The following is a 93,295-nucleotide window of genomic DNA, read 5'->3' on the forward strand; positions in this document are numbered from 1 at the left end:
ATGAAAGATCAGCGGCTTTTCTGAAGAAGGCATGGGAGAAAGGGGCTGCGGATGCGGCATTGACGCTTGGTCTCATGTACTACGGCGGATACGGCGTGGAGAAAAATAATGAAAAGGCTGTGGAGTTGCTTGTCGCATCGGAAAAAGGCGGCCATGTCCGTGCGCAAAGGGAGCTGGCCCGCGCTTATTGGGGGGAGAAAATGCAGGATGTTTTTTCAGAAGATATACACAAGGCCCTGTATTGGTTCGAGAAAGCCGGGACTGCTGGAGATCACCAATCGGGCTATGCGGCTTCCAGGATCTATCGAGGGGGGCAAGGAGTCGATCGTGATGAAAGAAAAATTTTCTATTGGGCCAAGCGTTCCGCTGAGGCCAAGTATGGTGACAGGATGTTCAGTTTTCCGTGGTTGGCCGAGCTTTATGAGAAAGGAGTAGGGACAAAAAAGAGCCTGGTGCTTGCATATAAGTATTATGACCTGAGTGGTACTTCAGGTGTTGAGGGAAAGAGTCGCCTAGCCAAAAAAATGACACAGGAACAGATCAACAAGGCAGTCCGCTTGTCCCGTCAATGGCAGGAGGAGCATCACATTTACTTCCCGAGCTACCGTGGCCTCAAGCACCAGCCGGACGGAAGTTACCGGTAATTCGTAAAGGCGCTGCTTTTGGGGAGTGTGGTCTGGCTGAAGCCTCTTCGGCCAGCACCGCGGCCAGCTCGAGCCGTACCGCGGCGTCGCCGAAGCGCACGATGCTTTGGCCATGGTGTTCAAGGGGGTGACCGTGGAGTTCACCTGGACCCCCGACCCCGCCCGCCTCGACTGGGCGGCCGGACCGGTGCCGACGGGGCCTGCCCCCTTTCCCGTGGCGGTGCCGCAATCGCCCGATTCCGGGGTGATGAATAGTCCGGCTGGCTGCGGTCTCCCTGCGTGGCTGGTCCCGTCCTATGGCGACTCCGGGTCGCGCCACGCCAGCCTATTCGTGGGAATGGTATCCCCCGTGCGACGAGATGAGGCTGGCGCCGCAGGCCGTTTTGTGTCCGTGCAGGGCGACGCGCCTGCCGCCCACGGTCATGGTCGGATGGCCTTCGATGATGGTGGTTGTCCCGTGTCCCTTGATCGGGCAGGTGACCTTGTCCCCGACACAGGCAACGGGCTTGCCGTCGATACGGTACTGACTTTGGCCGGTGATCACGCGGCCGCCGTGACTGGTGGTATCGCCCACCACGATGACTCCTTTCATGGGGCTGCATCCCTGCAAGTCGGTCGGAAGACAGCGGCGGCCTTTCCCGGCGCCGCATCAGGTCATCAATTTAGCGGCCGGGAACGTGTGCCGGCAAGGTCGTTCTGGTCGACGGCGCAGGCGGAGTGTGTCGTCAGTCTTAGGCAGGGGCCCCGGGGTGGTGGCTTGATGATGTCGCCCCGCCGCTGTCTGACGCGATTAGGGGTCGTGGCGACGGTCACCGAGCACCCGCCTCACCGCACGCGGCGCTTTTCCAGCTTTCGGGCGAGCGTTCGCCGGTGCATGCCGAGTCGTCTGGCGGTCTCGGAGATGTTGAAGCCCGTCTCCATGAGGGTCTCGTGGATGCGCTCCCACTCCAGTGTCTTGATGGAGGTGGTGCGTGAGGGGGCCTCGGTGGAGACGTCGTCCGGTGTCGAGCTGAAGGCGGCCTCGATGTCGTCAGTGTTCGAGGGTTTGACGAGGTAGTTGCAGGCGCCGAGTTTGACGGCGTTGACCGCCGTGGCGATGCTCGCAAACCCGGTCAGTACCACGATCCGCGTGGCGGGGTCGTGTTCGTGGAATGCCTGCACGGCCTCTAGCCCGGATTCGTTGCCCAGCTTCAGGTCCACCACCGCGTAGCCGATGCGGGTCGTTTGCAGCAGACGTCGGGTCTCCTCGATGTCCGACGCCAGGTGAACCCGGTAGTCGCGGCGCTCGAACGAGCGCTTCAGTGCCCGGGCGAAGCCGGCGTCGTCCTCGACGATTGTCAGAGTACGTTCAGTCTGTGCCATGGTCGGGTGTCGAGATTGCGGCCAGGGGGAGCGCCAGCGTGACGGCGGCGCCGCCCTCCGCCCGGTTTTCCGCGTTGAGCCGTCCGCCCAGCTTGCGTACGACGTTGAAGACAAGGAACAGGCCAAGCCCGCCGCCGGGCCGCCCCTTGCTCGAGTTGTAGGGCGTGCCCAGCTGTTCGAGGGTCTTCTGCGTGAACCCCGGCCCGCGGTCGCGGACGGCGATATGCAGAGTGTCGTCCTCGATCCGGCCGGTCATGCCGATCCAGTCGGGGGATGCCTCCTGGGCGTTGTCGAGGAGGTTGTGGATCACCTGCTTGAGCACGGCATCGGAGACGATGGTCCGCTCGCTGCTGAAACCGGGCTCGTAGACGAGGCAGTTGGTGGACCGGCTGGTCCGCCATTCGTCCACGGTCTCGTCGAGGAACCCCCTGACCGTGGTGATGGCCGATGCCTCCCCGGGGGCCTCGCCGGCGGAGCGCAGGATGCCGTTCACGATCTGCTTGCAGCGCTGGACCTCGTTCTGCATGTCGCCGACTTCCTGGTTCAGCTCCGGGTCGTTGCGGAAGACGTCCATGCGCTGCCAGTCACCCAGGATGACCGCCATGGTCGCCATGGGGGTGCCGAGCTCGTGGGCGGCGCCGGAGGCGAGCAGCCCCATGCGCACGATGTTGTCCTCCTCGGCGGCGCGCTGGCGCATCGCCGCCAGACGCTGGTCGCGCAGGCGGAAGTTGCGGTTGATGCGGCTGATGAATACCGCGAGCAGGGTGGCGTCGAGGACGAAGCAGACGAACAGGCCGATGACGTGGAGCTCGAAGAGTTCCTCCACGCCGCCGTTGGGCAGCGCCAGGGGTACGTACCAGAGCGACAGCCCGCCGAAGCAGAGCGTGGTCGTGGCAACGATGAACCACTGGGCCCAGCCCTCCAGCAACACGGCCCCGAGTGTGACCTGCAGTGGGTAGAGGAAGATGAACGGGTTGGTGACGCCGCCACTGAAATACAGCAGCGCGGTGAGCGCGGCGACATCGGCGAGCAGCCCGGCCAGCAGCTCGACATTGCCCACGCCGATGCGCGAGAGCGCGCGGACCCGGTATGTGGTCGCGAGATTCAGCAGCAGCAGGGCGAGGAGCACCAGGCTCATCGCCTGAAGCGGCAGCCGGATGCCGAACCCGTAGGCGACGACGGCGATGGTCAGGAGCTGGCCCAGCAGCGCGATCCAGCGCAGCTCGATGAGCTGGACCAGGTTCTGGCGCCCGGAGGCGTCGCCACCGGGTTTCGGTGGCATCCGTGCCTCGGGGCCCGGAAACAGGAATGTCGGTAGTGGGTGTATCCGCATAGCAGGAGCGGAGCAATCCAGTGGAGACGCCTGAGGGACGGACCGGGACTTCTGGCTCGCCCGTGCACGGCTGCGCGGGGGAGGCCGGGGGACCGTCAGGCGCTTGCCCGTCGTTAGTCGGGCAACAGTTGCGTTGACATATAACAATAACGCGCGCGGTTCGGGAAACCAATAGCGGCATTGGCTGCAACCGCGGCGGTGACGCTCCTTTGATGGCGAGCCGCCGTCGGTCCCGGGTAAACAGAGCATGTGACGCACATCATTTACGGGGCGGCGCACTCCGGGCGAAATCTCTTTACCGGGGCCCGTTCACTCTCGTGCCCCCGTGAATGACGCGTTCGGCGTTTCGAACGCGGATGTGGTGGTGAAATGCGCCAGCTGACACGTATCCACGGCCTCTCCCGCAGCCCGGTCTTCGGCCTGCATCCACGTCCCCGGCGGTCCGTGCGCGGACCCTGCCCTGAGTGCGTTGCCGTCGTTCCGGTCGCCGGCGAGGGGGACGGGAGCTACGGCCACGATTCCTTCATCCGCTCTGCGCCCGGCCCCGTGCCGTTCCACTGACCGCTATGCTGCTTCTCGACGCACTCAGTCCCGCCCCGCGCACGGTGCGCATGTACGTGGCGGAGAAGAATCTCGCCCTGCCGATGCGGCAGGTGGACGTGTTTGCCGGCGAGAACCGCCGGCCACCGTATCTCGCGCACAACCCGGCCGGGCAGACCCCGGCACTGCTGCTGGACGGCGGCACCTGCATCGCCGAGTCGGTGGCGATCATGGAATATCTGGAAGAGCTGCATCCCGACCCGGCGCTGATCGGTGCGACGGCCGGCCAGCGTGCCGAGACGCGCCAGTGGCAACGGCGTGTCGAGCTCAACATCACCGAGAACATCCACAATGCCTACCACTATGCCGAAGGGCTGGCGCGCTTTCGTGACCGGATTCCGGTCGAGCCCGCTGCCGCCGACGGCCTGAAACGCGTCGCCCGGGACCGGATCGCCTGGCTGGACGGCATGCTCGACGGGCGCACTTTCCTCGTCGGCGACCGGTTCACCATCGCCGATATCTGGCTGTACGTCTGGCTGGACTTCGGCGATTCCGTTGGCCAGCCATTCGACCGCGCCCTGGCCAACATCGCACCCTGGTTCGCCCGCGTCTCGGCACGGCCTTCCGCTGCCGCCAGCCTGCATCCGGACTGCCGTCCCGGTGGCGTACGCGGCTGACGCGGGGCCGCCTGGCGGTGGGGCAGCGGTGCGCGGGCGGTACCGCACATTGACTACGTGTTCGGCCACTCCTTTTCCTGCGGGTGCCGGCGGCGCAAGGCCAGCAGCACCGCGGCGGGGGCCGCGAGGGCCATCGCATACCAGGTGATGGCATAGCTCAGGTGGTGATTGGGGAAGTCGACGACCGTGAGCCCGCCGGCGGGCCAGCCCTGCGGGCCGGGCCGTTCACCGGCGTCGATGAAGTAGGGCGCGACCCGGTCGGCGGGCAGCCCCGCGGCGGTGGCAATGGCGGCGACGTCCCGGGAGTACCATGCGCCTTTCGCCGGGGCGTTGGCGCGGAAGACATCGCCGCCGGGTTTCGACAGCCGAAGCAGACCGCCGACCGTCACTCGACCCTCTGGTCTTGGCATGGTGCGGAATGCCGGGGTGCCGGGCAGCGATTCGGGGATGTGGCCCCGGTTCACCAGCACGGTGAAGCCGCGCCCGGTGCGCAGCGGGGTCATGACCCAGTAGCCGTAACCCAGGCGGCTGGTACCGTGGACCAGGGTCTCGGCGTCGTGGAGGTAGTGCCCGGTGACGCGCACATGGCGGTAGCGCGCGTCCCCCGAGCCGATGCCCTCCCACTGCGCCGGACCGGGCGCCGCGACCGCCGGGGCGTCCGTGCGGGCCTCCACGGCGGCGATCAGGTGCCGCTTCCAGGCCAGGCGCTGGAGCTGCCAGGTCCCGAGTGCGGCGAAGCCGGCGAACAGCCCCACCGCCACGATCACCCATGCGGCCGATACCCGGGCACCGCGCGCGGGCCGGCCGCCGCGCGGCCCGGTCACCGGTGCAGCATCTCCTCCGCGCCCATCGGCGGCAGGTGCATCATGTTGGCGTTCATGTTGTGCATCACCCATAGCGCCCCGGCGAGGGTCACGCCGACGATGATCAGGGTGAACAGCATGGCCATCAGGTTCCAGCCGCCCTCGGAGCGGGAGTTCATGTGCAGGAAGTACACCATGTGCACGACGATCTGCACCGCGCCCAGGCCGAGCACCAGTAGCGTGGTGACCGCTGCGCTGTCGAGCACGTCGCCCATGACCAGCCAGAACGGGATCACCGTGAGGATCGCGGCCAGCACGAAGCCGGTCAGGTAGCCCCTGAGCGTGCCGTGCTCCGGCTCGGGCGTGCCCTCGTGGCTGTGCAGGTAACGGGGATCGGACTGATAGCCCTGATCTTCGGGTGCGCCGCTCATCGCAGAACCCCCACGAGGTAGACGAAACTGAAGACACCGACCCAGACTAGGTCCAGGAAGTGCCAGAACATGCTCAGGCAGGACAGCCGCCGCTCGTTCTCCGCGGTCAGGCCGTACCGGCCGACCTGGATCATCAGCGTTGCCAGCCAGATGATGCCGGAGGTGACGTGCAGGCCGTGGGTCGCCACCAGGGCGAAGAACGAGGAGAGGAACGCGCTGCGCCACGGGCCGGCGCCCTCGGCGATCATGTGCGCGAACTCGTTGACCTCGAAGCCGACGAAGGCCACGGCAAACAGCCCGGCGACGGCGAGCCAGGCGAGGGTGCGGGTGCGCCGGCGCTGGGCCATCTCGAGCATGGCGAAACCATAGGTGATCGAGGAGAACAGCAGGATCGCCGTGTTCAGCGCGAGCCCGTGGAGGTCGAAGACCTCCCCGGGGGTCGGGCCGCCGGCGTAGCTCCCGCCGTATACCGCGTAGCAGGCGAACAGCACCGCGAAGATCAGGCAGTCGCTCATCAGGTAGATCCAGAACCCGAGTAGCGTGCCGTTATCCGGATGCGGCTCCTCTGTCGCGTAGAAGATGGAAGCGCCGGGCCCCACGGCGCCGGACGCGGTGGTTTCGCTCATACCGCCCCCTGCTCGGCAACCCGCCGGGCGAACGTCTGCTCGACGTCGCGCACCTCGTCGGCGGGGATGTGGTAGTCACGGTGATAGTTGAAGCTGTGGCCGATGGCGACCGCGATCAGCGCGAGGAAGGAGGCCCCCGCCATCCACCAGATGTGCCAGACCAGGCCGAAGCCGCAGACGAACGACAGGAACGCGAGCACGAAGCCGGCCCCGGTGTTCTTCGGCATATGGATGGGGCTGAAGCCCGCCGTCGGGCGCTCGGCGCCGCGCCGTTTCATGTCCGTCCAGGCATCGCGGTCGTGGACCACCGGGGTGAATGCGAAGTTGTAGTGCGGCGGCGGCGACGAGGTGGACCACTCCAGCGTGCGGCCGTCCCAGGGGTCGCCGGTGGTGTCCGCCAGGGCGTGGCGGTTGCGGATGCTTACCGCGATCTGCACCAGGAAGGCGGCAATGCCCACCAGGATGATCGCGGCGCCGACGCCGGCGATCTCGAACCAGATCTGCAGGCTCGGGTCGGTGAAGTGGCTGAGCCGCCGCGTCACGCCCATCAGGCCCATGACGTAGAGCGGCGTGAACGCGACCCAGTAGCCCACCAGCCAGCACCAGAACGAGACCTTGCCCCAGAACGGGTCGAGACGGAATCCGAACGCCTTGGGGAACCAGAAGTTCATCCCGGCGAAGGCGCCGAACACCACGCCGCCGATGATCACGTTGTGGAAGTGTGCCACCAGGAACAGGCTGTTGTGGAGCACGAAGTCCGCCGGTGCCACCGAGAGCATGACGCCGGTCATGCCGCCGATCACGAAGGTGAACAGGAAGGCGAGCGACCACAGCATGGGCACCTCGAAGCGGATGCGCCCCCGGTACATGGTGAACAGCCAGTTGAAGATCTTCACGCCCGTGGGGATGGAGATGATCATGGTCGTGATCGCGAAGAACGAGTTCACGTCCGCCCCCGAGCCCATGGTGAAGAAGTGGTGCAGCCACACCAGGTACGAGAGCAGGGTGATGGCCGCGGTCGCGTAGACCATGGACGAGTAGCCGAACAGCCGCTTGCCCGAGAACGTGGAGATGACCTCGGAGAATACCCCGAACATCGGCAGGATCAGGATGTACACCTCCGGGTGGCCCCAGATCCAGATCAGGTTGGTGTACATCATCGCCTCGCCGCCGGCACTGTTGGTGAAGAAATGCATGCCGAGGTAGCGGTCCAGCGACAGCAGCCCGAGGGTCGCGGTCAGGATCGGGAACGCGGCGACGATGAGGATGTTGGTGCACAGCGCCGTCCAGGTGAACACGGGCATCTTCATCATGGTCATGCCCGGCGCACGCATCTTCACGATGGTCACCACGAAGTTGATGCCGGAGAGCAGTGTGCCGACGCCGGCGATCTGCAGCCCCCATATGTAGTAGTCCACGCCCACACCCGGACTGTAGGCCGCCTCCGACAGCGGCGCCATCGCCAGCCAGCCGGCGCGTGAGAAGCTGCCGATGAACAGCGAGACCATGATCAGCATGGCCCCGGAGGCGGTCATCCAGAAGCTGAAGTTGTTCAGGAACGGGAAGGCGACGTCGCGCCCGCCGATCTGCATGGGCACGACATAGTTCATCAGGCCCACCACCAGGGGCATGGCCACGAAGAAGATCATGATCGTGCCGTGGGCGGTGAAGATCTGGTTGTAGTGCTCCGGCGGCAGGAAGCCCATGTTGCCGCCGAACGCCATGGCCTGCTGCAGACGCATCAGGATGGCGTCGGAGAAGCCGCGCAGCAGCATGATGACCGCCAGCACCAGGTACATGATGCCGATCTTCTTGTGGTCGACGCTGGTGAACCATTCGCGCCAGAGATAGCCCCACCAGCCGGCGGCGGTAATGGTGCCGAGCACCGCGACGGTGAGCACCGCCACCACCACGCCGGTCCAGAAGATCAGCGGGACGTCGTAGGGGATGGCGTCGAGCGTGAGTTTGCCGAGCAGAACGTGCATCAGCGCGGAACCGTGTTCCATCGGGCTGCCTCTCGAATTCGTTACTTCGCGTCGGCGCGGGCGAGCGCCTCCACGGACACCGCAGTCGCGGCCTCCTGCGCGCCCGCAGGTTCATCGTCCGGCCCCGTCGCCCTGGTGCAGGGGGTGTCCGGGTCGACACAGCGATGGACGATGTCCCGGTAGAGGTGATCCGCGTAGTCCGAGTAGTAGTGGACGGGCTCGTCGCGGGTGGGCTCCTGCAGGGCCATGTAACCGGTGCGGTCGAGCTCGTCGCCCTGGGAACGGACCCTCTCGATCCACTGCCTGAAGCCCTTGTCCGTCATGCCCTTGAAGCGGAAACGCATGTCGGTGAAGCCCTCGCCGCTGATGTTGGCGGAGAAGCCCTTGTAGTCGCCGACCTCGTTGATCACCGCGTTCAGCTCCGTCTGCATGCCGGCCATGGTGTAGATCTGACCGGCCAGGGCGGGGATGTAGAAGGAGTTCATGACCGTGTCCGAGGTCAGCCTGAACTCGATCGGCCGGTCGACGGGGGCGGCGAGCTGATTCACGGTCGCGATCCCGTAATCCGGATAGAAGAACAGCCATTTCCAGTCCATGGAGACCACCTGGACGTGGAGCGGCTCCGTCTCCCCGGCCGCCGCGGTCTGCTCCACCGGGCGGTACGGGTCGAGCTTGTGCGTGCCGATCCAGGTCAGCGCCCCCAGGGCGATGATGATCAGCAGCGGCGCCGACCAGATCACCAGCTCCAGGGTGATGGAGTGCTCCCAGTCAGGCTGGTAGTCCGCCTCCCGGTTGGAATGGCGGTAGCGGTAGGCGATGACCGCGGTCAGCACCATCACCGGTACGATGATCAGCAGCATGAGCACGGTGGAGGCGATCAGCAGGTTGCGCTCGCCCATGGCCACCTGGCCGGCGGGATCGAGCACCACCATCTGACAGCCGCCCAGGCTCACGAGGAGGAGGGCGAGTAACGGGATGCGGAGCGGTTTCAGCATGCGTGCATCGAAGTTGGAATGGTTCAATCGTGAAAGGGAGGCTACCGGCGAGCGCCGGGGATGGCGATTGGACAATTTGTCCTATGGTTTCGGCCCGGTACCCGTGCAAGGCTTGATCGATCTCATGGAAACACCGCCCCAATCGCGCCTACGCAGCGCCCGGTCGGCGGTGTGATGGACGCACGGCCCGCGCCCGCCAAGGGCGTCGGGCACGGCGGTGACACCCGCGCAGAGACGATTCGGACGGACCAATGTCGAGCTCCCACGCAAACCCGGCCATGTCTTCCCCGGGCGGTCCGGCGGCCGGTGCCGCCGATACGCACGCCGTCAGGACGGGCGAGATCGCCATCGGTGTGATCATCGGGCGGATCTCCGAGTTCTTCGACTTCTTCGTCTTCGGGATCGCCTGCGTGCTGGTCTTCCCGGCGGCGTTTTTCCCCTTCACCGACCATGTGAACGGGATGTTCTGTGCGTTCGCGATCTTCTCGCTGGCGTTCATCGGCCGGCCGCTGGGCTCGGTGCTGTTCATGCGGCTGCACGACTGGTACGGCCGCGGCGCCAAGCTGACCGTGGCGCTGTTCATGCTGGGCACGACCACCGCCGGGATCGCCTTCGTCCCCGATTACGGCGCGATCGGGGCGTCATCGATCGTGCTTCTGGCGGTCCTTCGGCTGCTCCAGGGAATGGCCACCGGCGGTAGCTGGGACGGGCTGCCGTCGCTGCTCGCCATGAACGCACCCAGCAACCGGCGGGGCTGGTTCCAGATGATCCCGCAGCTCGGGGCCCCCATCGGCTTCATCGTGGCGGCGGCGCTGTTCGCCTACCTGCAGATGAGCCTGTCGGACACGGATTTCCTGGAGTGGGGCTGGCGTTACCCGTTCTACGTGGCCTTCGCCATCAACGTGGTGGCGCTGTTCGCACGTCTGCGCCTGGTGGTGACGCCGCAGTTCGCCAGCCTGCTCAGGACCCGGGAGCTGGAGCCCTCGCCGGTCGGCGAGCTCGTGCGCACCCAGGGCCGCAACATCGGCCTCGGCGCGTTCGCCCCCCTGGGCAGCTACGCCCTGTTCCACCTGGTGACCATCTTCGCCCTGTCCTGGGCGCTGCTGTTCAACGGCCACACGGGGGCCGACTATCTGCTGGTGCAGATCCTGGGGGCGGCGATCTCGATACCGTGCATGCTGCTCTCCGGGGTCATCGCGGATCGCATCGGCCGCCGCGCGACCCTGGGTATCTTCGCGGTGCTGATCGCGGTGTACAGCGGCTGGACGCCGCTGCTGCTCGCCGGCGGGACCATGGAGGGCTACCTGTTCATACTGATCGGGTTCGCCCTGCTGGGGTTCTCGCACGCCCAGGCGGCCGGCGCGGTCAGCTCCACGTTCCAGGCCGAGTTCCGCTACAGCGGGGCGATGATCACCTCCGATCTGGGCTGGCTGTTCGGCGCCGGTTTCGCGCCACTGGTGGCGCTGGCACTCACCGTCTATCTCGGTGTGGGCTACGTCGGCCTGTACCTGCTCTCCGGCGCCGTCGGCACCCTCGGTGCGCTGTGGGCCAGCCGCACCGTCGGCCTGCCGAACGACTGAGGCCATCCGGACGTCATCGGCCCGGCGTCACTGCCACGACCTGTCATGCGTCGGTCCGCGCCCCCTGGCGGGGCGTGTAACCGTCGTCTCCTTCGCCGCGGGTGAGTCCGGCTCCGTTGCCGTGCCGTTGACCACGGTCAATCTCCCGTGCGGCATCAGCATTCACAGTAGCAGGCGCGTGGTCGGCCCCGGGCTGCATCGTCACGCCGGCACGTCGGGTTTGTGAACGATTGCCGCGCACCGCCGCCCATCAATTAGCACGCTATCCATTCAGTCATTCCCTCCATTCTGAGGAGCGCTGTTATGTCCGTTGAAGGTAAGGTCGCTTTGGTGACGGGTGCCGCGCAGGGCATCGGTCTGGGCATCGCGAAGCGTCTGGCGAAGGACGGCTTCAGTATCGCGCTGGTGGATCTCAAGGAGGACAAGCTCGCCGGCGCGGCCCGAGAGGTCGAGGCGCTGGGTGCGAAGACCACCACGTTCGCGGCGGACGTCGGTGACCGCGATGCCGTCTACGCCGCGGTCGACCACGCCGAGGAGGCGCTCGGGGGCTTCGACGTCATGGTCAACAACGCCGGCATCGCCCAGGTGAATCCGATCGTCTCGGTCACGCCGGAGGAGGTCGAGCGGATCCACCGGATCAATGTCGAGGGCGTGCTCTGGGGCATCCAGGCGGCCGCCAGACGTTTCCGGGAACGGGGCCGGAAGGGCAAGATCATCAACGCCAGTTCCATCGCCGGCCACGACGGCTTCGCCATGCTCGGCGTCTACTCGTCCACGAAGTTCGCCGTGCGCGCGCTGACCCAGGCGGCGGCGAAGGAGCTGGCGAGCGACGGCATCACCGTGAACGCCTACTGCCCCGGCATCGTCGGCACCGACATGTGGGTGGAGATCGACGAGCGCTTCGCCGAGCTCACCGGCGCGAAGAAGGGCGAGACCTACGACAAGTACGTCGGCGGTATCGCCCTGGGCCGTGCGGAGACGCCGGACGACGTTGCGTCCCTCGTCTCCTACCTCGCCGGGCCGGACTCGGACTACATGACCGGGCAGGCCCTGATGATCGACGGCGGTATCGTCTACCGCTGAGCCGGCACGCCGCCCTGCCGGGCCGAGCCGACAGGGCGGCATGGCGGAGCAGGGGCCGGGGAAACCCGGTGGCAGGGACGAACACACGGAGGCGGGATGCAGATCGAATCGGGCAGGACGGCGTTCGTCACTGGCGGCGGCGCCGGCATCGGGCTGGCGGTGGCGCGGACGCTGCTCGACGCGGGGATGAACGTGGCCGTCGCGGACCTCAGCCGGGCACACCTGGACGAGGCCCGCGCGCATTTCGAGGCGGCGGGCCCGCGGGTGCGGCTGATCGAGCTGGACGTCACCGACCGCGACGGCTGGGCGGCGGCGGTGGACGAGGCCGAGGCCGCGTTCGGGCCGATCCATCTGCTCTACAACAACGCCGGCGTGAATGTCATACGCGACGTCAAAGACGCCACGGCCGAGGACTTCGAGTGGGTCATGGGCGTGAACTACGGCGGCACCGTCAACGGGGTGCTCACCCTGCTGCCGCGCATGAAGGCCCACGGCGGGGTCGCGCACATCGTCAACACGTCCTCTATCGCCGGTATCGCCGCCGGCCCCGGGGCGGGTGTGTACGCGGCGAGCAAGTTCGCGATCCGCGGTTTCTCCGATGCCCTGCGCTGTGACGTGGCACCTTACGGGATCGCCGTCTCGCTGGTGTGCCCGGGGACCGTGGCGACGCGGCTCTACGAGAGCGAGGATCACCGCCAGGCCCGTTTCCAGGGCATCGTGGACGAGCGGACCAGGGCGGTGCGGGCGCAGGGCGGCGAGCTCTTCCGCCGGGTACTGCCCCAGGGCATGGACCCGGCGGTCGCCGCTGCGCGGGTCCGTGCCGGCATCGAGCGGGAGGCGTTCTACATCTTCACCCATCCGGAGGTGCGGCCGGACGTGGAGGCCTCCTGCGCCGAGCTGACGGCGGCCTTTACCGATGACCCCGTCGATCCGGACCAGGAGCGGCTCGAGGAGGGGCGGCGCCAGGCCCGCCGGGACGCCCTTAACGGCCGATAGCCGGGGTGGCCGGCGGTCAGGCGGCCTCGATCCCGACGCCCGCCTCCCCGGCCAGACGGCGGATCTCCTCCAGGTGCCGGCGGTATTCCCCGGAGTCCAGCGTCGCGTAGTTGAGGTTCTTCATCGCTGTGGCGAGGTTGGTGAAGTAGGTGCGGATGCGCTCCTTGTCCTCCAGCGCGTAGTCCGCGGCGACCAGGCGGTAGACCAGCGCAAGGCTGCGCCGCTGGCGCTCCGGCGGGGTCGAGACGTCGACCTCGTCGAAGGCGTCCTGCTGGAGATACACCAGGTCCAGGAACGCCGCCTTCTGGTAGGTGATGAAATCCCCGGTGGTTATGCCCTCCTCGCCGGTGACCTGCATCATCTGGGCGACGTCGTCGCCGTCGTGGAGGAGCTGGAGCAGCTCGTCGATACGCCCCGGCCACTCCTGCCCGAAGGTCGCGGCGATGTGCGCCGCGAGCTCGTCGCGGTAGCGCGACCACGACAGCAGCGGGTCCACCGCGGGGTAGAAGCGCTTGTACGCGCGATCCGCGGACAGCCCCAGAAACGCCTTCACCGTGTTCAGGGTCGCCTGGGTGACCGGTTCCTCGAAGTTGCCGCCGGCCGGTGAGACGGTGCCGATCATGGTCAGGCTGCCGGTGTCGCCGGCACCGTTGCGGATCACCCCCGCACGTTCGTAGACGCTGCGGATGGCCGAGTCGAGATAGGCCGGGTAGGCCTCCTCGCCGGGGATCTCCTCCATGCGCCCGGAGGTCTCGCGCATGGCCTGGGCCCAGCGGGAGGTGGAGTCGGCGATGAGCAGCACGTCCAGGCCCATCTGGCGGTAGTACTCGCCGATGGTGATGCCGGTGTAGATGGAGGCCTCCCGCGCGGCGACCGGCATGGACGAGGTGTTGCAGATGATGACCGTGCGGTCCATCAGCGAGCCGCCGGTGACCGGGTCGCTGAGCCGCGGGAACTCCGTGATCGTCTCCACCACCTCGCCGGCGCGCTCGCCGCAGGCGACGATGATCACGATGTCCACCGTCGAGTAGCGGGCGATGAGGTTCTGGAGCACCGTCTTGCCGGCGCCGAAGGGGCCGGGGATGCAGGCGGTACCGCCGGTGGCGATGGGGAAGAACGTGTCGATGACGCGGATCGTGGTGGTCATCGGCCGCTCCGGGTAGAGCCGTTCGCTGCGGTGCTCGCGCAGCAGGCGGCGGGGCAGCGGTGTGCGCACCGGCCAGCGCCCGGCGAGGGTAACCGCGTGCTCCGCCCCCGAGGCGGAGACCAGCCGGGCCACGGGCACGTCCACGGTGAAGCTGCCCTCCTGTATCCAGTCCACGGTCAGCGCCCCGGTGAGGTCGAAGGGCACCATGATTCGGTGGGTGAAGCGGCCCTCCTGGACCGTGCCCAGGGTGTCGCCGGGCTGAACGGTGGCTCCCATGCGTACCGTCGGCGAGAACGACCACTGGGCCCCGGCGGCCAGTGCCGGCATCTGCCGGCCCCGGGGCAGGAAGAAGCCCGATTCCAGCGCGAGCTGCTCCAGCGGGTTCTGCAGGCCGTCGTAGACCTGCCCCAGCAGCCCCGGGCCGAGGGTGACCGAGAGCATCTCGCCGGTCTGGGTCACCGGGTCGCCCACGGCCACGCCGCCGGTATCCTCGAAGACCTGCACGTCGGCGCGGTGGCCGCGCACCCGCAGGACCTCCCCGGTGAGCTGCTCGTCGCTGTCGCCGCCGTCGGGCCGGATGAGCACCACCTCGTTCTTCATCAGGCCGGGGGCGCGCTCGTCGGCCTCGATGACGACGATGTCGTCCTGTACGGCGACGACGGTGCAGTCGACGGCGGGGCGGTCGGGGGCGGCGCTCATGGGTTCACTCCGCGGTGTCCTGGTGGGCGAAGAGGTTCCGGAATCCGCCGAGGCCGTGGTGCACCCCGGCGCGAAGCCGCTGCTCGGCGGCCTCGGCGTTGTAGCGGCGCCACGCGGCGGCGATCCGCCAGCGCAGCACGTAGACGGTGACCGCGCGGAAGTCGAACCTCCCCGCCCGGCGGGCGCCATCCAGCAGCCGCCACTCCACGGTCATCAGCAGCCGCTCCAGCGCCAGGGGGCGATCGCCCTCCAGGTGCGCGCGGGCCTCGGCGAGCCAGGGGAAGACCGCGCCCACCCCGAGCAGCGGCTCGTCCCAGCGGGTGCGCATGTGGGCGATCCGCGGGCCCACACCCCAGCGCGTGCCCGGCGTGGGTCGCTGATGGCCCCGGCGGCGGGCGCGCAGGGCGGCCACGACCGTGCGGATCTCCAGCAGGGCCTCCGCCAGGTCCGCAATGCCGTGCGCCGCCAGCCGGGGCATCGCCGCGTCTGCGCGGGTGGCGAGGGCGGTGTCCGCGGGCTCCGGCGCGGGGCGGCACCAGTCCAGCAGGCCCAGCAGCGTGTCCAGGCTCTCGCGGTGGGCAGCCCCGAGCAGTCCCAGCCGGCGATCGAGGCGCAGCCGTGAGAGCCCCAGTGTCTCCCGGCCGAAGGGCTGCCCCGGCAGGGCCGGCAGGCTCGCCAGCAGCATGACGTACTCGTGGCGCTTGCTCATGGCGGCTATTTCACGATGCCTTCGAGCATCGCGCGGAAGCGGGGCTGGAGGTGCTCCAGCAGCAGCGCGGCGACCGCATCCTCGGTGATGTCGAGCTCCATGTCGTGGTCGTTCAGGCGCACGCGCAGACCGTGCTCGTGCTCGCCGACGGTGAAATCGACCCCCTCACGCAGGACGTCGCGCGCCTGGGCGACCACGAAATGGGCGAGGCTGCCCTCGCGCAGGGCCTCCGGGTGTCGGCGCAGTTCCTCGAGCCCCAGCACGTCCCGCGGGAGCAGGATCTCGGTGTGCCCGTCCGCCTCCAGCGGCGTGTCACTGCGCTGGCGGGCGGCCAGCTCCAGGATCAGGCGCTGGAGGAAGGCCTCGTCCGAGAGGGCGTCGCGTACCAGCCAGCGCAGGTGCTCGCGGAAGCGATGGGTGAGGGTGGTCTGCATCTCCAGGACGCTGTCCCGCGCGGCCACGCGGATAGCCTCGCGGGCCGAGGCCTCCAGACGCTGCGCCTCCTCCCGGGCCTGGGCGCGCAACCGCTCGGCGTCCTCCTCGGCCTGTTCGATCATCCAGCTCGCCCGGCTCTCGGCATCGGCGACGATACGCCGGGCCTCCTCGCGGCCGGCCTCCACACCCTCCTCGCGCAGGCGCTCGATCAGCGCCTCCACGCCCGAGGACGGTCCGGTGGTGTCGTGCTCGTTCATACGCGGCCCCTGTCCCGTTCAGCCGGCGGGGATGTTGCCGGCGATCACCAGCGCGAAGATGAAGGCAAACACACCGAAGCCCTCGACGATGGCGGCGGGTGCGATGGACAGCCCGAAGACTTCCGGTTTGCTCTTGGCGGTGTTGATCGCCGAGGCGCAGCAGCTGCCCTGGTGGACCGCGCTCAGCAGCAGCGCGGTCCCGGAGAGTATCCCCACCGCGAACAGCCCCGCCGCGGTATCGGTGGTGACCGGGCGTTGCAGCGAGAACATCACCACGATGCCGTAGATGGTCTGCGAGGAGGGCATCGCCGAGAGCCCGATGAACCGGCCGTGGCCGGACTCGGTCTCCAGCAGGGCGCCGATGGCCGCCTGGCCGGCGATGGCACAGCCGATGATGCTGCCGATGGCGCCCAGGGCCATGGGGCCGTACAGCCCGGCCCAGCCGAGGGTGAGGATCAGTTGTTCCACAGTGTCTTCTCCGTTCGCGCGAAGGGCCGGAAAGGGTAGCCCTCGTCGGAAATGCCCCAGTTATAGAACTCGATGACGTTGAGCCGCAGCCCGTGGACCACGCCGCTGAGCACGGCGAGGGCGAAGTTCAGGGCATGGCCGGCAGCGAGTATCAGCACCTCGAGGAGCACGCCGAGGCCCGGGTAGGCCGCTGCAGCGTCGGCGGCGAGCTGGTTGAAGGTCACCGCCAGCGACGCGCTCGCCAGGCCCAGGGCGAACAGCCGCAGGTAGCTGAGGACGTCGCCGAACGCGTTGGTCACGCGGGCCAGCCCGAGCAGTCCGCCGGCGGCGCGGCGCAGCAGGTCGCCGGCGTTGTGGATCGGCCGGGTGTCGCTGAACACCGCGACGGCGGCGAGCCCGGCGGCCAGGACGATGCCGGCACCGGGCAGGCCGAGGTACAGCGCGGCGCCGGCGAGCAGGGCCGCGATCCAGCCCACGGGGGCGAGGGCAGCGGTGTGACCGCGCCGGCGCCAGGCGACGATGGCGTTGGCGAGCACCAGGTGGGCGAGGCCGACACCCACCGACAGGGTCATCATCTGGCCGAAGTCGCCGGTATCGAGCACGCGGAGCACCCCGGGCAGGCTGCCCGGCGGCGGCTGCCAGCCGAAATAGCTGCCGGCGAGGACGCCGTAGACGCCGGCGGTAGTCGCCAGCGCCAGGCCGAGGTTGCGCAGCCGCCGGCCGCGCCGGCTCGCACCGAGCCGGGGTGCGGCGGCGAGCACGATGCCGCCGAGGACGGCGGCGTAGCCGGCGTCGGCGAGGATCATCGCGAAGAACACCGCGAACGAGAAGAAGATCACCCGGGATGGGTCCCAGCTGCGGTAGCCGGGGAGCTGATAGAAATACACCACCTCCTCGCCGCCGGCGGTGGCTTCGTCGTTGTCCAGCAGTGTCGGCGGCCGGCTGTCCGCGTCCGCGGGCTCGACCAGTACGGCGAGGTCACGCGCGGCGGCGAAGTCGTGTACCGCGGCCCGGTCACGGATCGGCACCCAGCCCTGCACCGCGAACAGGGCGTCGTCGTCCAGGGTGCAGTGATGGGCCCGGGCGAGGTCGGCATCATCCTCCGCCCGGAAGAGTTGGCGGTGGATCAGGTGGATCCAGCGCGTGAGTGCCTCGCGCTCGGCGGCGAGCTCGTCCAGGCGCACCGCGAGGCGCTGGAGGCGCTCGCGCAGCTGCGAGCGGGGGATGCTGCCGGTGTGGGTGCGCGGTACCGGCAGGGCCTCCGGCGGGGGTTCCTCGCGGGCGATCACGGCGACGTAGCTGTTGCGGTTGTCGCGATGGACCTCCTGCCACGGCAGGGTCAGGGTCCCGAGCTGGTGCCGGCGGTAGTTCGGGACCTCGTAGAACCACAGCCGGTAGCCGGCGAGGGCGTCCTCGGGGGGCAGCCGGAAGTCGCCCCAGGGGGCGAGGTCGTCGAGGCGGCGCTGGACGAACTCGCGACTGTCCTCCAGCTCGCGGCTGCGGCGCTGGTTCTCCAGCACCCGCTCGACGGTCGTGGCCAGGTCGAAGTCCGGGTCCTCCGGGACCTGGTGGCGGCGTACCGGGCAGTCCAGCAGGTACTGCAGCGCGCGCCGGGTGTGGGCCGGCGCGGCCGGGGCGGCCTCCTCGCCGGGGCTCTCGCGCAGCGTGACCAGGTGCATGATACCGAGCTGCTGGAGCCCGGTGAGGAGGGTGTCCTCCTCGCGCCGGCTGCCGAACAGGGTCACCTTCTCGAGCGCCACGATGGTCATGGGCCCATTCCCGCGTGCTTGCGCTTGGCGATCTTGGCGCGCACCACAGCGGCGCGCTCGTTGTCGGCGATATGGATGCGGATGCGGCGGATGTTCTCGCGGGCGCGGGGGATGAGGACCTTGTCGAACAGATTCACGCGCTGCGTGACCCGCGTGACGGCGCGCTCCAGCCGTCGCAGCCGCTCGCGCTCGACCATGAGGCGGACGTTCAGCCTCAGGGCCTCGGCAAGCCGGTCGGCATAGATGTCGAGCCAGTGCGGGGTGGCCAGCAGGGCGTAGCCGGAGGTCTCCACCGCGACGTCGTCGAGCAACGGCAGGTGCACGCCGAGGAGGTTGTGCTCGTGCATCCGCACGTCGGTGACGCGGACGAGCCCGTCCATGACCACGCGCTCGTCGCCGGCCATCGGCAGTGTCCCGCGGACGTCATTGGTGAGCGCGGCCAGGTCGCGCTCGGTGGCCGCGAGTACGCCCTGCTCCCGGCTGCGCTCGGCGATGAGCTGGCGGCGCTTGAGGTCCAGCGACGGCAGGATGCGCTGGAACCGCCGCAGGCGTGCCTGCTCGTGGTGCAGGGCGGTCTTGTTGAGCGACGTCCGGGCCACGGTCTGCTCCGAGGCTCAGTCGCCGCCGGCGGCGGTCCGGCCGCGGCGGGGGTAGTACTTGTCGATCAGCGACTGTTTCATGACCAGTTCCTCGGGCTCGAAGCACTCCGCCAGCGTCTCCCAGCCCCGGTCGAGGGCGCGCTCCAGGGGCAGGGAGACCTCGACGTCCATGAAGCGCTCCTCGAAGCGCTCACCGAAGCGCAGGAGCTTCTCGTCGTAGGGCGAGAGCTCGAAGGCCATGGCGCGCTTCTGCTCCGCGTCCCGGGCGCCGGCGTACAGCCGGATCATGGTGTTCATCAGCTGGCCGTGGTCCTCGCGGGTGGTGTGGCCGATCACGTGCTGCTTGAGCCGGGACAGCGAGCCGAACGGATCGATGCGCCCGTCGCGCAGGTAGAGCTGCCCCTCGGTGATGTAGCCGGTGTTGTCCGGCACCGGGTGGGTGACGTCGTCCCCCGGCATGGTGGTGACGGTGAGCACCGTCACCGAGCCGGCGCCGCGGAAGTCGCACGCCTTCTCGTAGCGGCGGGCGAGCTGGGAGTAGAGGTCGCCCATGTGGCCGCGGTTGGAGGGGACCCGCTCCATGCTGATGCCCACCTCGCGGATCGCGTCGGCGAAGGCGGTCATGTCGGTGAGCAGCACCAGCACCCGCTTGCCCTCCTCGACGGCGAAGCGCTCGGCGACGGCGAGGCACATGTCGGGCACGAGCAGCCGCTCGACCACGGAGTCCGAGGCCTGGTTGACGAACATCACCGTGTGCGCGAACACCCCCGCGTCCAGGAAGCGCTGGCGGAAGTAGTGATAGTCGTCGAAGATCAGCCCCATGCCGCCGAAGACCACCACGTCCGCGTCGGCCTGGATGGCGATGCGCGCCAGCAGGGCGTTATAGGGTTCGCCGGCGACCGAGAAGATCGGGATCTTCTGGCTCTCCACCAGGGTGTTGAAGACGTCGATCATGGGGACGTCGGTGCGGATCATGCGACTGGGCATGACCCGGCGCACCGGGTTGACCGAGGGGCCGCCGATGGGCACACGGCGGTCCTCGGTGAGTGCGGGGCCGCGGTCTAGCGGCTCGCCGGTGCTCCCGAAGACGCGTCCGAGGATGTTCGGCGAGCAGGTCGCCGACATGGGGTGGCCGAGGAAGCGTACCGTCGCCCCGGTGGTGAGCCCGCCGGTGCCGCCGAACACCTGCAGGGAGACGACGTCGCCGTCGATACGGATGATCTGGGCGAGCACGTCCTCGCCGTCAGCCTTGCGCAGGACTGCGAGGTCGCGGAAGCGCGCCGGCGAGCCGCTTCCGCCGCCGGGCACGCGCACGCGCACGATGCCACCCACGATGCTGAGGATGTTGCGATAGTGACTCAGCGGCTGACTCATCCGTGTGTGCCCGCCTCCCGGTTGTCCTTGCACTGCATCATTACAGCTTGTCGAGCGCGCCATCAAGCGCGCTCAGCCGCGTCGATGTGCGCCTCGTCACAGCATGCAGGCACCAGTTTCCTTGCCCACACGGGGGCGGGTTGCTAGATTACGCGTTTTCTCGCTCGGCTGGATTCTCGGGATGTTCAAGGGCATTCGTGGACTTTTCTCCAACGACCTCTCCATCGATCTCGGCACTGCCAATACGCTGATCTACTCCCGGGGCCAGGGCATCGTGCTCAACGAGCCATCGGTGGTGGCGATCCGCCAGGATCGCGACGGCGGACCGAAGCACATCGCCGCGGTGGGCCAGGAGGCCAAGCTCATGCTCGGGCGCACGCCCGGCAATATCCGTGCGGTGCGTCCGCTCAAGGACGGGGTGATCGCGGACTTCACGGTCACCGAGAAGATGCTGCAGAATTTCATCAAGAAGGTGCACGAGGCGCGGTTCTTCAAGCCGAGCCCGCGTGTGCTGGTGTGCGTGCCCTGCGGCTCGACCCAGGTGGAGCGCCGCGCGATCAAGGAGTCGGCGGCGGGTGCCGGCGCCCGGGAGGTCTTCCTGGTCGAGGAGCCGATGGCGGCCGCGATCGGGGCGAACATGCCCGTGGACGAGGCCCGCGGCTCGATGGTGCTCGACATCGGCGGGGGTACCTCCGAGGTGGCGGTACTCTCGCTCAACGGCATCGTCTACTCCGCCTCCGTGCGTATCGGTGGTGACCGCTTCGACGAGGCCATCATCAACTACGTGCGCCGCAATTACGGCATCCTCATCGGCGAGGCGACGGCCGAGCGCATCAAGCACGACATCGGCACTGCCTTCCCGGGTACCGAGGTCCACGAGCTGGAGGTGCGCGGACGTAACCTCGCCCAGGGCGTGCCGCGGAGCTTCACGCTCAACTCCAACGAGATCCTCGAGGCGCTGCAGGAGCCGCTGTCCGGTATCGTCGGTGCGGTGAAGACGGCCCTGGAGCAGACCCCGCCCGAGCTGGGCGCGGACGTGGCCGAGCGTGGCATCGTCGTCACCGGCGGCGGTGCGCTGTTGCGCAATATCGATCGCCTGCTCATGGAGGAGACAGGTCTCCCGGTGGTGATCGCCGACGAGCCGTTGACCTGCGTGACCCGCGGTGGCGGCCGGGCCCTCGAGCTCATGGACGAGCGCGGCACCGATCTGTTCGTCGCCGAGTAGCGACGGGGCGGACCGGCACCGGCGGGGAGGGAACACCCCGCCGGGGATCAATGGTTCACCCATCGCCCCCGGTTTGGCGTTATCCTGTCGGGCAGCGATCTGAGTTCGGGGGAAGCCATCAAACCGCTGTTTGCACGAGGACCGTCGATAACGGCACGTCTGGTGCTTCTGGCACTGGCGTCGGTGGCGCTGATGACCCTGGACCACCGGGAGGGGTACTTGCAGCCGGTGCGCTACGCACTGACCACGGCGGTCTATCCGGTGCACGTCGCCGCCGAGCTCCCGGCGGAGATCGGGCGCTTCTTCTCCCGCGAGTTCCGCAGCCGCCGCGCACTGGTCTCCGAGATCGAGCGGCTGCAGGACAAGCTCCTCCTCAGCCAGGCGCGGCTGCAGAAGCTTGACGCCCTCGAGGTCGAGAACATCCGGCTGCGAAAGCTCCTCGACTCCTCCTACGAGGTGGGCGAGTCCGTGCTGATCGCCGAGCTGATGCGCGTGGATTTCGATCCGCACACCCATCTGGTGCGCATCGACAAGGGCGCGCGTGACGGCCTGTTCGCGGGGCAGCCCGTGCTCGACGCCAACGGCGTGGTCGGCCAGGTGGATACCGTCGGGCCGTTCACCGCCACGGTCCGGCTGATCTCCGATCCCAGTCACGCCATCCCGGTGCAGGTCAACCGCAACGGCGTGCGCGCCGTGGCCGTGGGCACTGGGGATCTGAGCGCGCTGAAGTTGACCAACCTGCCGAACAACACCGATATCCGCAAGGGCGACCTGCTGCTGACCTCCGGGCTCGGCGGGCGTTTCCCGTCCGGCTATCCGGTAGGCCGGGTCTCCGCCGTGGACAAGAAGCCGGGGCGGCCGTTCGCGGAGGTCACGGTGAAGACCGCCGCCTCCCTGGACCGGCTCCAGGAGGTGCTGCTGGTGCGCCGCGAGGGCGATGTGCCCCAGTTCGCGGGCGGATCGGCGGTGCCGGAAGAACAGGCGCCGGGGTCCTGAATGCGCGTGGGGCGCTAGCATATGGCGACGTCGACGCGCCACGGCGGCTGGGTGATCCTGGTGAGCGTGTTCCTCGCGCTTATCCTTTCGGTGGTGCCGATGCCGACCTCGCTGGAGCTGGTGCGCCCGCCCTGGACCCTCGTGGTCATCATCTACTGGGTACTGGCGTTGCCCGAGCGGGTCGGTGTCGGGGTCGCATGGGGCGGGGGGCTGTTCGTCGACATCCTCCAGAGCATGCCCCTCGGCGCGCACGCGCTGGGGTTCGCGCTGGTGGCGTGGCTCACGCTCAAACTGCACCGGCGCCTGCGGATCTTCCCGATGTGGCAGCAGGCGATGACCGTGCTGGTGCTGAGCCTGCTGGTACGGGTGCTGCTTTTCTGGGTCGACGGCATAACCGGCCGGGCGAACCCTGGTTGGTGGCACTGGATGCCGGCGTTCTCGGCCACTGTGGTGTGGCCGGTGGTCTTCTTCACGCTGCGCGAGGCGCGGCGGCGATTCAACGTGCGCTGAACCCCGCGCCGGCCGGCGCTGTCGACCGGGGGGCCGTTTGTCTCAAGTGATCGTCCAATGACTGTGCAGCAGCTCCAGGATCCCGTGCGCGAGCGCCGGCTCGTGCGCTCGCGGCTGGTCGTGGCCGCGCTGGCCGTGCTGGCCGCGGTCGGCGTGCTGGCGGGGCGGATGTGGTGGCTGCAGGTTGCCGGCTACCAGCATTACGCCACCCTCTCCCAGGAGAACCGCGTGCGGGTGGTGGGCGTGCCGCCGACCCGCGGGCTGATATATGACCGTAACGGCGTGCTCCTTGCGGAGAATGTGCCCACCTACCGCCTGGTGGTCACGCCGGAGCAGGTGAGCAACATGGACAACCTGCTCACGCGTATCCGCAAGGTCGTCTCGCTCCGTCCCACGGACCTGGAGCGCTTCCATGAGCTGCGGCGCCAGCGTCCGGGATTCCAGGAGATCCCGCTGAAGTTCGACCTCACCGAGAAGGAGGTCGCCCGGCTGGCCGTGAACCGTCACCGTTTCCCCGGCGTGGAGGTGAAGGCGCAACTCACCCGGAACTATCCCCTGGGCAGCACCGCGGTCCACGCCGTTGGTTACGTCGGGCGGATCAATCAGCAGGAGCTCTCCGGCCTGTCCGCCGCCGAGTATTCCGCCACCAGCCACATCGGCAAGACCGGGATCGAGCGGTACTACGAGAAGCGCCTGCACGGGCACGTGGGCGTCAAGCGGGTGGAGACCAACGCCATGGGGCGGACCCTGCGCGTGCTCGACCGTGATCCGCCGGTGCCCGGCGAGGACCTGCAGCTGAGCCTGGACGTGCGGCTGCAGAAGGTCGCCGAGGGCGCTCTGGGCGAGGAGAGCGGCGCTATCGTGGCCATCGACCCGCAGACCGGCGAGCTGCTGGCGATGGCGAGCACACCGACCTTCGACCCCAATCTCTTCGTCAACGGCATCTCGCTGGAGGACTACCGCTCGCTGCAGCAGGGCAAGGACAAGCCGCTGTTCAACCGCGTGCTCCGCGGGCAGTATCCGCCGGGCTCCACGATCAAGCCCTTCATGGGGCTGGCGGGACTGGAAACCGGTACTACCACGCCGGAAGAGACGGTCTACGATCCCGGTTACTACAGCATCCCCGGCGTTGATCACCGCTGGCGCTGCTGGAAGCGCGGCGGGCACGGCACCGTGAACATGCACGATGCCATCGAGGAGTCCTGCGATACGTACTTCTACGATCTTGCCTACAAGATGGGCATCAACGCCATGCACGACTTCCTGCTGCCCTTCGGCATCGGCCGGTCCACCGGCGTGGACCTCTCCGGCGAGCTCTCCGGGCTGATGCCCTCGAAGGAGTGGAAGCGCCGGGTCAAGGGCAAGCCGTGGTATCACGGCGAGACCATAATCGCGGGCATTGGCCAGGGCTACATGCTGGCCACGCCGCTACAGCTCGCCTATGCCACGGCGACGATGGCGAACCGGGGCAAGCGCCTGCGTCCCCACCTGCTGCGCTCGGCGACCGGACCGGACGGCAAGGCGGTGCCGGTACCCGATCCCCATCAGCGCCCGCCCATCCAGCTGGACAAGCCGCAGCGCTGGGAGACCATCATCGATGCCATGCACGACGTGGTGCAGGGGCCCCGTGGCACGGCCCGTCGTGTCGGGCGCGACGCCCCATACCAGTTCGCCGGCAAGACCGGTACCGCGCAGGTGTTCGGGATCGCCAAGGGCGAGGAGTACGACGCCGAGGAGCTCGCCAAGCGGCTGCGCGACCACGCGCTGTTCATTTCCTTCGCGCCCCTGAAGGATCCCAAGATCGCCGTGGCGGTGGTGGTCGAGAACGGTGGCGGCGGCAGCTCCACGGCGGCGCCGATGGCACGCACGGTGATGGATGCCTGGCTGCTCAGGCTGCGGCAGACCGCACAGGGGTACGGCGATGAATGATGATGTGGTGGGGCCGGCCCGGGACCGGAGCTTCGTGCAGCGCTATCTTCACCTGGACATGCCGCTGCTGGTGCTCCTGGCGCTGGTGGCAGCGGGCGGCCTGGTGGTGCTCTACAGCGCCTTCAACGGCGATTTCGAGGCCTGGGAGCGGCAGTGCTGGCGCCTGGGTGTGGCCTTCTTCGTGATGCTGGTGCTTGCCCAGGTGCCGCCGTCGCTGCTGCGGCGCTGGACGCCGCTGCTTTACCTCGCCGGCGTGGCGAGCCTGCTCGCCGTGATGCTGTTCGGCACCAGTGCCGGCGGGGCGCGTCGCTGGATCGACCTCGGTGTGATGATGGTCCAGCCCTCGGAGTTCATGAAGCTGGCGTTGCCGATGATGGTGGCCTGGGTGCTCGCCCGCGAAGACGTCCCGCCCCGGGTGCCGGTGATCCTGGTGGTAGTCGCGGTGATCGGGGTGCCCGTGGGCCTGATCGCCGTGCAGCCGGACCTCGGCACCGCGCTCCTGGTGGCGGCGGCGGGTGTGTTCGCTCTGTTCCTGGGCGGGCTGAGCTGGCGCTATATCGCCGGCGGCGCGGTGCTCGCCGGTGCCGCCGCGCCGCTGCTGTGGTTCTTCGGCATGCGCGATTACCAGCGTCAGCGCGTGCTGACCTTCCTCGATCCGGAGCGCGACCCGCTCGGGGCGGGCTACCACATCATCCAGTCCAAGATCGCCATCGGCTCCGGCGGTGTCTACGGCAAGGGCTGGATGGCCGGCACGCAGTCGCACCTGGAGTTCCTCCCGGAGCGGCACACGGATTTTATCTTCGCCGTGCTCTCCGAGGAATTCGGTTTCTTCGGGGTGTGCGTGCTACTGGTGCTCTACATGGCGGTCGTGGGACGCGGCCTGTGGATTGCCGGCCACGCCCAGGATCGCTACAGCCGGCTGCTGGCGGGCAGCATCTCGCTGACGTTCTTCGTCTACTTCTTCACCAATATCGGTATGGTCTCCGGGTTGCTGCCGGTGGTGGGGCTGCCACTGCCGCTGGTGAGCTTCGGGGGAACGTCAATGGTGACCCTCATGGCCGGCTTCGGTATTCTCATGTCCATTCAGACCCATCGCCGTCTGTGGTCATCCTGACCGCCAGGGCATCGACCGGAGGAGGGCCGATGAGACACCGCCCCGCACCCGCCCGCGTCCGTTCCGCCATGGGGGCCCTGGCCGTGACGGCCGCCCTGCTCGCCGGCTGCGCGGTTGCCGGCGCCCCCGAGCCCGCGGACGACGAGGCCGCCTTCGACCGTTTCGCCGAGCAGATGGCCCGGGAGCACGGCCTCGATGCCGACCGGGTGCGCGAGGTGCTCGCGGCGAGCGAGCGCCAACAGGACATCATCGATGCCATGGAGCGCCCGGCGGAGGCGCTGCCGTGGCACCGCTACCGCGGCATATTCCTCAAGCAGGCGCGCATCCAGGCCGGTGCCGACTTCTGGGACGAGCACGAGGCGCTGATCCGGCGCGTGAGCGAGGCGTATGGGGTGTCGCCGGCCGTGCTGGTCGCCATCGTCGGCGTGGAGACGCGCTACGGCACTTATACCGGCCGTCACCGGGTCATCGACGCCCTGCGCACCCTGGCCTTCGATTACCCGCCGCGCAGCGGGTTCTTCCGCGGCGAGCTGGCAGACTACTTCCTGCTCACCCGCGAGGAGGGCATCGATCCGCTCGGACCCAAGGGCTCCTATGCCGGTGCCATGGGCATGCCGCAGTTCATCGCCAGCAGCTACCGCGCCTACGCCGTGGATTTCAACGACAACGGCCGGCGGGACCTGTGGGACGAGCTGCCGGACGTGCTCGGCAGTGTCGCCAACTACTTCGCCCGTCACGGCTGGCGCAGCGGTGAACCGGTGGCGGTGCCCGCGGAGGTGGACGGCGACGACTGGCGCCCGCTCGCCGATGCCGGCGGGCTCAAGCCGAACACCACTGTCGGCGAGCTCGCGCGTCGCGGCGTGTACCCCCAGGAAACGCTGCCGGCGGATGCCCCGGCGCGCCTCACCGTGCTCGAGGGCGAGGATGGCCCCCAGTACTGGGTGACCCTGACGAACTTCTATGTCATCACCCGCTACAACCACAGCCCGCTATATGCGATGGCGGTGCATCAGCTCGGTGAGGCGATCCGCGAGGCGCGGGGGCCCGGGGCATGAGGGCGGTGCCGCTGCTGCCCGCGCTGACGGCGGTGGCCGTGCTGGCGCTGGCCGGCTGTGCGTCGTCACCTGGCGACGGTCCGGGGGAGCCGATCTCCGGCGCCTCGAGCCTGCCGGATGCGACGCCGAAGGAGGTGCCCCGCAGCCGCTACGGCAACCCGGATAGCTACGAGGTGCTGGGGCGGCGCTACCATGTGATGTCCGATGCCTCCGGTTTCCGGCAGCGCGGAATCGCCTCCTGGTACGGCAAGAAGTTCCACGGCCGGCGTACCTCCAGCGGTGAGCCGTACGACATGTATGCCATGACCGCGGCCCACAAGACCCTGCCGCTGCCGTCGTGGGTCGAGGTGACCAACCTGGACAACGGGCGCAAGGCGGTGGTGAAGGTCAACGACCGTGGTCCCTTCGCGAAGGGGCGGATCATCGATCTCTCCTATGCCGCGGCGACCAAGCTCGGTGTGGTGTCGACCGGCACCGCACCGGTGTCGATCCGGGTGGTGGGGCCGGGCTACGAGGCTGGCGGGAAGGATGCCCCCCCTGACGGCGGACAGGAACGCCAGCCGGACACCGCCCGCGCCGTGGCGGTCGATGACGATACCCCGGACGACGGTGCCGTCGACGGCTCGGCGCAGCTCGCCTCGGCTGCCGGTGATGATCCGCAGTCCCTGGACGGGGCCGTCACGGCGGATGCCGGCGGTGGGGCAGGGGCGGCGAGAGCGCCCGCAGAGGGCGCCGTGGGCGACACCGGTGACGGGGCAGGGCGCACATCCTCGGCGTCGGCAATGGACTACTATATCCAGCTCGGGGCGTTCGGTGTGCGTCAGAATGCCGAGCGCCTGGTGGCGCAGCTCCGCGATTCCGCCATCGAGGTGCCGGTGCGCATGGAGGCGACGACCCAGCAGGGGCGTGAACTTTATCGCGTCCGGGTGGGTCCCCTCGATGGTGAGGCGGCGGTCCGGGAGATCGGAGGACGCCTCACCGCCAAGGGTTATCCGTCGGGTCACGTGGTGACCGAGCCCTGAGGGGCGGCGGATGGCCGGATTTACCGCAGGCACAGTAAATAGGGATCATGGCTAAACTGGCTCTTCGATTCAGCGTATTCGCTCTCGTTCTCGCGACCCTGCTGGGCGCCGGCCGTGTGCTCGCCCAGACTCAGCCGATACCGGTGCCGGATCCCCCGAGCCTCGGCGCGCAGAACTACGTGCTCATGGACTACCACAGCGGCCGGATGATCGCTTCCAAGGATCCCGACGCCCGGGTGGAGCCGGCGAGCCTGACCAAGCTCATGACCGCCTACGTGGTGTTCAAGGAGCTGGACGCGGGCAACATCGCCATGGACGACATGGTCCGTGTCTCCGAGCGGGCGTGGCGGGCCCCCGGCTCACGGATGTTTATCGAGGCGGGCGACCAGGTCAGCGTCGCCAACCTGCTGCGCGGGATGATCATCCAGTCGGGCAACGACGCGAGCATCGCGCTGGCCGAGTACGTCGCCGGCACCGAGGACACCTTCGCCCAGGTGATGAATCAGTACGCCGACGCCCTGGGCATGGACAACACCCACTACGTGAACGCCACCGGCCTGCCCACGGAGGAGCATTACTCCTCCGCCCACGACACGGCCATCCTGGCGCGGGCGCTGATCAGCGAGTTCCCGCAGTACTACAAGTTCTACTCGACGAAGACGTTCAAGTGGAACGGCATCGAGCAGAGCAACCGCAACAAGCTGCTGTGGCGGGACAAGACCGTGGACGGGCTGAAGACGGGCCACACGGAGGCGGCGGGCTACTGCCTCACGAGCTCCGCCGAGCGCGACGGCATGCGCCTGATCTCGGTGGTGATGGGCACCTCCAGCGCCAACGCGCGGCTCGACCAGAGCCAGGCGCTGCTGAACTACGGCTTCCGCTTCTTCGAGACCCACCGCCTCTACCAGGCGGGCAAGTCCCTGACCGACGCGCCGGTCTGGAAGGGCGCCACGGATACCGCCCCGCTGGGTGTGCGTCACGACCTCTACGTCACCATTCCCAAGCGCCAGTACGATCGTCTCGAGGCGAGCATGAGCGTGGACGGGCGCATCATCGCGCCGGTGGAGGAGGGCAAACCCTACGGCAAGGTGCAGGTCACCCTCGGGGAACGTACCGTTGCGGAGGTGCCCCTGGTGGCGCTGACCGGTGTCGAGGAAGGCGGCTTCTTCGGGCGGGTCATGGACGAGGTCATGCTTTGGTTCTACTGACCACCGATGATGCCCCCTGCTACCTCAACGGCGAATGGCTCGCGCTCTCCGAGGCGCGGGTCTCGCCGATGGACCGGGGGTATCTCTTCGGTGACGGCGTCTACGAGGTGATCCCCGCCTACGGCGGCCGGGCGTTCCTGCTCGACCGTCACCTCGCGCGGCTGCGCGGCAGCCTCGCGGCGATCGGGCTGGATGCCGGCACCCTGGCCCCGGAGGCTGTGGTTTCCGGACTGCTGGAAGGGGCCGAAGTGGATTGTTCGGTCTACCTGCAGATCACGCGGGGCGTGGCCCCGCATCGTGATCACCGCTTTCCCGCACAGCCCGAGCCCGGGGTGTTCGCCTACCGCGCACCGATGCCGCCGCCGGTGGTCGAGGGTACCGACGGGGTTGCCGTGATCCTGCGCGAGGACATCCGCTGGGCGCGCTGCGACATCAAGGCCGTCTCGCTGCTCGGCAACGTGCTCCTGCGTCAGGCGGCGGAGGAGGCCGGCGCGTTCGAGACGCTGCTCCAGCGCGGGGGCCGGATTACCGAGGCCTCGACGAGCAACGTCTTCGCCGTGATCGACGGCACCGTCGTCACCCCGCCGCTGGGGCCGTCGCTGCTGCCGGGGGTGACCCGTGCCTTCGTCCTGGCGCTCGCCCGCGAGGTCGGTGTCCCGGTGGCGGAGCGCCCCATCGATGCCGACGGGCTCGCCGCCGCCGGGGAGGTCTGGCTGACCAGCTCCACCAGGGAGATCGTGCCGGTGACGCGGATCGACGGCGCCAGGGTGGGCGACGGCAGGCCCGGGCCCGTGTGGCATCGGCTGCGCGAGGCGTTCGACCGGCACAAGGCCGCGTTCCGGGGCACGCCGGCGACGGAGGTACCGGCATGAACAGCGAGGACACACCGCTCACCTTTCCCTGCGACTTCCCGATCAAGGCCATGGGCCGGGCCGGTGCCGATATCGAGGCCACCGTGCGCCGGCTGGTCGCGGCCCACGTCCGCGGCGAGCTTGCGGAGGCGGACGTGCGCGTGGCGGAGAGCCGCAACGGCCGGTTCCTGTCGGTGACCGTGACCGTGCGTGCGCACAGCCGAGAGCAGCTCGACGCGATCTACCGCGACCTTCACGCCCACGACGATGTCCTGATGACGCTGTGAGCGCCGTGGTCGCCGACGATCCCGCCCTCAGGGTGCGCCGCCTCGGCCGCGTGGCCTACGAGCCCACCTGGCGGCGGATGCAGGCGTTCACCGACGAGCGCGGTCCTGAGACCGGCGACGAGCTCTGGCTGCTGGAGCACCCGCCGGTATTCACCCAGGGGCTGGCCGGCCGGCCGGAGCACCTCCTCGCCCCGGGGGATATCCCGGTCGTCGCCGTTGACCGCGGTGGCCAGGTCACCTACCACGGCCCGGGGCAGCTCGTGGCGTATCCGCTGCTGGATGTCCGCCGCCGCCGTCTCGGCGTGCGGCGGCTGGTCTCGCTGCTGGAGGACGCGGTTATCCGCGTGCTCGCCGACGACGGCATCACCGGGCACGCCCGGCGGGACGCCCCGGGGGTATACGTGGCGGGTGCCAAGATCGCCCAGGTCGGCCTGCGGGTGCGCCGGGGCTGCAGCTACCACGGCCTGTCGTTCAACGTGGACATGGACCTGGAGCCCTTCTCCCGGATCAATCCCTGCGGCTATGCCGGGCTGGAGGTCATCGACCTGCGCAGCCTGGGCGTGACGCTGCCCATGGCCGAGGCCGAGGACCGCCTGCTGGCGGCCATCCAGGCTGGCCTGGCAGCGGCGGAGTAGGGCGCCGGCCGCGCGGGTCAGCCCGACGCGCCGCCGCAGACCGGGCAGTCCGGATCCCGCACGAGCGAGAGGGTGCGCCAGCGCATCCGCATGGCGTCCAGGGTGAGCAGCCGCGACTCCAGCCCTTCGCCGAGCCCGGCGAGCAGCTTCACCGTCTCCACCGCCTGCAGGCTGCCCACCACGCCGGTGAGCGGGCCGAGCACGCCGGTCTCGCTGCAGGTCTCCGCCGCCTCGCCGGTTTCCGGGAACACGCAGCGGTAGCAGGGTGCGCCGGGGCGGTCGCTGCGGTAGACCGCGATCTGGGCCTCCATCCGGATCACCGCGGCGGAGACCAGCGGCCGGCCGCCGGCGACGCAGGCGCGGTTGACCGCGAAGCGTGTGGCGAAGTTGTCGCAGCCGTCGGCGACCGCGTCCACCCCGGCGACCAGGTCGGGGAGGCTGGCGTCGTCCAGGGGGTCGGTGACCGTCTCCACGCGCACGTCCGGGTTGAGGGCGTTCAGCCGCTCGCGGGCCACCTCCGCTTTGAGCGCGCCCACGTCCTCACTGCGGTAGAGGATCTGGCGCTGGAGGTTGGTCAGTGCCACGCGGTCGAAGTCGGCCAGCACCAGGCGCCCCACGCCGGCGGCGGCGAGGTACAGCGCCGCCGGCGAGCCCAGCCCGCCGAGGCCGACGATGAGCACGGAGGCGTCGAGCAGCCGCTGCTGGCCCTCATAGTCGAGGCCGGGAAGCATGATCTGGCGGCTGTAGCGCAGGAGCTGGTCGTCGTCCATCAGGGTATCCGGTCGCGGTGGATCAGGGCCGGCGCCCGCCGGTGACCCGCTCGTGTCCGGCGAGGTCCCGCCAGGTCTGCACGGCCGTGTAGCCGGCGTCGGCGAGCAGCCCGCGGACCGCCTCGCCCTGGCGCCAGCCGTGTTCCAGTATCAGCCAGCCCCCGGGGGCCAGCCAATCCGGCGCGTCATCGACGATCGTGCACAGGGCGGCCAGGCCGGCGTCCGCGGCGATCAGCGCGCCACGCGGCTCGTGGGCGGCGTCGCCCTGCCAGGGTTCGGGCTCTTCGGCGCCGATGTAGGGCGGGTTGCTCACCACCAGCGGGTAACGCCGTGCCGGCAGGGGGGCGAACCAGTCGCCCTCGAAGACGCTGACGCGGGCGTCGAGGCCCAGGCGGGCGGCGTTCTCCCGGGCGAGCGTTGCGGCGTCGTGGCTGCGCTCGGTGGCGTCCACCGCCGTTCCCGGCCATTCGCTCGCCAGCGCCAGGGCCACGGCGCCGCTGCCGGTACCGAGGTCCAGAAGCCGTTCCGGCGGGGCGGGGCAGACCGCCAGCGCCGCCTCGACCAGGGTCTCCGTCTCCGGGCGTGGCACCAGGGTGTCCGGGGTGACCGTGAGCGCGAGGCTCCAGAATTCCCGCTCGCCGGTGAGGTGGGCGATAGGTGCGCCCCGGGCGCGGGCCGCGAGCAGCGCCCGGAAATGCTCGACCTCGCTGGCCCCCGGGTAATGCTCCGGCCAGGTGTGCAGCCACGTGCGGCTGCGGCCCAGGGCGTGGGCCAGCAGCAGTGCGGCATCGAGGCCCGGGCTGTCGCCGCCGGCCAGCCGCCGGCGGCCCTCGGCCAGCAGCCCCGTGACGGTGGCGTCCTCCGCGATGGGGGGGTGGTCAGCCACCGATGCCGAGCTGACGGACGAGCATGCCACGCTCCTCGAGCATGACGGGGATGCCGTCATCGACGCGGTAGACACGTTCTCCGTTGCGCGTGACCAGGCCTTCCGCGAGGGGCTCGTTCACCGGGCTGTCGTCCATGTAGTGGAGCGTGCCGCCGGAGATCAGCTCGTTGACGCGCTTGAGCTCGTCGCGGCGCAGCGGGCGTACCGGCACCTTGGTGACGGGGCAGCAGAGGATGTCCAGGAGTTTCCGGTCCAGGGGCATTCGGGGCCTCCGACGGTGAGCCGCGTTCGATCTGGTTCTCAAACCCGTAGTGTACTGCCTGTGCCAGGCGTTGGGACAGTTGCGCCGTACGTGCGCGTGACCGGTGTCCCGTTTCAGAAGCCGAAGGCCCGGTGGCGGGGGGCCGGGGCGCTGGCATGCGTGGACAGGCGTTCTATAAATGCACTATGGGGGAGACGAACACCGCCCCCCGGCGGCAGGCAAGCATAGGGGGAGGCCGGCATGGTCCGCAGCGCTGAGCGAAAGACGATCGGTGACGGGCATCGCGGGGCCACGGCGTGTGCCTTCTGCGGCAGCGTCGAGAGCGCCGCCAATACCCTGGTGGCGACCGGGGCGGTCTCGATCTGCGCGCGCTGTGCCACCGAGTGCGCGCGCATCCTGGCCGAGGAGGGGGCGACGGAGCGGGCCCTGGCGCCGGCCCCGCTGCCCACGCCGTCCCAGATCCATGCCTTTCTCGACGAGTACGTGATCGGCCAGACCCGGGGTAAGCGCAGCCTCGCCGTGGCGGTGTACAACCACTACAAACGCCTGCGCCGGACCCGTTCGCCCGGCGAGCCGGAGATCGGCAAGAGCAACGTGCTCCTGCTCGGCCCCAGTGGTTCCGGCAAGACCCTGCTCGCCGAGACCCTGGCGCGCTCGCTGGCGGTACCCTTCGTGAGTATCGATGCCACCGGCCTCACCGAGGCGGGCTACGTGGGCGAGGACGTCGATGTCATCGCCGAGCGGCTGCTCCAGGCCGCCGACGGGGATATCGGCCTGGCCGGCTGCGGCATTGTCTATATCGACGAGATCGACAAGCTCGCCGCCGGTGCGGACAGCCCGGTGCACGGCCGTGACGTCTCCGCGGAAGGGGTGCAGCAGTCGCTGCTGCGCTTCCTGGAGGGGACCCGCGTGCCGCTGCCCCAGGCCCGGCGGAGCCCCCGTGCCCCCATCCCGGAGCTCGACACCCGCGAGGTCCTGTTCATATGCGGCGGGGCCTTCGACGGCATCGACGCCCTCGTTCGTCGTCGCCAGCTCTCCGGTGGTGTCGGCTTCGCCGCGGATCCGGCGGGGGAGATGGCGGAGACGCCGCCGTTGGCCGAGGCGCTTTCACCGGAGGATCTCATGGCCTACGGCCTGATCCCGGAGCTGGTGGGGCGGTTGCCGGTCACCGCGGTGCTCGACCCGCTGGACGCCGCGGGGCTGTGCGCCATCCTCACCGAGCCGCGGAATGCCCTGGTGGCGCAATACCAGTCCCTGATGGCCATGGACGGCTGCCGGCTCACCTTCGGCGACGATGCCCTGGAGGCCATCGCCGAGGAGGCGCTGGCTTCGGGTACCGGCGCGCGTGCCCTGCGCGGTGTGCTCGAACGGGTGCTCCTCGAGCCCATGTTCGTCGCCGGTCCGGGGACGCTGCATGTCGACGCCGCGCATGTCGCCGACAGCCGCCTCGGGGCTTGCCGCCGGGCGGGCTGAACGCCCCGGTGCGTACCGCCGGCATGCATGGAAACTTCATCGGGCGCCCCGTATCATGGGAGTCGTCTTCACGCGGAGCCGTGCGAATGCCGGCCCCGCAAGCGATATGACCCGTCGGGGAACGCCCAATGAGCGAAGTGAAAATCGACGACATCAACGTCCTGGCGCAGGAGATCCTGCCGACCCCGCTCGAGGCCAAGCGCAAGCTGCCGCTGAGCGAGGCCGCGCGCAAGACCGTCGTGGACGGCCGGCGCACCGTCGAGAACATCATCGACGGCACGGATCACCGCCTGCTGGTGGTCGTGGGGCCATGCTCGGTGCACGACATCGAGGCCGCGAAGGACTATGCCGCGCGGCTCAAGCGCCTCCACGACGAGGTGGCGGACAATCTGTTCGTGGTGATGCGCGTGTACTTCGAGAAACCGCGGACCACCGTCGGCTGGAAGGGGCTGATCAACGACCCCTACATGGATGACTCCTTCCACATCGAGGAGGGGCTGTTCCGGGCCCGCGAGCTGCTGCTGCACCTCGCCGAGATCGGCCTGCCGGCGGCCACGGAGGCCCTCGATCCGCTGACGCCGCAGTACATCGGCGATCTCATCACCTGGACCGCCATCGGCGCCCGGACCACCGAGTCCCAGACCCACCGCGAGATGGCGAGCGGCCTGTCCACGCCGGTTGGCTTCAAGAACGGTACCGACGGCAGCCTGGACGTAGCCATCAACGCCCTGCGCTCGGCGGCGAGCCCGCACAGCTTCCTGGGCATCAACCAGGAGGGCCAGTCCGCCGTTATCCGTACCCGCGGCAACAGCTACGGCCATGTGGTACTGCGCGGCGGCAAGCAACCGAACTACGACTCCGTGAGCATCGCCCTGTGCGAGAAGGACCTGCGTGAGGCGGGGCTGCGCACACAGCTGGTCGTCGACTGCAGCCACTCCAACTCCAACAAGGATCCGGGGCTGCAGCCGCTGGTGGTGGAGAACCTGATCAACCAGATCCTCGAGGGCAACCGCTCGATCACCGGCATGATGATCGAGAGCAACATCGGCTGGGGCAACCAGAAGCTCAAGGGCGATCCCTCGGCGCTGGAATACGGTGTCTCCATCACCGACCCCTGCATCGACTGGGAGACCACGGAGACGGTGCTCCGCGACGCCCACCGCCGCCTCGGCGGAGCGCTGCGCAAGCGCGCCGCGTGATGCCCTGTGCCCGGTCTCCGGGGTTGACGCCCCGGGGGTCGGGAGGGTAAATGAGCGTTGGCTTTTCGTTCGCCCCCGCGGCGACGGATCACGGAACGGTGCACCGGAGGTGCGCCGGAGGCTGAACGCCGGCGCCGCCGTCGGGTGGCGGCTGCCGGATAGGGAGGAGTCATCATGGCCGACAAGTCCAACACCCTGCCGGTTCGCGGGATCGAGCCGTATCAGCCGGCGGAGGGCGAGGAATACATGAGCGATGCGCAGCTCGAGCACTTCGAGCGGCTGCTCACGGCATGGAAGCGCCAGCTCCAGGAGGAGGTCGAGCGCACCATGAGTCATATGCGCGACGACGCCAACAACTACGCGGACCCCGCTGACCGGGCCACCCAGGAGGAGGAGTTCGCGCTGGAGCTGCGCACCCGCGACCGTGAGCGCAAGCTCATCCGCAAGATCGACCAGACCCTGGAGCGGATCCGCAAGGACGACTACGGGTTCTGCGAGCAGTGTGGTGTGGAGATCGGCCTGCGCCGTCTCGAGGCACGCCCCACCGCGACGCTGTGCGTGGACTGCAAGACACTCGAGGAGATCCGCGAGAAGCAGCGCGTGGCCTGATCCCCCGCGCGGCTTGTCGCCACCGGGGCCGGCGCAGTCACTGCGCCGGCCCTTTTCGTTGGTGCTTCGCAAAGTGGCGGGAGGGGGCGGTTGCGGACCGGCGATCGCCGGTGGTCTGGCGCAGCCGGTCCACGGTCGAAACGTTCCCCGCGCAGGTCGCACGCCTTTTCGGCGCACGATCCACGTGTCCGGGCGCTCCCGCTCCCCGGCCCCTCCGCCGTGAAGACGGTGCGGCCACGGGTGCGGACCGGGTGGCTCAGGGGGCCACGGTCTGTCGCGCGCCGGGACGTGGGAAGGGTTAGAGCGCCTCGTCGGCCATCGCCGCGAGCTGGTCCGCCTGGTGCTCGCGCATCAGCGGGCCTATCACCGGGTCCAGGTTGCCGGCCATGATCTCCTCGAGCTTGTAGAGCGTGAGGTTGATGCGGTGGTCGGTCACCCGGCCCTGGGGGAAGTTGTAGGTGCGGATGCGCTCGGAGCGGTCGCCGCTGCCCACGAGCTGCCGCCGGGCCTGGGTCTGTTCGGAGACCTGTGCGTCGCGTTCCCGGGCCATGATCTTCGCCTGGATGAGGCTCAGCGCCTTGGCGCGGTTCTTGTGCTGGGAGCGCTCGTCCTGGCACTCCACCACGATTCCCGTGGGCAGGTGGGTCATGCGCACGGCGGAGTCGGTCTTGTTCACGTGCTGACCACCGGCACCGGAGGCACGGAAGGTGTCCACCTTGAGGTCGGCGGGATTGATCTCGATCTCCTCGATCTCGTCCGCCTCCGGCAGGACCGCCACCGTACACGCCGAGGTGTGGATCCGTCCCTGGGACTCCGTCTCGGGTACGCGCTGGACGCGGTGGGCGCCGGACTCGAATTTCAGCCGCGAGTACACGCTCTCCCCGCTGACCCGGGCGATGAGCTCCTTGTAGCCGCCGTGCTCGCCGGGGCTGTCGGAGACGATTTCCACCCGCCAGCCCTGGTGCTCGGCGTAACGCGAGTACATCCGGAAGAGGTCGCCGGCGAACAGCGCGGCCTCGTCGCCGCCCGTGCCCGCGCGGATCTCCAGGTAGATGTCCTTGTCGTCATTGGGGTCGCGGGGGAGCATGAGCACCTCCAGCTCGCCCTCCAGCGACGCCAGGCGCTCGCCGAGCCCGGCGATCTCGTCCTCCGCCATGGCCCGCATCTCGCTGTCGTCCTCTTCGCGCATCTCTTCGGCGGCGCGGAGGTCGGCCTGGGTGCGGCGATAGGCGTTGAGCGTGCGGACCAGGGGTTCGAGCTGCGCGTACTCCCGGGACAGGCCGGTGAAGCGGCGCTGGTCGCCGATGACCTCCGGGTCCGCGAGCAGGGCCTCTATCTCCTGGTGACGCTCGGCGAGCTGGTCGAGCTTGCGTTGCAGGGAGTCCTTCACTTCGTGTCGCCCTCGTCGTCGTCCAGTCCCAGCACCCGCCGCGCCGCGCTCAGGGTGGCGCCGTCGCCCTGGCGGGCGGCCTGGCGCAGACCGATGGTCGGGCTGTGGAGGAGTTTGTTGGTCAGCGTGTGGGCGAGGTATTCGAGCACGTCGTCCGCATCGTCGCCGCGTTGCAGGCGCCGCCGGGCGCGGTTGAGCACCGCCTCCCGGTCCTGGTGGGCGCGCCGGCGCAGCGCCCGTATCGCCGAAACGGCGTCGAGTCCGCGCAGCCATTCCATGAAGCGTTCGGTCTGCACGGTGACGATGGTCTGCGCCTGCTCTGCCGCCGCCTGGCGTGAGCGCAGGTTGTCCTCGATGACCTCGCGCAGGTCGTCCACGGTGTAGAGATAGACGTCCGGCAGCTCGCCCACCTCGGCCTCGATGTCCCGCGGCACCGCGATGTCGACCATGAAGATCGGACGGTGGCGCCGGCGCTTGAGCGCGCTCTCCACGCTGCCCTTGCCCAGGATGGGCAGGGTTGCGGCGGTGGAGGCCACCACGATATCGGTGCTGTGGAGCCGGTGGGGGATCTCGCTGAGCCCGATGCCCTCGCCGCCGAGCTCCTCGGCGAGCTGCTCGGCGCGTTCCGGGCTGCGATTGGCAATAACGAGGCCGCCGATGCCCTGCTCGCGCAGGTGGCGAGCGGTGAGCTCGATGGTCTCGCCGGCGCCGATGAGCAGCGCGGTCTGACGTTCCAGGTCGCCGAAGATCTGGCGCGCCAGGCTGACCGCCGCGAAGGCCACGGATACCGGGTGCGCCCCGATTTCGGTCTCCGTGCGCACCTGCTTGGCCACGGAGAAGGCGTGCGTGAACAGCCGGTCGAGGGTCGGTCCGACCACCCCGGCGTCCGCCGCGGACTGCCAGGCAACCTTGGTCTGGCCGAGGATCTGGGGCTCGCCGATGACCAGCGAATCGAGACCGGCGGCGACGTTCATGAGATGGGTGACCGCCGCCTCGCCGCGGTGGACGTAGGTGTGCTCGGCGAGCCAGTCCGTCTCCAGGCCGTGGGCGCGTTCCAGCCAGCGGCGCAGCGTCTCGGGCCCGCAGTCGCCGTCCAGGACGGTGTAGAGCTCCGTGCGGTTGCACGTCGACAGCAGCACCGCTTCCTCGATGCCGGGCTGCCCGGTGAGCTCGCGCAGTGCTCCGCCCAGGCGTTCCGGCTCGAATACGACGCGCTCGCGGACCTCGATCGGCGCGGTCTTGTGGCTCAGTCCGAGGGTGACAACAGGCATGTGCAACCGGGCGGAGTGCGGAAAGCCGAATTGTAGAGCACTCCTGCGCTGATACAAACCACCGCCGCGGTATGCTCCCCGGCAAGGATGTGCTCGTGCCTGCGGGCGGGAAGGCAGTACACTGGGGCGCGGGTGGCGTCAGGGAAACAGCGAGGAGCGCATGCCACGATTCATCTTCCTGGTCGCGCTGGCGGCCGTCATCGCCGGTTGTGCGACGAACCGTGAGGCCGCGGAGCCGGGGCCGTCGCCGGTGGCGGAGGACGCCGCGGCGAGCGATCCCCACCAGGAACTCATCTACCAGCTGCTGGTGGGCGAGTTCGCGGGCAACCGGGGTGCGTTCGACCAGGCGGCGCAGGCCTACGGTGACGCGATGGCGCTTACCGACGACCCGGCGGTCGCCCAGCGGGCGGCCCGGGTGGCGCTGTACGCCGAGCGTTTCGATCTCGCCCGGACTGCCGCGCGGCGCTGGCTCGCGCTGGCGCCAGCCGCCCGGGAGCCCCACCGCATCCTCGCTGTCGTCGCCCTGCGGGAAGGGGATCCGGAGGCCGCGACGGAGTCCTTCCTCGCGTACCTCCCCGGTGACGGGGACACGCGGGACCAGGCGCTCTCGCGCCTGGGGGCGGCCCTTGCCCAGGAAGGCGACGCGAACGCGGCCATGGCGGTCGCCCGGGGGCTGGCCGGGCATTTCCCCGAGAGCGCGGCCGCGCAGTTGATGGCCGCCCGCGTGGCGCTGTCCACGGGTCGTGCCCGGTTGGCCCTGCAGTCTGCGCGCGCGGCGCTGCAGCTGCGGCCCGGCTGGCGGGCCGCAGCCCTTGTCGAGGTGGAGGCGCTGCGGCGCAGCGGCCGTGCGGGCGAGGCGCTGAAGCGGCTGGATGGCATGGTGGCCGATTCCCCCGGTGATTACGAGCTGCGGCTGGAGTACGCCCGGGCGCTGGCCGCCGCCGGCCGTTCCGGTGACGCCCTCGGCCAGTTCCACGCGCTGCTGGAGCGCCAGCCCGACGACGACCGTATCCTGCTATCCGGTGCGCTGCTGGCGCTTCAGTCCGGCCATCACGATCAGGCGCGGCGCTGGCTCAAGCGCCTGCTCGCGATCGAGACCCGCACCGACGCGGCCAACTACTATCTCGGCCGGCTCGCGCTGGACGAGGGGGATGCCGGTCAGGCGGTGGAGTACCTGCGCCGGGCCGGCGGCGAGTACGCCGTGGATGCCGCCCTGGCCGAGGCGACGGCTCTGGCCGCGGACGGCCGGATCGACGCCGCGCGCCAGCGGCTGCGCACGCTGCGGGACGACAACTCCGATGCCGCGGTGCAGGCGTATGCCACCGAGGCCGAGCTGCTGCGGCGCTCGGGGCGCCAGGCCGAGGCGCTGTCGGTGCTCGACGAGGCCCTGCAGGCACACCCCGGTGACGCCGATCTGCGTTATGCCCGTGCCATGGCGCGGATTCAGGCCGGCAGCCTCGAACAGGCCATCACGGACCTGGAAGCGGTCATCGATGCGGATCCGCAGAATGCCGCGGCGCTGAACGCGCTGGGCTATACCCTGGCCGACGGCAACCGCGACCTCGACCGTGCCGCCTCGCTGGTCTCCCGCGCCTACCAGCTCTCCCCGGACGATCCGGCGGTGGTGGACAGCATGGGCTGGGTGGCCTACCGCCAGGGGCGCCTCGAACAGGCCCTGGATTACCTGCGCCGGGCCGAGTCGCTCTCCGGCGGCGATCCGGAGATCGCCGCCCACCTGGGCGAGGTGCTCTGGCAGCTCGGCCGCAAGGACGAGGCGCGGCGCGTCTGGCGGGAGGCGCTCGAGGCCTATCCGGACCACGAGGTGCTGCGCAGCACCGTGGAGCGCTTCCAGCCATGACGGCGGTGCGGTTCCTGCGTGCGTTTGCCGCCGCGGTGCTGACGGCGGTGCTCGCCGGTTGCAGCGTCGCCCCGCCGACGCCGGGCGACGGCCGAGTGACCCTGCCGGTGGCGGACTGGCAGCCTGCCCCCGCCCCGGAGGCCTGGCGGCTGACCGGCCGGGCCGCTCTGCATGCCGGTGACGACGGTGGCACCGTCTCGGTGTTCTGGGAGAGCGGCGGGGATCGCTACCGGCTCACGCTCAACGGCCCCATCGGCTCCGGTGCGGTGCGCCTGGAGGGGAATGCCGGCGGCATCACCCTGCGTACCAGCGACGGCCGCGTGCGCCGTGCGGGCTCCGCGCGGGCCCTGCTCCGCGCGGAGACGGGCTACGACCTGCCGGTCTCTTACCTGCGCTGGTGGGTGCGGGCGCGGGCCGTCCCGGAGCTCGGCGGCCGGGTGCGCCTCGACGATGACGACCGCCCGGTGAGCCTTGTGCAGGACGGCTGGCACGTGACCTATGACGAGTTCCGGCGCGTGGACGGCTACTGGCTGCCCCACCGGCTGTCGGTGGAGCGCGGCGACGTCAGCGTGCGCCTGGCGGTGCGGGAGTGGCGCGCGGGACCGTCGTCGTGACCGCCGCTGCGGCGGAAGTATCTGCTGGCTGGCCGGCCCCGGCCAAGATCAACCGCTTCCTGCACATCGTCGGCCGGCGCGCGGACGGCTACCACGAGCTGGAGACGCTGTTTCAGTTTCTCGATCTCGCCGACGAGCTCGCATTCACCGTGAACGCGGCCGGCGGGGTCACCCGCGAGGGCGGCCCGCCGGGGCTCGCCGCGGAGGCGGACCTGGTGGTGCGGGCGGCAAGGGCGCTGCAGCAGGCGACCGGCTGCCCCCTTGGCTGCCATATCCGCGTGGACAAGCATCTGCCCGCCGGCGGCGGGCTCGGCGGTGGCAGTTCGGACGCGGCGACGACGCTGGTCGCGCTCAACGAGCTCTGGGGGACCGGGCTCGACACGGCGGCACTGGCCGCGATCGGGCTAACACTGGGGGCGGACGTGCCGGTGTTCGTCCACGGCCATGCGGCCTGGGCGGAGGGGGTGGGCGAGACCCTCACCCCGATGGCGCCGGACGAGCCCTGGTTCGTGATCATCGACCCGGCCGTAAGTGTCTCCACCGCGGAGGTATTCGGTGCGCCGAAATTGACACGCCATACGCCTCGTATCAGAATACCGCGCCTTGACACGGGGTCACTCGGCAATGACTGCGAAGCGGTCGTTCGCGAACGTTACCCGGCGGTCGGCGAGGCACTCGACTGGCTCGGCCGGTTCGCCGGCGCCCGCCTCAGCGGGACAGGCGGGTGCGTTTTCGCGCCTTTCGCCCGCGAGGACGAGGCGCGGAGCGTGTGCGCGCGGGTGCCGCCGCACTGGCGCGGCTATGTCGCCCGGGGCTTGAACCGTTCGCCGCTCGTCGCGCGGCGGGACGCGGTGCGTGCCGGTGACCCTGCGGACTACTGGGGCGTGGCCAAGCGGTAAGGCACGGGGTTTTGATCCCCGCATTCGCAGGTTCGAATCCTGCCGCCCCAGCCATTTTCCATCCTCGCCGCTGCAATCGACAGGTAGACCGTCGTGATTGAAAACGGACGCATGATGGTGTTTGCGGGCAACGCCAACCCGCAACTCGCCAACGCCGTTGCCGCCCATCTCAAGACCCGACTCGGCAATGCCCTGGTCTCGCGCTTCAGCGATGGCGAGGTGCAGGTGGAGATCAACGAGCACGTGCGCGGGCGCGACGTGTTCATCGTCCAGCCGACCTGCGCCCCCACCAATGACAACCTCATGGAGCTGCTGGTCATCGCCGACGCGTTGCGGCGCTCCTCGGCGGCGCGGATCACGGCGGTGATCCCCTATTACGGCTATGCGCGGCAGGACCGGCGCCCGCGCTCCCAGCGCGTGCCGATAACCGCCAAGCTCGCCGCGGACATGATCTCGGCGGCGGGCATCAACCGCGTGGTCACCGTGGATCTCCACGCCGATCAGATCCAGGGGTTCTTCAACGTTCCGGTGGACAACGTCTACGCCTCGCCGGTGCTGCTCGGCGACATCTGGCGCCAGGTCCATCCGAACAAGATCGTGGTCTCGCCGGACGTCGGCGGCGTGGTCCGCGCCCGTGCCATCGCCAAGCGCCTCGACGACGCGGAGCTGGCGATCATCGACAAGCGCCGGCCGCGGGCGAACGAGTCCAAGGTGATGAACATCATCGGCGACGTCAGCGACAAGACCTGCATTATCGTCGACGACATCGTCGACACCGCCGGCACCCTGTGCGAGGCCGCCAAGGCCCTCAAGGACAAGGGCGCCGGCAAGGTGGTGGCCTACATCACCCACGCGGTGCTCTCCGGGCCCGCGATCGACCGGATCAACGAGTCCCATCTCGACGAGCTGGTCGTCACCGACAGCATCCCGCTGTCCGAGGCCGGCGAGGCCTCCGGGAAGATCCGTGCGCTGACCCTCGCCGAGATGCTCGCCGAGACGATGCGCCGGGTGAACAACGACGAGTCGGTGAGCGAGCTGTTCGTCGAGTAACCACGCCGAACCTGGTCGCGGGGGAGGCGGCCGCCCGAAGGGGCGGTTCATTTCATAAACCAGGAGTAACACACCCATGAGCAGTGTCGAACTGAAGCTGGATGCCAGCGTTCGCACGGAGCAGGGCAGAGGTGCGAGCCGCCGCCTGCGCCGTGAGAAGCGGCTGCCGGCTATTGTCTACGGCGCCGGCAAGGGCGCGCAGGCCATCACGGTCAGCGAGCAGCAGGTCGGTCGCCTGATGCGCGAGGAGGCCTTCTTCTCCCAGATCATCGATCTGGCGGTGGACGGCAAGTCCGAGCAGGTCATCCTCAAGGACCTGCAGCGCCACCCCTTCAAGCCGCTGGTCAGCCACCTGGACTTCATGCGTGTGAAGGCCAACGAGAAGCTGCGCACCCACGTGCCGCTGCACTTCCTCAACGAGGAGACGGCGAAGGGCGTGAAGCAGGGCGGCGGTGTCATCCATCACGACCTGATCGAGGTCGAGGTGGAGTGCTACCCGCGCGACCTGCCGGAGTTCATCGAGGTGGACGTCCAGGACCTCGAGCTCGACAGCGCCATGCACCTCTCCGAGGTCAGCGTGCCCAAGGGCGTGACCCTGCCGGCACTGGGTGAGGACGCCGAGCACGACCCGGCGGTGGTCAGCATCCATGCGCCGCGCAAGGCGAAGGAAGAGGACGAGGAGGCCGCCGAGGAGGCGGAGGGCGGCGAGCAGCCGTCCGCCGAGGCCGAGGGCGGCGAAGAGGAGGGCGGCGAGGACTGATCATTCCTCGCGCCCTTCCGCGGCAGCGGAGGTCGGTTCATGGCGGGTGGCGACGCGCGGATCCGGTGCATCGTCGGGCTGGGCAATCCCGGCCCGCGCTACGAGCGTACCCGCCATAACGCCGGCTTCTGGTTTGTCGACGAGCTGGCCCGCCGCCACGGCGGGCAGCTCCGTGCCGCGCGCCGGTTCCACGGCGAGCATGCGCGCGTGTTCGTCGACGGCGTCGACGTGCACCTGCTCAAGCCCACCACGTACATGAATCACAGCGGCCGTGCCGTTCAGGCCCTGGCCCGGTTCTACGACATCGACGCCGCGTCGATGCTCGTCGCCCACGACGAGATCGACCTGCCGCCGGGCACTGTCCGGCTCAAGCGCGACGGCGGTCACGGCGGTCACAACGGCCTGCGGGACATCATCAAGGCCCTGGGGGCGCGCGACTTCGCCCGCCTGCGTCTGGGCGTCGGTCACCCGGGCAGCGCCGACCAGGTGATCCCCTACGTCCTCTCCAACGCCGGGCGCGACGAGCAGGCGGCCATCGACGGAGCCATCGACGAGGCGGCCTCGGTGCTGCCGTGGCTGCTCGCCGGCGACTGGGACCGCGCCTTCCAGCGTCTGCACACCGCCGCCTGAGGGCGACGGCCCGTCCCATTCAGCCTATTCCGGGAGCACAGTCGAGATGGGTTTCAAATGCGGCATCGTCGGCCTGCCCAACGTCGGCAAGTCGACCCTGTTCAACGCGCTCACGCGCAACGAGATCCCCGCCGAGAACTACCCCTTCTGCACCATCGATCCGAACGTGGGCATCGTGCCCGTGCCGGATCCGCGCCTGGAGCGCATCGCGGCGATCGTGCAGCCGGAGAAGGTGATCCCGACGACCATGGAGTTCGTCGACATCGCCGGGCTCGTTGCCGGGGCGTCCAAGGGCGAGGGGCTGGGCAACCAGTTCCTGGCCAACATCCGCGAGACCGATGCCATCGCCCACGTGGTGCGCTGCTTCGACAGCGGCGACGTCCACCACGTCGAGGGCCGGGTGGACCCGGTGTCGGACGTGGAGACCATCAACACCGAGCTCGCGCTCGCGGACCTGGAGACGGTGGCGAAGGCGCTGCAGCGCTACGAGCGCCAGGCCAAGTCCAACGACAAGACGGCCATCGCCTACCGTGACGAGCTCAAGCGCATCCACGCCGCCCTGGACGAGGGCACGCCGGTGCGCGCCCTGAGCTTCGCGGAGCATGTCCGCCCGCTGCTCGGCGAGCTGCACCTGCTCACCGCCAAGCCGGTGCTCTATGTGGCCAACGTTGCCGAGGACGGCTTCGCTGACAACCCGCACCTGGACGCGCTGCGTGCCTATGCCGAGGCCGAGGGTGCCGGCGTGGTGACCGTCTGCGCGGCCATCGAGGCGGAGCTCGCGGTGCTCGACGACGATGACAAGGCGGACTTCCTCGCCGAGTACGGCCTCGAGGAGCCGGGCCTGAACCGGGTGATCCGGGCCGGCTACGGGCTGCTCGGGCTGCAGACCTTCTTCACCGCCGGACCCAAGGAGGTGCGTGCCTGGACGGTGGCGATCGGTGCGACCGCGCCCCAGGGGGCCGGGCGGATCCATACCGACTTCGAGCGCGGCTTCATCCGGGCCGAGGTCATCGCCTACGACGATTTCATCGCCTGCAACGGCGAGCAGGGGGCGAAGGAGGCGGGGCGCCTGCGCCTGGAGGGCAAGGAGTATGTCCTCCAGGAAGGCGACATCTGCCACTTCCGCTTCAACGTGTGAGCGCGCACCGCGCGCCCACACCGGCCGCCCGGGTCAGCGCCGGGGTGCGTCGATCCGCGAGAATCCCGACGTGATCGGGTAACGGCGGTCCCGGCCGAAGGCCTTGGTGGTGATCTTCACCCCCGGCGGCGCCTGGCGGCGCTTGTACTCGTTGCCATGGAGCATGCGTACGACCCGACGGACCGTGGTCTCGTCGTGGCCCGCGGCAACGATCTCGTCGATGCCGGCGTCCTCCTCGACGTAGGCGGCGAGGATGCTGTCGAGCTCCGGGTACTCCGGCAGGCTGTCGGAGTCGCGCTGGTCCGCGCGCAGCTCGGCGGTCGGTGCCTTGGCGAAGATATTCTGCGGGATCACCGCCGAGCGCTCGTTGCGGTAGGCGGCGAGCCGGTAGGCCTCGGTCTTGAACACATCCTTCAGCGGTGCGAAGCCGCCGACCATGTCCCCGTAGAGGGTGGCGTAGCCCACCGCCAGTTCGCTCTTGTTGCCGGTGGCAAGCACCAGTCGGCCGAACTTGTTGGACAGCGCCATCAGCAGTGTGCCGCGGCTGCGGGACTGTAGGTTCTCCTCGGTGACGTCGGGCGGGGCGTCGCCGAATACCGGCGCCAGGGCCTCCAGGAAGGCGCCGAAGATCCCTTCGATGGCGATGCTGTGGTAGTGCACGCCGAGGTTTCGGGCGAGCTCGGCGGCATCGGTGTGGCTGGTGTCGGAGGTGTAGCGGCTCGGCATCATCACGCACTCGACGCGTTCCGGGCCGAGGGCGTCCACGGCGATGGCCGCCACCAGGGCGGAGTCCATCCCGCCGGAGAGGCCGATTAACACCCCGGGAAAGCCGTTCTTCTCGACGTAGTCCCGCACGCCCCAGACCAGGGCGTCGTAGACGCAGGCCTCTTCAGAGACATCCTCGCAGATATCGCCGTCCACCGGGCGCCAGCCGCTGCCGCCGCGGGCGAGATCCACCGGGTAGAGTCCGGTCTCGAAGCGCGGGGCGCGCACGGCGAGTCCGCCGTCGGCGTCGAAGGCGCAGGAGCCGCCGTCGTAGACGACCTCGTCCTGGCCGCCGGCCATGTTGCAGTAGACGATGGGCACGCCGGCCTCGCCGATGCGCTCGCGCAGCACTGACTCCCGCGCCGCCCACTTCTTGTGGTCGAACGGCGAGGCGTTGAGGTTGGCGACGACGTCGGCGCCGGTCTCCGCGGACAGGGTTACCGGTCCCGGGTGCCAGGCGTCCTCGCAGATGGTGACGCCGAGGCGGCAGCCGTCGATATCGACGACGCAGGGTGCGCCGCCGGCGTCGAAGTAGCGCCGGTCATCGAATACGCCGTAGGTCGGCAGGTGGTACTTGTCATAGACGTCGGTCACGCGCCCGTCGCGAATGACGTAGGCGCTGTTGTACAGCGCGTCGCCGTCCTGGCGGGGGGCGCCGACCACGAGGGTGACACCGTTCACCTCGGCGCACAGCCGCTCGATGCCCCGTTCTACCGCGCGGATGAAGTCATTGCGCAGCAGCAGGTCGTCCGGCGGGTAGCCCGTGAGCGTGAGCTCCGGGAAGATCACCGCGTCGGCGGCCAGCTCGTCCCGGGCACGGGCGGCGGCGCGGACCACGATCTCGGTGTTGCCCGGCACGTCCCCCACCAGGAGGTTCAGCTGGGCCATGACGAGGCGGATACGGTCGCTCATAACGGTGCTGTCTGCAGGCCTGTTGTGTGTGCGGCAATGCTACCGAAAAAGCGGCGCGGACGCGCGTCCCGCCATGCCCGCCGGCCCGTTCGGCGCCGGCGGCGCTTTCGGTCGCCGCCCGCCAGGGGGTAAACTCGCGGCTTACCGGGGAGACGACTCAGGAGCCACCCAATGAAGAAGGTTGAAGCGATCATCAAGCCGTTCAAGCTCGACGACGTGCGCGAGGCGCTCTCGGAGATCGGCATAACGGGGATGACGGTCACGGAAGTCAAGGGCTTCGGGCGTCAGAAGGGCCACACCGAACTCTATCGCGGCGCGGAGTACGTGGTGGACTTCCTGCCCAAGATGCGCGTGGAGATCGTGGTCGCCGACGGCCAGGTGGAGCGTTGCCTGGAGGCCATCAACCAGGCGGCGCAGACGGGCAAGATCGGCGACGGCAAGATCTTCGTCACGCCGGTGGAGCGGGTGATCCGCATCCGCACCGGCGAGGAGGACGAGCAGGCGATCTGACCGCCGCCGCGGCGGGCCCGGTTCAGGCGTCCGCCGCGCTCATTCCGTTGCGCTCGAGCACGCGGCGTACGTCACGCCGCAGCGACGGCATCTCCAGCCGGCCGTAGACCCGTTCCAGCAGACTGAGTGCCGGTGCCACCGCCGGGGCCCCCTCGTACTCGCGGATGATATGCGTGGCGCGGTTTGCCGCCGCCACCCAGGCCTTGCGGTCGGCGTAGAACGAGGCGATCTGCATCTCGTGCTCGGCGAGCTGGTCGCGGATCGCACGCATGCGATCGCGGGCATTGGCGACGTAGTCGCTGTCCGGATAGCGCTCGATGAGCGTGCGGAAGGCGTCGAACGCCTTGCGCAGCGGTTCCGGGTCACGCGCGGCGCGGTCGATATTGAGCAGGTCGTCCAGGAAGCCCTGGCCCTGCTCCTGCTGGGCCACACCCTTCATATACCAGGCGTAGTCCACGCGCGGGTGGCGCGGGTTGAGCCGGATGAACCGCTCCGCGGCGGACACCGCCGAGGCCGGCTCCTCGTTCTTGTGGTAGACGTAGATGATGTCGAGCTGTGCCTGCTCCGCATAGGTGCCGAACGGGTAGCGCGCCTCCAGCGTCTCCAGACGGTTGGCGGCGAGGTCGTAGTCGCCGCGCTGCCAGGCGGCCCGCGCGTTCTGGTAGAGCGTGGCGGCGGACAGGTCCTGATCGGGCTGCTTCTCCGGTCCGCTCGCACAGGCGGTGAGGATCAGCGCGGTGAGCAGCAGGGACAGGGCTCGCTTCATGGCGTGCTCTCAAGGCAATGACTAAAGACGCTATTCTAGGGTGCCGCCGCGCTATGATCCACCGCGCCGCGGTGGGCCGCACGCGGTGGCACGCAACGGTGACAGGTAATCGATCACGATGAGCACGCAGACGGTACACGAACAGGCCGAGATACCCGCCGGGCTGGCGGGGTGGCGGCTGGACCGCGCCCTCGCGGAGCTCTTCCCCGACTATTCCCGCAGCCGGCTGCAGAAGTGGCTCAAGTCCGGGGCGATCACCGTCGACGGCCGGGTGCCACGGCCCCGGGACAGCGTCGCCGGCGGCGAGCGTGTTGTGGTCGACGCGGCCCTGGAGGCGGCGGACGCGGTCACCGGACAGGCCCTGCCGCTGGACGTGCGCTACCAGGACGACTCGCTGATCGTCATCGCCAAGCCCGCCGGCCTCGTCGTCCACCCCGGCGCCGGCAACCACGACGGTACCCTGCAGAACGCGCTGCTCCACCACTTCCCGGAGCTGGCCGCGCTGCCCCGTTCCGGGATCGTCCACCGGCTCGACCGCGACACCTCCGGGGTGATGGTCGTTGCCCGCAGCCTCGCCGCCCACCGCTCGTTGGTCGAACAGCTCCAGGAGCGGCGGATGGGCCGGGAATACCTAGCCGTGGTGGCCGGCGTGTTCACCGCCGGCGGTCACGTGGATGCGCCCATCGGGCGTCATCCCCGCGAACGCACGCGCATGGCCGTGCGCGAGGGCGGTCGCGCGGCGGTCACGCACTACCGTATCGCCGAGCGTTTCCCGGCGCACACGCTGCTGCGCTGCCGGCTCGAGAGCGGGCGGACCCATCAGATCCGTGTGCACATGGCCCACATCCGCCATCCCATCGTGGGGGATCCGGTCTACGGGGGTCGCATGCGTCTGCCGCCGGGGGCGGACGAGGCGGTGACCGCGGCGCTGCGCGGATTCCGCCGCCAGGCGCTGCATGCCGAGCGGCTGATGCTCAGTCACCCGGAGACCGGCGACGCCATGGAGTGGACGGTGGCGCCGCCGGAAGACTTCCTGGCCCTGTGCGAGGCCCTGCGGGCGCACCGCGATCGCGGGCCGGACGGCTGACCCGCCCCGCGATCGGTGGGGTATCAGGCGAGCAGCACCGCGACGATGCCGGTGATGAACACCCCGTCGAAGGTGCCGGCGCCGCCGATCGAGGCCACCGGTGCGCCGAGCCGTCCCACGTCGCGCAGGCGCAGGATGTCGGCGCCGATCAGCACCCCCAGGGTCCCGCAGATGTAGGCCAGCGGTGCGCTGGCCTCCGGCTGCAGGGCGACCGCGGTGATGGCGGCGGTGATCGGCGCGATGAACACCGGCATGCCGATGCCCACGCCGCGCACCGGGCGGCTGAAGAGGTAACAGACCAGGGCCTGGATGGCCACGGCGACCAGCACCGGCAGCGGCGCGAGGGCGCTGCGCGAGAGCAGGTAGACCGAGAAGGCGAGGGGCACGAGTCCGCCGCCGACGTTCATCGCCACCAGCACCTTGCCTTCCGGGATCTCTCGGAGCATGCCCTTCATCCACGGCGGGGGCCTGCGCCAGCGCGGGTCGCGCTCGCCCTCGGCGTCCAGGGTGAACAGCGGCAGGTTGACCCCGCTGCCGATCAGCGAGGTGAACAGCAGCAGCATCGCCGAGCCCCCGGAGAGCCCGAGCTTGCCGAACGCGATGGTCAGCGCGCCCACCTGTACCAGCGCGAACAGGAAGGCGAGCAGGAAAGCCCCCACCAGCAGTGTCAGCGGATTCACGCGCCCTCCCGTAAACGGCCCGGCTCCGGTGGATTCCGGCCACACGGCCACCCTTTCTACGGTATCATTGACACCATTCCGGCGGCGCGCTTGGTTCCCTGCGAGAATGCCCCTATCTTCGAGGGGGAAATCCCGCCGGTACCCACTCTGCATGAGGAACAGGACATGCCGATCTATGAATACCTCTGTGACGCCTGTGGTCACGAGCTCGAGGCGCTGCAGTCCATCAACGACGAGCCCCTCACCGAATGTCCCGAGTGCCATCGTCCGCAGCTGCGCAAGCGCATCTCCGCGGCCGCGTTCCGGCTCAAGGGCGGCGGCTGGTACGAGACCGACTTCAAGAAGGACAACCGCCGCAACCTCGCGGGCGACGGTGGGGGCGGCAGCAAGGGTGACTCCGGCTCTGGTGGTGGGTCCGGGGGCGGCTCCGGCGAGGGCAAGAAGACGGCGGCCAGCTGACGCGGCCGCCGCCGGGCGCGGTTGCGCGCCCCCCGGCAAGCTCTTAACATTGCCCGCCTCGTAATAATGCCCGCATCCGCGGGCCTTTTTCGTTTTCCGAGGACTGACAGGCGGTTCGGATTCATGCGCACTCATTACTGCGGCGGGGTTACCGAGGCCCTGCTCGACGAGACGGTCGAGGTCTGTGGCTGGGCACACCGGCGGCGGGATCATGGCGGCATCATCTTCATCGACCTGCGCGATCGTGAGGGTCTGCTCCAGGTGGTGTTCGACCCGGACGAGCGCGAGGCCTTCGAGCTCGCCGACACCGCGCGTAACGAGTACGTGCTGCAGGTGCGCGGGCGGGTCCGCCGCCGCCCGGAGGGCACGGAGAACCCGAACCTCGCCACCGGCCAGGTGGAGCTCTACGCTACCGGGCTCACGGTGCTCAACCGCGCCAAGACACCGCCGTTCCAGCTCGACGACACCGACGTCGGCGAGGACGTGCGCCTGCGCCACCGCTACGTGGATCTGCGCCGGCCGGAGATGCAGGAGCGCCTGCGCACCCGCGCCCGGGTGACCGGGGCGCTGCGCCGCTATCTCGACAGCAACGGCTTCCTCGACATCGAGACGCCGATGCTGACCCGCGCCACCCCGGAAGGCGCGCGGGACTTCCTGGTCCCGAGCCGCATGCATCCCGGCGAGTTCTACGCCCTGCCGCAGTCGCCGCAGCTGTTCAAGCAGCTGCTGATGATGAGCGGCATGGACCGCTACTACCAGATCACGCGCTGCTTCCGCGACGAGGACCTGCGCGCTGACCGTCAGCCCGAGTTCACCCAGCTCGATATCGAGACCTCGTTCATGGACGAGGAGGGGATCATGGGCCACATGGAGGCGATGATCCGCGGGCTGTTCGACGAGGTCCTCGGCGAGTCGCTGCCGGAGCCGTTCCCGCGCATGACCTATGCCGAGGCCGTCGACCGCTTCGGCATCGACCGCCCGGACCTGCGCATCCCGCTGGAGCTCGTGGAGGTCGCCGACCTGCTCACGGACGTGGAGTTCAAGGTCTTCGCCGCACCCGCCGCCGATCCCAAGGGCCGGGTCGCCGCCCTGCGGGTGCCCGGCGGCGCGGCGCTGACCCGCAAGGTGATCGACGAGTACACCGACTTCGTGGGCCGCTACGGCGCCAAGGGTCTCGCCTACATCAAGGTCAACGACCCGGCTGCCGGGCGCGAGGGCCTGCAGTCGCCGATCCTCAAGTTCCTGCCGGATGCCGCGGTCGAGGGCATCCTCGAGCGTACCGGTGCCGCGGCGGGGGACCTGGTCTTCTTCGGCGCGGACCGCGCTCGGGTGGTCAACGACGCCCTCGGTGCGCTGCGCGTACGCGTGGGCCACGACCTGGACATGGTCGAGCCGGGCTGGCGCCCGCTGTGGGTGGTCGACTTCCCGATGTTCGAGTATGACGAGGACGACGGCCGTCTCTACGCGCTCCATCACCCGTTCACCTCGCCCCAGACCACGGAGCCTGCGGAGCTTGACGGCCGGGACCCGGAAACGCTGCTTTCCCGCGCCTACGACATGGTCCTCAACGGCACCGAGATCGGCGGCGGTTCCATCCGTATCCACCGCCCGGATATGCAGTGGCGGGTCTTCGAGCTTCTGGGCATCGGCGAGGACGAGGCCCGCGAGAAGTTCGGCTTCCTGCTCAACGCCCTGGAGTACGGGGCGCCGCCCCACGGCGGCATCGCCTTCGGCCTCGACCGTCTGGTCATGCTCATGACCGGTGCGCACTCCATCCGCGATGTCATGGCGTTCCCCAAGACGCAGACCGCGACCTGTCTGCTCACCGAGGCACCCGCCGAGGTCGACGAGGCGCAGCTGCGCGAGCTCGGCCTGCGCATCCGCCGCACTGCCCGGACCGACACCTGATCGGTCCGGCGCGGTCGCCCCTGTTTAAGCATCGCCGTACCTGCCGATAACGGCCCCGTAAACAGGACGGGGCCCGGCGGACTTCGCCGGGCGTGTGGAGGAGATGCACGACCATGCGGGTCAACCAGCCGGTCACCCAGCGCGAACAGCCTGTACGTCCGGACGAACGGCTGATCAGCACCACCGACGAAGACAGCCGGATCCTCAGCGCCAACGAGGATTTCTGCCGTATCGCCGGTTTCAGTGAAGAAGAGCTTCGCGGTCAGCCGCACAATGTCATCCGCCATCCGGACATGCCGGAGGCGGTGTTCGAGAGCCTGTGGGCCAGCCTCAAGGCCGACCGCCCCTGGATGGGTGTGATCAAGAACCGCTGCCGGAACGGCGATCACTACTGGGTCAGCGCCTACGTCGCCCCGGTCTACGAGGACGGCAGGAAGGTTGGCTATCAGTCCGTGCGGACCATGGCGAGTGAGGCCGAGAAGGCACGTGCCGAGGCGCTCTATGCCCGGATGCGGCGAGGCCGTGCGGTCGTGCCATGGCACGCGCGTGTGGGCACGCGTCCGCTGCTTGCCGGAGCTGTTGGCGTATCGACATGGCTCGGCGTCGCCGCTGGTGCGTCGCTGCCACTGTGGCCGGCCCTGGGGGCGGCACTCATACTGACGCTGCTTGGTGTGGTGACGGTACTCATGCTGACCGGGCGCCTCGCCGCGGTCGCCGTCCGCGCGCGCGGGGTGTTTTCGAATCCCGTTGGCGAGCGGGTCTACGGCGACGGGCACGACGATGCCGCGCGCATCGACCTGGCGTTCGGCATGTACCGTGCCCAGCACGTCGCGATGCATACCCGTTTCCACAACGTGAGTGAGGCCCTGGCGGACAGCGGGAAGGCCACGGAAGGGGCCGCGGAGCGCAGTCGGGGGGCCATCAATACCCAGCGCGGTGAGATCGAGCAGGTCGCCACCGCCATGAACGAGATGTCCACCACCGTCCAGGAGGTCTCGCGCAGTACCGCCGAGGCGGCGTCCACCGCCGAGCAGGCGCTGACCCAGACCGGTGACGGGCGGACCCGGGTGGATGTGGCCGCGCGGGCGATGGAGCGGCTTGCCACGGACCTCGACGAGGCCGGCGAGGCGGTGGAGCGGCTCAAGGGCGATACCGACGGAATCCGCCATGTCCTCGACGTCATCCAGGGCATCTCCGAACAGACCAATCTGCTGGCGCTCAACGCCGCCATCGAGGCGGCGAGGGCGGGCGAGGCCGGGCGCGGTTTCGCCGTGGTCGCCGAGGAGGTGCGTGCCCTGTCCGGCCGGGTCAGTGCGTCCATCGGTGAGATCACCGGCATGATCGAGCGCCTCGAGGGGGGAGCGGGCACGGCGGTTGCGGGTATGGGCCGTAGCCGGGAGGCCGCCCGCGAGGTGACCGAGGGTGCCGAAGGTGCCCGTGGGGCGATGCACGAGATCGAGGAGGCGGTGCGCGGGATCAGCGACACGAACAACCGCATCGCGGCCGCCGTCGAGCAGCAGTCCGCCACGGCCGAGGAGATCAATCGCAGCGTCATCCAGGTGAACGACGGGTTCGCGGAGACGGAGAATGCCGCGGGGGATACCCGCGACACCAGCCGACGGCTGGTGTCGCTGGTGACCGAGCTCGAGGGGCTGCTCCGGCAGTTCGACCTGCTCGGGACCCGGCGGGATGATTGATACGGTTCCGCGGGCTGCCCAAGCCGGGCGGCGGCTGGCATACTCGCGGTCATGCGTGCCGCACCCCGTATCCTCCTGATCGCTTTCGTCACCGTTGGCGTGCTCGTCTTCGGCCGGCCCGGTCCGGCCGGGGGGGACGACCCGGAGTCCCGCGGTCTGGCGGTCTGGCGGGGCATGGAGCAGGCCCGGGTGATCCTGCCCGGCGATGCCGGCGCGTTGACGGTGCGCGTCGCCGACGAGGGCGACGAACGGGCCCAGGGCATGCAGTACGTGCCCGCCCCGGAGATCCGCCGTAATCCCATCTGGTTCAGCTATCCCGCCAGCCGGGTAACGCACTGGCACATGCACAACGTGGCCCTGCCGCTGGACATCGTCTGGATGGATGCGGACGGGCGCATTCTCGAGATCGCCCGTATGGAGCCCGGCCGGGATGGCTACCGTTCGCCCCCGGGCGTGCGTCACGCCCTGGAGCTCGCCGCCGGTACGGCGCGTCGCCTCGGCCTGGAGGTCGGCGACCGGCTGACCCCGCCCGGGCTGGTGCGATGACGCTGGCCGCGTGGCTCGCGCTGGCCGGGGTGTGCGTGCTCGGTGCCGTCTCTCCGGGGCCGAGCCTGGCGGTGGTGGTGCGTCACAGCGTGCGCCGCTCCCGGGCCCACGGGCTCGCGGCGGCCCTGGCCCACGCGCTGGGGGTGGGCGTATACGCGCTGCTGACCACCCTGGGCCTGGCGGCGGTGGTGACCGCGGACCCGCTGGTCTACCACGGTCTCGCCCTCGCCGGTGCGGCCTATCTCGCCTGGCTGGGGATCGGTGCGTTGCGCAGCGGGGGCGCGGCGCTGGAAGGGGCCGCCGGAGCGACGGTGCCCGTCGGCGTGGCCGGCGCCGCCCGTGACGGCTTCCTCATGGCCTTCCTCAATCCCAAGATCGCCGTGTTCTTCCTCGCGCTGTTCAGCCAGTTCGTCCATGCGGACATGGGCGTGGCCGAGGTCGGGGTGTTCTGGGCCACGGCCACGGTGGTGGACGGCGGCTGGTACGCGCTGGTGGCGACGGCGCTGACCCGCGGCCGCGTGCTTGCGTGGCTGCGCGGGCATGCGCTCTGGGTGGACCGGTTGACCGGAGTGGTGCTGCTGGTGCTCGCGGCGGTGACGCTGACACGGGTGCTCTCGTGAGCGCCGCGGCTGACGAGACGGGCCGGTCGCGGGCGGTGGCGCTGCTGGCGCTGTGTGCCACGGCGGTGTTCTGGGCGTCCGCCTTCCCGGCGGCCAAGGCGACCCTGGCCTACTACACGCCGATGGAGACGGTGTTCCTGCGTCTGTCCGTGGCCGGGCTGTGCTTCGCGCTGGTGCTCGTGCCCCGCGGGCGTGCCCGGCCCGCGGACTGGCGGCTCCTGCCGCGCATCGCCGTGCTCGGGCTGATCGGGGTGTTCGGCTACCAGAGCCTGCTGGCCGCGGGGCAGACGACGATAACCGCGAGTGCCGCGGGGCTGGTGATCACGGCGGTGCCGGTGTGCACGGCGCTGCTGGCGGCGCTGGTTGCCGGCGAACGGTTGCGTCCGCCGGCCTGGGCCGGGCTGGCCCTGGGGGCGCTCGGGGTGACGGTCATTACCCTCAACGAGGGGCTCGATCTCGGCAGCGTGCGCGGTGTGGGGCTGATCATCCTCGCCGCCGGGGTCACCGCGGTGTATTTCGTCTACCAGAAGCCGGTGCTGCGCGCGGAGCGGCCCACCGTGTTCCTCGCCTGGGCGGTGTGGATCTCGCTGGTGGCGAGCCTGCCGGTACTGCCGGGGCTGCCCGAGCGGGTGGCGGCGGCGCCGCTGGAGCCGACCCTCGCCGGCGTGTACCTCGGTGTCTTTCCGATGGCGCTCGGCTACGGATGCTATACCTTCGGGCTCTCGCGGCTGCCTGCAAGCATCGCCACGAGCTTCATCTATCTCCAGCCCCCGATATCGGTGCTGATCGCCTGGCTGTGGCTGGGCGAAACACCCACGGGACTGATATTCGCCGGCGGCGCACTGGCGCTCGCCGGCGTGGCCCTGGTCACCCGCTACGGGGTGGGCGGACGGCGTTGAGCCGCCCGCGCCCCGGGCGTGAATCCCCGCGAGGAGGAGCCGTCATGACCCAGCCTGATCACGTCACTGCCCTGGACCTGCCCTTCATGGACCCGGCGTCCATGGACGAGGACATGCGCCGCTACCTGGCCGTCTGCCAGGAGAAGCTGGGCATGGTGCCCAACGTGCTGCGTGCCTACAGCTTCGATCAGAACAAGCTGCGCAACTTCGTGTCCTTCTACAACGAGCTCATGCTCGGCGACTCCGGTCTCAGCCGCCTGGAGCGGGAGATGATCGCGGTGGTCGTCTCCTCGGTGAACCGCTGCTATTACTGCCTCGTCGCCCACGGCCAGGCGGTGCGGGCGCTTTCCGGGGATCCGACGCTCGGGGAGATGCTGGTGATGAACTACCGCGTCGCCGAGCTCGAGGCGCGCTCCGTCGCCATGCTCGATTTCGCCGTGGCGCTCACCGAGGATCCGGAATCCGTGGGCGAGGCGGACCGGGACGTGCTCCGTGACAGCGGGTTCAGCGACCGCGAGGTCTGGGACATCGCGGCGGTGGCGGCCTTCTTCAACATGACCAACCGTCTGGCTGCCGGGGTGGACATGATGCCCAACCCGGAATACCACGCGATGGACCGCTAGCGTACGTCGTCGTCCCGTCGGGCGGCCATGGCCAGCGATACGGAATCGGAGAAGCGCAGGGCGTGGGGCTTGTCCACCTCCACCTCCGCGCGCCGGACCTCCGGCGGGGCCATGGCGATGTCGAGGATGTCGCTGACCAGCTTCTCGAGCAGCAGGAAACGGTTGTCCTCGATGTGGGCGATGATGCGCTTGGTGATGCCCTTGTAGTCGAGGGCGTGCTCCACGTCGTCGCTGCGTGCCGCGGGCAGGGCGTCATAGTCGATGGTCACGTTGACCACCACGTCCTGGCGCTTCTCCTGCTCCTCGGTGTTGAAGCCGATGAACGTACGCAGGCGCAGGTCCTTGATGCGAATGCGCGAGAGCTCGTGGCGCATCGCCGTGTCACCCCGATTTGATGAGCTGCAGGAATTCGTTGCGGGTCGACTGCGAGTGCCGGAAGGTGCCGAGCATCACCGACGTGCTCATCTCCGAGTTCTGCTTGGAGACCCCGCGCATCATCATGCACATGTGCCGGGCCTCGATCTGCACGCCGACGCCGCGGGCCCCGGTGACGTTCTGCACGGCCTCGGCGATCTCGCGGGTGAGCTGTTCCTGGATCTGCAGCCGGCGGGCATACATGTCGACGATGCGGGCCACCTTGGAGAGCCCGAGCACGCGGCCGTCGGGGATGTAGGCGACCTGGGCGCGGCCGAAGAACGGCAGCAGGTGGTGCTCGCACAGCGAGTACAGCTCGATGTCGCGTACGATGATCATCTCGTCGAGATCGGACTCGAACAGTGCGTCGTTGACCAGCGTGCCCAGGTCCTGCTGGTACCCCTCGGTCAGGAACTCGAACGCCTTGGCGGCGCGCTCCGGGGTCTTCGCCAGGCCCTCCCGGCCGACGTCCTCGCCGATGCCGGTGATGATCTGCTCGAAGTGGCTCGCAAGGGGGTGGGTCATCGTTCGTATGCCGTCCTGGTTGTGTAAAACTTTTGTAGCATAATTAGCGTGAGATTGTACAATCCGGGCGCCGGCTCAGCGCAGGGATGAGGGGTCCGCGCGCGGGCCCCGTGGCACCGCGTCCGCCGCGCCCAGGTCCTCGATGTGGCCGCGGAAGACGCGCAGCCACGCGGCGGCCTCCCGGACGAGATCGTCGGGGAGGGTTTCCGGTGAGTCGTCGCGGGTCACCCCGATGAGGCTGTAGCCGGACCAGCAGCGGGTCCAGCCGTCACGCTCGGGGCGGTACAGGCCCTCGCGCACGCGCAGCTCCGGGGTCGCACCGACGAGGGTCAGCGCCATCCCCACGCTCGGGGGCGTGGGAACCAGGGGAGCCGGAGCGGCCGGTGGGAGCACCCGGAGGCGCAGCCCGCGCAGCCGCAGTCGTGCGCTGGTGAACTCCAGACGGTGGAGCAGCGTGGCACGGGCGTCTGCCAGCCGTGCCGCGAGCCAGGCCTCATCGGCCCCCTCCGGCGGCGTGACCGCCTCGGCCCAGTGGTGGTAACTGTCTATCGCCATGCCGCGAATATCCTCAAACCGGAAAAATACCCAGCCTGGGGGTGGCTTTCAACGTTGGTCCGACCGTCGTGCCGCCGGCCTGGGCCGCGCCCGGCATGGTATCCTGAACCATCACTGATCGGCATGGGGACGCGTTCATGGCAGCGCAGACGCAGGCAGGCGCGGTGCGTGCCGCCGATGCGGCAACACCCGAACAGGCGGCGGAGCTCCTCCGCACGCGGCGCACCATCAACCGCTTCCGCCAGGACCCGCCGCCCCGCGACGCGGTGATCCGGGCGCTGGACCTTGCGCGCTGGGCCCCCAACCACCACCTCACCGAGCCCTGGCACTTCTATCTGATCGGCGAGGAGACCCGGCGCGCCATCATCGATCTGAACACCGACATGCTCACGGCCACCAAGGGTGCCGAGGCCGCCGAGGGCAAGCGTCGTAACTGGGAGGCCAAGCCCGGCTGGCTCGCGGTCAGCTGCGATCACTCCAGCAATGAGCTCCAGGCGTGGGAGGACTATGCGGCGTGCGCCTGCGCGATCCACAACATCGCGCTGTCGCTGTGGAGCGAGGGCATCGGCATGAAGTGGTCCACCGGCCCGGTGATCCGGGAGTCCCGCTTCTACGACCTGCTGTGGATCGACCCGGATATCGAGACGGTGATCGCCCTGATCTGGTACGGCTACCCGGACGAAGCTCCGGTGACCCACCGGGAATCCCTCGAATGCAGTCTCGTCGAGCTGCCCTGAGGCGGAGGTCGCGTTGCGCTGGAGCTGGCTGCCCTGGCGATTTCTCATCCGGCGGGCCGCCCGGGCCCACGGCTTCCTCGACCCCCTGGCGCTGATCGCGCGGCTGCAGCGCTTCGCCCAGCCCTCGGAGGTCTCCGAGCCCATCGAGCTTCTGCGCGCGGGCGTGGTCTTCCACGCCCGCGGGCTGATCAACACCCGGGTGATCCAGCACAACCTGGACTGGGTGTGGCCCTACTGGATAGAGCGCCAGTTCGATCCGGCCAGTGACGCCTTCATCCCGCGGGCGTTCTCCGTCACCCACGTCAATCTCACCCACCGCAACTGGACCGCCGTGGGCCGGCCGGATCATGCCGGGCTGCCCATTGTGGACCCGCGTGGGCTGGTGACGCCCTTCTATGACGGTCCCTCGCTGGACGCCTGGGTGCTGGGCGATGACGGCGAGCGTCTCTACCCCTCGCGTGAGACGCACGCCTCTCAGTACGTCGAGCTCAATGACGACGGCGCCGTTGTCACCGAGGTGGTGCGCAACGGCCTGCGCCTGCTGACGAGGGCGGTGGTGCGCCGGGAGTCCGGCCGGGCGGTGCTGAATCTCCACTACGAGGCGCGGGCGCAGTCGGGGGGTGACCTCGCCCTCGCGCTGCGGCCGTACAACCCCGAAGGGGTCAGCTTCGTCCACCACGCCGTACTCGGTGATGACGCCCGCGGCTGGCGTGTCGACGGGGACTGGGACGTCCGCTTCGATGCCGCGGCCGACCGGCACTACGTCTCCGACTACCGCCACGGTGACGTCGCCATCCACCTTGACGATCCGGATGCCGCATCGGTCGCCGACTGCGATACCGGGCTGGCCACAGCCGCCGCGCTGTTCCGAATCGAGCCCGGTGGTATGCGGCGGCTCAGCGTGCGCGTACCACTGAAAGAGGCCGACACGACAGCGGCGGAAGGCGACTGGCACGAAGCCCTGGCGGGGACCGCCCGGCTCGATGTGCCCGACGCCGGGGTGCGCTTCCTCTACGACAATGCCCTGCGCACCGTCATGCTCCACACCGTGGAGGACTGCTACCCGGGCCCCTACACGTACAAGCGTTTCTGGTTCCGGGATGCCGCCTTCATCGTGCATGCCCTGCTGCACGCCGGCCTGACCGGCCGTGCCCGGCGCATGCTCGATCACTTCCCCGAACGCCAGCACCGCACCACCGGCTACTTCCACTCCCAGGACGGCGAGTGGGACGCCAACGGCGAGGCCATGTGGATCCTCGCGCGCTACCACGAGGCCACCGGCGAGACCCTGCCGGAGTCGTGGCTGCACGCGCTGCGCCGGGGCGGGCGCTGGATCGCGCGCAAGCGCACGGATCCGGACGGCGGGACGGCCCATGCCGGACTGCTGCCCGCCGGCTTCAGCGCCGAGCACTTCGGCCCCAATGACTATTACTACTGGGACGACTACTGGGCGGTGGCCGGCCTGGAGGCCGCCGCCGGGGTGCTCGAGGGCCATGGCGACGGGGACCGCGCCCGGGCGTTCCGGGACGAGGCCGTTGAGCTGCGCGGTACGCTGGAGCGCTGTCACGAGCGCGATGCCGGCCGCCTGGGACGCCCCCTGATCCCGGCGTCGCCCTACCGGCGCATGGACGCCGGAGCGGTTGGCGCGCTCGTCGCCGGCTATCCGCTGCGGCTGTTGCCGGCGGACGACGCCCGGCTGCTGGGCACCGCGGACTGGCTCATGGACAACGCCCGTGTGCACGGCGGTTTCTTCCAGGACATGATCCACTCCGGTATCAATGCCTACCTGACCCTGCACCTGGCGCAGGTGCTCATGCGTGCCGGCGATCCGCGCTGCCATGAGCTCATGCGCGCGGTCGCCGGACTGGCGACGCCCACGGGCCAGTGGCCGGAGGCCATTCACCCCCGCACCCTGGGCGGCTGCATGGGCGACGGCCAGCACGTCTGGGCCGCGGCGGAGTGGCTGGTCTACCTGCGCGACGCGTTCGTGCGCGAGGAGGGCGAGCGCCTGGTGCTCGCTTCGGGGGTGCCGCCCCAGTGGTTCGCGGCCGGCGAGCCCATGTCCTTCGGCCCGACGCCCACACGCTTCGGTCCGGTAACGGTGGACATCCGGCCCGCGACGGGTCATAACGGGGCCGTAGAGGTGTGCTGGCAGGCCGAGTGGCGCCGCCGGCCCGAGGGGGTGGATATCGCGCCGGCCGGGGTTGCGTCCGTTCGCGCCCGGGCGGAGGACGGCGCGGCGACCCTGCAATGGAGGGCCCCGGCATGAACATCCTCATGATGACCAATACCTACCTCCCCCACGTGGGCGGCGTCGCGCGCTCGGTGGACTCGTTCGCGCAGATGTACCGCGCCCGTGGTCACCGGGTGATGGTGGTGGCACCGGAGTTCGATGACGCGCCCCGGGACGAGACCGACGTCGTGCGCATCCCGGCGCTGCAGAACTTCAACGGCAGTGACTTTTCCGTGGTGCTGCCGGTGCCGCGTTTCCTGGAGCGGGCGGTGATGCGTTTCGAGCCGGACATCGTCCATTCGCACCACCCGTTCCTCATCGGTTCCACCGCGCTGCGGCTGGCCTCGCTGTTCGACCTGCCGCTGGTGTTTACCCACCACACCATGTACGAGCGCTACACCCACTACGTGCCCGGCGACTCCGCGGTGCTGCGGCGTTTCGTGGTGCAGCTCTCGACCAGCTACGCCAACCTCTGCGACCGGGTATTCGCCCCCAGCGAGAGCATCGCCGGTATCCTGGCCGCCCGGGGCGTGCACACGCCCATCGACGTCGTGCCCACGGGCGTGGATCTCGCCGCCTTCCGCGGCGGTGACGGCGCGTCCTTCCGGCGGCGTCTCGGCATCGACGCCGATGCCTTCGTGATCGGCCACGTGGGCCGGCTGGCCCACGAGAAGAACCTCGGTTTCCTCGCCCGGGCGGTGGCGCGGGTGCTCGCGGATGCACCGCACGCGCACTGCGTGATCGTCGGTGCCGGGGCCGCGGAGGATGATATCCGCTCGGCCTGCGAGCGTGCCGGCGTGGCCGCGCGGCTACACATGACCGGCAAACTGGTGCAGCCCGAGCTTGCCGACGCCTATGCGGCCATGGACCTGTTCGCCTTCGCCTCGCTCACCGAGACCCAGGGCGTGGTCCTCGCCGAGGCCATGGCGGCGGGGCTGCCAGTGGTGGCCATCGACGCGCCGGGGTCGAGGGAGGTGGTGCGCGACGGCGAGAACGGACGGCTGCTGCGGGACCCGGACGAGACGGCGTTCGCCGCTGCGATCGAGGACGCCATGGCCCGCCGGGAGGCGGGCTGGGACGACTGGCAGGCCGCGGTCGCGGAGACCGCCCGGGCCTACTCCCTGCAGGCCTGCGCGGACCGGGCGCTGGCGCTGTACCGCGATCTCGACGGCACCGAGGGGCAGGCCGACGAGGACCATGACCTCTGGCACATGAGCCTGCGCCGTATCCGTGCCGAGTGGGACCTGCTCAAGGGCGTGGCCCAGGCGGCCGGGACGTCGCTCGGCGACGAGTTCCGTAACCGCCGGGACCAGCGCGATACCGGCTGACGCCGCTCAGGCGGCCCCGCCGGCGGCGTGCCAGACGGTGATCGCCGCCGCCAGGTCCTCCAGCGAGGCGCCGACGGACTTGAACAGGGTGATCCCGGCATCGTCGCGCCGCCCGGGGTGCTCGCCCCGGGCGAGGGCGGCGAGATCGGCCTGGATGTCGCTGTCGTAGTCGAAGGCACCGGCCTCCGCCGCCTGGCGCAGGTCGCCGGCCTCGCCGCGGGCGCCGGCCTCGGTGTCGACGAACACCGCCGCGCGGCGCACGGCCTCGTCGTCGCTCTCGCGCATGTCCGCCCGGAAGGCGCCGACCAGGTCGAGATGGGTGCCCGGGCGCAGCCACTCGCCGTGGACCAGCGGCTCGGTGGACAGCGTCGCGCAGCTGACGATATCCGCCTCGCCCACCGCGGACTCGAGGTCCGTGACCGCCTCGCAGTCGATGCCCCGTTCCCGGCAGTGCGCCGCAACCGCCCGCGCCTTGTCGGGGTTGCGCCCCCAGATGCCCACGGAACGGATCGGCCGCACCGCCGCGTGCGCCTCGACCAGCATGGGCGACAGTGCCCCGGTACCGGCGACCACGAGGCGGCCGGCGTCGGCCCGGGCGAGGTAGCGCGCGGCGAGCGCGGAGGCGGCGGCGGTCCGCCGGCGGGTGAGCTCGCTGCCCTCGATGCAGGCCAGCGGCTGGCCGGTCTCGCCGCTGCAGAGGAAATAGACCCCGGAGATCGCCGGCAGGCCCCGTGCCGAGTTCTGGGGGAAGACGTGGGCCATCTTCACCCCGATGTAGCCGTCGTGCTCCCAGGCGGGCATCAGCAGCATGGTGGCCTCGCCGTCCGGGCGCGGGATCGCGTGATGGTGGCGTGGCGGGGCCTCGCAGCCCTCGCGGAACAGGGTCTCGATGCCGTCGATGAGCGCCGGCCAGGCAAGGGCCCCGGCGACGGCGTCAGCGCCGATGATCTGCATGGGTCGCGATCTCCTTCGTACCGGGTCGGGTGGCTGGCCTCACTCCCGCCAGATCAGGCTGGCCATGCGGCCGGTACGCCCGTCCCGGCGATAGGAGAAGAACCGCTCGGCGTCAGCATACGTGCACAGGCCGCCGCCGTGAATCGAGCCGACGCCGGCGCTCGAGAGCCGCCGGCGGGCCAGGGCGTAAAGGTCGGCGAGCCAGTGGCCCTCGCGTACCGCGCGGAAGCAGTCCCGGGCCCCGGGGTCGGCGAGCAGGCAGGCCTCGCGGACGTCGTCGCCGATCTCGTAGGCGTCCGGGCCGATCGCCGGCCCGAGCCAGGCGACGAGCTCGCCGGGCGGGCCGGTCATCGCGGTGACCGTGTTCTCCAGAATGCCACCGGCGAGTCCCCGCCAGCCGGCATGGGCGGCGGCGACCTGGGTGCCGGCGCGGTCGCAGAGCAGCACCGGCAGGCAGTCGGCGGTGAGCACCGCGCAGACGACACCCGGCTGGTCGGTGACGCTGGCGTCCGCCCGGGTGGCGTCGCGGTCCACCGTGCCGGCGGAGACCACCCGTACGCCGTGGACCTGGACCAGCCAGCGCGGCTCTTCCGGCAGGTGCAGGGCCTGGGCGAGGCGGGAGCGGTTGCCGGTGACGCTGAGGGCGTCGTCGCCGGTGCGGGCGCCGAGGTTCAGGCTGTCGAAGGGCGCACGGCTGCTGCCGCCGATGCGGGTGGTGGCGGCGGCGTGCACGCGGCGGGGCGCTGGCCAGTCGGGCGTGATCCACGAGGGTGCGTTCATATCGGGCAGTCTACACCGTGGGTGGCGGGAGAAAGTGGTGGCCCGACAGGGGGCCGCCGCCCGGCGGCAGGGCGCCGCCGGGCGGGGCACGGAGGCCGCGGACGCGCCGGGCCCGGTACCGTGGGGACCTCCCGGGCGGTTACTCGGGGAGGTCGTCGAGCGGTGACGGATCGAGCCCCTCGGGGGCCTCGAAATGGGCGTCCACGAGACTGTCCTCCACTTCGGCGAGGGTCGCCGGGTTCCATCGCGGGTTCTGGTCCTTGTCCACCAGCAGGGCGCGGACGCCCTCGGGGAAGTCGTGGCGACGGGTGCACTGCACGGACATGGCCAGCTCGCGCCGGAACACCTGTTTGAGCGAGAGGTGGCGACCGCGGCGGAACTGCTCGAAGATCACCCGTGCGGAGGTCGGGGAGCCAAGCTCCAGGTTGCGGGTGGCGGTGGCCAGCCATTTGTCCTCCGGGCTGCTCTCGCGCATGGCCTCGAGGATGCCGGCGACGCTGTGCCGGTCGGTGACGTGGTCGATGAAATCGATGTGCTCGAGCACGTTCGAGTTCGGGCGCTCGCCGCGGCAGCCGTCGGCGAAGCGGCGCAGCAGCAGCGAGAGGTGGCCGCGGTTGAGCTCGGGGTCGTCGTCCCAGGCCACGTCGGCGAGCGCGGCGAAGATGGCGTCGCGGTGCTCGGCGGTGATGAAGTAGTCCGCGAGGCTCGTGTAGAGCGCGTCCGCGGGGTTCATCCGCGCGCCGGTGAGGCCGAGGAACAGGCCGACACGGCCGGGCATGCGGTTGAGGAACCAGGTGCCGGCGACGTCCGGGTACAGCCCGATGGTGATCTCCGGCATGGCGATGCGCGAGGCCTCGGTGACCACCCGGTGGCTGCCACCCACCATCATGCCGAGGCCGCCGCCCATGACGATGCCGTGGCCCCAGACCAGCAGGGGTTTGGGGTAGGTGTGGATGCGGTAGTCGAGGCGGTACTCCTGCTCGAAGAACTGCTCGCAGAAGGTGCTGCGCCCGCCCTCCGCCTCCTGGATGGCGTGGTAGGTGGCGACCACGTCGCCGCCGGCGCAGAAGGCCTTTTCGCCGGCGCCGTGGAGGACCACGCAGGCGATGCCCGGGTCATCGGCCCAGCGCTCGAGCTGCGGGCGCAGGGCGGCGATCATGGCGGGATTGAGGGCGTTGAGCGCCTTCTCGGCGTTCAGGCGCGCGAAGCCCACGCGGCGGCCGTTGGCGGCGCTGACCTCCTCGAAGATGACGGGCTGATCGGACATTCGGTGCTCCTTGGTGCGATCGGGTGGACGGCCGTACCCGGCCGCCGGTGACGGGCATTGTGGCCGCCGGCCGGCCGGATGCCAATCCACGCGACGGCAGCCGGAAGGAGGGAGGGCGGTGCCGGACGCGCCGCGGGGCGCGTCCCGGTACCGTCGCCGGCGACGCCCGAAGCGGGTGGCCGTGCGGCTCAGCGGTTGCGCCACTGCGGCGGGCGTTTCTCCAGGAACGCGGCGACGCCCTCGCGCTGGTCGGCGGTATCGAACAGGCGCACGAAGCGTTCGCGCTCGTCCGGGAGGTTGTCCGCCATGGGCCGCCGCTGGGCGCCGTCGATCAGGGCCTTGCAGTGGGCGACCGCGGTGGGACTCTGGTTGCCGACCTGTCCGGCGAGCGTGCGGGCGCGCTCCAGGGCCTCGCCACGACCCACGGATTCCTCCACCAGGCCGATGCGCAGCGCCGTGGCGGTGTCGAGCTGCTCGCCGCAGAGGATGATGCGCTTGGCCCAGCCCTCGCCGACCAGCCGTGGCAGACGCTGGGTGCCCCCGGCGCAGGGCAGCAGGCCGACCTTGGCCTCGGGCAGGGCCAGTTTCGCCTGCTCCTCGGCGATGCGGATATCGCAGGCCAGCGCCACCTCCAGGCCGCCGCCCATGGCAAAGCCGTTGACGGCGGCGATGGCGACGCCGCGGAAGGCCGCGAGGGCCTCGAAGGCCTCGCCGAAGCGCCGGGCCATGTCGGCGGCCACGGCGGCGTCGCCGTCGGCGAAGAGCTTGAGATCGGCCCCGGCGGAGAAGAATTTCTCGCCCTCGCCGGTGAGCACCAGCGCGTAGACGTCGCGGTCCGCGTTGAGCTCGGCGATCAGGCGGGCGAAGTCGATCAGGCCCTCTCGGGTCCAGGTGTTGGCCGGCGGGTTGGACATCGTCACCACCGCGGTGTGACCGCGCCGCTCGACGGTGAGATTGGTGTGGTCGCTCATCGGATTGCCTCCGCGGCGTGGTCGGCGAGCATGCGGCGGCCGATGATGAGCCGCATGACCTCGTTGGTGCCCTCCAGGATCTGGTGCACGCGGGTATCGCGCACGTGCCGCTCCAGCGGGTACTCGCGGATGTAGCCGTAGCCGCCGTGGATCTGCAGCGCCTCGTTGCACACCCGGAAGCCCACGTCGGTGGCGAAGCGTTTGGCCATCGCGCAGTAGGTGGTCAGCTCCGGGTCGCCGTGGTCGAGCCGCCACGCGGCCAGGCGGACCATCTGCCGGGCGGCGACCAGCTCCGTGGCCATGTCCGCGAGCTTGAACTGCAGGGCCTGGAAGTCCGCCAGCGGCCGGCCGAACTGCCGGCGCTCGTGCATGTACCGGCTCGCCGCCTCCAGCGCGGCCTGGGCGGTGCCCACCGAGCAGGTGGCGATGTTGATGCGGCCGCCGTCCAGGGCCTTCATGGCGAGGCGGAAGCCGTGGCCCTCCTCGGCGAGGAGGTTGTCCGCGGGCACGCGCACGTCGTCGAAGGTGATGGCGCGGGTGGGCTGGCTGTTCCAGCCCATTTTCTCTTCCTTGCGTCCGTAGGAGATGCCTTTCAGGTCCGCGGGCACCGCGAACGCCGAGATCCCGCCGGGACCCTCGCCGCCGGTGCGGGCGAAGACCACGAGCACGTCGGTGTCGCCGGCGCCGGAGCTGAAAACCTTGCCGCCGTTGAGCACGTAGTGGTCGCCGTCGCGGCGGGCGCTGGTGCGCAGGCTGGCGGCGTCGGAGCCGGCACCGGGCTCGGTGAGACAGTACGAGCCCAGGCGTTGCCCGGAGGTGAGGGCCTCGCCCCACTCGGCGACCACGGACGTGCTGCCCCAGGTGGTGATCATCCAGGTGACCATGTTGTGGATGGTCAGGAACGCCGCCGTGGAGGTGCAGCCGCCGGCGAGCTCCTCGAAGATGATCGCCGCGTCCAGCCGCGGCAGCCCGAGACCGCCGGCGGCCTCGTCGGCGTAGATGCCGCAGAAGCCGAGCTCGCCGGCATGGGCGAGCACGTCCTTGGGGAAGTGGCACTCCGCGTCCCAGCGCGCGGCGTTGGGGGCGAGCTCGTTGGCGGCGAACTCCCGCGCGGCCTCCTGGAAGGCGGTCTGCTCGTCGTTCAGGGAGAAGTCCATGGGCGTGTCTCCCTTCAGCCCAGGTTGATGGTCATGTTCGGGCCGTGGCCGTCGGGGATGTCCGACTCGAACCACCGCTCGATGACCGTCTTGGTCTCGGTGTAGAAGCGCACCGCGTCCTTGCCGTAGGCGTGGAGGTCGCCGTAGAACGAGCCCTTGCCGCCGGTGAACGAGAAGAACGGCAGCGGCACGGGAATCGGGATGTTCACGCCGATCTGCCCGACCTCGCACTCCCGGCGGTACTTGCGCACCGCGGCCCCGGAGTCGGAGAAGATCGAGGTGCCGTTGCCGTAGGGGTTGGCGTTCACGAACTCGATTGCCTCGTCGAGGGTATCGACGTGGACGACGTTGAGCACCGGCCCGAAGATCTCCTCGCGGTAGCAGCTCATCGCGGCGGTGACGTTGTCGATCAGTGTCGGCCCGACCCAGTAGCCGTCCGGGTAGCCGTCGACCTGGTAGCCGCGGCCGTCGAGCAGCAGCGAGGCGCCCTCGGACTCCGCCGTGCCGATGATGCGCTCCACGCGCTCCTTGGCGGCGCGGCTGATCAGCGGACCGTAGGCGGCCCCGGCGTCGCCAGTCACGCCCGGGCGGGTCTTCTCGAAGCCGGTTTTGAGGTCGTCGACCCAGTCGCGGGTCTCCTCGCCGACGAGCACCACCACGGAGATCGCCATGCAACGCTGGCCGGCGGCGCCGCAGGCCGCACCCACGAGGGCGTTGACCGTCTGCTCGCGGTTGGCGTCCGGCATCACCACGGAATGGTTCTTGGCGCCGACCATGCACTGCACACGCTTCAAGTGGTCGGTCGCCGTGCGGTAGATGTGCTGGCCCACGTGGGCGGAGCCGACGAATGACACCGCCTTGATGTCCGGGTGGGTGAGCAGGGTGTCCACCTGCTCCTTGCGCCCGTGCACGATCTGCAGCAGGCCCTCGGGGAAGCCCGCCTCCTGCCACAGCTCGGCGAGGCGCATGGGCGTCAGCGGATCCTGCTCCGAGGGCTTGAGCACGAAGCTGTTGCCGCAGGCGACCGCCAGCGGATACATCCACAACGGGATCATGGCCGGGAAGTTGAACGGCGTGATGCCGGCGCACACGCCGAGGGGCTCGGTCCAGCTGGTGGTGTCCACGCCGCCGGCGACCTGGGCCATGGCCTCGCCCATCAGGTGCGTGGGCACGCCCATGGCGTGCTCGACCACCTCGATGCCCCGCCAGACGTCGCCCTTGGCGTCCGCGAAGGTCTTGCCGGTCTCCTCGGCGAGGATGCCGGCGAGCTCGTCGTGGTGCTCCTTGAGCAGCGCCTGGTAGCGCATCACGTAGCGGGCCCGCTCGGATACGGAGACGTCGGCCCATGCCTTCTGGGCCTCTTTGGCCGAGGCGATGGCCCGGGCCATTTCGTCATCGGTGGTCACGGGGGCGCGGGCGATCACCTCGTCCGTGGCCGGGTTGGTGACGTCGATCCACTCGCTCGCCTCGCTGTCGACGAAGCGGCCTTCCAGGAAAAGGGGGACGGTTCGAGTCATGGGGACACCTGTATGGTTATGCCGGGCGCCGCGCGGTGGCGGTGCCGCCTCTCCTCCGGTCGCGTGAGCCGCGGCGTGTCGGCCCGGCCCATGGTCCCGCGGCCGGGACTCTCGACTGCCCGAACCATTCTAGTTACGTTTACGTTAACGTCAATTTAGTGGGCCTCGTTGCGCGTTAATCCTGGCGGGCTTCGAGGATTGACATATTAAAGGCAAGCGCCCGCGGGCGCGTGGGGAGCAAAACGATGCGGCTGGACGGAAAGGTGTTCCTGGTTACCGGGGCGGGTTCGGGTCTCGGTGGGGCGACGGCGCGGGAGCTTGTGGGGTGTGGTGCCCGGGTGGTGCTCGCCGACCTCAACGGTGAGGCCCTGGCGGCCCTGGCGCAGGAGCTCGGCGATGCCGCCGTGGCCTGCGAGGCGGACGTTACCGACGAGGCGGCGGTCACCGCGGCGGTGGCAAAGGCCCGCGAGGCCTTCGGCGCTTTGCACGGGCTGGTGAACTGCGCCGGCGTGGTCCACGGCGAGCGGGTGCTGAACCGCGACGGCGACCCTCACGGGCTGGAGAGCTTCGCCCGGGTGGTGCAGATCAACCTGGTGGGCAGCTTCAACTGCCTGCGTGTTGCCGCGGCGGCCATGGCGGACAATGAACCGGACGCCGAGGGCGAGCGTGGTGTGGTCATCAACACTGCCTCGGTAGCGGCCTTCGACGGCCAGGTGGGGCAGGCGGCCTATGCCGCCTCCAAGGCCGGCGTGGCGGGGCTGACTCTGCCCCTGGCGCGGGATCTCGCCGACCGCGGGATCCGGGTGATGGCCATTGCGCCGGGGATATTCGAGACGCCCATGATGGCAGGTCTGCCCGAGAAGGTGCGCGAGAGCCTCGGCGAGCAGACGCCGTTCCCGCCGCGTCTCGGGCGGCCGGCGGAATATGCCGCGCTGGTGCGCCACATCTGCGAGAACGTGATGCTCAACGGTGAGGTGATCCGGCTCGACGGCGCCATCCGGATGGCGCCGCGGTAGGCGGTGCGTGGCGGGGCGCGGAGCGGTGGCGCCCCGGTGTGGCGCCGGCCGTTCCCCGGGGCGTTTTTCGGGGTTGAATTAACGTTTACGTAAACGTAACCTCCAATCATCGGCAGAGGGCGGACCCTTCGAGACCATAACCCGTCCCGCCGACAGGAGGAGGAGAGGTCCGGCCGCGGTCCGGCCAGGGGCCCGTCCCGCGTTGCGGGCCGGCGGGCCGCCGACGGGGCGCACCGTTCCAGCGCGCCGGCCCCGGCCCCGCGGGGTGGGTTCGCGGGCATGCCTCTCCCGGAGACATGACAGGCGGCCGAGGCCGCCACAGACAGGGGAGTTCGGCATGGCTGAATCCGGGATCGGCGATGTCATCCTGAACGTCGACGACATCACGCTGTCGTTCGGCGGTGTGAAGGCGCTGCGTAACGTCGGCCTCGACGTGCGCGAGAACGAGATGTTCTCGATCATCGGTCCGAACGGCGCCGGCAAGACCTCGCTGCTGAACTGCATCTCCGGGCGCTACCACCCGCAGCAGGGCAGGGTCCGGTTCGACGGCACCGACGTCACCCGCCTGCGGCCGAACCGCCGCTGCGAGATGGGTATCGGCCGGACCTTCCAGAACCTGGCGCTCTACGACCACATGAGCGTGCTCGACAACATCATGGTCGGGCGCCACCACCACCTCCGGAACAACTTCTTCACCGGCTCGCTGTACTGGCTCACCGGCGCCCGCCGCGAGGAGCTCGACCACCGCGCCCAGGTCGAGGACATCATCGACTTCCTCGAGATCGCGCATATCCGCAAGTCCGTGGCGGGCACGCTCTCCTACGGGCTGCGCAAGCGTGTCGAGCTCGCCCGTGCCGTGGCGCTGCGCCCGCGGCTGATCCTCCTCGACGAGCCCATGGCGGGAATGAACCACGAGGAGAAGGAGGATATGGCCCGCTACATCGTGGACCTCAACGAGGAGTGGGGGATCACGGTGATCATGATCGAGCACGACATGGGCGTGGTCATGGACCTCTCCCACCGTGTCGTGGTGCTCGACTTCGGCGAGGTCATAGCCGACGGCGCCCCGGAGACGATCATGGCGAACCCGCGGGTGCGCGAGGCGTACCTGGGCGAGGACAGCGACGCGGAGGTGGCCTGATGGCTGAGCGTGCGATGGAGCTGCCGGACATCCGGCATCACGACACCTTCCCCAAGCTGGTCGCCTACAACGCGGCGCACTGGGGCGACGAGGTGGCGATGCGCGAGAAGGAGTTCGGCATCTGGAACGAATACACCTGGCGGGACTACGACACCGCCGTGCGGCGCTTTGCCCTGGGTATGCACGCCCTGGGCGTGGAGCGTGGCGAGACCGTGTGCATCATCGGCGGCAACCGCCCGGAGTGGGTGCACTGCGAGGTCGGCGCCCACGCCATCGGCGCGATGAGTCTCGGCATGTACCAGGACAGCCTCAACGACGAGGTGGCCTACCTCATCAACTACGCCGAGGCGCCGCTGGTGATGTGCGAGGACGAGGAGCAGGTGGACAAGGCGCTGGAGATCACCGAGCAATGCCCCTGCGTGCGCCATATCGTCTACCACGATCCCCGCGGCATGCGTAAGTACGACGACCCGCGGCTGATCAGCCAGGACGAGCTCTTCGAACGCGCCGAGGCGCTGGAGCGTGAGCGGCCTGGCCTGTACAAGGAGATGCTCGCCGCCGGCCGGGGCGAGGACGTGGCCATGCTGATCACCACATCGGGCACGACCTCCAAGCCCAAGCTCTCGATGATGCAGGCGGGGCCCTTCCTGGATCACTGCCTGGCCTATCTCCGCGCCGACCCGAAATTTCCCGACGACAACTACGTCTCGGTGCTGCCGTTGCCGTGGATCATGGAGCAGGTCTACGCCGTGGCGCAGTCGCTGCTCAGCCGGATCACGGTGAACTTCGTCGAGGCCACCGAGACCATGATGGCCGACCTGCGCGAGATCGGCCCGAACTTCGTGCTCCTCGCGCCCCGGGTCTGGGAGACCATCGCCGCCGACGTGAAGGCGCGGATGATGGAGGCCTCGCCGTTCAAACGCCGGATGTACGACGCCGGCATGCGACTCGGCATGGAGGCGGTGGAGCGCGGCGAGCACTCGCGGCTCGCCCACTGGATCCTCTTCCGTGCGCTCAAGGACCGTCTCGGCTTCACCTACCTGCGCTCGGCGGCCACCGGCGGTGCGGCGCTGGGTCCGGACACGTTCAAGTCCTTCCTGGCCATGGGCGTGCCGCTGCGCCAGCTCTACGGCCAGACCGAGCTCGCCGGTGCCTACACCATCCACCGCGGCGACGACATCGATTACGACACGGTGGGCGTGCCCTTCGACAACGCCGACGTGCGTATCGACAACGCCGACGAGAACGGGGTCGGGGAGATCGTGGCCCGCAACAGCGGCATGTTCCTCGGCTACTACAAGAACGAGAAGGCCACCGCCGAGGACATCGAGGACGGCTGGATGTACACCGGCGACGCCGGCTACTTCAAGAAGAGCAACGGCCACCTGGTGGTAATCGACCGGGTCAAGGACCTGGCCACCACCTCCCGGGGCGATCGCTACTCGCCGATGTTCATTGAGAACAAGCTCAAGTTCTCGCCGTTCATCGCCGAGGCGGTGATCCTCGGTCACGAGCGGCCCTATCTCGCCGCGATGATCTGCATCCGCTACGGGATCATGGCCAAGTGGGCCGAGCAGCGCGGGGTCGCGTTCACCAACTACACCAATCTGTCGGCGCAGCCGGAGGTCTACGACCTCATCCGCTCGGAGGTGGAGCAGGTCAACGCGACGCTCCCGGAGTGGCAGCGCATCCGCAAGTTCCTGCTGCTCTACAAGGAGCTGGACCCGGATGACGGCGAGCTCACGCGCACCCGCAAGGTCCGCCGGGGTGTGATCCAGGAGAAGTACAGCGACATCATCGAGGCGGTCTACGGCGGTGACGATCAGGTGCACGTGGATACTGTCATTACCTTCCAGGACGGTACCACCTCGCGGATCCGCACGGACCTGCGCCTCGTCGACCTGGCACCGGACGATGGCGTGCCGTCCGCCGCCGGCGAGAATCGCGCCGCCGGCGCGGCCTGACCCCGACAGGAGGAGAGAGGGATGAACTGGGAACTGCTCGGTCAGCTGCTCGTCAACGGGGTCATCGTCGGCACGCTCTACGGCGTGGTCGCGATGTGCTTCGTGCTCATCTACAAGTCCACGCAGGTGGTGAACTTCGCCCAGGGCGAGTTCCTGCTGATCGGCGCGTGGGTATGCTGGGCGCTGCTGGTGAAGTTCGGGCTGCCGTTCTGGCTGGGCTTCCTGGTGACGCTGGCGTTCATGTTCGCCTTCGGCGTGCTGCTCCAGGTGGTGGTGCTCAGGCCGATGATCGGCGAGCCGATCATCTCGGTGATCATGCTCACCATCGGGCTGTCGATCTTCTTCCAGGCACTGCTGTCGTGGATCTTCGGCGAGTTCGTGAAGCCGTTCCCGGAGGTGTTCTCCGTCGACTCGGTGACCATCCTCGGGCTCAACGTCCAGCCCGCCTACATCATGAGCCTGGTGATCTCGCTGGCGATCATGGTGGGCTTCTTCTGGTTCTTCAAATACTCGCGCATGGGCCTGGCGATGCGGGCCACCGCCTTCGACCAGCAGGTCGCGCAGAGCCTCGGGATCTCGGTGAAGCACGTCTTCGCCCTGTCCTGGGCGATCTCGGCGATGGTCTCCTCGCTCGCGGGCGTGGTCATCGGCATGGTCAACGGCGTGTCCTCGGCGCTGTCGTTCTACGGCATCAAGGTCTTCCCCGCCGCCATCGTCGGCGGGCTGGACTCTATCGTCGGCGGCATCGCCGGTGGGCTGATCATCGGCATCCTGGAGAACGTCGCGCAGTTCGTGGACAGCCAGTGGCTGGAGTGGGGCAATCTCTACGAGATCGTGCCCTTCTACGTGCTCGTGGCGATCCTGATGATCAAGCCCTACGGGCTGTTCGGTACCCGCGACATCGAGCGCGTGTAGGCGCGCGCCACAGTAAAACGCCCCGGCACCATGGACGCCGGGGCCGAGGAGGAGAGTCGGCATGGCTTTGAGCGCGGACAGCATGCGCTGCGGCGAGTTCCGGACCAGCTACCGGGCGGATACCACCATCTTCCCAACCCCGATGTCGCGGAACTTCGCCATCGCCGGGGTGCTGGTCCTGGTGCTGGCGCCGCTGTTCCTGAACGCCTATTACCTCAACCTGCTCATCCAGATCGGCTACTACGGCATCGCCGCGCTGGGGCTGAACATCCTGGTGGGCTTCTCCGGCCAGATCTCGCTGGGGCATGCCGCGTTCTTCGGCTTCGGTGCCTTCGCCTCGGCGTGGCTGAACAATACCACCGGACTGCCGGTGATCCTGTGCATCCCGCTGGCGGGGGTGATGACCACCGCGGTGGGGATGATCGTCGGCGTGCCCGCCGCGCGCATCAAGGGGCTGTACCTCGCCATCGCGACGCTCGCCGCGCAGTTCATCCTGGAGGATTTCTTCAACCGCGCGGCGTGGTTCACCGGCGGCTCGTCGGGGGCGCTGGCCGACCCGATGTCGCTGTTCGGCTATACCTTCAGCACGGATCAGAGCTATTTCTACCTGGTGCTGGCGTTCGTGGTGGTGATGTACCTGCTGGGCGCGAACCTGCTGCGCAGCCGCGACGGCCGCGCCTTCGTGGCGGTGCGCGATCACTATCTCTCCGCCGAGATCATGGGGATCAACCTGACCAAGTACCGGATCCTCGCCTTCGGCGTGTCCTCGTTCTACGCCGGCATCGGCGGGGCGCTGTTCGCCCACTATCTGGGCTTCGTCTCCGCGGAGGGCTTCACCATCCTGCTGTCCATCCAGTTCCTCGGGATGATCATCATCGGCGGGCTGGGCTCGGTGATGGGCACCCTGATGGGCACCGCCTTCATGGTGCTGCTGCCGGAGGTCATGGACGGCACCGCCGGCGTGGTCAGCCAGTTCTTCCCGGGCTTCAGCCAGGGGCTGGCCTATCTCAAGGAGATGGCTGTGGGCCTGGCGATCGTGCTGTTCCTGATCTTCGAGCCGGACGGGCTCGCGCACCGCTGGAAGCTGATCAAGGCGTACTGGAAGCTCTACCCGTTTTCCTACTAGCAGGAAGCGGTCCCGGCGGTTCGCCGGGGCCACAAGGGGCCCCGGCCCCGCCATAAAAGCGCCAACAAGGCACTGGAGGAGAGAGAAGCATGATGCGCAGCATGACCCTCGCGATCACGGCGGCCGCGGCCGTGGGGCTGGCGAGCGGCGTCGCCGCCGCCGAGCCCATCCACGTCGGCCATCTCGCCGCCTACACCGGCCCGACCTCGGCGGTGGGCAAGGTTTACGGCCAGGGCATCGAGGACGCCATGGCCTACATCAACGAGCAGGGGGGTATCGACGGGCGGACCCTCGAGCGGCACACCGTGGACTACTCCTACGAGGCACCACGGGCTATCGCCGCCTACAAGCAGTGGACCAGCTCCTACGATCCGCCGGTGATCCAGGGCTGGGGCACCGCGGACACCGAGGCGCTGGTGCGCTTCGTCGCCCGGGACAAGATCGTGTACATGTCCGCCTCCTACTCCGGCCACCTCACCGACCCCACCGGCAAGTCGGAGCACACCAAGTCGGCGGCGCCGTACAACTTCTTCTACGGCCCGTCCTACACCGACGGCTGCCGCGCCATGGTGTCCTGGGCGAAGGACGACTGGGAGAGCAAGGGGGGCGAGGGCAAGCCCAAGTGGGTGCATATGGGGGACAATCACCCGTACCCGAACGCCCCCAAGGCGGCCTGCACCGAGTATGCCAAGAACCAGGGCTTCGAGGTGCTCAATCCGATCGTCTACTCGCTCTCGCCCGGTGACTTCAAGGCGCAGTGCCTGTCGCTGAAGGAGTCCGGGGCGGATTACGCCTACCTGGCCAACACCTCCGGTTCCAACATCTCGCTGCTCAAGGCCTGCGACACCGTGGGTACCGACGTGCAGTTCGTCTCCAACGTCTGGGGCTTCGACGAGCTGGCCGCGCCCGCCGCGGGCAAGGCCGGTGACGGCATCGTCTTCCCGGTGGGCGCCGCCCAGTGGGGTGCCGATGTCCCGGGCATGAAGACGATCGAGGCGATCTCGGAGATGTCCGGCGGCGGCGAGCGCGCCCTGCACTACATGCGCGGCGTGTGCTCGGTGTACTTCATGCGCGACGCCATGGAGATGGCCGCCGAGGACGGCGAGATCACCGGGCCGAACGTGAAGGCGGCGCTGGAGAGCATGAGCGACCACGTTCCCGAGGGGATGGAGGGCGTGTGCCTGCCCCACACCTGGACCCCGGAGAACCATCGCGGCACCACCCAGGTCATGGTCTACCAGAACCACTGGAAGGGTGACGGCGACTTCTCGCTGGAGAAGCTCACCACCGTCGATCTGCCGCGCCGCGAGGACTGGCTCGGCTGGTAAGCCGCACCGCCGCCGGGGCGTTCGCCCCGGCGGCACCCATCAACAGCGAGGGGGAAGCGTCATGTCACAACCGGCGGGGGCGGCCACTGCGGCACCGGTACTGGCGGTGAACAACGTCGAGGTCGTCTACGACGACGTCATCCTGGTCCTGCGCGGGGTCTCGCTGGAGGTCCCCAAGGGGCAGATCGTGGCGCTGCTCGGGGCGAACGGGGCGGGCAAGTCCACCACCCTCAAGGCCATCTCCGGGCTGCTGCGGACCGAGGACGGCGAGGTCACCCGCGGCAGCGTGGAGTTCGAGGGCGAGACCATCAGCAACCGTCCGCCCGAGGAGATCGTGCGCCGGGGCATCTTCCAGGTGATGGAGGGCCGGCGCATCGTCGAGGACATGACCGTGGTCGAGAACCTCCGCCTGGGCGCGTTCACGCGCCGGGACAAGGAGGGTATCCGCGCCGACATGGAGATGGTCTTCGAGTACTTCCCGCGCCTGCGCGAGCGCTCCGGCGGACTGGCCGGCTACCTCTCCGGCGGTGAGCAGCAGATGCTCGCCATCGGCCGTGCCCTCATGGCGAGGCCGAAGATGCTGCTGCTCGACGAGCCCTCGATGGGGCTGTCGCCGCTGCTGGTCAAGGAGGTGTTCGCCATCATCGGGCGTATCAACCGCGAACAGGGCCTGACCATGCTGCTGGTCGAGCAGAACGCCAACTTCGCGCTGCGCATGTGCGACTACGGCTACATCATGGAGAACGGCAAGATCGTGCTCGATGGTAGCCGCGAGGCGCTGATGAACAACGAGGACGTCAAGGAGTCCTATCTCGGTGGCGGCGAGGAGCGGCGGTCGTTCAAGAACCTCAAGAGCTACAAGCGCCGCAAGCGCTGGCTGTGAACCGGGAGGCGCGATGAGCGAGCACTACGACGAGCGCGAGACGCGTACCACCGAGGCGCGGGCGGCGGCCATCGCCGAGGCCCTGCCGGCCCAGATCCGCAATGCCCAGGCGAATGCCGCGCACTACACCGAGAGCCTGGCCGGCATCGACGCCGGCGACATCACCGACGCGGCGGCGCTGGCCCGGCTGCCGGTGCTGCGCAAGTCCGAGCTCATCGAGCGCCAGCAGGCCGAGCCCCCGTTCGGCGGCCTTACGGCGGTCGGCCACGAGGCCACACTGCGGGTCTTCCAGTCGCCGGGCCCGATCTACGAGCCCCAGACCCGGCGCGAGGACTTCTGGCGCTTCGGCCGGGCGATGACGGCCGCCGGTTTCCGCCGCGGTGGCGGGCTGGTACACAACACCTTTGCCTATCACTTCACGCCCGCGGGCTCGATGTTCGACAGCGCCGCCGCCGCGCTCGGCTGCCCCGTCTTCCCGGCGGGCACGGGGCAGACAGAGCTGCAGGTCCGGGCCATGGCCCAGCTGCGTCCGCGTTACTACACCGGCACGCCGTCGTTCCTGAACATCCTGCTGGAGAAGGCGGACGAGCTCGGCGAACGGGTGGATTCGCTCAGCCACGGCCTGGTGACCGCCGAGCCGCTGCCGCCGTCGCTGGTGGAGCGCTTCCGCGAGCGGGGCATCGAGGTGCACCAGTGCTACGGCACTGCGGACCTCGGGCTCATCGCCTACGAGACCGCCGCGCGGGAGGGGCTGGTGGTCGATGAGGACGTGATCGTCGAGATCGTGCGTCCCGGCACCGGCGAACCGGTGCCGGAGGGCGAGGTCGGGGAGGTGGTGGTGACCACCCTCAATCCCGACTATCCGCTGATCCGCTTCGCCACCGGCGACCTCTCCGCGGTGATGCCCGGGGCGTGCCCCACCGGACGTACTAATCGCCGGATCCGCGGCTGGATGGGTCGCGCCGACCAGACCGCGAAGGTGCGCGGGATGTTCGTGCACCCCTCCCAGGTGGATGCCGTCGCCCGCCGTCACCCGGCGCTCGGGCGCACCCGCCTGGTCGTCACCCGCGAGGACCACCGCGACGTGATGACCCTCTACTGCGAGACGGCTCAGCCCGAGGACACGGCGCTGGCCGGCGCCGTGGGCGAGAGCATCCGCGAGTTGTGTAAACTGCGTGGCGAGGTGGCACTGGTCGCACCGGGCGAGTTGGCGAATGATGGCAAGGTCATCGACGACCAGCGCGATTACGCCTGATGGCGTGCGCGCCACACGCGGTGTCGTTCCCGGGCAGGTGTCCGCACCCCCGGCGGGTGTAAGCAGGGGGTAGAACCGGCACTGCTTATAGCCAGAGGAAACCGCTCTCGGTAGGCGGGTGCCATAAGGGGTTATTCTTACCCCCGAGGACGAGAGGCCGGTGGATGCCACGCCGGCGAAGCAAGCGGAAAAACCATTGGGACGGGAGCGATCATGAAGGTACTGGTCCCGGTCAAACGGGTGGTGGACTACAACGTCAAGGTCCGCGTCAAGGCAGACGGCTCCGGGGTGGAGACCGCCAATGTCAAGCATTCCATGAACCCCTTCGACGAGATCGCCGTCGAGGAGGCGGTGCGGCTCAAGGAGGCCGGCAGGGTCGAGGAGATCGTCGCCGTCTCTCTGGGCGAGCAGAGTAGCCAGGAGACCCTGCGCACGGCGCTCGCGATGGGCGCCGACCGCGCCATCCTGGTCGCCACCGATGAAGCGCTGCAGCCGCTGGCCGTGGCCAAGGCGCTGGCGGCGCTGGTCGAGCGCGAGCAGCCCGGCCTGGTGATCGCGGGCAAGCAGGCCATCGACGACGATGCCAACCAGACCGCGCAGATGCTCGCCGCGCTGCTCGGCTGGGGGCAGGGTACCTTCGCCTGCGGCGTGGAGCTCGGCGACGACGCCGTGACCGTGAACCGCGAGGTGGACGGCGGCACGCAGACCGTGCGCCTGAAACTGCCGGCGGTGGTGAGCACTGACCTGCGCCTGAACGAGCCGCGGTACGTGAAGCTGCCCAACATCATGAAGGCCAAAAAGAAGCAGCTCGACGTCATCGATGCCGGCGAGCTGGGCGTGGATCTCGCCCCGCGACTGACCACGCTCAACGTCGCCGAGCCGCCCAAGCGCCAGGGCGGCGTCAAGGTCGCCAGCGTCGCCGAGCTGGTGGAGAAACTCCGCAATGAAGCGAAGGTGATCTGACCATGGCCAACGTGCTGATCATCGCCGAACACGACAACGCCGCCCTCGGGCAGGGCACCCTCTCCACCGTCACCGCCGCCGCCGAGATCGGTGGCGACGTGGACGTGCTCGTCGCCGGCCACGACTGCCGCAGCGTCGCCGACGCGGCCGCCGCGCTGCCCGGCGTCGCGCGGGTGCTGCACAGCGAGGCGCCGCACTACGAGCACCCCACCGCGGAGGACATGGCCGCGCTGGTCACCGAGCTGGCCCGGGGCTACTCCCACGTGCTCGCCCCCGCAAGCACCTTCGGCAAGAATTTCCTGCCGCGGGTGGCTGCCGGGCTGGACGTGGCCATGGTCTCGGACATCGTCGGCGTCGAGTCGGCGGATACCTTCCGCCGTCCCATCTACGCCGGTAACGCCATTGCCACCGTACAGAGCCAGGACGCGATCAAGGTGGTGAGCGTGCGAGCCACCGGCTTCGACCCGGCGGCCACCGAAGGCGGCAGTGCCGCGGTGGAGTCCCTCGAGGCGATGCCCCACGCCGACATCGCGGAATTCGTCGACGAGTCGCTTACCAGCTCCGACCGCCCCGAGCTCACCGCCGCCGAGATCGTTGTCTCCGGCGGACGGGGGCTGGGTTCCGGCGAGAACTTCCAGCTCATCGAACGCATCGCGGACCGCCTCGGCGCCGCCGTCGGTGCCTCGCGGGCGGCGGTGGACGCCGGTTTCGTGCCCAACGACTACCAGGTCGGTCAGACCGGCAAGATTGTCGCGCCCAAGCTCTATATCGCGGTGGGCATCAGCGGGGCGATCCAGCACCTCGCCGGCATGAAGGACTCGAAGGTGGTGGTGGCGATCAACAAGGACGAGGAGGCGCCGATCTTCGAGATCGCCGACTATGGCCTCGTCGCCGACCTCTTCGAGGCGCTGCCGGAGCTGGAGTCGGAGCTGGACAAGACCGGCTGACCCCGCCGCGGCCGCCGGCGGGTATGCGGTTGACGTACCCGCCGGTGGCCGGCATAAAGGCACCGGGAGTAACGGGCCGTGCCCGTTATCGTCTTTTCGGGTTGTGCGGCCGGGTGGCCGGCCCGATGCGGATTTGATCGATCATCATGAGCTGCAGTTTCTGTGATGGCGTCCCGGCGCCGCTGCCGGCGGGCGACGGCGAGCTTTTCGTCGCCGTGCCCATGCCCCATACCCGGGGCAAGCTGGAGGGTGCGGCGCGGGAGCACGGTGTCGAGGGGGCCCGCCGCGAGCGCGACGTGGTCGCCTTCCAGGTACCCGCGGACGGCCTCGCCGGGCTACTCGATGGCTTCCAGCAGGCGCTGTCCGCGGCGGAGCAGCGGGATTGCCTTGCGGTGTTCCAGGGTCGGGGCGAGACCCTTGATGCCGCCGGACTCGCCCGGGCACGTTCACTGCAGGTCCTGTGCGCGCTTGCCGCTGGAAGCTGGCTGCTCGATCTCATCGACGACGGCCGGCTGGCGAGCCATTTCCAGCCCATCATGCGCAACCACGGTGCCGGACTGTCGGTATTCGCCTTCGAGGCGCTCGCGCGCGGGCGGGGCGCCGACGGTGAGACCATCCCCCCGGGACGGATGTTCGGCACGGCGCGTACCGCCCAGCTGATGTTCCAGCTGGACCGGGCGGCCCGGCTGGCGGCGGTCGAGGCCTCCGCCCGGCTGTCCCGGGATACGCCGCTGTTCATCAACTTCAATCCGACCGCCATCTATGACCCGGCCTACTGCCTGCGGAGCACCATCGAGGCGACCCGGCGTATCGAGCGTGCGCCGGAGACGTTCGTTTTCGAAGTGGTGGAGAGCGACCACGTCGAGGACTCGCAGCGACTGCTGAGTATCCTCGAGGTCTACCGTGACGCGGGCTTCCGGGTCGCCCTGGACGACCTTGGCGCGGGCTACAGCTCACTCAACCTCCTCCAGCGACTGCACCCGGACTTCGTGAAGCTCGACATGGAGCTGGTCCAGGGGGTCGACGGGGACCCGAGCCGTCAGGCCATCCTCCGCGGTCTTATCGACATCGCCGCCGGGCTTGGCATCGAGGTGATCGCCGAGGGCATCGAGACGCCCGGCGAGCGGGACTGGCTCGTAGAGCACGGTGTGGACTATCTACAGGGCTTCCTCTTCGCCCGCCCGGGCCCCGATCCTGTCTTCCCGGGCAGCGGGTAGCCATACCCGTTGGTTCCCGGGGCCTTGCCTCGGTGTGGGCCAGCCAGTACGAACACGCCCTGCGCCGAATCTCTCCGGCCGCTGAAACACGATCCCCCCTGAGAAGGTTATTCACGGGTACGGACACCGGCCGTAGGCTGGCCCCGTCCCGTGACTGCCGGTGTCGCTGCTGCGGTGTTCCCTCCTTCCCTGGCCGAAAAAGCGGGGGCAGGGCGGCCCATGCCGTGTCGTCTTTTGGTGCGATTGCACCGCGGTCTTGCACGTGTTTAGAACATTCAGTGACTTGCAATCACAGCACCTTGTATGCTGCGACGCAACAAAGTGGGTTATGGTTAGGGCCGTGTCGAAACGGACGAAAGGAGGCCGGAATCATGGCCCACTGGTATCTCGTCAGCAGCTCGCGCAACGAGCACGCCCCGCAGATGGTCAAGGTCCGTGCGGACAGCCGTGACGAGGCGCTGGGGCGCTGCCGTCCGCTGGGCTTCGATGAGCACTCCTGTGTGATCGATGAGCACGCGGACGACGAACTCCGACACCATGGCACGAGCATTGCATTTCTGTTCCGGGCGGCGCCGCCCCTCGAAGAGGCCATGAGGCGGCGCGCATAACGGCAACGACCACGGGGACGGGCGTCGCCTTCGGCGAGGCCCTTTGACCGGACCCAATCGGGTCCGGTCATTTTTTTTGGTTTATCGCATTTTGCCGGGAAAGGGTTGCCGACGGTGACCGGCAAGCCGGCGCCGTCCCGCCTCCCGACGGCCATAGGCCTGTTCATGGCAGTGATTGCACCGGCATTCGCGCGGAACATCGCACGCCTGAGGCGCACGGACCACCCGGGTTCACCGCGGTTCAGCGATACCCACATGGCGGGGCCCGACACGCCACGGCGTATCCGCCGGGGGGCCACGCCCTCTGCTCGCCCCTCTTCCGGTGATTGTCGGTTGCCTTCGAGCAACCGATCTACGGCAGTAATCCCGGGCGGTGACAGGCCGCGCGGGTTGGCCGCTCCAGACAGACCGGTAGGTCGTGCACGGCCGCGTGCCGTGTGCGACATCTTCAATGACCGCGCCGGAATGTCGCACGCCTGCGGCGCACGACCTACGCGAGTTCCCGTAGGTTGGCTGCTCCTGGCAGCCAACATCCCCGCCTGCCGTGTCGGCAACGTCGACTACCGTGAGCGGCCGACCTCGCAAACCCGGTGTGCGCGCGTTTTGCCAGTGCCTGCGCAGTCGGGGCAACGCCAGCATGGCCGCCCTGGGGCGGCCATGCGCAAGCCCGTCCCCATCTGCTTCGGCGTCATCAAGGACCAGACACCCTAAAGTCCGCAAATCGCTTGATCCGCGAGACGGTATCTGCCCGCGCTTAAAGCGGTTCAGCCTTTGCCGTAGGTCGGCGGCTCCTCGCAGCCGGTATCCCTGCCAGGTCCGCCGCGAATCGTTCGCCCGGAGGCGTCCGGCGATGCCCGCGGGGGAGGCGGCGACTGTGGGGACCGCCGGCCGGCGGGAGGTGCCGCATCGGCGTCGTTCCCGCTGCTACCCGGTCCGCAAGCCGGGTCCGTTACCGCCGTCGGGAGCGACGGTATCGTCCGGTGCGTGGATCTCGCGGCGCATCCACTCCCAGAACGCCGCCGTCTCCGGCCGCGGGGAGAATTGCCGCGGGCGTGTCAGGTGGAACGCCTCGTCGGCGCTGACCCAGTGATCGAACGGGGCGACCAGCCGCCCGTCGGCGAGTGCCGCGGAGACGAGACTGCTGCGGCCCATGGCGATGCCCGAGCCCTGAACGGCAAGCGCCTGCACGTCGTCCATGGTGTCGCACAGCAGCGCCGGGTTGCGGTCGATCAGCGCCGGCTCGCCCACGGTGGCCAGCCACCGGGGCCAGCCGGTCTCGAATCCGACGGCGTGAATCAGCGTGAGACCGGCCATATCCGCCGGCGTCTCCAGCCCGAGAGCCATCCCGCGACGGCAGACCGGCGCGATCCGTTCCTCGGTCAGCCGCAGGCAAAGCACGTCGTGCCAACCGCCGCGACCGTAGCGCACCTCGAGATCCGATCCCTCGCCGCCGAAGTCCGACGGCCACACCGCCGTGGTCAGGCGCAGCGTGATCTCGGGGTGTTCGGCCTGGAACCGGGGGAGCCGGGGGGCGAGCCACAGGGCGATGAACCCCGGGGTGGCGCGAAGGGTGAGTGTGCCTTCGCCCCGGGTCGGTCCGAATGCCTCCATGACGCCCATCGTCAGGCGCTCGAAGGCCTCGCGCACGGCGGGTACGAACGAGCGGCCGGCGGCCGTGAGCTCCAGTCCACGCGGGTGCCGCACGAACAGCGGCTGGCCGACGCTGTGCTCCAGCACTCGGATGCGCTGACTGATCGCGGCCTGCGTCACTCCGAGCTCCCTCGCCGCCTCGGTGAAGCTCATGTGCCGGGCGGCGGCGTCGAAGGCGTGCAGTGCCTGGGCGGGCGGAAGTGCTCGGGACATGGTTGGATAAACGGGTCATAAGAAAATCGGGGTCATTGTAGCGGTATAAATCGTTTGCCGCCTCCTTTGTCGCCGCGTTTCACTACCCCGCCAACGGCACACCCACACAGACAGACCCGGACGAGGCCACCAAGATGGACACTGAGACCGTAGTCGACATGGGCGAGCTGGCGGACTACGCCGACCCGCGACGCCTGGCACACGTGGCGCACAACGATACCGGGCTGGAGCTGGTCTGGGACGACGGTTTCCGCGCGGACTTCCACCGGCTCTGGCTGCGCGATCACTGTGCCTGCCCGAAGTGCCGGCATCCGCAGACGCACGAGCGCACAGTGGCGCTGATCGATCTGCCCGAGACGCTTCCCCGCCCCACGGCGACGACCACCGACCGGGGGGCATTGCGCCTGGTCTGGCCGCCCATGGGGGACTTTCCCGAGCACATCAGCGAGTTCGATCCGGGCTGGCTGCGCCAGCGCGCGCTGCCGGCGGCGCCCCGTTCGCCGGTCGAGGTCGAGACGTGGGATGCGGCCATCGCCGATGCGCTGCCGCGCGTCGACCACGGGGCGTTCATGGGCTCGGGCGAGGGCGTGCGTGACTGGTTGCATTCGCTGGTGCGCTACGGTTTCGTCCTCCTGGAGAACGGTCCCACGACGGAGAACGAGGTCATCCGCGTGGCCGAGCGTATCGGCTGGCCGCGGGAGACCAACTTCGGCCGGCATTTCGACGTCGTCTCCCGGCCCGACCCGAACAACGCGGCCTACACGCCGATCGCGCTCGAGCCACACATCGACCTGCCGAATTGGCGGCGTCCACCGGACTTCCAGCTCCTCTACTGCCTTCAGAACGAGGCCGAGGGCGGTGCCTCGCTGCTTACGGACGGCTTCGCCGTTGCCGAATGGCTGCGCTCGGAAGACCCGGAATCCTTCCGCCTGCTCAGTGAGCAGTCGGTGGACTTCCGTTTTCAGGACGAGCACACCGATCTCGCCTACCGCGCTCCGATCATCGGGCTCGACGACAGCGGCGCGCTCGCCGAGATCCGGTTCAATAACTGGATACGGGACAGCCTGCGGCTCCCGGGCCACCTGGTGGCGCCCTTCTACCGGGCCTATCGGCGTTTCTGGAACGCGCTGCGTGACCCGCGTTTCGCGATCCGCTTCAGCCTGCGTCCCGGGCAGATGGTGGCGTTCGACAACCTGCGCGTGCTGCACGGGCGCGAGGCCTTCGATCCGTCCACCGGTGGCCGCCACCTCCAGGGGGCCTACCTCGACCGCGACCTGATCCACTCGCGGCTGCGCGTGCTGGAGCGGCGGGCGGCGTAAAGGAGGCAACGGCGCCGGGGCTTCCCCGGCGTCTTCTTCCCGGGCTACTCGATGCCGAGGGCCTCGAACGACGCCTCCCGCCGGCCGAGCGGGTCGATCATCGCCTCCCCCAGTGCCGCCGCGACCTCGGCGAGCACCACCTCCGCCACCATGAACAGTCCCGCCACCGGGTTGAAGTAGTACGGTCCGTCGCAGCGGGCGTAGAGATTGTGGCGTCCGTACTCGCGCACCGGCGAGGCGTAGTGGTTGGTGAGCGTCACCACTGGCACGCCCTTGCCAGCGGCCATGCGGCAGGCGTCCACCGTCAGCCGTGTCTCCGGGCGCACGGTGGCGGCGATGAGCAGGTCGTCCGGGGTGATGTCGCTGATCTCCTCGGCGAGGGTGAAGCCGGCCGCGCCCAGGGTGGAGACGGGCTTGCCGATGAAGCCGAGGTAGTAGCCCAGGTAGTGGGCGACGCCGTAGCAGCCACGCAGGCCGAGCACATAGAGCCGGCGGGCGCGAAGCACGGCGTCGCGTACCGCGGTGACGGTCCCGGCGTCGAGGCTTGCCGCGGTGTCGGCCAGGTTCTGGAGCTCGTGGCCCGCCGCGGCCATGCCCGGCGAGTGTGTCCTGCCGGCCTCGGTGGTCGTCTCCATCAGCCGCTGGGCCTGCTCGGTATAGAAGTGCCGGCCCCGCGCGACCTCCACGCGGAAGAGATGCTGGAAGGCCTTGAAGCCGTCGAAGCCCAGCCGCCGTGCGAGCCGGGTCAGCGTCGAGGCGCTGACCCCGTGCTGGCGGGCGATGGCCGCGATGCTACCGAGGGTCGCCTCCTCCGGGTTGTCGAGCATGTGCTCGAGGATTGCCAGCGAGCGCTGGCCCAGGCGTACCCCCGCCTCGCGACGCCGGCCCGCCTCCACGACCCGTCGCAGCCCGTCGAGGGATCGGGGCGGGAGGGGCAGGGTCGGTTCGTCGCCGGCGGTCTCGCTCATGAGTGCTCCGGTGGGGCGGATGACGACGGGCCCAGACGGCGTTCCGCGACCACCGCGCCGTCGGGTGATGCCCGTACGGTAGCCGTTATGCCGCCGGGGTCCAAGCGGAACAGCGCCGTGGCGAGGGTGTTTTCGCCGTCCGGGTCGTCCGGCGCGGTCCGGTGCACCGGCAGCACCGGGTCGCGGCGGTCCGCGAGGATCGCGAGCAGGGCCTGTGGTGACGGTGGCCCCTCATCCTGCGTCGCCAGCCAGGCCTCCAGCCTTGCCTGACGGGCAGCGGACGAGGCGGTGATCCGTTGGGGCAGGGCCGCTGCGTCCGGGCGGACCAGGTGGTTGGCGTGTACCGCCGCGGGCGCGGCCGTTTCCGTGAACAGGCCGTGGAACGGCGCCTCCACGGACAGCGGTGCCGCGCCCCGGCAATCGGCCATCATGAAATGGAAGCCACCGCTGCGCTGGGTTCCGCGAAGCACCGCCAGAGCCGCGTCCACGTCCGCGCAGCCGAGCAGGGCCCGGGCGGTAACCATGCGCGGGATGCCCGGCGGGTGTTCGGTGAGACGCAGGTTGTTCACCGTGTAGGCGAGCCCGGCGGTGTTGGCGGCCAGGGTGTGGCCGGGCAGCGAGCCGGGATAGCAGAAGGTGACGAAACCGGGGGCCGCCGCCGGGTCGGCGTCGAGGAGGAAGCAGTGGCGGCGCAGCCGCGGGTCCCCGTCCTCGTTATGGGCGAGCCAGTTCACGCCGTCGCCGGCGACCGCCACCGAGGAGCAGCCCTCCGGGCCGGTGGGGGCGAGATCGCCGCGGCAGTTCCACAGCAGCACCGCCTCCAGGGGCTGATCCAGCCCTTCGGCGAGGCCCCGAAGCTCGGCCCAGACCGCCGGGAACGTATCGCGGATGCGCCCGGCGACGTCCGCCAGCCAGCCCGGTGGCAGCGCGGCCTGCAGCCGGGTGAAGTCCGGCCCGGGCCGGATCAGCGAGGCGAATCCCCGGCGGCCGTGCTCCCCGAGCCGCCGGCCGATGTCGAGCGGCGTTCCCGCCGCGTGCACGCATTCCATCGCGTCCCGCCCTACTGGATGTGAACCAGGAAATCGGCGAAGCGCTGATTCGGCGGCGCCGCCATCAGCTCGCGGGGATCGCCGTCGAGGGCGATCCGCCCTTCGTCCATGAACAGCAGCCGCGTGCCGACCTCCCGGGCGAAGGACATCTCGTGGGTGACCACGATCATGGTCATGCCGGCCTCGACGACATCGCGCATCACCCGCAGGACCTCGTAGCGCAGCTCCGGGTCCAGCGCCGAGGTGGGCTCGTCGAAGAGCATGAGGTCCGGATTGACCGCAAGCGCCCGGGCAATGGCGACGCGCTGTGCCTGGCCGCCGGAGAGCTCGTCGGGGTAGTGGTCCGCGCGGTCGGCCATGCCGACCTTCTCGAGCAGCGGCATGGCGATGGCCTCGGCCTCCCGCCGGGACTTGCCGCGCACACGGCGCACGCCGTAGGAGACGTTGCCGAGCGCGCTCATGTGCGGGAACAGGTTGAACTGCTGGAAGACCATGCCGGCCTCGCGCCGGATCTCCCGGATGTTGGTGCGCGGGTCGGCCACGTTGCGGCCTTCGACGAGCAGGGCGCCGCCGGTGATGGGTTCCAGGGCGTTGATGCAGCGAAGCAGCGTCGACTTGCCGGAGCCCGACGGTCCGACCACGAAGACCACCTCGCCGCGCTCGACGGCGAAGTCGAGCCCGTGGAGCACCACCAGGTCCCCGAAGGCCTTGGTGACGTTGTCGAATTCCACCATGCTCATAGGATTTTCATCCTTCTCTCGATAATGCGCAGGGCGAGGGTCATGGTCAGGGTCATGGCGAGGTAGAGCACCGCGACGGTGGACCAGATCTCCACGGCCCGGAACGTGCTCGCCATGACCTCCTGGCCCTGGCGGGTGAGTTCGGCGACGCCGATGACGATGAACAGTGACGTGTCCTTTAGGCTGATGATGCACTGGTTGCCCAGCGGCGGGACCAGCCGGCGGAAGGCCAGAGGCCCGATGATGTCGCGGAAGAGCTGCCAGCGGGTGATACCCAGGGCCTTGCCCGCCTCGATGTAGCCCCGGCTGATGGACAGCAGCGCGCCGCGGACGATCTCCGCGATGTACGCGCCTGCGTTGATCACGATCGCCGAGACGGCGGACGTCAGCGCGTCGAGGCGTACGTCGAGCAGGATCGGCATGGCGAAGTAGATGAACATCACCTGCACGACAATGGGCGTGCCGCGGATGAGCTCGATGTAGGCCATGGCGATGGCGTTGACCGCGCGATTGCCGTAGGCGCGGGCGGTGCCGGCGACCACGCCGATGGCGAAGCCGCCGAGCAGGCCCACGACGGTGATGTAGAGGGTGAGCCGCGCGCCGGCGAACAGCTCCGGCAGGGCCTGCGGGATCACCGAGAAGTCGAATTGCATGGGTCCGCTCCCGGTTGCCGGACCCCGGCGCGTGGCCGGGGTCCGTGTGGGTGGGGCGGGCGCACCGGGCGCCCGGCAGTCACTGCGGCGCCTTGCCGAACCACCGCTCGTAGATGGCGTCGTAGCTGCCGTCGCTCATCATCTCGAGCAGGGCGACGTTCACGCGGTCGCGCAGCGCGCTGCCCTGAGGGAAGCCGATGGCGTAGGACTGCGCATCCATGCTCGAGCCCACCGCCTTCACGTCGCCGTCGCCGGCGGTCTTGATGTAGTAGAGGACGTTGGGGGTGTCGTGGGCGGCGACGTCCACGCGCCGGGTGCGCAGTGCGAGGTAGGCGTCGCTGATGTTGGGGAACTTGATTACCTTGCCGGTATCGAGCGTGTCGATGAAGTCCGCCGCAGCAGTGCCCTGTTTCACGCCCACCACCTTGTCGGAGAGGTCGTCGGTGCCGCGGACGTCGTCGTTGCCGGAACGCACCATCAGCAGCACGCCGCTGTCGTAGTAGGGGTAGGAGTAATCGATCGCCTTCTCGCGGTCGGCGGTCACCGAGATGGCGGCCAGGGCGAGGTCCACGTTACCCGTCTGGAGTGCCGGAATGATGCCGTTGAAGTCCATGGGCTGGAGTTCGTAGTCCACGTCCAGCCGCTCGGCGATGCCCTTCCAGAGATCGATGTCAAAGCCCGTGTAGGCGCCATCCTGCTCGAACTCGAAAGGCACGAACGCGGTGTCCACGGCGACCAGCAGCTTCTCGGCATGGGCGCCGGCGCTCATGCCCAGGCCAAGCAGCAGGGCGGCGAAAAGGTGTCGAGGTTTCATGGTGTTCTCCCGTCACGCGTTGCGATTTTTGGTAAAAAGTTTGCGCAAAAGCAAACTTGATGATTAACAGTAGCAATAAATTTGCATATTGCCAGAGCGGGAGTGACAGACGGGGTTCCCCTCGGGGTCGGTCCGTGGCGTATCCGTTAACCGGCTATCGGTGTTGCTTTGCAACATCCCCGGTTCGTGTTATGCAGAGGGATAGCAGTGAACATTGCAGGAGGCAGGCCATGACCCGGCAGACGCAGGGCGGGGCGGTGAACGAGGCGTTCAAGCCCAATACGTATATGGCGCACGCGCTGGATCGCGCATTCAAGGCCGCACTGGCGCGAGCGACCAACGGCCTGACGCCGGCGGGGCTCGCCAGTGTCGGCTTCGAGTGGTTCTCCCATCTCGCGGCCTCGCCGGGCAAACAGCTCGAGCTCGTCGAGGAGGCGATGCGCAGCAACATCCGGCTCACGCGACACGCGGCACGGACCGGCACTGCCCAGGACGGGGCGCCGTGCATCGAGCCGGCTTCGTCCGATCATCGCTTCGACGATGAGGGCTGGTGTCACTGGCCCTACAACCTCATCGCACAGTCCTTCCTGCTGCAGCAGCAGTGGTGGGATACGGCGACCACCGATATCGACGGGCTCTCGGACTACCGCGAGGAGGTGGTCTCCTTCACCGCCCGCCAGCTCCTCGACCGCTTCTCGCCGACCAACTATCCGCTGCTCAACCCGGAGGTGACCCGCAAGGCCGTCTCCGAGGGCGGCATGAACTTCATCCGCGGGATCGATAACTTCGTTGAGGACTGGGAGCGGCTGGTCTCCGGAAAGCCGCCGGTGGGAACGGAGGACTACCGGGTCGGTGAGAATCTGGCCACGACGCCGGGCAAGGTGGTGTACCGCAACAATCTCATCGAGCTGATCCAGTACAGCCCGAGCACCGAGACGGTCCACGCCGAGCCGGTGCTGATCGTCCCGGCGTGGATCATGAAGTACTACATCCTCGACCTGTCGGCCGAGAATTCGCTGGTGCGCTATCTCGTGGACAATGGCCACACCGTGTTCATGATCTCCTGGCGCAATCCCGATTCCGAGGATCGGCACCTGGGCATGGACGATTACCGCACGCTGGGCCCGATGGCGGCGCTGGATGTCATCAACGAGATCGTGCCGGACCGCCAGGTCCACGGTGTGGGCTACTGCCTCGGCGGGACGCTGCTCAGCATCGCCGCCGCGGCGATGGGCCGCGACGGTGACGAGCGCCTGGCCTCGATGACGACCCTGGCGACCCAGGTGGACTTCACCGAGGCGGGGGAGCTGATGCTGTTCATCAGTGAAAGCGAGGTGGATCTGCTCGAGAACATGATGTGGGAGCAGGGCTATCTGGACGGTCACCAGATGGCGGGGGCATTCCAGCTGCTGCGCTCGAACGATCTGGTCTGGTCGCGCATGGTCCGCGAGTACCTGCTCGGCGAGCGCCAGCCGATGAACGACCTAATGGCCTGGAACGCAGACCTCACGCGCATGCCCTACCGCATGCACACGGAGTACCTGCGCCGCCTCTTCCTCAACAACGAGCTGGCCACCGGCCGCTACATCGTCAATGGCCGTCCGGTGGCGATCCCCGATATCCGCATGCCGATCTTCGCGGTCGGCACGGTCAAGGACCACGTTGCGCCATGGCACTCCGTGTACAAGATCCACCTGCTCGCGGACGTGGACGAGATCACCTTCGTGCTGACCAGCGGCGGACACAATGCCGGTATCGTCAGCGAGCCGGGGCACCCGCGGCGGCGTTTCCAGATGCACACCCACACCGAGGGCGATACCTACATCGACCCGGAGACCTGGCGGGACACGGTACCGACCCAGGACGGGTCGTGGTGGCCGGCATGGCAGGAGTGGCTGGCGGCGCACTCCTCGGAGCGGATCGCACCGCCGCCGATGGGCGGCAGCTCACACCCCCCGCTGAAGGATGCGCCGGGGGACTACGTGCTGCAGCGATAGGCGTTGCCCCCGGTGTGAGTCCCGGGGGCAGCGATCCTACTCCATCCCGAAGAACCCGTCCGGGGCGCAGAAGTCCGAGGACGCGTCGGTGTAGCCGTCCGGGCAGCTGCGCACGCTGGCCCCCTCCGGCGGGTCGTAGTTGCCGATGGTGTTGAATCCGCCGACGGCCTGCCATCCGGTGCCGAAGAGGTAGTCCGCGCCGCCGAAGACGTGATTGCCCTGCACGCCGCCGGTGATCAGGAAGTTGCTCCTGGCGATGCTGTAGCCGGTGCCGAGCTGGAGCTGGGCGTTCTCGTCGCCCTGCACGGCCTGGAGCTTGAATTTCCCCATGCCCATCTCGGCGAGGTCGAAGGACAGGCTGGCCTGGCCGCCGAAGACGTCGCCGTCCGACTGGACCTTCACGCTGCGGAAGCCCACGGCGATCTCGGGCAGGACCGACTTGCCGAAGGTCCACTCCACGCTCGCG

91 protein-coding genes and 1 tRNA gene are annotated in these 93,295 nt (G+C 69.3%); 53 read left to right on the plus strand and 39 right to left on the minus strand.

Going from position 1 to position 93,295, the window contains the following annotated elements; genetic code table 11:
* Positions 1 to 644, plus strand: a 644-nt coding sequence (locus ACEZHJ_RS03520) for a tetratricopeptide repeat protein (RefSeq protein ID WP_375036234.1), incomplete at its 5' end; no start/stop codon positions are given.
* Between the two features lie 325 nt (positions 645 to 969).
* Here the strand turns inward: ACEZHJ_RS03520 and ACEZHJ_RS03525 are convergent.
* The 3 genes from ACEZHJ_RS03525 to ACEZHJ_RS03535 form a co-directional block, all read right to left on the minus strand.
* Entirely contained in the window at positions 970 to 1,236 is a 267-nt protein-coding gene (locus ACEZHJ_RS03525) for a PAAR domain-containing protein (RefSeq protein ID WP_163141253.1), read from the minus strand.
* 233 nt (positions 1,237 to 1,469) lie between these two features.
* A complete protein-coding gene (locus ACEZHJ_RS03530) occupies positions 1,470 to 2,006 on the minus strand; it encodes a response regulator transcription factor (protein WP_018719245.1) in 537 nt (178 codons plus the stop codon).
* On the minus strand, positions 1,993 to 3,288 hold the full coding sequence (locus ACEZHJ_RS03535; protein WP_375036235.1) for an ATP-binding protein: 1,296 nt from the start codon (positions 3,286 to 3,288) through the stop codon (positions 1,993 to 1,995). Before ACEZHJ_RS03535 ends, ACEZHJ_RS03530 begins: the two co-directional genes overlap by 14 nt.
* Positions 3,289 to 3,905: 617 nt before the next feature.
* Between ACEZHJ_RS03535 and ACEZHJ_RS03540 the strand changes: the two genes are divergently transcribed.
* Entirely contained in the window at positions 3,906 to 4,556 is a 651-nt protein-coding gene (locus tag ACEZHJ_RS03540; protein WP_375036236.1) for a glutathione S-transferase family protein, read from the plus strand.
* 53 nt (positions 4,557 to 4,609) lie between these two features.
* On the opposite strand, the gene ACEZHJ_RS03545 is transcribed toward ACEZHJ_RS03540, so the two are convergent.
* The 5 genes from ACEZHJ_RS03545 to cyoA are packed head-to-tail and all read right to left on the minus strand — an operon-like array spanning position 4,610 to position 9,396.
* Complete coding sequence (locus ACEZHJ_RS03545; RefSeq protein WP_018719242.1) at positions 4,610 to 5,380, minus strand: SURF1 family protein; 771 nt, start codon at positions 5,378 to 5,380, stop codon at positions 4,610 to 4,612.
* Positions 5,377 to 5,790: a cytochrome o ubiquinol oxidase subunit IV gene (gene cyoD / locus ACEZHJ_RS03550; RefSeq protein WP_018719241.1), complete on the minus strand. Its 414-nt coding sequence runs from the start codon at positions 5,788 to 5,790 to the stop codon at positions 5,377 to 5,379. Before cyoD ends, ACEZHJ_RS03545 begins: the two co-directional genes overlap by 4 nt.
* A complete protein-coding gene (gene cyoC, locus ACEZHJ_RS03555) occupies positions 5,787 to 6,416 on the minus strand; it encodes a cytochrome (ubi)quinol oxidase subunit III (RefSeq protein ID WP_375036237.1) in 630 nt (209 codons plus the stop codon). Before cyoC ends, cyoD begins: the two co-directional genes overlap by 4 nt.
* Entirely contained in the window at positions 6,413 to 8,422 is a 2,010-nt protein-coding gene (gene cyoB, locus ACEZHJ_RS03560) for a cytochrome ubiquinol oxidase subunit I (protein ID WP_375036238.1), read from the minus strand. The genes cyoC and cyoB overlap by 4 nt, the downstream gene beginning before the upstream one ends.
* A gap of 20 nt (positions 8,423 to 8,442) precedes the next feature.
* Positions 8,443 to 9,396 carry a ubiquinol oxidase subunit II gene (cyoA, locus tag ACEZHJ_RS03565; RefSeq protein WP_240466324.1) on the minus strand — a complete coding sequence of 318 codons (954 nt, stop codon included), beginning with the start codon at positions 9,394 to 9,396 and terminating at the stop codon, positions 8,443 to 8,445.
* A 251-nt stretch (positions 9,397 to 9,647) separates the two neighbouring features.
* Between cyoA and ACEZHJ_RS03570 the strand changes: the two genes are divergently transcribed.
* From ACEZHJ_RS03570 to ACEZHJ_RS03580, 3 genes are all read left to right on the plus strand, one after another.
* Positions 9,648 to 10,976 carry an MFS transporter gene (locus tag ACEZHJ_RS03570; protein WP_026321222.1) on the plus strand — a complete coding sequence of 443 codons (1,329 nt, stop codon included), beginning with the start codon at positions 9,648 to 9,650 and terminating at the stop codon, positions 10,974 to 10,976.
* Positions 10,977 to 11,279: 303 nt separating this feature from the next.
* Complete coding sequence (locus ACEZHJ_RS03575; RefSeq protein WP_026321221.1) at positions 11,280 to 12,059, plus strand: acetoin reductase; 780 nt, start codon at positions 11,280 to 11,282, stop codon at positions 12,057 to 12,059.
* Positions 12,060 to 12,155: 96 nt separating this feature from the next.
* Positions 12,156 to 13,055, plus strand: a complete 900-nt coding sequence (locus ACEZHJ_RS03580; protein WP_163138689.1) for an SDR family oxidoreductase — start codon at positions 12,156 to 12,158, stop codon at positions 13,053 to 13,055.
* Between the two features lie 16 nt (positions 13,056 to 13,071).
* On the opposite strand, the gene ACEZHJ_RS03585 is transcribed toward ACEZHJ_RS03580, so the two are convergent.
* From ACEZHJ_RS03585 to ACEZHJ_RS03615, 7 genes are read right to left on the minus strand one after another with little or no spacing between them, the layout of a single operon-like run.
* Entirely contained in the window at positions 13,072 to 14,901 is a 1,830-nt protein-coding gene (locus ACEZHJ_RS03585; RefSeq protein ID WP_018719234.1) for a V-type ATP synthase subunit A, read from the minus strand.
* 4 nt (positions 14,902 to 14,905) lie between these two features.
* Complete coding sequence (locus tag ACEZHJ_RS03590; protein WP_018719233.1) at positions 14,906 to 15,610, minus strand: hypothetical protein; 705 nt, start codon at positions 15,608 to 15,610, stop codon at positions 14,906 to 14,908.
* A gap of 5 nt (positions 15,611 to 15,615) precedes the next feature.
* Positions 15,616 to 16,302: a hypothetical protein gene (locus ACEZHJ_RS03595; RefSeq protein WP_018719232.1), complete on the minus strand. Its 687-nt coding sequence runs from the start codon at positions 16,300 to 16,302 to the stop codon at positions 15,616 to 15,618.
* An 18-nt stretch (positions 16,303 to 16,320) separates the two neighbouring features.
* Positions 16,321 to 16,770 (minus strand): ATP synthase subunit C, encoded by a 450-nt coding sequence (locus ACEZHJ_RS03600; RefSeq protein WP_018719231.1) that lies wholly within the window; start codon positions 16,768 to 16,770, stop codon positions 16,321 to 16,323.
* On the minus strand, positions 16,758 to 18,539 hold the full coding sequence (locus ACEZHJ_RS03605) for a V-type ATP synthase subunit I (protein ID WP_375036239.1): 1,782 nt from the start codon (positions 18,537 to 18,539) through the stop codon (positions 16,758 to 16,760). The genes ACEZHJ_RS03600 and ACEZHJ_RS03605 overlap by 13 nt, the downstream gene beginning before the upstream one ends.
* Positions 18,536 to 19,138: a V-type ATP synthase subunit D gene (locus tag ACEZHJ_RS03610; protein ID WP_163138691.1), complete on the minus strand. Its 603-nt coding sequence runs from the start codon at positions 19,136 to 19,138 to the stop codon at positions 18,536 to 18,538. Before ACEZHJ_RS03610 ends, ACEZHJ_RS03605 begins: the two co-directional genes overlap by 4 nt.
* A gap of 15 nt (positions 19,139 to 19,153) precedes the next feature.
* On the minus strand, positions 19,154 to 20,512 hold the full coding sequence (locus tag ACEZHJ_RS03615) for a V-type ATP synthase subunit B (RefSeq protein WP_018719228.1): 1,359 nt from the start codon (positions 20,510 to 20,512) through the stop codon (positions 19,154 to 19,156).
* 181 nt (positions 20,513 to 20,693) lie between these two features.
* Between ACEZHJ_RS03615 and ACEZHJ_RS03620 the strand changes: the two genes are divergently transcribed.
* The 11 genes from ACEZHJ_RS03620 (at position 20,694) to lipB (ending at position 31,344) form a co-directional block, all read left to right on the plus strand.
* Positions 20,694 to 21,737, plus strand: a complete 1,044-nt coding sequence (locus tag ACEZHJ_RS03620; RefSeq protein WP_163138692.1) for a rod shape-determining protein — start codon at positions 20,694 to 20,696, stop codon at positions 21,735 to 21,737.
* 126 nt (positions 21,738 to 21,863) lie between these two features.
* On the plus strand, positions 21,864 to 22,733 hold the full coding sequence (mreC, locus tag ACEZHJ_RS03625) for a rod shape-determining protein MreC (protein ID WP_084594235.1): 870 nt from the start codon (positions 21,864 to 21,866) through the stop codon (positions 22,731 to 22,733).
* Between the two features lie 21 nt (positions 22,734 to 22,754).
* Positions 22,755 to 23,243 (plus strand): rod shape-determining protein MreD, encoded by a 489-nt coding sequence (gene mreD / locus ACEZHJ_RS03630; protein ID WP_018719225.1) that lies wholly within the window; start codon positions 22,755 to 22,757, stop codon positions 23,241 to 23,243.
* Positions 23,244 to 23,300: 57 nt separating this feature from the next.
* A complete protein-coding gene (gene mrdA / locus ACEZHJ_RS03635) occupies positions 23,301 to 25,172 on the plus strand; it encodes a penicillin-binding protein 2 (protein WP_018719224.1) in 1,872 nt (623 codons plus the stop codon).
* On the plus strand, positions 25,165 to 26,286 hold the full coding sequence (rodA, locus tag ACEZHJ_RS03640; protein WP_018719223.1) for a rod shape-determining protein RodA: 1,122 nt from the start codon (positions 25,165 to 25,167) through the stop codon (positions 26,284 to 26,286). The genes mrdA and rodA overlap by 8 nt, the downstream gene beginning before the upstream one ends.
* A gap of 29 nt (positions 26,287 to 26,315) precedes the next feature.
* A complete protein-coding gene (gene mltB, locus ACEZHJ_RS03645) occupies positions 26,316 to 27,341 on the plus strand; it encodes a lytic murein transglycosylase B (protein WP_240466060.1) in 1,026 nt (341 codons plus the stop codon).
* On the plus strand, positions 27,338 to 28,363 hold the full coding sequence (locus ACEZHJ_RS03650) for a septal ring lytic transglycosylase RlpA family protein (RefSeq protein WP_051088251.1): 1,026 nt from the start codon (positions 27,338 to 27,340) through the stop codon (positions 28,361 to 28,363). Before mltB ends, ACEZHJ_RS03650 begins: the two co-directional genes overlap by 4 nt.
* A 47-nt stretch (positions 28,364 to 28,410) precedes the next feature.
* Complete coding sequence (locus ACEZHJ_RS03655; RefSeq protein WP_375036240.1) at positions 28,411 to 29,571, plus strand: D-alanyl-D-alanine carboxypeptidase family protein; 1,161 nt, start codon at positions 28,411 to 28,413, stop codon at positions 29,569 to 29,571.
* Between the two features lie 68 nt (positions 29,572 to 29,639).
* The gene (locus ACEZHJ_RS03660; protein WP_375036245.1) at positions 29,640 to 30,443 is read left to right on the plus strand and encodes an aminotransferase class IV; all 804 of its coding nucleotides are present in this window, start codon (positions 29,640 to 29,642) and stop codon (positions 30,441 to 30,443) included.
* A complete protein-coding gene (locus tag ACEZHJ_RS03665) occupies positions 30,440 to 30,709 on the plus strand; it encodes a YbeD family protein (protein ID WP_018719218.1) in 270 nt (89 codons plus the stop codon). Before ACEZHJ_RS03660 ends, ACEZHJ_RS03665 begins: the two co-directional genes overlap by 4 nt.
* Complete coding sequence (lipB, locus tag ACEZHJ_RS03670; protein WP_018719217.1) at positions 30,706 to 31,344, plus strand: lipoyl(octanoyl) transferase LipB; 639 nt, start codon at positions 30,706 to 30,708, stop codon at positions 31,342 to 31,344. The genes ACEZHJ_RS03665 and lipB overlap by 4 nt, the downstream gene beginning before the upstream one ends.
* A 17-nt stretch (positions 31,345 to 31,361) precedes the next feature.
* Here the strand turns inward: lipB and ACEZHJ_RS03675 are convergent, their stop codons facing one another.
* From ACEZHJ_RS03675 to ACEZHJ_RS03685, 3 genes are read right to left on the minus strand one after another with little or no spacing between them, the layout of a single operon-like run.
* A complete protein-coding gene (locus ACEZHJ_RS03675; protein ID WP_018719216.1) occupies positions 31,362 to 32,114 on the minus strand; it encodes a molybdopterin-synthase adenylyltransferase MoeB in 753 nt (250 codons plus the stop codon).
* Between the two features lie 22 nt (positions 32,115 to 32,136).
* Positions 32,137 to 33,000 carry a peptide chain release factor N(5)-glutamine methyltransferase gene (prmC, locus tag ACEZHJ_RS03680; protein ID WP_018719215.1) on the minus strand — a complete coding sequence of 288 codons (864 nt, stop codon included), beginning with the start codon at positions 32,998 to 33,000 and terminating at the stop codon, positions 32,137 to 32,139.
* Complete coding sequence (locus ACEZHJ_RS03685) at positions 32,993 to 33,262, minus strand: Trm112 family protein (RefSeq protein WP_018719214.1); 270 nt, start codon at positions 33,260 to 33,262, stop codon at positions 32,993 to 32,995. Before ACEZHJ_RS03685 ends, prmC begins: the two co-directional genes overlap by 8 nt.
* Before the next feature lie 240 nt (positions 33,263 to 33,502).
* Here ACEZHJ_RS03685 and clpX point away from each other — a divergent pair, with 240 nt between their 5' ends.
* From clpX to dksA, 3 genes are all read left to right on the plus strand, one after another.
* A complete protein-coding gene (clpX, locus tag ACEZHJ_RS03690; protein ID WP_163138695.1) occupies positions 33,503 to 34,735 on the plus strand; it encodes an ATP-dependent Clp protease ATP-binding subunit ClpX in 1,233 nt (410 codons plus the stop codon).
* Between the two features lie 128 nt (positions 34,736 to 34,863).
* Positions 34,864 to 35,934 (plus strand): 3-deoxy-7-phosphoheptulonate synthase, encoded by a 1,071-nt coding sequence (locus ACEZHJ_RS03695; RefSeq protein WP_018719212.1) that lies wholly within the window; start codon positions 34,864 to 34,866, stop codon positions 35,932 to 35,934.
* 174 nt (positions 35,935 to 36,108) lie between these two features.
* A complete protein-coding gene (gene dksA / locus ACEZHJ_RS03700; protein WP_018719211.1) occupies positions 36,109 to 36,543 on the plus strand; it encodes an RNA polymerase-binding protein DksA in 435 nt (144 codons plus the stop codon).
* A gap of 298 nt (positions 36,544 to 36,841) precedes the next feature.
* Here the strand turns inward: dksA and prfA are convergent, their stop codons facing one another.
* Both prfA and hemA read right to left on the minus strand, forming a co-directional pair.
* The gene (gene prfA, locus ACEZHJ_RS03705) at positions 36,842 to 37,933 is read right to left on the minus strand and encodes a peptide chain release factor 1 (RefSeq protein ID WP_018719210.1); all 1,092 of its coding nucleotides are present in this window, start codon (positions 37,931 to 37,933) and stop codon (positions 36,842 to 36,844) included.
* Positions 37,930 to 39,204, minus strand: a complete 1,275-nt coding sequence (gene hemA / locus ACEZHJ_RS03710; RefSeq protein WP_040409614.1) for a glutamyl-tRNA reductase — start codon at positions 39,202 to 39,204, stop codon at positions 37,930 to 37,932. Before hemA ends, prfA begins: the two co-directional genes overlap by 4 nt.
* A gap of 160 nt (positions 39,205 to 39,364) precedes the next feature.
* On the opposite strand from hemA, the gene ACEZHJ_RS03715 reads away from it, so the two are divergent.
* The 8 genes from ACEZHJ_RS03715 (at position 39,365) to ychF (ending at position 46,153) form a co-directional block, all read left to right on the plus strand.
* Entirely contained in the window at positions 39,365 to 41,062 is a 1,698-nt protein-coding gene (locus ACEZHJ_RS03715) for a tetratricopeptide repeat protein (protein ID WP_018719208.1), read from the plus strand.
* Complete coding sequence (lolB, locus tag ACEZHJ_RS03720; protein WP_163138696.1) at positions 41,059 to 41,676, plus strand: lipoprotein insertase outer membrane protein LolB; 618 nt, start codon at positions 41,059 to 41,061, stop codon at positions 41,674 to 41,676. Before ACEZHJ_RS03715 ends, lolB begins: the two co-directional genes overlap by 4 nt.
* Positions 41,652 to 42,575, plus strand: coding sequence for a 4-(cytidine 5'-diphospho)-2-C-methyl-D-erythritol kinase (gene ispE / locus ACEZHJ_RS03725; protein ID WP_240466061.1), 924 nt, complete (start codon positions 41,652 to 41,654; stop codon positions 42,573 to 42,575). Before lolB ends, ispE begins: the two co-directional genes overlap by 25 nt.
* Positions 42,555 to 42,629: transfer RNA gene (locus tag ACEZHJ_RS03730), tRNA-Gln, on the plus strand. Before ispE ends, ACEZHJ_RS03730 begins: the two co-directional genes overlap by 21 nt.
* A 57-nt stretch (positions 42,630 to 42,686) precedes the next feature.
* Positions 42,687 to 43,625 carry a ribose-phosphate diphosphokinase gene (locus tag ACEZHJ_RS03735; protein ID WP_026321216.1) on the plus strand — a complete coding sequence of 313 codons (939 nt, stop codon included), beginning with the start codon at positions 42,687 to 42,689 and terminating at the stop codon, positions 43,623 to 43,625.
* A 76-nt stretch (positions 43,626 to 43,701) separates the two neighbouring features.
* Entirely contained in the window at positions 43,702 to 44,385 is a 684-nt protein-coding gene (locus ACEZHJ_RS03740; RefSeq protein WP_018719205.1) for a 50S ribosomal protein L25/general stress protein Ctc, read from the plus strand.
* Between the two features lie 39 nt (positions 44,386 to 44,424).
* Complete coding sequence (gene pth / locus ACEZHJ_RS03745; protein ID WP_163138697.1) at positions 44,425 to 45,015, plus strand: aminoacyl-tRNA hydrolase; 591 nt, start codon at positions 44,425 to 44,427, stop codon at positions 45,013 to 45,015.
* A gap of 46 nt (positions 45,016 to 45,061) precedes the next feature.
* The gene (gene ychF, locus ACEZHJ_RS03750; RefSeq protein WP_018719203.1) at positions 45,062 to 46,153 is read left to right on the plus strand and encodes a redox-regulated ATPase YchF; all 1,092 of its coding nucleotides are present in this window, start codon (positions 45,062 to 45,064) and stop codon (positions 46,151 to 46,153) included.
* 33 nt (positions 46,154 to 46,186) lie between these two features.
* Here the strand turns inward: ychF and ACEZHJ_RS03755 are convergent, their stop codons facing one another.
* Complete coding sequence (locus ACEZHJ_RS03755) at positions 46,187 to 47,830, minus strand: NAD+ synthase (RefSeq protein ID WP_163138698.1); 1,644 nt, start codon at positions 47,828 to 47,830, stop codon at positions 46,187 to 46,189.
* 171 nt (positions 47,831 to 48,001) lie between these two features.
* Here ACEZHJ_RS03755 and glnB point away from each other — a divergent pair, with 171 nt between their 5' ends.
* Entirely contained in the window at positions 48,002 to 48,340 is a 339-nt protein-coding gene (glnB, locus tag ACEZHJ_RS03760; RefSeq protein ID WP_018719201.1) for a nitrogen regulatory protein P-II, read from the plus strand.
* Positions 48,341 to 48,362: 22 nt separating this feature from the next.
* On the opposite strand, the gene ACEZHJ_RS03765 is transcribed toward glnB, so the two are convergent.
* Positions 48,363 to 49,106: an outer membrane protein assembly factor BamD gene (locus ACEZHJ_RS03765; RefSeq protein WP_018719200.1), complete on the minus strand. Its 744-nt coding sequence runs from the start codon at positions 49,104 to 49,106 to the stop codon at positions 48,363 to 48,365.
* Between the two features lie 118 nt (positions 49,107 to 49,224).
* Here ACEZHJ_RS03765 and rluD point away from each other — a divergent pair, with 118 nt between their 5' ends.
* Positions 49,225 to 50,193, plus strand: a complete 969-nt coding sequence (rluD, locus tag ACEZHJ_RS03770) for a 23S rRNA pseudouridine(1911/1915/1917) synthase RluD (RefSeq protein WP_163138699.1) — start codon at positions 49,225 to 49,227, stop codon at positions 50,191 to 50,193.
* 23 nt (positions 50,194 to 50,216) lie between these two features.
* On the opposite strand, the gene ACEZHJ_RS03775 is transcribed toward rluD, so the two are convergent.
* Positions 50,217 to 50,873: a DUF1614 domain-containing protein gene (locus ACEZHJ_RS03775; RefSeq protein ID WP_018719198.1), complete on the minus strand. Its 657-nt coding sequence runs from the start codon at positions 50,871 to 50,873 to the stop codon at positions 50,217 to 50,219.
* A 165-nt stretch (positions 50,874 to 51,038) separates the two neighbouring features.
* Here ACEZHJ_RS03775 and ACEZHJ_RS03780 point away from each other — a divergent pair, with 165 nt between their 5' ends.
* From ACEZHJ_RS03780 to ACEZHJ_RS03810, 7 genes are all read left to right on the plus strand, one after another.
* The gene (locus ACEZHJ_RS03780; RefSeq protein ID WP_163138700.1) at positions 51,039 to 51,332 is read left to right on the plus strand and encodes an FmdB family zinc ribbon protein; all 294 of its coding nucleotides are present in this window, start codon (positions 51,039 to 51,041) and stop codon (positions 51,330 to 51,332) included.
* Positions 51,333 to 51,455: 123 nt separating this feature from the next.
* Positions 51,456 to 53,240, plus strand: a complete 1,785-nt coding sequence (aspS, locus tag ACEZHJ_RS03785; protein WP_018719196.1) for an aspartate--tRNA ligase — start codon at positions 51,456 to 51,458, stop codon at positions 53,238 to 53,240.
* Positions 53,241 to 53,353: 113 nt separating this feature from the next.
* Entirely contained in the window at positions 53,354 to 54,937 is a 1,584-nt protein-coding gene (locus ACEZHJ_RS03790) for a PAS domain-containing methyl-accepting chemotaxis protein (RefSeq protein WP_163138701.1), read from the plus strand.
* Between the two features lie 51 nt (positions 54,938 to 54,988).
* Positions 54,989 to 55,483, plus strand: a complete 495-nt coding sequence (locus tag ACEZHJ_RS03795; protein WP_018719194.1) for a DUF192 domain-containing protein — start codon at positions 54,989 to 54,991, stop codon at positions 55,481 to 55,483.
* Entirely contained in the window at positions 55,480 to 56,103 is a 624-nt protein-coding gene (locus ACEZHJ_RS03800) for a LysE family translocator (protein ID WP_018719193.1), read from the plus strand. The genes ACEZHJ_RS03795 and ACEZHJ_RS03800 overlap by 4 nt, the downstream gene beginning before the upstream one ends.
* Positions 56,100 to 57,002, plus strand: coding sequence for a DMT family transporter (locus ACEZHJ_RS03805; RefSeq protein WP_018719192.1), 903 nt, complete (start codon positions 56,100 to 56,102; stop codon positions 57,000 to 57,002). Before ACEZHJ_RS03800 ends, ACEZHJ_RS03805 begins: the two co-directional genes overlap by 4 nt.
* Positions 57,003 to 57,046: 44 nt before the next feature.
* On the plus strand, positions 57,047 to 57,625 hold the full coding sequence (locus ACEZHJ_RS03810; RefSeq protein ID WP_163138702.1) for a peroxidase-related enzyme: 579 nt from the start codon (positions 57,047 to 57,049) through the stop codon (positions 57,623 to 57,625).
* Here the strand turns inward: ACEZHJ_RS03810 and folX are convergent.
* The 3 genes from folX to ACEZHJ_RS03825 form a co-directional block, all read right to left on the minus strand.
* The gene (folX, locus tag ACEZHJ_RS03815) at positions 57,622 to 57,999 is read right to left on the minus strand and encodes a dihydroneopterin triphosphate 2'-epimerase (RefSeq protein WP_163138703.1); all 378 of its coding nucleotides are present in this window, start codon (positions 57,997 to 57,999) and stop codon (positions 57,622 to 57,624) included. The two genes, ACEZHJ_RS03810 and folX, sit on opposite strands and share 4 nt — an antisense overlap.
* A gap of 7 nt (positions 58,000 to 58,006) precedes the next feature.
* A complete protein-coding gene (folE, locus tag ACEZHJ_RS03820) occupies positions 58,007 to 58,564 on the minus strand; it encodes a GTP cyclohydrolase I FolE (RefSeq protein ID WP_163138704.1) in 558 nt (185 codons plus the stop codon).
* 75 nt (positions 58,565 to 58,639) lie between these two features.
* Positions 58,640 to 59,119: a hypothetical protein gene (locus ACEZHJ_RS03825; protein WP_163138705.1), complete on the minus strand. Its 480-nt coding sequence runs from the start codon at positions 59,117 to 59,119 to the stop codon at positions 58,640 to 58,642.
* A 137-nt stretch (positions 59,120 to 59,256) separates the two neighbouring features.
* On the opposite strand from ACEZHJ_RS03825, the gene ACEZHJ_RS03830 reads away from it, so the two are divergent.
* The 3 genes from ACEZHJ_RS03830 to ACEZHJ_RS03840 are packed head-to-tail and all read left to right on the plus strand — an operon-like array spanning position 59,257 to position 63,417.
* Entirely contained in the window at positions 59,257 to 59,856 is a 600-nt protein-coding gene (locus tag ACEZHJ_RS03830) for a nitroreductase (RefSeq protein WP_163138706.1), read from the plus strand.
* Between the two features lie 13 nt (positions 59,857 to 59,869).
* Positions 59,870 to 62,125: a hypothetical protein gene (locus ACEZHJ_RS03835; RefSeq protein ID WP_259201759.1), complete on the plus strand. Its 2,256-nt coding sequence runs from the start codon at positions 59,870 to 59,872 to the stop codon at positions 62,123 to 62,125.
* Positions 62,122 to 63,417, plus strand: a complete 1,296-nt coding sequence (locus tag ACEZHJ_RS03840; protein WP_163138708.1) for a glycosyltransferase — start codon at positions 62,122 to 62,124, stop codon at positions 63,415 to 63,417. Before ACEZHJ_RS03835 ends, ACEZHJ_RS03840 begins: the two co-directional genes overlap by 4 nt.
* 6 nt (positions 63,418 to 63,423) lie before the next feature.
* Here the strand turns inward: ACEZHJ_RS03840 and ACEZHJ_RS03845 are convergent, their stop codons facing one another.
* From ACEZHJ_RS03845 to ACEZHJ_RS03870, 6 genes are all read right to left on the minus strand, one after another.
* Complete coding sequence (locus ACEZHJ_RS03845; protein ID WP_163138709.1) at positions 63,424 to 64,371, minus strand: ornithine cyclodeaminase family protein; 948 nt, start codon at positions 64,369 to 64,371, stop codon at positions 63,424 to 63,426.
* 39 nt (positions 64,372 to 64,410) lie between these two features.
* The gene (gene pgeF / locus ACEZHJ_RS03850) at positions 64,411 to 65,151 is read right to left on the minus strand and encodes a peptidoglycan editing factor PgeF (RefSeq protein WP_163138710.1); all 741 of its coding nucleotides are present in this window, start codon (positions 65,149 to 65,151) and stop codon (positions 64,411 to 64,413) included.
* A gap of 139 nt (positions 65,152 to 65,290) precedes the next feature.
* On the minus strand, positions 65,291 to 66,418 hold the full coding sequence (locus tag ACEZHJ_RS03855) for an enoyl-CoA hydratase/isomerase family protein (RefSeq protein WP_375036241.1): 1,128 nt from the start codon (positions 66,416 to 66,418) through the stop codon (positions 65,291 to 65,293).
* Positions 66,419 to 66,606: 188 nt separating this feature from the next.
* Complete coding sequence (locus ACEZHJ_RS03860) at positions 66,607 to 67,389, minus strand: enoyl-CoA hydratase (RefSeq protein WP_375036242.1); 783 nt, start codon at positions 67,387 to 67,389, stop codon at positions 66,607 to 66,609.
* Entirely contained in the window at positions 67,386 to 68,546 is a 1,161-nt protein-coding gene (locus ACEZHJ_RS03865; protein WP_163138713.1) for an acyl-CoA dehydrogenase family protein, read from the minus strand. Before ACEZHJ_RS03865 ends, ACEZHJ_RS03860 begins: the two co-directional genes overlap by 4 nt.
* 14 nt (positions 68,547 to 68,560) lie before the next feature.
* Positions 68,561 to 70,063 carry a CoA-acylating methylmalonate-semialdehyde dehydrogenase gene (locus ACEZHJ_RS03870; protein ID WP_163138714.1) on the minus strand — a complete coding sequence of 501 codons (1,503 nt, stop codon included), beginning with the start codon at positions 70,061 to 70,063 and terminating at the stop codon, positions 68,561 to 68,563.
* Positions 70,064 to 70,308: 245 nt separating this feature from the next.
* Here ACEZHJ_RS03870 and ACEZHJ_RS03875 point away from each other — a divergent pair, with 245 nt between their 5' ends.
* The 12 genes from ACEZHJ_RS03875 (at position 70,309) to ACEZHJ_RS03930 (ending at position 83,426) form a co-directional block, all read left to right on the plus strand.
* Positions 70,309 to 71,079 carry an SDR family NAD(P)-dependent oxidoreductase gene (locus ACEZHJ_RS03875; protein WP_163138715.1) on the plus strand — a complete coding sequence of 257 codons (771 nt, stop codon included), beginning with the start codon at positions 70,309 to 70,311 and terminating at the stop codon, positions 71,077 to 71,079.
* Between the two features lie 337 nt (positions 71,080 to 71,416).
* Complete coding sequence (locus ACEZHJ_RS03880) at positions 71,417 to 72,220, plus strand: ABC transporter ATP-binding protein (protein WP_163138716.1); 804 nt, start codon at positions 71,417 to 71,419, stop codon at positions 72,218 to 72,220.
* On the plus strand, positions 72,220 to 74,184 hold the full coding sequence (locus ACEZHJ_RS03885; RefSeq protein WP_205599694.1) for a long-chain fatty acid--CoA ligase: 1,965 nt from the start codon (positions 72,220 to 72,222) through the stop codon (positions 74,182 to 74,184). Before ACEZHJ_RS03880 ends, ACEZHJ_RS03885 begins: the two co-directional genes overlap by 1 nt.
* A gap of 21 nt (positions 74,185 to 74,205) precedes the next feature.
* Entirely contained in the window at positions 74,206 to 75,099 is an 894-nt protein-coding gene (locus ACEZHJ_RS03890) for a branched-chain amino acid ABC transporter permease (RefSeq protein WP_018719175.1), read from the plus strand.
* 61 nt (positions 75,100 to 75,160) lie between these two features.
* Positions 75,161 to 76,225 (plus strand): branched-chain amino acid ABC transporter permease, encoded by a 1,065-nt coding sequence (locus tag ACEZHJ_RS03895; RefSeq protein ID WP_018719174.1) that lies wholly within the window; start codon positions 75,161 to 75,163, stop codon positions 76,223 to 76,225.
* Positions 76,226 to 76,314: 89 nt separating this feature from the next.
* Positions 76,315 to 77,553, plus strand: coding sequence for an ABC transporter substrate-binding protein (locus tag ACEZHJ_RS03900; RefSeq protein WP_018719173.1), 1,239 nt, complete (start codon positions 76,315 to 76,317; stop codon positions 77,551 to 77,553).
* Positions 77,554 to 77,614: 61 nt separating this feature from the next.
* Positions 77,615 to 78,436, plus strand: coding sequence for an ABC transporter ATP-binding protein (locus tag ACEZHJ_RS03905; RefSeq protein WP_018719172.1), 822 nt, complete (start codon positions 77,615 to 77,617; stop codon positions 78,434 to 78,436).
* A gap of 13 nt (positions 78,437 to 78,449) precedes the next feature.
* The gene (locus tag ACEZHJ_RS03910; protein ID WP_163138717.1) at positions 78,450 to 79,691 is read left to right on the plus strand and encodes a phenylacetate--CoA ligase family protein; all 1,242 of its coding nucleotides are present in this window, start codon (positions 78,450 to 78,452) and stop codon (positions 79,689 to 79,691) included.
* Between the two features lie 213 nt (positions 79,692 to 79,904).
* On the plus strand, positions 79,905 to 80,654 hold the full coding sequence (locus ACEZHJ_RS03915; RefSeq protein ID WP_163138718.1) for an electron transfer flavoprotein subunit beta/FixA family protein: 750 nt from the start codon (positions 79,905 to 79,907) through the stop codon (positions 80,652 to 80,654).
* Between the two features lie 2 nt (positions 80,655 to 80,656).
* On the plus strand, positions 80,657 to 81,601 hold the full coding sequence (locus ACEZHJ_RS03920; RefSeq protein ID WP_018719169.1) for an electron transfer flavoprotein subunit alpha/FixB family protein: 945 nt from the start codon (positions 80,657 to 80,659) through the stop codon (positions 81,599 to 81,601).
* Between the two features lie 146 nt (positions 81,602 to 81,747).
* Complete coding sequence (locus tag ACEZHJ_RS03925; RefSeq protein WP_375036243.1) at positions 81,748 to 82,818, plus strand: EAL domain-containing protein; 1,071 nt, start codon at positions 81,748 to 81,750, stop codon at positions 82,816 to 82,818.
* Positions 82,819 to 83,189: 371 nt separating this feature from the next.
* On the plus strand, positions 83,190 to 83,426 hold the full coding sequence (locus tag ACEZHJ_RS03930) for a hypothetical protein (protein WP_018719167.1): 237 nt from the start codon (positions 83,190 to 83,192) through the stop codon (positions 83,424 to 83,426).
* 924 nt (positions 83,427 to 84,350) lie between these two features.
* Here ACEZHJ_RS03930 and ACEZHJ_RS03935 read toward each other — a convergent pair.
* A complete protein-coding gene (locus ACEZHJ_RS03935; RefSeq protein ID WP_018719780.1) occupies positions 84,351 to 85,289 on the minus strand; it encodes a LysR substrate-binding domain-containing protein in 939 nt (312 codons plus the stop codon).
* Between the two features lie 134 nt (positions 85,290 to 85,423).
* On the opposite strand from ACEZHJ_RS03935, the gene ACEZHJ_RS03940 reads away from it, so the two are divergent.
* Positions 85,424 to 86,608, plus strand: coding sequence for a TauD/TfdA family dioxygenase (locus tag ACEZHJ_RS03940; protein WP_018719779.1), 1,185 nt, complete (start codon positions 85,424 to 85,426; stop codon positions 86,606 to 86,608).
* 44 nt (positions 86,609 to 86,652) lie between these two features.
* Here ACEZHJ_RS03940 and ACEZHJ_RS03945 read toward each other — a convergent pair whose 3' ends face one another.
* The 5 genes from ACEZHJ_RS03945 to glnH all read right to left on the minus strand — a co-directional run bounded on the left by ACEZHJ_RS03945 (position 86,653) and on the right by glnH (position 90,832).
* Positions 86,653 to 87,576 carry a MurR/RpiR family transcriptional regulator gene (locus ACEZHJ_RS03945; protein ID WP_018719778.1) on the minus strand — a complete coding sequence of 308 codons (924 nt, stop codon included), beginning with the start codon at positions 87,574 to 87,576 and terminating at the stop codon, positions 86,653 to 86,655.
* A complete protein-coding gene (locus ACEZHJ_RS03950) occupies positions 87,573 to 88,625 on the minus strand; it encodes a C45 family peptidase (RefSeq protein ID WP_163138721.1) in 1,053 nt (350 codons plus the stop codon). The genes ACEZHJ_RS03945 and ACEZHJ_RS03950 overlap by 4 nt, the downstream gene beginning before the upstream one ends.
* Before the next feature lie 11 nt (positions 88,626 to 88,636).
* Positions 88,637 to 89,359 carry a glutamine ABC transporter ATP-binding protein GlnQ gene (gene glnQ, locus ACEZHJ_RS03955; protein ID WP_163138732.1) on the minus strand — a complete coding sequence of 241 codons (723 nt, stop codon included), beginning with the start codon at positions 89,357 to 89,359 and terminating at the stop codon, positions 88,637 to 88,639.
* 2 nt (positions 89,360 to 89,361) lie between these two features.
* Entirely contained in the window at positions 89,362 to 90,018 is a 657-nt protein-coding gene (gene glnP, locus ACEZHJ_RS03960) for a glutamine ABC transporter permease GlnP (protein ID WP_163138722.1), read from the minus strand.
* A 79-nt stretch (positions 90,019 to 90,097) separates the two neighbouring features.
* Entirely contained in the window at positions 90,098 to 90,832 is a 735-nt protein-coding gene (gene glnH / locus ACEZHJ_RS03965) for a glutamine ABC transporter substrate-binding protein GlnH (protein ID WP_163138723.1), read from the minus strand.
* A gap of 230 nt (positions 90,833 to 91,062) precedes the next feature.
* Between glnH and ACEZHJ_RS03970 the strand changes: the two genes are divergently transcribed.
* On the plus strand, positions 91,063 to 92,829 hold the full coding sequence (locus ACEZHJ_RS03970) for an alpha/beta hydrolase (RefSeq protein WP_163138724.1): 1,767 nt from the start codon (positions 91,063 to 91,065) through the stop codon (positions 92,827 to 92,829).
* A 36-nt stretch (positions 92,830 to 92,865) separates the two neighbouring features.
* Here ACEZHJ_RS03970 and ACEZHJ_RS03975 read toward each other — a convergent pair.
* Positions 92,866 to 93,295, minus strand: a 430-nt coding sequence (locus ACEZHJ_RS03975; RefSeq protein ID WP_375036244.1) for a hypothetical protein, incomplete at its 5' end; no start/stop codon positions are given.

This window comes from Arhodomonas sp. KWT2 (assembly GCF_041949875.1).
In the GTDB taxonomy this organism is placed as follows: Bacteria; Pseudomonadota; Gammaproteobacteria; order Nitrococcales; family Nitrococcaceae; genus Arhodomonas; species Arhodomonas aquaeolei.

Bases quoted from the DNA above. Each gene is read 5' to 3' on its own strand.
- ACEZHJ_RS03615 (WP_018719228.1), bottom strand. From the start codon at position 20,512: ATGAGTCAGCCGCTGAGTCACTATCGCAACATCCTCAGCATCGTGGGT.
- folE (WP_163138704.1), bottom strand. From the start codon at position 58,564: ATGACCCACCCCCTTGCGAGCCACTTCGAGCAGATCATCACCGGCATC.
- ACEZHJ_RS03535 (WP_375036235.1), bottom strand. From the start codon at position 3,288: ATGCCACCGAAACCCGGTGGCGACGCCTCCGGGCGCCAGAACCTGGTC.
- ACEZHJ_RS03530 (WP_018719245.1), bottom strand. From the start codon at position 2,006: ATGGCACAGACTGAACGTACTCTGACAATCGTCGAGGACGACGCCGGC.
- ACEZHJ_RS03765 (WP_018719200.1), bottom strand. From the start codon at position 49,106: ATGAAGCGAGCCCTGTCCCTGCTGCTCACCGCGCTGATCCTCACCGCC.
- ACEZHJ_RS03540 (WP_375036236.1), top strand. From the start codon at position 3,906: ATGCTGCTTCTCGACGCACTCAGTCCCGCCCCGCGCACGGTGCGCATG.
- ACEZHJ_RS03780 (WP_163138700.1), top strand. From the start codon at position 51,039: ATGCCGATCTATGAATACCTCTGTGACGCCTGTGGTCACGAGCTCGAG.
- cyoD (WP_018719241.1), bottom strand. From the start codon at position 5,790: ATGAGCGGCGCACCCGAAGATCAGGGCTATCAGTCCGATCCCCGTTAC.
- ACEZHJ_RS03890 (WP_018719175.1), top strand. From the start codon at position 74,206: ATGAACTGGGAACTGCTCGGTCAGCTGCTCGTCAACGGGGTCATCGTC.
- mrdA (WP_018719224.1), top strand. From the start codon at position 23,301: ATGACTGTGCAGCAGCTCCAGGATCCCGTGCGCGAGCGCCGGCTCGTG.
- ACEZHJ_RS03830 (WP_163138706.1), top strand. From the start codon at position 59,257: ATGGCAGCGCAGACGCAGGCAGGCGCGGTGCGTGCCGCCGATGCGGCA.
- ACEZHJ_RS03695 (WP_018719212.1), top strand. From the start codon at position 34,864: ATGAGCGAAGTGAAAATCGACGACATCAACGTCCTGGCGCAGGAGATC.
- pgeF (WP_163138710.1), bottom strand. From the start codon at position 65,151: ATGAACGCACCCTCGTGGATCACGCCCGACTGGCCAGCGCCCCGCCGC.
- ACEZHJ_RS03755 (WP_163138698.1), bottom strand. From the start codon at position 47,830: ATGAGCGACCGTATCCGCCTCGTCATGGCCCAGCTGAACCTCCTGGTG.
- hemA (WP_040409614.1), bottom strand. From the start codon at position 39,204: ATGCCTGTTGTCACCCTCGGACTGAGCCACAAGACCGCGCCGATCGAG.
- ACEZHJ_RS03525 (WP_163141253.1), bottom strand. From the start codon at position 1,236: ATGAAAGGAGTCATCGTGGTGGGCGATACCACCAGTCACGGCGGCCGC.
- glnH (WP_163138723.1), bottom strand. From the start codon at position 90,832: ATGAAACCTCGACACCTTTTCGCCGCCCTGCTGCTTGGCCTGGGCATG.
- ACEZHJ_RS03860 (WP_375036242.1), bottom strand. From the start codon at position 67,389: ATGAGCGACCACACCAATCTCACCGTCGAGCGGCGCGGTCACACCGCG.
- lolB (WP_163138696.1), top strand. From the start codon at position 41,059: ATGACGGCGGTGCGGTTCCTGCGTGCGTTTGCCGCCGCGGTGCTGACG.
- cyoC (WP_375036237.1), bottom strand. From the start codon at position 6,416: ATGAGCGAAACCACCGCGTCCGGCGCCGTGGGGCCCGGCGCTTCCATC.
- mltB (WP_240466060.1), top strand. From the start codon at position 26,316: ATGAGACACCGCCCCGCACCCGCCCGCGTCCGTTCCGCCATGGGGGCC.
- ACEZHJ_RS03910 (WP_163138717.1), top strand. From the start codon at position 78,450: ATGAGCGAGCACTACGACGAGCGCGAGACGCGTACCACCGAGGCGCGG.
- ACEZHJ_RS03570 (WP_026321222.1), top strand. From the start codon at position 9,648: ATGTCGAGCTCCCACGCAAACCCGGCCATGTCTTCCCCGGGCGGTCCG.
- ACEZHJ_RS03895 (WP_018719174.1), top strand. From the start codon at position 75,161: ATGGCTTTGAGCGCGGACAGCATGCGCTGCGGCGAGTTCCGGACCAGC.
- ACEZHJ_RS03870 (WP_163138714.1), bottom strand. From the start codon at position 70,063: ATGACTCGAACCGTCCCCCTTTTCCTGGAAGGCCGCTTCGTCGACAGC.
- ACEZHJ_RS03905 (WP_018719172.1), top strand. From the start codon at position 77,615: ATGTCACAACCGGCGGGGGCGGCCACTGCGGCACCGGTACTGGCGGTG.
- ACEZHJ_RS03715 (WP_018719208.1), top strand. From the start codon at position 39,365: ATGCCACGATTCATCTTCCTGGTCGCGCTGGCGGCCGTCATCGCCGGT.
- ACEZHJ_RS03840 (WP_163138708.1), top strand. From the start codon at position 62,122: ATGAACATCCTCATGATGACCAATACCTACCTCCCCCACGTGGGCGGC.
- cyoA (WP_240466324.1), bottom strand. From the start codon at position 9,396: ATGCTGAAACCGCTCCGCATCCCGTTACTCGCCCTCCTCCTCGTGAGC.
- ACEZHJ_RS03900 (WP_018719173.1), top strand. From the start codon at position 76,315: ATGATGCGCAGCATGACCCTCGCGATCACGGCGGCCGCGGCCGTGGGG.
- glnP (WP_163138722.1), bottom strand. From the start codon at position 90,018: ATGCAATTCGACTTCTCGGTGATCCCGCAGGCCCTGCCGGAGCTGTTC.
- ACEZHJ_RS03790 (WP_163138701.1), top strand. From the start codon at position 53,354: ATGCGGGTCAACCAGCCGGTCACCCAGCGCGAACAGCCTGTACGTCCG.
- ACEZHJ_RS03595 (WP_018719232.1), bottom strand. From the start codon at position 16,302: ATGAACGAGCACGACACCACCGGACCGTCCTCGGGCGTGGAGGCGCTG.
- ACEZHJ_RS03855 (WP_375036241.1), bottom strand. From the start codon at position 66,418: ATGTCCGATCAGCCCGTCATCTTCGAGGAGGTCAGCGCCGCCAACGGC.
- ACEZHJ_RS03885 (WP_205599694.1), top strand. From the start codon at position 72,220: ATGGCTGAGCGTGCGATGGAGCTGCCGGACATCCGGCATCACGACACC.
- clpX (WP_163138695.1), top strand. From the start codon at position 33,503: ATGGTCCGCAGCGCTGAGCGAAAGACGATCGGTGACGGGCATCGCGGG.
- ACEZHJ_RS03685 (WP_018719214.1), bottom strand. From the start codon at position 33,262: ATGCCCCTGGACCGGAAACTCCTGGACATCCTCTGCTGCCCCGTCACC.
- ACEZHJ_RS03935 (WP_018719780.1), bottom strand. From the start codon at position 85,289: ATGTCCCGAGCACTTCCGCCCGCCCAGGCACTGCACGCCTTCGACGCC.
- ACEZHJ_RS03800 (WP_018719193.1), top strand. From the start codon at position 55,480: ATGACGCTGGCCGCGTGGCTCGCGCTGGCCGGGGTGTGCGTGCTCGGT.
- ACEZHJ_RS03735 (WP_026321216.1), top strand. From the start codon at position 42,687: ATGATGGTGTTTGCGGGCAACGCCAACCCGCAACTCGCCAACGCCGTT.
- ACEZHJ_RS03795 (WP_018719194.1), top strand. From the start codon at position 54,989: ATGCGTGCCGCACCCCGTATCCTCCTGATCGCTTTCGTCACCGTTGGC.
- ACEZHJ_RS03655 (WP_375036240.1), top strand. From the start codon at position 28,411: ATGGCTAAACTGGCTCTTCGATTCAGCGTATTCGCTCTCGTTCTCGCG.
- dksA (WP_018719211.1), top strand. From the start codon at position 36,109: ATGGCCGACAAGTCCAACACCCTGCCGGTTCGCGGGATCGAGCCGTAT.
- ACEZHJ_RS03875 (WP_163138715.1), top strand. From the start codon at position 70,309: ATGCGGCTGGACGGAAAGGTGTTCCTGGTTACCGGGGCGGGTTCGGGT.
- pth (WP_163138697.1), top strand. From the start codon at position 44,425: ATGGCGGGTGGCGACGCGCGGATCCGGTGCATCGTCGGGCTGGGCAAT.
- ACEZHJ_RS03825 (WP_163138705.1), bottom strand. From the start codon at position 59,119: ATGGCGATAGACAGTTACCACCACTGGGCCGAGGCGGTCACGCCGCCG.
- ACEZHJ_RS03675 (WP_018719216.1), bottom strand. From the start codon at position 32,114: ATGGACGACGACCAGCTCCTGCGCTACAGCCGCCAGATCATGCTTCCC.
- ychF (WP_018719203.1), top strand. From the start codon at position 45,062: ATGGGTTTCAAATGCGGCATCGTCGGCCTGCCCAACGTCGGCAAGTCG.
- ACEZHJ_RS03620 (WP_163138692.1), top strand. From the start codon at position 20,694: ATGTTCAAGGGCATTCGTGGACTTTTCTCCAACGACCTCTCCATCGAT.
- ACEZHJ_RS03660 (WP_375036245.1), top strand. From the start codon at position 29,640: ATGGACCGGGGGTATCTCTTCGGTGACGGCGTCTACGAGGTGATCCCC.
- mreD (WP_018719225.1), top strand. From the start codon at position 22,755: ATGGCGACGTCGACGCGCCACGGCGGCTGGGTGATCCTGGTGAGCGTG.
- ACEZHJ_RS03920 (WP_018719169.1), top strand. From the start codon at position 80,657: ATGGCCAACGTGCTGATCATCGCCGAACACGACAACGCCGCCCTCGGG.
- ACEZHJ_RS03665 (WP_018719218.1), top strand. From the start codon at position 30,440: ATGAACAGCGAGGACACACCGCTCACCTTTCCCTGCGACTTCCCGATC.
- ACEZHJ_RS03650 (WP_051088251.1), top strand. From the start codon at position 27,338: ATGAGGGCGGTGCCGCTGCTGCCCGCGCTGACGGCGGTGGCCGTGCTG.
- ACEZHJ_RS03810 (WP_163138702.1), top strand. From the start codon at position 57,047: ATGACCCAGCCTGATCACGTCACTGCCCTGGACCTGCCCTTCATGGAC.
- ACEZHJ_RS03970 (WP_163138724.1), top strand. From the start codon at position 91,063: ATGACCCGGCAGACGCAGGGCGGGGCGGTGAACGAGGCGTTCAAGCCC.
- ACEZHJ_RS03575 (WP_026321221.1), top strand. From the start codon at position 11,280: ATGTCCGTTGAAGGTAAGGTCGCTTTGGTGACGGGTGCCGCGCAGGGC.
- ACEZHJ_RS03740 (WP_018719205.1), top strand. From the start codon at position 43,702: ATGAGCAGTGTCGAACTGAAGCTGGATGCCAGCGTTCGCACGGAGCAG.
- glnQ (WP_163138732.1), bottom strand. From the start codon at position 89,359: ATGGTGGAATTCGACAACGTCACCAAGGCCTTCGGGGACCTGGTGGTG.
- ACEZHJ_RS03585 (WP_018719234.1), bottom strand. From the start codon at position 14,901: ATGAGCGCCGCCCCCGACCGCCCCGCCGTCGACTGCACCGTCGTCGCC.
- ACEZHJ_RS03915 (WP_163138718.1), top strand. From the start codon at position 79,905: ATGAAGGTACTGGTCCCGGTCAAACGGGTGGTGGACTACAACGTCAAG.
- ACEZHJ_RS03865 (WP_163138713.1), bottom strand. From the start codon at position 68,546: ATGGACTTCTCCCTGAACGACGAGCAGACCGCCTTCCAGGAGGCCGCG.
- rodA (WP_018719223.1), top strand. From the start codon at position 25,165: ATGAATGATGATGTGGTGGGGCCGGCCCGGGACCGGAGCTTCGTGCAG.
- ACEZHJ_RS03605 (WP_375036239.1), bottom strand. From the start codon at position 18,539: ATGACCATCGTGGCGCTCGAGAAGGTGACCCTGTTCGGCAGCCGGCGC.
- ACEZHJ_RS03930 (WP_018719167.1), top strand. From the start codon at position 83,190: ATGGCCCACTGGTATCTCGTCAGCAGCTCGCGCAACGAGCACGCCCCG.
- ACEZHJ_RS03940 (WP_018719779.1), top strand. From the start codon at position 85,424: ATGGACACTGAGACCGTAGTCGACATGGGCGAGCTGGCGGACTACGCC.
- aspS (WP_018719196.1), top strand. From the start codon at position 51,456: ATGCGCACTCATTACTGCGGCGGGGTTACCGAGGCCCTGCTCGACGAG.
- cyoB (WP_375036238.1), bottom strand. From the start codon at position 8,422: ATGGAACACGGTTCCGCGCTGATGCACGTTCTGCTCGGCAAACTCACG.
- folX (WP_163138703.1), bottom strand. From the start codon at position 57,999: ATGCGCCACGAGCTCTCGCGCATTCGCATCAAGGACCTGCGCCTGCGT.
- rluD (WP_163138699.1), top strand. From the start codon at position 49,225: ATGAGCACGCAGACGGTACACGAACAGGCCGAGATACCCGCCGGGCTG.
- glnB (WP_018719201.1), top strand. From the start codon at position 48,002: ATGAAGAAGGTTGAAGCGATCATCAAGCCGTTCAAGCTCGACGACGTG.
- ACEZHJ_RS03925 (WP_375036243.1), top strand. From the start codon at position 81,748: ATGAGCTGCAGTTTCTGTGATGGCGTCCCGGCGCCGCTGCCGGCGGGC.
- ACEZHJ_RS03580 (WP_163138689.1), top strand. From the start codon at position 12,156: ATGCAGATCGAATCGGGCAGGACGGCGTTCGTCACTGGCGGCGGCGCC.
- ACEZHJ_RS03950 (WP_163138721.1), bottom strand. From the start codon at position 88,625: ATGGAATGCGTGCACGCGGCGGGAACGCCGCTCGACATCGGCCGGCGG.
- ACEZHJ_RS03880 (WP_163138716.1), top strand. From the start codon at position 71,417: ATGGCTGAATCCGGGATCGGCGATGTCATCCTGAACGTCGACGACATC.
- ACEZHJ_RS03945 (WP_018719778.1), bottom strand. From the start codon at position 87,576: ATGAGCGAGACCGCCGGCGACGAACCGACCCTGCCCCTCCCGCCCCGA.
- ACEZHJ_RS03590 (WP_018719233.1), bottom strand. From the start codon at position 15,610: ATGAGCAAGCGCCACGAGTACGTCATGCTGCTGGCGAGCCTGCCGGCC.
- ACEZHJ_RS03845 (WP_163138709.1), bottom strand. From the start codon at position 64,371: ATGCAGATCATCGGCGCTGACGCCGTCGCCGGGGCCCTTGCCTGGCCG.